Below are 113,761 nucleotides of genomic sequence, written 5' to 3' on the forward strand. Positions count from 1 at the left end.
TGGCTCGATGCCGAAGAAAAGCTGCGCCAGCTTCGCCTGATCAAAGATGAGCAGGAAATGAAAGCGCTGCGCCAGGCGACGGAGCTGGCCGACAAAGCGGTCGAAATCGGCGTCTCGGCCATTCGCCCGGGCGTGACGGAGCTTGAACTTGTCGCCGTCATTGAATATGAGCTGAAAAAACTCGGCGTTGAAGGGATGTCGTTTCCCACGACCGTGCTTGCAGGCGCCAAATCAGCCGACCCGCACGGCGTGCCGGGAACGGCGGCGGTCGCACCGGGGGATTTCGTGCTGTTCGATTTGGGCGTCATCGTCGATGGGTATTGCTCCGACATTACCCGCACCGTCGTCTGTCAGACGGCAAGCGACGAACAGCGGCTCATGTACGATACCGTTCGGCGCGCCCAGCAGGCGGCGATCGACGCCTGCCGCCCGCAAACCGCGATGAAGGAGATCGACCGCTCCGCTCGAAACGTCATCGAACAAGCCGGCTACGGCCCGTACTTCACCCACCGCGTCGGGCACGGCTTAGGAATCGAAATCCACGAATACCCATCGCTTCATGGCGCCAACCCCGACCCGCTCGCTCCCGGCATGGTGTTTACGATCGAACCGGGCATTTACGTCCCATCCATCGGCGGCGTGCGCATTGAAGACGATGTCGCGGTCACGAACAACGGCGTTGAGGTGTTGACGTCGTTTTCGAAGGAATTGATCATTGTATAACGAGAAAAACCATTGGCAAAAGCTTCTGCGAATAAGCGCACGAACAAAGCTGTCCACCGGCCCGATCCCCAAGCCGATTCGGACAGCTTTGTTTTCTCATCGCCATCAAGGCGGCTCCATCTTCATGGTTTCATCCGTGCAACAACGAATGAACATCCGTATACGGCATGTTGTGCGCCGCCGCGACCGCTTCGTACACGATGTGCCCGTCGAGCGTGTTGATCCCTTTTAACAGCGCCGGGTTATCCAAGCACGCGGCGCGGTAGCCTTTGTTGGCGATTTGCAAGGCGTATGGGATCGTGACGTTCGTAAGCGCGAATGTCGACGTGCGCGGCACCGCGCCCGGCATGTTGGCGACGGCGTAATGGACGACGCCGTGCTTGACGTATGTCGGATCGTCGTGCGTCGTGACGCGGTCGGTCGTTTCGAAAATGCCGCCTTGGTCAATGGCGATGTCGACCAACACCGATCCCGGCGTCATCGAGCGCACCATCTCTTCCGTCACCAGCTTCGGCGCTTTCGCCCCCGGGATCAAGACGGCGCCGACGACCAAATCCGATTCGCGCACGCACTCGGCGATATGGTACGAGTTGGACATGAGCGTCGTCACGTGGTCGCCGAACAAATCATCGAGCTCGCGCAGCCGCTCGGCGTTAATGTCCAAAATCGTCACGTCCGCCCCGAGGCCGACCGCGATTTTCGCCGCGTTCGTCCCCGCTGTGCCGCCGCCGATGATCGTCACTTTGCCGCGCCGCACCCCGGGCACGCCGCCAAGCAAAATGCCTTTCCCGCCGTGCGGCTTCTCGAGAAACTGGGCGCCGACTTGCACCGACATGCGGCCGGCGACTTCACTCATCGGCGTCAACAGCGGCAGCGAACCGTTCGCCAGCTGCACCGTCTCGTAAGCGATGCCGACCACTTTTTGCTCGACGAGCGCTTTCGTGAGCGCTTCGGCCGCGGCCAAATGCAAATACGTAAATAAAATGAGCCCAGGACGGAAATAGCGGAACTCCTCAGGCAGCGGTTCTTTCACTTTCAACACCATCTCCGCCGTCCAAGCATCTTCCGCGTTCGGCACGATCACTGCCCCGGCTTTTTCATACTCGGAATCGGAAAACCCCGACCCAGCGCCGGCTTCCGTCTCCACATACACGTCATGCCCCGCTTTGACGAGCGTCATCACGCCTGCCGGAGTGATGGCGACGCGGTTTTCATTGTTTTTGATTTCTTTTGGAATGCCGATCTTCATCACATTTCCTCCTTTTTCCTTCCCACTTCTTCCTTTTATTGTGCCCCGTTTCGCACAAAAGCAAACGAAAAAGGAGGAGGCGCTGGTCTCAACGGAAAAGGTGGCGGTAAATGACGTTCGCTCCGCCGGTGACGTCAATGACGGCGCCGGTGATGAAATCCGAGTCGTCCTCGCATAAAAACGCGATCACGCGGGCGATATCTTCACCAGTCCCCGGGCGTCCGACCGGCGTTTCCGCATCCCTTCTCGCGCGGGCGTCGGCGATCCCCGCCTCTTTCATGGCGCCGACAATATTGCCTGGGCACACCATATTGGCGGTAATGCCATATTCCGCCTCTTCCAGGGCGATCGTTTTCGTCAGCGATACAAGCCCGACTTTCGCCGCGCCGAACGCCGAACGGTGCACCCAGCCCGGGGCATCCGCCGCTCCTTGAAATCCGTACGTAATGATGCGGCCAAACCGTTGTTTTCGCATAATCGGGATCGTCCTTCTCACTAAATGGAAGACCGAGCTCAAATTGCCTTCAATCATTTCGTACCATTCGTCTTCCGTATAATCGGCCAGCTTTTTCCGCTCAAAAATGTACGGCCCTGCATTGTTGATGAGGCAGTCAATGCGGCCAAACCGCTCCATGGCGGCGTCCACAAGCGCCGCTAAATCGTTTTTGTCCGTCACATCTCCCTGCACAAACTGGAGGCGGTCAGCGGCGCCGCGGTACTTCTCGGCAAGCGAGCGCACCGCCTGTTCATCGCTCCGGTAGTTCACCGTCACCGAGTAGCCTTTATCAAGCAGCAGCTCGGTCACTTTTCTCCCCAATCCTTTCGCTCCGGCCGTAATCAAGGCGTGCCGCACCCTTCTCCCTCCTCGTCGCGATTTGCTGTCTCATTTTTACTTTACTACAAACCGGAGCGAATACAAAAAAATAACCATAACGCGCAGGCGCTATGGCTATTCGCCGACTTCGCGGCGCGGGTCGTAATACGATTCATCCTCGTCAACAATGCCGCTTTCATACGACTCGGTAATTTGCTCGGTGATCGTCCGCACTTCCTCCTCATCGTACTGCCAGTCGTTATACCGCTTTTCCATTGCTCTTCCTCCCCTGTTCACAAAATCTCAATATATGGCCTAGTTTCTCGTCAAAGGGCGATGGGTATACCATATATAGAGATAGCATTTTTAACCAAAGGGAGGGGAGAACATGACCATGACCTACCAAACGATCGTCGTCGCCGTCGATGGCTCGAAGGAAGCGGAATGGGCGTTGAAAAAAGCGATCCAAATCGCCAAGCGAAACGGGGCGAAACTCATTTTGACCCACATCATCGACTCGCGCGGCTTTACGACCGTTGAAGCGCACGATTATGCCCTCGCCGAACGTTCGGAACAGTATGCGAACGAATTGCTTGAGCGGTATAAAAACGAAGCCGTCGCCGCTGGACTCGACGATGTGGACACCGCGGTCGAATTCGGCTCGCCGAAAGTGAAAATCGCCAAAGACGTCGCTCCGAAATACAAAGCCGACCTCATCATTTGCGGGGCGACCGGGTTGAACGCGGTCGAGCGGTTTCTGATTGGCAGTGTCTCGGAAAACATCGTCCGCTATGCGAAATGCGATGTGCTCGTTGTAAGGACGCCGAAAGAATAATGTCTTCGTCACATGAAGCAGATGGACCGAAAAACTTCCTTGTCCGATGCGAAAACATGTGACGGTCAAAAAAGAACACCCCGCCGTTACGGGGTGTTTAGCTTTTCTTTCGCTTTTTCAAGCGCCGCCCGCACTTCGGCAAAACCGGTGCCGCCGGCGCTGTTGCGGCGGTTGACGGCCGTGCGCGGGTTCAAGGCGTCATAAATGTCTGCGTCAAAGAGCGGCGACGCCTCCTTATACACGTCAAGCGGCAAGTCGGCCAAAAAGACGCCTTTCTCAATGCAAAGCAGCACGAGCTTGCCGACGACCTCATGCGCCTCGCGGAACGGCATGCCTTTGGCCGCCAAGTAATCGGCAAGCTCGGTCGCGTTTGAAAAGTCTTGTTTCGTCGCCCGCTCCATCACGTCCGTGCGCACGTTCATCGTCTCAATCATACCGGTGAAAATTTTCAGCGACCCGACGACCGTCTTTACTGTATCAAACATGCCTTCTTTATCTTCTTGCATGTCCTTGTTGTAGGCGAGCGGCAGCCCTTTCATCACCGTGAGAAGCGCCATCAAATGGCCGTACACGCGGCCGGTTTTGCCGCGGATGAGCTCGGCCATGTCCGGGTTTTTCTTTTGCGGCATGATGCTGCTGCCGGTCGCAAACGCATCATCAAGCTCAATGAACTGAAACTCTTGGCTCGACCAAAGGATGAGCTCTTCAGCGAGCCGCGACAAGTGCATCATGAGCATCGAGCTGTTGCTTAAAAACTCGATGATGAAATCGCGGTCGCTCACCGCATCCAAGCTGTTTTCGTAAAGATCGGCAAAACCCAACAGCTCCGCCGTCCGCCGCCGGTCGATCGGAAACGTCGTTCCGGCGAGCGCCCCGGCGCCGAGCGGCGAGCGGTTAATCCGTTTCAGCGACTCAGAAAAACGTTCATAGTCCCGCTCGAGCATCCAAAAATACGCAAGCAAATGATGGGCAAACGAAATCGGCTGCGCCCGCTGCAAATGCGTATACCCGGGCATGATCGTGTCGACATGTTTGTCGGCTTGAGCGACAAGCGCCCGCTGCAGCCCGCGGATGAGACTGAGAATCTCTTCAACGCGCTTGCGCAAGTATAAATGCATATCGGTCGCCACTTGGTCGTTCCGGCTCCGTCCGGTGTGCAACTTGCCGCCGACCGGGCCGATGTCGTCGATCAACATTTTTTCAATGTTTAAATGAATGTCTTCATACGCGACGGAAAACTCGAGTTCCCCCCGCTTCGCTTTTTCGAGCAGCCGCAGGAGTCCGCTCTTGATCTTCTCGACATCTTCCGCCGGCAAAATGCCGCACTCGCCAAGCATTGTCACATGGGCAAGGCTGCCTTCAATGTCTTCTTCCACCAGCTCCTGGTCGAACGGGATCGACGCGCCAAACTCGTCGACCCATTCTTCCGCTGTTTTCGTAAACCGTCCGCCCCAAAGTTTTTTCACGAATCTCGCCGCAGAGGAATGCGACTTCCTCCTTCCTTTTCCTTATTGGCCGGCCGATACCGACGCTTTGTGTTGCTTGTTGACGATGCTGTTGACTTTCGTCGGCAGACCGTACAGCGAGATGAACCCGACCGCCGCTTGATGGTCAAACTCGTCTTCCGACGTGTACGTCGCCAGCTTTTCATCATAAAGCGAGAACGGCGATTTGCGCCCTTCGACGATCGCATGGCCTTTAAACAGCTTCACGCGCACGACGCCGGTGACGTTTTTCTGCGTTTCTTTCAAAAACGCGACAAGCGCGTCTTTGAGCGGCGAAAACCACAGGCCGTTGTAAATGACTTCGGCGATTTTTTGCTCGATGATCGGTTTGAAATGGGCGACTTCTCTCACCAATGTCAAGTCTTCGAGCTCTTTATGCGCTTTGATGAGCGTGATCGCCCCCGGGCATTCGTACACTTCGCGCGACTTAATGCCGACAAGGCGGTTTTCGACGTGGTCGATGCGGCCGACGCCGTGCTTGCCGGCCAACGCGTTCAGCTCCAAAATCAATTGCGCGAGCGGATACGCCTTGCCGTTTAACGTCACCGGCACGCCTTGTTCAAAGCCGATCTCGATGACATCCGGCACATCCGGCGCGTTCTCAAGCGAAGCCGTCAGCTCATACGCCTCTTCCGGCGGAGCCGCCCACGGGTCTTCCAAAATGCCGCACTCGTTGCTGCGGCCCCACAAGTTTTGGTCGATCGAAAACGGGCTGTCCAGGTCGACCGGAATCGGAATGCCGTGCTGTTTCGCGTATTCGATTTCTTCCTCGCGCGACCAGCTCCACTCGCGCACCGGGGCGATGACGTCCAAGTCCGGATTGAGCGCGTTGATCGACACTTCAAAGCGCACTTGGTCGTTCCCTTTCCCCGTGCAGCCGTGGGCGACCGCCACCGCGCCTTCGAGCTCGGCGATTTCAACGAGTTTTTTCGCGATGAGCGGACGCGACAGCGCCGAGACGAGCGGATATTTCCCTTCATACAGGGCGTTCGCCTGCAGAGCGATGAGCGCATACTCGTTCGCAAACTCGTCTTTGACGTCGATGACATACGATTTGATCGCGCCGACTTTGAGCGCTTTTTCTTTCACGAAATCAAGGTCTTTTCCTTCCCCAAGGTCCAAGCAGCACGCGATCACATCATACCCGCGCTCCTGAAGCCATTTGATCGCCACCGATGTATCTAAACCGCCCGAGTAGGCCAACACCAATTTTGGATTTGCCATGGTCGTTCTCCTCTCCTGTCACATAAATATACTTAAATATAAATAAATATTCAAATTGAACACATTATCACTTTATCAGCTTTCCCGTGATTTTTCAATACTTATTCAGTGAACTACCCCCACTTAATTTTCTAGCGAAAATTTGAAGTGGGGGCTTCCAAAGAAGTTTGACTGCTTCAAGCAATCCTTATTCTTTGAGGCGTGTCCACTTCGCCGCTAGAGCATAAGACACTCAGGTCTACAGCTTTACTTTTCTTTAAGATGTTTAATGCGCCATTGACATCAGCATTAATTAGTTTGCCAGACTTTGTTCGATACAAGCCGCGCTTAATACGTTTGCCGCTGAACTTATATTCTTTTGGATTGTCGGCATTATATTCAGGAATCTCATCGCCGTCAAAAAAGCTGGCTTGAGACGTATAGGATTCTTCCTGTTTCAAGAATTCAATGCCGTAAAATTCACAAAGATATTCTAGTTTTTCTTTTATGTTACCGAGAGGAATATTGACAAAGTTTTGATTTGTCTTTTTTCCTAGATTCATATTGCGTTGCCATGTTTCCGCATAGCCAATGACAAGTTTGCCAATTTGATTTTCAATACAGTAGTTAATGATGTAACGGCAAGTCTTGTTGATATAATCATTCACTTTATTATTGCGATTCATAGCAAGCAAAGCCTGTTTACGAGTGGTGCCTTTGATTTTTTGCTTATCTTTTATGCTTTGAAGTCTGGCATTTTCTTTGTTAAACCATTGATTTATACTTTTTAATCTCCGCCCATCAATGATGAATGATCTGCCGTCTGATGTGACACAAGTGGCAACATTGTTTAATCCTAAATCAATTGCCAGTGCTTTTTGGTCGTTTAATTCTCTTTGATCTTCAGGCATTTCATATTTGTACTGAATCTCAAAGAACCTGGCATGATGCTTAGGAATGATTTCAATCTGCTTAATCTTTTTGTCCAGTAACACAGGCGGAATCGTTATCGTGATAGGCTTGTGAGTCTTTTTAAATAGGCGAGAATACGGTATCGTGAATTTGTTGCCGTCTATACGAATCTGGCCAATGATCAGTGAATGAAAGCCATCTTTTTTAAGATATTTTGGAATACTGATAGCCTTGTGGTCATATTTTCCTTGTTTGGCAAGACTGATCAAACCAAAGAAAGATTTAAAGGCTTCATTGACCTTTTTTAAAATTTGCTGTGCCATGTTGCTGTTTAACAGCTTATAGTTTTCGTTAGTTTTTGCAAGATGATAGTTTTTCTCATAATTAAGAAATTCCTTGTGTTCAAAATAGTATTGTCTGACATTGTACAATCCGACGTTGTACATGTTCTTGGCAATATGGCACAGTTCTCGAAGAGTCAAGTATTCTTCTTTGGTCAAACCATTTAGCTGTTGTTTGATACAAAAATACATGTTTTCACCTCCCATCTAACTATATTATACTATATTTTACTGAATCTATCCTATTTTCAGCAAAATATAGTTAAGGCGATTCATCTCCCACTTACTCCGCTTCGCTTCGTTGAAGTGGGAGTCTTCTCGCCTAATTAAGATAAAAAGAATAAAAATTCCTCACCGATATGCGGAAATGTTTCGTATAATAGAAAAAAAGGAGGCGGCAAGAATGAACGGCATCTTCATCGACGACAAGCGGCTCGGCATCCGCGTGCCGCATCTGGACAAGCCTTGGGAGGACTACAGCCCAAACGAACAAGAGGCGATTTTACTGGAATGGGAAACAATCCGCGGCATGATCCCCGACCGCATCGCCGCCCTGGAGCGGGAAATCAACGAAAAACAAGACGAACTCGGCGAAGAGCATGATTTTGAACGCTCCTGCCGGCTCAATGCCGACATTGCCGAACTCGCTTCGATCGTGAATGATTTATGGATTTGGTATCGGATCAGTCCCCATGTTTCCTTTGAAAAGGAAGCGGCGGTAAAACGCAAAATACGCTGACGAAACCGGCCGTCTCTTTTTTCTACGGCCATGTCGCCCCCGCCGCCCTTGCCGCGGCTTTCGCGACCACCTCCTTTATCCGTATATGCGCTATGCGATTGGCCTGCGCGATGACGATGTCTTTTTCGGCGGGGCGGATCCGGGCTGGGCGTACGGGCTCGTCTTTTGCACCTTTGCGCCGATGGCCTTTGGCGTGCCGATCGTCTTTTACGAAGGGCCGTTTAAGCCGGAGACGTGCTATTCCTTGATGGAAAAATACCGGGTGACCAATTTCGCGTACGCCCCGACCGCGTATCGGGCGATGGCGGCGGCCGGCGCGGACGTCATTCGCCGCTATCAACTGAACGTGCGCGCCATGAGCTCGGCGGGCGAGCCGCTCAATCCGGAAGTCATCCGCTTTTTCCAAGAGCACGTGGGCGTCACGATCCACGACCATTATGGCTTGTCGGAAACGTTGATGCTGATCGGAAACTTCAACGCCGCCGAGATGGACGTCCGGCCAGGCTCGATGGGATGGCCGCTGCCGGGCTTTGACGTCGCCCTGCTCGATGAGAACGGAACCCCAGTCGCCGACGGCGAAGTCGGACAAATTGCCTTTAACACCGACTCGATCCCCAACGTCTTTAAGGGGTATTGGAAAGACCCTGAAAAAACCGCCGAACGGCTTATCGGCAAGTGGTTTTTGACCGGCGATTTGGCGACAAAAGACGAAGACGGGTATTTCTGGTTCCAAGGACGGGCGGACGACATCATCTCGAGCGCCGGCTACCGCATCGGGCCTTTCGAAATTGAAAGCTGCCTCCTTGAGCATCCGGCTGTCGTCGAAGCAGCCGCCGTCGGAAAGCCGGATCCCGTCAAAGGGGAAATTGTCAAAGCGTTCGTCGTGCTCAGAGAAGGCTTTGCGCCGTCGGACGAGCTGGCCGAAGAGCTGTCCTTGTTCGTCAAAACGCGCTTATCCAAACATGAATACCCGCGCGAAGTCGAATTTGTCACCGAATTGCCGAAAACGCCGAGCGGAAAAATCCAGCGGTTCATCCTGCGCAATCAAGAAAGGGAAAAGCAGAAAAAAGCCTAACCCATAAAGAGGATGCCCCGGCAACGGAGCATCCTCTTGGCCGTTATGGCTCATCGTTTCCGATGCCCAAGATCTTCTTTAAAACGGAGCAATAGTTCTTCACTTCCTTTTCGTTGATCTCATAGAGGTGATAACCGTTTTCTTTCCGCTCAATGATCAGATTGGATTGCTTCAGGAGATTTAAATGCCGTGAAACGGTAGCAACCGTAATATTTAACTGATCGGCCATCTCCTGCGACTTCATGTTTTCTTCATTCGCAATAAATGACAATATTTTCATCCGAACGATTTCAGACAATGATTTGGCAATATCGGCAACATACTGAAGCTGCTCCTCATCATATCGGATCTCCATCCGATTTCCGCTCAAGGAAAGCTCTTTCCCGTTTATATAATGCCTTATATCATAAATAATATGAAGTTCACCGAGCCCCCAAACCAAAATAAATTTCGGTGACACAAAATACGAGGGATACAGTTTGATCAACTTCGTCTCTTTCGTCGGAAACTGTTCTGGGATTGGGTAATCGTACAATAGTTTTCGAACCATTTTCTCAATCCCCGACTGGTTGAGTTCCGCTCTCAATCGCTCATTCGCCTGATCCCAAAGAGGGGACAGGATTGGCTCAATATGGACGTAGCATTGCTGATAAAAATGTTCCCAAAGATAGGTCAGTTCCTGCAAATATTGCTCATAGTTCTGCGCGAATTCAAGCTGTTCGGCATTCACAAATCCGCCCAACGACGTGATTTTCGAGCGAATTTCATCAAACGGGGAAGCGGTTTGCGTTAGACAAATCTCGATCTCCTTTTCAGACAAGTAACGACCGAATAAATAATACAAAAACTCATACTGGGACACACGGTCGATATATGCCATGAGTTGAGAAAAGGTATGAGGAGCAGGCAAATCGACCAAAAATTCTGCGAGCTGTGCCCCATACTCATACCGACCGTAAAATTTTTTCAGCAACGATTCATGTTCCCGAAAAAACTGCTCAAAACGAGCAACCGGGAAATGAGGTTCACCATCCATTTTTCCCGATGAAATGTAACACTTCCTTAAACACGCCATCATTTCAAATAAAGAAGAGGTCGATAGTTCTACTTTACAATAATGGTTCACTTCTTCCATTGTGTATACAGCCATTCGACATCCCATACTTTCTGTTTTTATTCATGAACAATTTGATACTTCAACTGATCAACAAAATTGTCGCATAACCGCTGGCATTCTTCAACTGTCGACGAACAAACAATCACATGACCGGAGCGCGTATAAGAGTCCACCGTTTTCTTTATATGATCCCCTACTTGATAGTAGATGGCCCAATCTCGGATATATTCTCGATTGACTTCTGTGTCAAGAGAGATTTGTCGCAACATGCCCTCTGGAAACATAAAGAACTTGACAAGGCTTGCTTTTTTATAAATCGGTTTTACATCGGGCGGCATTTGGTTCATATAAGATAAAATTCCTAACTCATACTGGTTGAAACCAGACGCTAATTGATGTAAATAAGGGATAAAATCCCCCCCCGGTCTCGTATGCATTTCAATCACCACTGGTCTATCTTCTTCCACATCCCATTTAATCTCAATATGCCCCGGTCCATATTGGACATTCAACAAATGCAACGCTTTCATCACCACTTGTTCGATTCGTTTGACTTTCTGTTGTTCCAGTCTCGCCGGCACAATATGCCCAGTCTCTATAAAGTGAGGTTTTCCGGTTGTTTGTTTTTCGGTTATTCCTAAAATGAAATGGGTTCCTCTCCAAGATACCGTCTCCACACTATATTCCGGGCCTTTAATATACGGCTCCAAGATCCACTCGTGAGGATGATCTTGATTTCTCTTTAACCATTTTTCCCACTCCTGTTGATTGGAAATATAATCAACCTCTTTGCTTCCAAATCCGTCAAGCGGCTTGATGATGGCCGGTCTTGAATATGGAAACTGTTTAGGAAGAACAGATACCTTGCCACTCACAACGTCTAATCGTAATTCCGGATCCTTCCGCAAAATCTGGCGCATCAATCCTTTATTCCTCGTATTCACGACCGTTTCGAGCGAATTCGTTGGCAATTGCAACCTTTCACTAATATAAGCAGCCGTCTCTAGCCCTAATTCTGTAAAGCTTACGACGAGCTCCACTGTTTGATATAAACTCATGATTTTCTCAACAGTACAAAACACCTCTGTTTTCTCTGCAATGTCACGAACATAAAATACAACTTCGGCCAACTGCGCTATTTCCTTATCAATGCTTGAGTACCGATCCGCGACAATAATGGGTTTGAGTCCACATTGAAATGCTGCTTCCGCTCCATAACGGCTTGCCCCTAAAATAACAATGTATTTATTCATGTACAATCCCCCATTCCAATCGATCCATCGCCTCTTGTGTCGAGGAGATCGCGTTTTCCATACTATCGCCTTCTGCCATGACAAACCCTAACCTTTGGTAGCTGCTTTTAATTCCATTCGCCTTAAACGGCAACTTCCCTATACTTATTCTTTTTACTCCAGCTACTTTTTGCGCTTCCTCCATTCCCCTAACCGTTTGATATATCCCCTGCTCAACAGGCAGGATAAACTTAATGGCGGCATAGCGTTGTCTAGTGATCGTTACCTCTTCATATGTCCCGATTGATTGTAAAACAACATGCCTAACCATATCCACCCCTGCAGCGAATTCTACTAATTCGGGGATGCAGTCACCAGCCAGTCTAGGATTGACTTCAACCAAATATAAGTTGTTTCCGCGAACAAAAAATTCTATGTGCGCCGCTCCATAGTTTAATCCCAATAGGTCCAGCAGTTTTTTGCATCTTTCTTCTAAACTGGAAAAAGGATTTAGTTTCGGACCCGTTACATGTCCACATTCAACGGCATGAGGACCGTACGTTTCTTTTTTCGTAACGGATATTAATTTCCATCCATCAACTGTGTATAACATCTCGGCTGAAAATTCTTGTCCTTCAATCCATTCTTCAATCAGCCATTTCCTTGCCAGTTCATATCCGCGTTCATTACGCTGTCTTTGCCATTCGTGGCGCAGGGACAGTTCTAAATCACGACGATTTTGACAAATCGTCACCCCATTACTTCCACTATCATCTACAGGTTTGATGACACAGGGAAACGAGATCTCCAAATTTATGATTTCGTCAGGATGATGGATGATATGGAAAGCAGGTTGCAAAAACTCTCTAAAATGTTGACTTTCTAGATAAGTTCTCGTTATATGTTTATAACGGGCCCTTTTCAATGCTTCGATATCGTGACTCCTCACTCCCAAATAACTCGCTAATTCAGCAACTGGAATCAAGTGATAATCATCAAAAGCGAGGATTCCGGCAAATTTCACCTCAGAGCGTGCCAGTTCTTCTTTCATTCGATCCGTATCATACGTATTGATGATGACGACTTGATCAGCGAAGTTCAGCGGATGGTCATCTGTCATTGCGTTGTATTGTTCTAAGTCCATCGTCCAAAAATGGATTTTATAACCTAGTTGTTTAGCGATTTTCATCGCCTTCGTACCGGTACCTGTTGTATTCGTCTCGACAAATAACAAGTGCATCATCGCCAGTCCTTTCTCTCTACTTGATTTTTATTCGTGAAGAAAGACATTTTTCTATATGGCAGCTGAAACATATAGCCAATAAAAATCACAATGCCTATCATGGTCAAATAGAAAAAGGTTTGATGTCCAACGTACTGATATAAATTCAAACCAACGAATCCACCGATAGACTCCCACATTCCCCAAAGCACCCCTGATATTCCGAAGGCCCATGAAGAGCTTAACATCCCCTTTTTTTCTACAATCTGATGATCAATCGTAGGAACCCAAATGATTTCAGCCATGCTGAACAAGATCACGCTAACAAAGATGATCCAAAAATGATGTGAAATCCATAGCAAGAAATAAGATGCAGTGATGAGCATTAAGGCCAGCGCGTACCAATACTCCATTTTCCATTTCGGCTGTATTTTTGGATAGAAACCTTGAAGAACAATAATCGTCATCGCATTCACCGTAAAAAACAACCCTATCGTTTTTCCAGAAAAATGTTGAGAAACGACAACAGGAAAAGTTGTAAATAGTTGTGTGTACAAAAACCAAAATAACCCTGAAAAAGCAATAAATCTTATAAAGATAAAGAAATGCGGGTCCGATCTGCTGTTTTTAACGAATTGTACGATATTGATTCCCTTCTCTGCATCCTCAATGGTGATGCGAGGTAATAGCAACGAAACCCCCCCGGCCAAAACATAACAAACAATCGCCGCAATGATGATACCAAAAGAATTCCAGTCCAATAACCATCCACCTAGAAAAGGCCCAATAGAAGCACCGACGTTGACAGCGATGTTTAATAACGCAAAAGCCTGCAGCCTCTCATTTTCCTCTAATAAGGAAATATGTGTTTTCAAACTTACATTGTAAAGCGAGATCGATATCCCCAATAGCAACACGATCACGAATATCAATGTATAAGAATGAATGATCGTTAATATTGTTAGCAACAAAGCGGATCCCCATAGACCAACGATAAGACTGTTTTTGATCCCAAACTTGTTGACAACCCCCCCAACCAGCACATTACCCGCCTTTGATACAAACGTAAATGCCGCCACTGCCAAACTGGTTTCCGTAATATCCAGATCTTTCATTTTAACTAGCCATAAAGAAAGCAACGGAACATACACAAAAAAACCAACGGAATTGAAAACCCTGATGCCAAACGTCAAAATTCCCTCATTAACCTTAAGAAACATACATGACCCCTCTCGTCAACTCTTTGCATACTGCTTCAATAATATTAGCTGCTTCATCTATATCTTTTTCATTAACATTTCTACTAACCACAATCCTTACTTCATCAGGTAACCAAGGAAATAAAAGCAAGCCTTTTTTCTTGCACCTATCGACAAACTCAAATGAACTTATATGAAAGTTATTCACATGAAAAAAGATCATATTTGTTTCAACAGCATGAGGATCAACATACAGCCCATCTATTTTCGATAACATCATTGCTAATTTTTTAGTAAGCAGATGGTCTGTACGCAAATGGGATATATGATGTTTTAAAGCATGCAGTGCCGCAGCTGCATACATACCTATTTGATGAAACCCGGCTCCAAATTGTTTTCTGTAAATCCTAGCTTTGCTGATCACTTCTTTTCTTCCCATAAGCATCGACCCAAATGGAGCACCAAGTCCTTTTGCAAAACATACACTAAGTGAATCCACAAATTTTGCATAGTCCCTTAATGGAATGTTCGTTGCTACGTGTGCATTAAACAACCTTGCTCCATCCATATGTAAAGATATATTCTTCTCTCTCGTAAACCCATATAGTTGCTCAATTACTTTCAGAGGGAATATTTTCCCTTGATAATAATTAATGGTGTTCTCAATGGAAACTAATTGAGGGTGAGCGTAAAAAGGACCTCTAGGTTTAGAATGAATTAACTCCTCAACATGTTCGACTCTTAGGATCCCATCGGCAGTTCTGCATGTATGCAAAACGACTCTACTTAACATGGCAATCGAAGCACTTTCGTAAAAGTTTATATGATAGTTTGTTTCTGTAATCACTTCATTCCCTTCCGTTACTTGTGACTTTATAGCCAATTGATTAGCCATTGTACCTGTCGGAACAAACAGAGCATCCTCCACATGAAACAATTGTTTGCAATATTCTTCCAATTCAATAACACTGCTGTCCTCTCCATAACAATCATCACCTACCAAGGCATTGGCAATAACATTTCTCATTTCCTCTGTAGGCAAGGTCAATGTATCGCTTCTCAAATCAATCATCGAATGCACCTCCCTAAAATTACGTAATTACGTAATTACGTAATTACGTAATTACGTAATTAATGTTACTATTAATTTATTTTTTTGTCAACATTAATAAAAAAGATGTGTTCGGCTCTTCACCAAAACACAGGGGGTTTTGAGAAAATCTCCAACCTCTACACGTGAGGACAAATGGTAATTAGATGAATATTTGCTGTCTTTGTAAAGAAGCTAAATCGTAGGATGCATAAGGACACGAAGTCGAATTTGTCGCCGAACTGCCGAAAACGCCGAGCGGAAAAATCCAGCGGTTCATCCTGCGCAATCAAGAAAGGGAAAAGTCAATCAAGGCTTGACGAGTGAAAAGGGCTGATTTGTGCTACCCACAATCTTCTCAAAAAAGCCGCTAGGGACAAGCAATTGTCCTTGGTGGCGCAAATCAGGGGGTGAACAGAATAGGAATTTTCTTCCATTTGGTAAAATATACAAAAAAACAAAGAGGAGGGTGTCCCAAAAGGCTCGGGACACCCTTTCTTAACTATGATGTAGGCGTAAAACAATCTTGAAGAAACGATGTGTTGTGTTTTGTTTAAGAAAAAACAACCTTTTAGGTCAGCCCCCCCATTTCCGCTCATCCTCTCCTTTCGTCAAAGCGTCTTTCGCTGCTTCTCCCTATCCTTCCGAATCTCTCTCACCACATGCCCCAACTCCGGCAAAATGAGCTTCGTCATCGCGAGGCGCACAGCGCCGGTGGAGCCGGGAGTGCAAAAGACGGCGGTGTCCATCGCCACGCCGGCGACAGCGCGCGACAGCATGGCGGCTGGGCCGATGTCTTCCGTGTAGCTTAAGAAGCGGAACAGCTCGCCAAAGCCAACGAGCTCTTTCTCAAGCAGCGCACCGACCGTTTCGATCGTCACGTCGCGCTTGGCAATGCCGGTGCCGCCGTTTGTAAGCACCGCATCGACGTCAGGGCGGCGACAGCCGTCAAGCACTGCCTCGCGAATGGCGTCCGCTTCGTCTTTGACGATCTCATAGCCGACGACCTCATGCCCGGCTTCCGTGAGCAGCTCGATCATCAACCGGCCGCTTCGGTCGGTTTCCTCCGTTCTCGTGTCGCTGACGGTGATGACTTTGCAGCGGACGGTTTGGGGAGCTTCTTGTTTATGGGCAGCTGTGCTCATTCCCTCATCTCCTTTTGTCATTGTGTTGTTGGCTATAGTATAGCAAAAATGACCCAACTCTTGCCGGCTGCTTCTCGCTGGCGAAACGAAAGGAAAAGACCCCATCGTGAAATCAATGTCTTCCGCTCCGTCCGGAGTTGTTGAAACAAGAATCAAGCGCACCAAAGCGGCAAAACAAAAAAATGGCTGCCCCGTTTGTTTGGGGCAGCCGTTTTGGCCAAAATGGCTGCAACGATTCTGTTTATTACAATCCGCTTACAAATTCGCCAGCCGCATGACATCACGGGCGATCATGACCTCTTCGTTCGTCGGGATGACGAGCACTTTGACCGGCGAGTGCGGGTAGCTGATGAACGCTTCTTTGCCGCGCACTTTGTTTAGGATGGGATCCCAGTAAACTCCCATAAACTCGAGGCCGCGCAGCACTTTGGCCCGCACGACATCGCTGTTTTCGCCGATGCCGGCGGTGAAAATGATGGCGTCGACGCCGCACATGCGCGCCGCATACGAGCCGATGTATTTATGAATGCGGTTCGCAAACACTTCCAGCGCAAGTTCCGCGCGCTCATTTCCTTCGGCGGCCGCTTTTTCCAAGTCGCGCAAGTCGCTCGAGATGCCGGAGATGCCGAGCATGCCGCTCTTTTTATTCAGCACTTCAATCACTTCATCAGCGGTCATTCCTGTTTTTTCCATAATGTATGGGATAAGCGCCGGGTCGATGTTGCCAGAGCGCGTCCCCATCGCGACACCCGCTAATGGCGTAAAGCCCATCGACGTGTCGATCGATTTGCCGCCTTCGACCGCCGCGATGCTCGCCCCGTTGCCTAAATGGCACGAGATGAGGCGCAGCTGCTCGATCGGCCGGCCGAGAAGCTCCGCCGCCCGCTGGGTGACGTATTTGTGCGACGTGCCATGGAAGCCGTACTTGCGAATGCCGAATTTCGTGTAATACTCATACGGCAAGCTGTACAAAAACGACTGTTCCGGCATCGTTTGGTGAAACGCCGTATCAAAAACGGCGACGGCCGGCACGTTCGGCAGCACTTCCTGAAACGCGCGGATGCCGACGAGGTTGGCCGGGTTATGAAGCGGAGCGAGCTCGGACACTTCTTCGATTTGTTTTATCACCTCATCGGTGATCAACACCGAATCGCTGAACTTCTCCCCGCCGTGGACGACGCGGTGGCCGATGCCGTCAATTTCGTCAAATGACCGGATGATGCCATAGCGAATCAGTTTGTCAAGCAGCAGTTTCACCGCCACGGCATGGTTCGGGATGGAAGTGACTTCCCGCTGTTTCTCCCCGTTCACGACGATCGTAAAAATCGCGTCGTCAAAGCCGATCCGCTCGACGACTCCTTTCGTTAACACCGTTTCCGCCGGCATGTCAAACAATTGGAATTTCAACGAAGAACTTCCCGCATTAATGGCTAACACTTTTGCCATCGAACATACAGCTCCTTTTTGCCAAAATCCGTTCGCACTTACGGTTAGTGTGCGCGATTGGGCGCTGTTTCACTATGCCTTTTTCATTGTATGCCTCCCTTTTCTTCCTTTCAAGCGGCGTTTTCTTTCGTAATCGGTTGCAAGGAAATGTTTTTATGTTGTGAAAATAAAAACAGCCTCCAAGCAGGTTGGAGACTGTCAGCGCCCTTTTTCGTCGGCGATCCAGGCATCGATTTTCGCCATCATCGCCTGCATGGCCGTCTTGTTGGAAAAGCGCGGCAGTTCGGCGAGCAGCACTTGTTTCGGCGCTTTCGCCATCGGGCCTTTCTTTTGCAAAATGAATATGCTTTTCGCCGCCTGCTCGTGTTTAAACATGGACAGCGGCAACTGCAACAAGCCTTGAACGATGGCGGTTTCTTTTAAAAATTCATTCAGCTGTTCCGCCTGAGGGCTGGAAAACAGCATGTTCGGAATGAGGAAAAACAAATAGCCGCCGTCTTTTGTATAGCGCAAGCTTTGCTCGATCAACAAATGATGCGCATACGACCGCCCTTCTTTCGCTTTTAACACAAAGCGGCTGGCATTGGCGTCATCCGGGTAGTAGCCGACCGGCAAATCGCAGACAACGACATCGGCCGGTTCGACGAACAAAGGGCGCAGGCTGTCCTGGTTAAACAGCTGCACCGGGTGCTGCTGCAAGTTGGCGTTGACATACGCGAGTTTGACGAGCAGATCGTCAACGTCGGCGCCGTAGCTTTTCGCCTGCCGGCCGCCGAGCCCGTTTAACACGGCTGTAAGCAAATTGGCCGTGCCGACGGCCGGGTCCAGAATCGTTAGCGCCAAATGCGGGCGCGTGAACTGCCGGACGAGGTAGGCCAAAAACACACTGACCGCATCCGGCGTCATTTGGTGGTTCGGCTGGACGTGCTGGCGCATCCCTTTTAAGACGGCAAGCTGAAACGCCTTGCGGATGTGCTCGTTCTGAAACTGTTCGAGCCCCAATTCGCGATATTGCTTTTTCAACCGTTTCGCGTTCAGCTCGCTCACCTCATCTTGCAGCACGTCGCCGTGAAACAAATTTTCCCCTGTTTCCGCGACAGCTTCCAAATACGTGCATTGCAGCTCCTCCTGCAAAATGCGGGCCGTTTCATCCAAGACGGCAAACAGCCGCTCAACGGGTGTCATCATGCGTGCGTCCCCCTTTCTGCCCATGTCCCTTCTGTATATTGTACGTCCGTCCGCCCCGCCCCGCAAGGCAAACAGCGGCCAAAACGAAACGGCCCCGAACGGATCGGAGCCGTTTTCCTTATTTCGCCGCTTTCGCCGCTTCAATCGCCGCTTCGTAGTTCGGATGGTTCGTCACTTCCGGCACGTATTCGACGTATGTGACCGTGTCGTTGCTATCGATGACAAACACGGCGCGGGCAAGCAGGCGAAGTTCTTTGATCAGGACGCCGTACGCTTGTCCAAATGAGACGTCGCGATGGTCGGACAACACTTCAACGTTTTCGATGCCAGCGGCGCCGCACCACCGTTTTTGCGCAAACGGCAAATCGACGCTGATCGTCAGCACTTTCACGTTGTCAAGCTTCGACGCTTCCTCGTTAAACCGGCGCGTCTGCGCGTCACAAACACCGGTGTCAAGCGACGGCACGACGCTGATGAGGCGGACATGCCCCTTCGTATCGGCGAGCGTCACTTCCTGCAAATTTTGGTTCAACACGGTGAAGTCCGGCGCTTTGTCGCCGACTTTCACTTCGTTGCCGACGAGCGTGACCGGATTGCCTTTAAACGTCACTTGAGCCATGGCTTCTCCCCCTTATAGGAAAAAATATGTACCATCTCCATAGTAAAACGAAAAGGCGGCGTTTGCAATCGTTTTACTCGCCGCATCGCCCCTTTCGCCTGCGGCCCGCCAAAACAAAGCGCTGGACGAAACCCGATCCAGCGCCAAGCCCGGCTAAATGTCAAAATCGTTCGCGGTGGAAGACGCGCCGTCTTTTTTGTTTTTCTTCAACATCGCCTGGATTTTTTCGATGGCTTGTGGGGCGACATCGAGAATTTTTTCGTATAAATGCGTGCTTTCATCCAGATGGAGAAGTTTGACACCCGATGAGTTGACGACGAGAAACGCGATCGGGGTGATCGACACGCCGCCGCCGCTGCCGCCGCCAAACGGGTGCCCGTTCCCCTGTTGCTGCCCGTTTTGCCCGTTCGTTTGCGCCCCTTGGCCGTTTGTCTGGCCGTCAAGCATAAATTCGCTGCCGCCGGCCGCAAACCCGAACCCGACCTTCGACACCGTTAAAATGACGCTGCCATCCGGCGTCTCGACCGGATCGCCGATAATCGTGTTGACGTCGATCATTTGTTTTAAATTTTCCATCGCGGTTGTCATAAGCCCTTGGATCGGATGGTTCGTCATCATCATTCCTCCTAATAGCCTTCATTTGCCTGTCGCGCAGCGGAAAGGCTGCGCTTTGGCGGACGCCGCCTGCGCCAATGTTTGATGACGCGCAATCCTTCTACCATAGCATGCCCGATTCGGAAATGAAACATACATAAAAACGACGTTTCCGAGACGGCTCGGTCGTACACGGGAACGACCGCAATCACCGGGGTCGTTTTCATGTTCATGTACCGGCTCGCCGCTCCGATAATAGCGTATTTCAACGACCAGCCAAGCCCGACGAGCAGCCCGGTCGATGCCGCATCACCCGTTCCGATGTTTGTCTTCCATTCCCATTTGGTAATCGTCACATGGCGACAAAATTGTTTCATAATTTCATGAAAATCGATGACGTGCTCCAAAAACTGTTTTACTTTGCGAAAAAAGTCGGCGATTTTTTTCGGCGTCCATTTTCCTTTCTTTTCTTCCTTGCCGCGCGCCCCCCCCATCCCTTTTTTGTGGATGAACGCCACCCCGGGCGCTTCCGATTCGGTTTCCAGCTTGATGAGCGGAATGTGAATCGTGTAGCGGATGAGGCCAAACAGCGTGCGCACCACAATTTTGTATTCATCATCGTCCTGCCGATGGCGAAACACAACCGTCACGGAAAGTTTCATGAAGGCGGCAAGAAGGAACAACACCATAACGGCTATGGCGACTATGATTACGACTTTCAAGGCCCGTCCTCCCTTTCACCATATCATTGTCGCCATATGGAAAAAAAAATAAACCTGCCGCATGGCAGGTGAACAACGCCGTTTGCCCCGCAAAAGCCGGCTACTCGCGGATGACGATCGTATCGGCAAACTGGTCGTGCATTCCTTTTTTCTTTTCCGAAAAGGCGACAAACAAAAAGCCGACAAACAGCAATGTTTTGCTGATGAATTTGCCGATGACTTCGCGAAACAACACGGTCAGCCAGGTGAGCGGCCCTCCTTGTTCGTCGACGACTTTTAAACCGAACACCATCTTGCCGAGTGTCTGCCCGAACGCTTTCGTCATCAGCACAAAGTAGGCGTAAAAAACGACCGCCGCCGCCACCGAGGCCGGCGCAAACAACCCGTCCCGCTCAAGCGGCCAATCGAATAGGCGGAAAAGCGGCCAAACGACAAGCCGGTTGAGGCTCGAGACAACAATGACATCAAGGCAATACGCCCAAAAGCGAAGCCAAAACCCGCCGTAGCGGGGAGCGGGGTCCGCCGCATCACAGATGGACGCCGGCAGCGCCATCGATTGTGTGTCCTCCATTTCTTGATCCCCCCTATTCGGCGTACAAGTACATAAGCCGCGGCGAGGATGGGCGCGACAACAGGCGGATGAGCCCGGCCGCCTCGCTGTCCGGCTTTATCCGGTTTGACACCATCTCAAAGAGAGAGCTCCACGGCGCATCGTTCACGTATTTTACCACTTGAGCGCCGGTTAAATGATGCTCTTTTTTGAGCGCAGCGATCGCGTCATCCAAGTAGCCGAACTCGTCGACAAGGTGGAGCGCCTTCGCCTGTCGCCCGTCATAAATGCGGCCGTCCGCCAGCTTGCGCACCGTCTCTTCCGGCATCTTTCTCCCTTCGGCAACGACATCGACAAACGCCTCATACGATTGATCAATCAACCGCTGCAAAATGTCCCGCTCCGCCTCGGTCATTTTGCGCGCCGGATTCATGAGGTCTTTGTACGGCCCGCTTTTGATCGTGACAAGCTCGACGCCGTACTTCTTTGCCAGCCCTTCATAGTTGACGCTTTGCATGATGACGCCGATCGAGCCGGTGATCGTCTCCGGGCTGGCGAAAATTTTATCGCCGGCCGCTGCGATATAGTAACCGCCCGAGGCGGCCATGGTCCCCATCGATACATAAATCGGCTTGTTCGTCTTCTTTTTCAGCTTCATCAGCTGATCGTAAATTTCCGCGCTTTCCGCGACACCACCGCCCGGCGAATTAATGCGCAAGATGATCGCTTTGACGTCTCGATCTTCCTTCGCCTGTTTGATCATTTGCAAAAACGTTTGGTGATTGTACTGTGATGAGGAAAGAAACGACTCCGCTTCCCCCGCATCTTGAATCACTCCGTTCACTTCCAACACTGCGATTTTTTTCAACGGGTCGCCCTCGGCGATGACTTCTTCGCTAAATGGCGACTCCATGAGCGCCAGCCACCTTTCCGACCAGCCGCCCTCCTTGTCGGACAAAAGAACGCCAACCGCCTGAACAAGCACGGAGATCACAAACAAGGCGGCGGCGATGGCCAACGCCGTCCATCGTTTTCGATTCATCATCTTCCCCCCTTTGCATCGGCTGCCATATTTTTAGAATCGTGGCAAACGTGGTACAATATTCATTGTACATCGGTTCAAGATTCGACGCTACTAGGAGGATGCAAAATATGGATACCGAACGCAACCACCTTTATTTTTTTTATAAGCGCGACGATGAACTCGTCCGGCGAGTGAAACCGCTCATCGAATGGGCTGAGCGCGGGCCGTTTGTCGTTGTCGACGACTATCGGGAAGCGAACATCATTGTCAGCATCGGCGACGACGGCGCATTTTTGCAGGCGGTCCGGCAGACGGGATTTCTTCCTGACCGTTTGTACGTCGGCGTGTCCGTCTTGCCGGCGCGCGGGTTTTACTGCGATTTCCATATTGACGACATCGATCATATGGTGGAAGCGGTGAAAAATTGGAAACTCGAAGTGCGGCGCTACCCAATCATCGAAGTGACGATCGACGGCGCGGCTTCGTTTTTCTGCTTAAACGAATGTTCGATCCGCTCGCAAATCATTAAAACGATGGCGGTCGACGTGTTCATCGACGATTTGCATTTTGAGACGTTCCGCGGCGACGGCATTATCGTCTCGACGCCGACCGGCAGCACCGGCTACAATAAATCGGTGCACGGAGCGGTCGTCGATCCGCTCTTGCCGTGCTTTCAAGTGAGCGAACTCGCCTCGCTCAACAGCAACCGCTATCGGACGCTCGGCTCGCCGTTCATTTTGAGCGGCTCGCGGACGTTGACGCTGAAAATGTTGGAAGAAACAAGCCATTTTCCGATCATCGGCCTCGACAATGAAGCGCTCAGCATCCAGCATATTGAGCGGATTGACATTCGTTTAAGCGACCGGGTGGTCAAAACGGTGCGCCTAAAAGACAATTCGTTCTGGGAGAAAGTGAAACGCGTCTTTTTGTGAAGCGTGTGTCTGTTCTCCCGGCGAAACACCGGATCTAAAATGGCGAATCCGTTCGACGCGCATGCGGCAAGAGGGTGTCTCGCAACGAGACACCCTCTTGTTTGGTCGCCGCGCGGACATCGCTCCGCTTCTGGCAACGGCCAGCTCAACCGGCTCTTTCTACTTACGACGACCGGCCGTCGAGGCGCGCTTCCCGCTCGCGCAGCTCGACGCGGCGGATTTTTCCGGACGCCGTTTTCGGCAAATCGTCGACAAACTCGATTTTGCGCGGGTATTTGTACGGCGCTGTCAACTGTTTGACATGTTCTTGCAGCGCTGGAATGAGGGACGGATCGTCTTTGTCAACCCCCTCGCGCAAGACGACGAACGCCTTGACGACATGGCCGCGCACTTCATCCGGGCTGGCGACAACGGCGCACTCTTTGACGGCTGGGTGTTTGACAAGCGCGTCCTCGACTTCAAACGGGCCGATCGTATAGCCGGCGCTGATGATGATGTCATCGCCGCGCCCCTCAAACCAAAAATAGCCGTCCTCGTCTTTTCGCGCCTTGTCTCCGGTGATATAGTAATCGCCGCGGAATTGCATCGCCGTCCGCTCCGGATCTTTGTAGTAATATTTGAACAACGCCGGCGTTTCGACGTGGACGGCGATATCGCCGACAACGCCGACCGGGCACGGCTCGCCGTTTTCATCGATAATCTCGACGCGGTTACCCGGCGTCGGTTTCCCCATCGAGCCCGGTTTGATTTCCATTCCTTTCATGACGCCGACCAGCAGCGTATTTTCCGTCTGCCCGTAGCCGTCGCGCACTTCGATGCCGAAATGTTTGGCAAACGTGTCGATCACTTCACGGTTGAGCGGCTCGCCGGCAGACACCGCGCTGTGCAGAGCCGATAAGTTGTAGCGGCCGATGTCCGTCACTTTCGCCATCAGTCGGTATTCGGTCGGCGTGCAGCAAAGCACGTTGATTTGATATTTTTCAAGCAGCTGCAAATATTTTTCCGGCTCAAAGCGGCCGTAATAGACAAAGCCGGTCACCCCTGAGCCGAGCACCGACAAAAACGGGCTCCAAATCCATTTTTGCCACCCCGGCCCGGCCGTCGCCCAGACGAGGTCGCCTTCTTCGATGCACAGCCAGTTTTTCGCCGCCGTGCGCAAATGGGCGTACGCCCAACCATGGCAATGCACAACCCCTTTCGGATTGCCGGTCGTGCCGGACGTATACGACAGAAACGCCATATCGTCGCGCGAGGTGTCCGCCGCTTCGAGCGTTTCGCTTTCCTTCGCGATGGCCGCTTCAAGCGGCAGCCAGCCGTCATGCGCCTGCGCGCCGATTGAAAACTTCAACAGCCGGTCGACGCCGTCGATCGGAGCGAATTCGCCCACATACGGTTCATAGGCGACGACCGCTTTCGCTTCGCTATGGGACAGCCGGTATTGCAAATCTTTCGTCCGCAGCATCTCCGAGCTCGGAATGACGACAAGCCCGGCTTTGAGCGCCCCTAAATACACTTCATATGCCTCAATGAGGCGCGGCACCATAACGAGCACTTTGTCCCCTTTCTGAAGGCCATGCGATAAGAAAGCGTTTCCAATTTGATTGGCGCGCGCCATCAGGCGGCCGTATGTAATCTCGCGCGTTTCCCCCTGCTCATTTTCCCATTTTAACGCGATTCGGTCTGGATCGGCCGCCGCGTGCCTTTCCATTTCCGATGTTAAATTGTACCGCTCGGGCGCGATCAAGTCTTCCCGTCTCATCGTTTCTCCCCCTGTTCCTCGTTCGTTTGCCGGCGTCGGCATTTCCATTATACAAAATAGTTATTATATTTTGAATAATTTTTTGACATAAAAGCGGCGGGGGCATCCCCCGCCGCGAAGCCATCATATGAAATTAGAATTGGCGTGCGCCGCCCAATTGTTGTTGCGCCATGGCAACGAGGCGTTTCGTGATCTCGCCGCCGACCGAACCGTTGGCGCGGGAAGTCGTGTCAGCGCCTAAGTTGACGCCAAATTCTTGGGCGATTTCGTATTTCATTTGTTCGAGCGCTTGTTGGGCACCCGGAACAAGCAATTGATTGTTGTTGTTGCGTGCCATCTGTTTTCACCTCCTTGTACCTATAGAATGTGTGAAAACAGACGGCGATATGCAGCGATGCTTTTTGGTAAATTTTTAAATTCAAAACAGCTCGGCAAACTCATCGCCCTGCCCTGTTTCTTCATCAATGACGAGCGTTTCTGTGTCATTGACTGCCTTTTCCAGAAGCGGAGCGAGGTCGAGCTGGCTCTCATAATGGAACACTTTTTCTTTTTTTGGCTTCGTTTTCGGCGCTCTTGGCGTAAAAATGGTGCAACAGTCTTCATACGGAAGAATGGAAATATCATGTGTGCCGATTTGCTTCGCCAGCTCGATAATTTCAAGTTTATCCATCGAAACAAGCGGGCGCAAAATCGGGGTATTGGTCACCTCATTGATCACGTACATGCTTTCTAGCGTCTGGCTCGCGACTTGGCCGAGGCTTTCGCCGGTGACGATCGCCAGCGCCCGGTGGCGGCGGCGCAAAGCGTCCGTAATGGCCAGCATCGCCCGCCGGGTGGAAATGAGCGAATACTCGTTCGGCACCCCTTGGTAAATGGCTTGCTGCACTTCGGTAAACGGCACGATATGCAGCTTGATCGTTCCGCCGTACACCGTCAGCTTCCGCACCAAGTCAATGACTTTTTGCTTCGCTCGCTCGCTTGTATACGGCGGGCTGAAAAAGTGGACGGCCTCAATTTCCAAGCCGCGCTTCATCGCCAAATACCCGGCAACCGGGCTGTCGATGCCGCCGGAGAGCATGAGCATCGCCTTGCCGCTCGTCCCGACCGGCAGGCCGCCGGCGCCGAAAATGTCGCGGCATGTGACGTACGTGCCGTCTTGGCGCACCTCGACGCGCACGTCAATGTCCGGTTCACGCACGTTGACGGTCAGGCCGTCCGTCTGCCGCAAAATGTGCGCCCCGATTTCATGGTTCAACTCATCGCTCCGGTAGGGAAACTGCTTATTGACGCGGCGGGCGCTCACTTTAAATGTTTTTCCGTTGTGCGGCAGCTGCCGTACGGCGGCGAGCGCCGTTTCTTTGATCGCTGCCAGGTCGTTTTCGCATTTCATCGCCAGGCTGAACGAATGGATGCCAAACACCGTTTTCAGCTTGTCGATGATCGGCTCGTGCGGCTCACCGTTTAATAAAATGTACATCCGGTCGCGCATATATTCAATCTGAATACGGGGAAACGCCCGCAGCTTACGGGCGATGTTTTGTTTCAGCCGCCGCACGAACACATTGCGGTTTTTCCCTTTCGTCGTCATTTCACCGTAGCGGATTAAAATGCGGTCGTACTTCATTTCCATGTCATCCTGTTACCTCGCTTAACGTTTTGATCGCCTGCCTGATGGCGGCCACCGCTGGCGCGATCTCTTCTTGCGTATTGTCAAACGACAGGCTGATGCGGATGCCGCGCTCGGCCCGGTCTTCGCCCAATCCCATCGCCAGCAGCGTTTTGCTCGGCGCCTTTTTTTTCGACGAGCAGGCCGAGGTCGTCGAGACGTAAACGCCGCTTTTCTCAAGCTCATGAACGAACACTTCCGGCTTCAGGCCGGGCTTTAAGGAAAAGTTGATGATATGCGGAGCGGCGCCGTCGCGCGGCGTGTTGATCGCAATGTCCGGAACGGCCGCGAGCGCTTCCAGCCACTTGTCTTTGAGCTCCTTGAGCCGGCCGATGTCCCGCTCATACCGCTCCATGGCAAGGCGGAGCGCTTTGGCCATCGCGACGATGGCGGCGACATTTTCCGTGCCGGATCGGAGCCGCATTTCTTGGCCGCCGCCGGCCAACAGCGGCATCAGACGGACGCCTTCGCGGACGTACAGCGCACCGGCGCCGCGCAGCCCGTGAAATTTATGGGCCGATATCGTGCATAAATCAACGCCCGCTCGCTGCAAATCGAGCGGCACTTTGCAAATGCCTTGCACCCGGTCGACGTGAAACAGCGTTTTCGGATAGCGGGCCAAAAGCGCGCCGATTTCTTCGATCGGCTGCACGGTACCAACCTCGTTGTTCACATGCATGACCGAAACGAGAATCGTATCGTCGCGCAACGCACGCTCCACTTGTTTGGCCGACACTCTTCCGTCCCGGTCGACCGGCAAATACGTCACCTCAAAGCCGAGCTCTTCAAGCTGGCGGCACGGCTCGGCGACGGACGGATGCTCGATTTCCGTCGTAATGATGTGCCGGCCGCGCTGCCGGTACTGCCAGGCGACGCCTTTAATGGCCAAATTGTTTGCCTCGGTCCCGCCCGAGGTGAACACGATTTCGCCCGGCTTGACGCGCAGCATGGCGGCGACTTGTTCACGCGCCTGCGCGAGCAGCCGCTCCGCCTTCATGCCGAGCCCATGAAGGGAAGACGGGTTGGCGAAATAGCCGGATGCGACCGCAACGAACGAATCGATCGCTTCCGGAAACGGCTTCGTCGTCGCGCTGTTGTCAAGATAAATCATCGTTTCCATCCTCCGCTCGTCATCGGCAAATGTACACATAACCATATCATATAAAAGCAGACTGAAAACAGCAACGAAAACACACACGCATTTACAGTATCCGCCAAAAACCCGATAAATATCGGCCGAAACCGATATTTATCGGGTTTTTGCTCACGATTGTTGATCGTTGTCCGCCTGCCACAGCTGCCGCACGCGGTCGAACGCGCCCGGCTCGACTTTCTCCACCGTCGCCACCGCCTGCCGGAGCGCTTCCTCGTAATCGTAATGACGGAACAAAAATTCGGCCTCTTCAAGCCCTTTATGCACCTCCGGATAACGGCGGCGATAGCGGTTGCCGTACTGAATCGTCCGCTCGGCCAAGGCGGCCTGCTCGATCATTTCGACCGTCCGCTCATGCAGCCGCTCGACGGCCGCCTTCGCTTCTTCGAGAGCCCCGTCGACCGCCGGCATGTGAAGCGGCTTTTCTTCAAGGCGGGCGGCGACGGCCTGCAAGCTCGTTTTGGCCTCTGCAAGCTCATGTGAATAAGACTCCGGCAGCCCTGGCAGCCGGCTTTTTTGCACGAGGCGAACCGCTTCGGACAACATTTTCCGCATGTCATCAAGCTTTTCGCGGGCGATCAGTTCATCTTTGCGCAGCGTCTGCAGCATGCGGCGAAACTGTTCATGCTCCTCTTTCATCATGTCGATTTGGGATGTAAGCTGCTCGAGCTCCTCTCGCAGCAGCGAATACGCCGTTTTCGCCTCGGCGGCGCGGTCGTGGATGAGCCAAAACCGCTTTTGCAGCTGGTGCAGCTGCTTTTCAATGCTTCGGTATTTTTCCACGTCCCCCGGCGGCAGATGATAGCTTTGCTGGACGAACAGCGCTTCCGCCCCCGTCTCCTTCGCCGCGGCGGCGAGCTCCTCAAGCATGCCGCCAATGCGCGGCATTTCCGTTTGCACGTACTGATGGGCCAGCACTTCCTGCTCAAGCGAATCATACAGCGCCTCGATTTCTTCTTTCAGCCCGGCGAGCATCTGCTTCGCCTCTTCAATGCGCAGTTCGCCGATCATCGCCAAACAGCGCTGAATTTTTTCCTGCTTTTCCGCAAGCGCGCGCTCGATGTCCAAGTGGTCGAGAATGTACCCGCTTTGCTCCATTTCCCGATAGCCGTCGGCGAGCTCGGCAAGCTGGGCGGGAAGCGATGTTTGGCACTCGCCAAGCAGCGCCGGGATGTCCTCCATCATCGCGGCGAGGCGGTTCAGCTCCTGCTTGAGCGCCAGCACGACGTCGCGCGCTGCCAAATAGTTGCCGGCTTCTGTCAACTCGGCAAACAACTGAAATTGCTTTTCCGCCTCAGCCAACCGGACGTCCAGCAGATCGGCGGCCGCCCCGAACGTATACCGATAGGCGAGCAGCGTTTTTTTTGCTTCCCGGTGCGCGGTGCGCAGCTCTTCGATTTCGACCCGGCTTTGTTCCTCGCTGCCGATCAGCTCGTTGACTTCGCAAATGATTTGCTGAATTTCTTCCTCCACGCGCCGGAGTGCGTCCGCCGTTTGCCCGAGCAGCCGGTGCGCCTTTCGATACCGGTATTTGTCCAACAGCGTTTCGGCGTCAAACAGCTGCTCCTCGACGTTCGGCAGCTTGACGGCCACGATGTCATCCCACTGTTGGCGCCAGCGCTCAAACAACTGCTCCGTCTCCCCGGTCATGTTCAGCTGTTTCACCTTGGCAAGCTCATCCGGCACCGGTTCATTCATCAACCGGATTTTCCACTCTTCAAGCCCGTCGATTTCCCGGTACATCCGCTTTCGGCGCAAATGATTATATCCAATTGCTCCTGCCGCAAGGAGCAGAATAACCCACACGATTCCCATCCGCTAATGCCCCCTTGCACTCAAGCTACTTCGAAGTGAATGAAAATGGCGGAGAAGGCAAACATATATATTTTTCAATGTTTTTATGATACCATGTTATCGACATTTTTTGACCAAAATTTTTATTTTTTTTACAAGAATCTTCAATTGGTTTGCTGTGATACAATGATGGAAGGAAAGGGGGAACCCGCTTTGCGCGACGGCCACATTCACACACCGTTTTGCCCGCACGGGAGCCGCGATCCGCTCGAGCAGTATGTCGAACGGGCCATCGCCCTCGGCTATACCGATATTTCCTTCACCGAACATGCGCCGCTGCCGGAACGGTTTCTTGACCCGACGCCGGAGCAGGACAGCGCCATGGCGCGCGGTGCATTGGAGCGGTATTTGGCGGCCATCGCTGATGTCAAAGCGCGCTACCGCCATGACATTACGATCCGCGTCGGGCTTGAGGTCGACTTTATCCCCGGCTTTGAGGATGAGACCGCCAAACTGCTCGATGAAGTCGGCCCGCTCCTTGACGACAGCATTTTATCGGTTCATTTTTTGGCGCACAACGGCCAATATGTATGCCTCGATTACAGCGCCGACATGTTTGCCGGCATCGTCCGCCTATTCGGCTCGGTCGAGCGCGTGCACGCCGCCTATTACGACACGGTGCGCCAGTCCATCCGCGCCGACCTTGGCCGCTATAAGCCGCGGCGCATCGGCCATATGACGCTTGTGCGCAAGTTTTGGCGCCGCTTTCCGTGCCGGGAGCCGATGACGGAGCGCATGTTGGCCATTCTTGACGACATCGAGCAGTTCGGCTATGAAATCGACTACAACGGCGCCGGCGCTGCCAAACCGCTCTGCCGTGAGCCGTACCCGCCCAACCACCTGATCGCTGAGGCGCATCGGCGCGGCATTCCGATCGTGTACGGTTCAGACGCCCACCGCGCCGCCGACTTGCATCAAGGACGGGGCGTCATGGACGGCGAGGCGCTTTCCGTTGGCAGCCGTCGGACGTCATCTTAAAATGAGCGAAAACAAATTCAAGGAGGCATGTTCCGATGTTTCACCCGATCGCTTACAGCGGCACACGCGAAGAAAACTACGCGCTCGTCATCGAGCAGCTGAAGGCGCTCATCGCCGGAGAGCCGAACATGATCGCCAACTTGGCGAACGCCGCTGCTTTGCTCAATCAGTTTCTCACCGACATCAACTGGGTCGGCTTTTATCTCGCCGATGGCGACGAGCTTGTGCTCGGCCCGTTCCAAGGCTTGCCGGCGTGCGTCCGCATTCCGTTTGGCAAGGGGGTGTGCGGCACGGCAGCCGCCGAACGGCGGACGGTCGTCGTCCCGGATGTGCACGAATTTCCAGGCCATATCGCCTGCGACGCCGCCTCCCAGTCGGAAATCGTCGTTCCGCTCATCAAAGACGGCCGCGTCATCGGCGTGCTTGATATTGACAGCCCGGTGAAAAACCGCTTTGACGACGTGGACCGCCGCTATTTGGAGCAATTCGCTGGCGTGCTCGCTTCATCATAAAGCAGCCCTGCCGCGCAAAGAAGGAATCCGCTTGGTCGGATTCCTTTTTTTATACTTTGTGCGGCTGGGAATGGCCATGGACGAAAATGCAGTTTTTTCCTGTTTCCTTCGCCATATAAAGCGCGGCATCCGCCTGCTTGAACAGCTGTTCTGCGTCTTTAGAGCCATGCGGGCTCCACGATGAAATGCCGCAGGAGACCGTGACCGGCGGCACTGTATGCCTTCTGACCTTTTCGACGATACGTCGGGCGACCAAAACCGCGTCAGCGAGCGCCACGTTCGGCAAATACACGGCCAGTTCTTCCCCGCCCCAGCGCGCCGCCACGTCGTCGTCGCGAATATAGGCGCGCACCAGCTCGGCCACCTGGATGAGCACATCGTCGCCCGTTTGGTGGCCGTAAAGGTCGTTGATTTGCTTAAAATTGTCGATGTCGATCAAAATAAATGCCCCACGCTCATCGCATTTCATCGAGGTTTGAATCGTCTCGTCCAAATAGCGGCGCGTATGCAGCTTTGTCAAATAATCGGTGACGACGAGCTTTTCAAGCTCTTCGCGCAAAATGGCGTTCGTAAACGCGAGAGTCGAGTGCTGAATGAGCGACTCGAGCAGTTTGAACATGTCAAACGTAAATCGGTATGGCTCGCGGGCGAGCACGATGCAGACGCCCTTCGCTTCGTTGTTTTGCTGCATCAGGGCCGCCATGACCGAGCGAAACGGCCCGGATACAGACGGGTGGACATCGCCGGCAAAGATAATGTCGTTTCCGCTCCGCCGCCGCTCTTCGACCCATTCAACATACCGGCCGGCCGCTGCGTCGGCAAAAAATGGCGTGCTTCCCGGCAAAAGCTCGCGGCGCCCGTCGGCGAACAGAAAAAACCCGACTTCCTCTGCGCCAAACGACCGGCGGATTTGCGCCACCATATATTCAATTCCTTCCTGCAGCCGCGGCCGCGCGTTCAGTTCGCGCATCGTGTCGTTAATGAGCTGCAAATCGCTGACAAGCCGGCGCGACTGCTCGTACAGCTTGGCGTTCTCAAGCGCGCTTCCAGCCGTGCTCGCCAGCAGCGAAATAAAATGAATCTCTCGTTTTGGAAATGGCGCAGCGTATGGGGCGATAATTTCAATCACCCCATACACCGCCTGCACCCCTTTAATCGGGGCGTACAGCACCGAGCGCGGCGGCGCCTCCATCTCCTCGCATTGCACTTGTCCAGTCAAAAACGCCCGCAACGCCGCCGTCTGTTTTTCCCTTTCATCCAATACAAGCGTTTTAATCGGCAAATTTCCGCGCAGATGGTTGTCATGCGACAACAGAAGGTGGTAGGTGAATGATGGATAGACGTTTTGCAGCGTGCGGATAATTTCTTCAAGCACAACATCGATATGCATCGAGGAATGAATTTTTGCGGCAAAGTGATGCAGCTGTCCATACCGTTTCTCTTCGCCCTCTCCTTGCAGCACCGCGCTAAGTTTCCGAAACAATCGCGCCAAATCCGTCCGGATCTCCCACAACAACCGCTCGTCAAAACCGCCATCTTTTCGATACATCAGCTCGACCATCGCCGGCGTCTCATCGGAAAGCATGAAAAAGAGCCGGGCCGCCATATGCGGCCCACCGGCATCGACAACAGCGACTTTCCGCTCTCCATCAGCCGCGATCGGCCCAGCGTCCGGCGTCCCAACCGCGGCCGCTTCCGGATAAAAGGCAGCCCGCACCGGGTCGTACAAATAAAAAACGGCTTGCTCGAGCGCCAGCTCTTCTTTTAGCAGCGCGAGCAACTCGCCCGCCGCCGCCGAAAACGGCCTATCGTCCTGAAACGCTAAAAACCAGTGGAAAAATTTTTGTTTAAATGATTCATACCGCTTCATTTCTTCCTTGTTCATCGCCTTTTCCACCCAAACCGGCATCATCATTCCAAATGAGAGAATGGGATGACAATTTTTTTCTAAAAATTGCATCTTTTATTATATCATACAAATAGAGAAGAAGGGAAACAAAATGTTGACTTTATCCTCTAAAAATCATATAATAGCCTTTGTGTAAAATATAGCAGCCTTTGTGCCCACCTTGATGGTTCATTTTGTTCCTCGGCCTGTCGAGGTGCATCGCGTAACTCTTAGCTGCGAGAGCGAGGATGCATGAAAACAAAATGGCCATAATTGTTGGCGCACATCTGCTTTTATTTTACGGGAATAAAAGCATAAGGAGGAGCAACGAATGGCTCGTTATACGGGACCTACATGGAAAGTTTCCCGCCGCCTTGGCATCTCGTTGAGCGGCACGGGGAAAGAATTGCAAAAACGTCCGTATCCGCCTGGCCAACACGGTCCGGGCCAACGGAGAAAATTGTCGGAGTATGGCTTGCAGCTGCAAGAAAAGCAAAAGCTGCGCCATATGTACGGCGTGAACGAACGCCAATTCCGCAAAACGTTTGAAGAAGCGGGCAAAATGCCGGGCAAACACGGCGAAAATTTCATGATTTTGCTAGAATCGCGCCTTGACAACCTCGTCTACCGTTTAGGGCTGGCCCGCACGCGCCGTCAAGCCCGCCAGCTTGTGACGCACGGCCACATTTTGGTCGACGGCAACCGCGTCAACATCCCGTCGTACCGCGTTAAACCGGGGCAAACGATCGCGGTCCGCGAAAAATCGCGCAACTTGCAAGTGATCAAAGAAGCGGTGGAAGCGAACAACTTCGTTCCGGATTACTTGTCGTTTGATCCGGAAAAACTGGAAGGCACGTATACACGCCTGCCGGAACGTTCCGAGCTGCCGGCGGAAATCAACGAAGCGCTCATCGTCGAGTTCTACTCGCGTTAAGGCGCAAAAAAGATCCGAAATGCCAAGGCATTTCGGATCTTTTTCTTTTTAGGCGTAGCGGATCAAATGATATTTTTTCTTGCCGCGGCGGATGACGGTAAACCGCCCTTCGAGGCGGTGCTCGGCGGTCAGGACGGCGCCCGCGTCTTGGATGCGCTCCCCGTTCACATAAATGGCGCCGTTTTGAATATCTTCGCGCGCCTGCCGCTTCGATGGCGAGATGCCGGCAGCTACGAGCAGCTCGACGAGCGGGACGTCGCCTCCTTCATGGACAAACGACGGCACGTTTTTAAACCCTTGCTCGATTTCCGCAGCCGTCAGCTCGGCAATGTCGCCGCTAAAGAGTGCTTCTGAAATACGAATCGCTTGATTGAGCGCCTCTTCGCCATGCACGAGCTTCGTCACTTCGGAAGCAAGCGTTTTTTGCGCCACCCGCTTCTCCGGCGCTTCGCGCATCTCTTGTTCAAGCGCGTCGATCTCTTCTTTTGTCAAGAACGTGAAATATTTTAAGTAACGGATCACATCGCGGTCATCGGTGTTGATCCAGAACTGGTAAAACTCATACGGCGACGTTTTTTCCGGATCGAGCCAAACCGCGCCGCTTTCCGTTTTTCCAAACTTCGTCCCATCGGCTTTCGTCACGAGCGGAACCGTCAAACCGAATGCTTTCGCCTCACCTTTCGTTCTGCGGATGAGCTCAAGCCCCGCCGTGATGTTGCCCCATTGGTCGCTGCCACCGATTTGTAGTCGGCAACCTTCCGTTTCGTACAAGTTGAGGAAATCGTACGCCTGCAGCATCATATACGTGAACTCCGTAAACGAAATGCCTGTTTCGATGCGCGACTGCACCGATTCTTTCGCCAGCATGTAGTTGACGCTGAAATGCTTGCCGACGTCGCGCAAAAACGAAATGACATCGAGCGGCCCGATCCAGTCGTAGTTGTTTTTGATTTTCGCTGGATTGCTCTCAGCCTCAAAATCAAGAAACCGCTCGAGTTGCGCTTTGATTCGGGCGCTCCATGCTTCGACCGTCTCTTTGGCGTTGAGCGTGCGCTCGCTTTTTCTGCCACTCGGATCGCCAATCAACCCGGTGGCGCCGCCGACTAAGGCGATCGGTTGATGCCCCGCCTGTTGGAAGCGACGCAAGGTCATGATCGTGACCAAATGGCCGATGTGCAAGCTGTCTGCTGTCGGGTCAAACCCGCAATAAAGCGTCACCTTCTCCTCATTCAGGAGCTTTCGAAGCCCATCCTCATCCGTCGTTTGATTGACAAGTCCGCGCCATTGCAGTTCTGCAAGCAAGTCCATGTTCCTCACCTCGCTATGAAATGTCAGGCCAAAAGAAAACACCCGCCCGGTTTGAAGGGGCGAGTGTTCATCGCGGTACCACCCTACTTGGAAAGCGCTCTGCTTTCCCGCTCATTTCGGTAACGGCGTCAGCCGGCGGATGGCTACTAGGCGAAACAGAGCCGTTCCCCACCGCTGCTCGGGGAGGTAATTCACGCTTGCCTGTGGGCTGGCTCGCACCGTCCGCCAGCTCTCTGCGCCAGGGAGGCAACCGCTACTTGTTCCCGTCATCGCGTTGTCGTATCCAAAATTATATACTTTATATACTTTCTTTTACCATATTCCTTGTTCACTGTCAACCTCGCATTTTTTCGCCAAAAACGGTGAAAAAACAACAAAATTCCACAACGGCGCCCGACGGTATGGTATACTGATGGCGAAGATTTGCCACTATAGGGGGGCCGGCATGGAACGAAAACCATTCCGTATTTCTGTCGAGAAAGCATGGCGTTATTTTTGCCTTACATACGACATCGTCTGGAACGCCACCTTAGTGCTGCTCATCGCCGCGCTCTGCCTCGTTTGCTTTGCCGCCGGCGCCGGCGCCGGCTATTTCGCCTTTCTGGTTAAAGACTTGGCTGTCCCTTCGCCGGACAAAATGAAAAGCGAGATTTACAGTTACGAAGAAACGAGCCATATGTATTTTGCCAACGGCGTCTATTTAGGCCGGTTCCGCTCCGATCTCGACCGCGAGGCGGTGCCCCTTTCCGACGTTTCCCCGTACGTCGTGCAAGCGGTGATCGCCACCGAGGACGAACATTTTTACGAGCATGATGGCGTCGTGCCCAAAGCGGTCATCCGCGCCATCTTTCAAGAGGTGGCAAACACGCCGGTCAAAAGCGGCGGCAGCACGCTGACGCAGCAGCTTGTCAAAAACCAGATGCTGACGAGCGAAGTGTCGTTTGAGCGCAAAGCGAAGGAAATGGTATTGGCGCTGCGCCTTGAGCGCTTTTTTTCAAAAGAAGAGATTTTGGAAGCCTACTTAAACGTCGTCCCGTTCGGCCGCAACTCATCCGGGCGCAACATCGCCGGCATTCAGGCCGCCGCCCAAGGGGTGTTCGGCGTCGACGCCAAAGAGCTGAATTTGGCGCAGGCGGCGTTTTTGGCCGGCTTGCCGCAAAACCCATTCGTGTACACGCCGTTTGCCGCTGACGGGAGCGTCAAGCAAGATGTCTCAGCCGGGCTCAGACGAATGAAAACGGTGCTGCGCCGGATGAAGCAGGCCGGCTATATTTCCGACAAGCAATACCAAGAAGCGCTCGCCTACGATGTGACGAAACATTTCGCCCCGCCGAAGCCGTCGCCGTTTGAACGCTATCCGTTTTTGACGATGGAAATTGAGCGGCGGGCGAAAGAGGTGATTGCGGAAACGTTCGCCAAGCGCGACGGCCATTCGGCGAAAGAGTGGGGGCGCGATCCCGCCCTCCGCCGCCGCTATCTCGGCGAGGCGGAAAAAGCGCTGCGGCAAGGGGGATTGCGCATTTATACAACGATCGACAAAGACATTTACGAACGGATGCAGAAGGTGGCCGCCCGCTACCCGTATTACGGAAACGACAACGTCTATTACACCAAGGACGGCAAAACCGGAAAAACAGTCGCCCATCGTCAGCCGGTGGAAGTCGGGGCAATGCTGATTGAAAACAAAACAGGCAAAATTATCAGCTTTGTCGGCGGCCGCGATTACGGGCGCGAGCAGCTCAACCATGCCACCCAGGCGCACCGCTCGAACGGCTCCACAATGAAGCCGCTCTTAGTGTACGCGCCGGCGATGGAGATGGGCGTCATCCAGCCGGCGACGATCATTCCCGATCTTCCGCTCTCGATCGGTTCGTACACGCCGAAAAACGCCGATGGAAAGACGCATGGCCTCGTGACGGCGCGTGATGCTTTGCGGTGGTCGTACAACATCCCGGCCGTGCGGACGTACAGGCGGATCCAATCGAAACAGCCGGTCGACTATTTGCGCAAAATGGGGATCACAAGCGTCTCAAAGCAAGAAGAGGCCAACCCGGCCTTGGCGATCGGCGGGACGCACATCGGCGTCACCGTCGAAGAAAACGTCAACGCCTATGCGACGTTTGCCAACTACGGATCGTTCGTCGATGCGTATATGATCGAGAAAATTACCGACAAGGACGGAAACATCATCTACCAGCATCAAACGAAGCCCGTTCCCGTCTTTTCCCCGCAGACGTCGTACTTGATGATTGACATGATGCGTGATGTGCTTAATGGCGGGACCGCCTCTTCAGTGCGGCGCTACTTGACCTTCTCCGCCGACTGGGCCGGAAAAACCGGAACATCCCAAGACAAGCGCGATTCGTGGTTTATCGCCGTCAATCCAAGCGTCACGTTCGGTGTTTGGGTCGGCTACGACCATCCAGCGCCGCTGGAGTCGCGCTACAAAGGGCTTTCCTACAGCCAGCGCACCCAGCTGTTATGGGCGCAATTCATGAACGCCGCCTATGGCGCCAAGCCAAAACTCATCGCCCCGCCAAAGCGGTTTTCCATGCCGGGCGGCATCGTCCGCCGCGCCTACTGCGCCGCGAGCGGGCTCAGCCCGTCAGAGACGTGCCGGCAAGCCGGGCTCGTCCGCTATGATTTGTACAATACGAAATTTACCCCAAAAGAGGGGGAAGAGAACGATTTAACCGAAGGCCGGTTTGTCATCATCGACGGACGCCGTTATGCGGCGCTCGAGACGACGCCGGAAGAATTTGTCACGCGCGGGGTCATCGCCAATCCGGACGTGCTCAGCGAGTGGGGGATAAGCGATGCGGACTGGGCCGGCGCTGATTTTGCCGCCGCCCCCTTGGAAGACAACGGGCGCGATCCGGCCTCGCCTTCCGTCCGTCTAAACAGGGGCCAACTCGTCTGGAGCGGCCGCAGTGAACGCGATGTGATCGGCTATCGCGTCTATGAGCTTGACCATACAGGAGGGCGCCGCGTCGTCGCTGTCATCAAAAGGGGAGAGGCAACGGCTTTTTCCGTCCTCAAACCAGGAGCAGCATATTGCGTCACCGCCGTGGACATTGCCGGCCGCGAATCGGCGCCGTCAGCCTCCGTCTCCCTGCCGTCGGCCGCGTCCCACGAACCGCCGGCTGACGGAAACAATGCGGCCAATGGCAACACGCAGCCGCCGGCCTCGAGGTAAAGATAAAGAAGGTGTCCCAAAACGTTCGGGACACCCTTTTGCCTTGCTGTATATAGCGGGCACATGATATTCCGCCCGGTTGAAGGGGCGCTGCCGTTTCGGGCCAGCCCCTTGCGGAAGCGAACGTTGTTCCGGTCTCCGCGCCAAAAGCGCATTTCTGTACGAAACGGATTGAGGGACATAGAAGAAAGGGGCCCTGACCGTGCCGGGCCCCTTATTGTTCAGTCTTCCATCGTCGACAAATCGCCGGTCGGCAAGTTGAGCTCCCACGCTTTTAAGACGCGGCGCATGATTTTCCCGCTCCGCGTTTTCGGCAGTTTGTCGCGGAACTCGATCTCACGCGGCGCGGCGTGGGCGGCGAGCCCTTTTTTCACGAACTGGCGAATGTCTTCTTTCAGCTCTTCAGACGGCTCATAGCCTTCGCGAAGCGCGATGAACGCTTTGATGATTTCCCCGCGCACCGGGTCCGGCTTGCCGATGACGCCGGCTTCGGCCACGGCCGGATGCTCGACGAGCTTGCTTTCGACTTCAAACGGCCCAACGCGCTCGCCGGATGTGTTGATGACATCGTCAACACGGCCTTGGAACCAGAAGTAGCCGTCTTCGTCCATGTACGCCGAGTCGCCCGAGACGTACCAGTCGCCGATAAAGTACGATTCATATTTTTGCGGGTTGTTCCAAATCGTTTTCATCATCGACGGCCAGCCTTTTTTGATGGCCAAGTTGCCCATTCGGTACGGCGGCAGCACGTTTCCTTGGTCGTCGATGATCGCCGCCTCAACACCCGGAATCGGTTTCCCCATCGATCCCGGCTTGATTTCCATGCACGGGTAGTTGCAGATGAGATGCCCGCCTGTTTCCGTCATCCACCACGTATCATGGATGCGGCGACCGAACACTTTCATCCCCCAGCGGATGACTTCCGGGTTGAGCGGCTCGCCGACGCTCAAAATGTGGCGGAGCGAGCTTAAATCATATTTTTTCACGACTTCATCGCCGGCGCCCATCAGCATGCGGAACGCCGTCGGCGCGCTGTACCAGACGGTGACGCCGAAGTCTTGGATCGTTTCATACCAGGCGTCCGGGCTGAAGCGGCCGCCAACGATGACGCTTGACGCCCCGCACAGCCACGGGCCGAAGATGCCGTACGACGTTCCGGTCACCCACCCCGGATCGGCCGTGCACCAGTAAATGTCGTCTTCTTTTAAGTCGAGCACCCACTTCGCGGTTTGATAATGCTGAATCATCGCGTTATGGACGTGCAGGACGCCTTTCGGCTTTCCGGTCGAACCGGATGTGTAATGCAAAATCAAGCCGTCCTGGCGGTCGACCCATTCGATGTCGAAGTGCTTGCTTGCCTCGTTCATCCGCTTTTTCAAATCGATGTACGGCCCTTCTTCGACAACGCCGTCGCCAACCAAAAAGACGTACTTCAACTCCGGCAAGTCGCCCACCGGCACGCGCGGCAAAAGCTCCGGCGTCGTCACGATCGCCTTCGCCCCGCTGTCTTCGAGGCGGTCGCGCACCGCGCCTTCCATGAACGCCTCAAACAGCGGTCCGACGATGGCGCCGGTTTTGATGATCCCGAGCACAGCGAAATACAGCTCCGGCGAGCGCGGCATAAAGACGAACACGCGGTCTCCTTTTCCAATCTCGGCCACATTTTTCAAAACATTCGCCACTTTGTTCGACATTTCTTTCATTTCTTTAAACGTATATTTCTCATTCCGCACCGCATCCCGGTAGTAAAGCGCCACTTTATTTTTACGGAACGACTCAGCATGGCGGTCGATCGCCTCGTACGCCATGTTGACCCGTCCCGTCTCATACCAAGAAAACGCTTTCTCTGTTTCCGACCATTGAAATTGCTTGTACGTTTCCTCGTAGTTTTTCAAGTTGTAGTCCCCTTGTATGACGGGAAGCCGTTCTGTGTTCATTCTCCAATCCCCCTTATGTAAGTGATTACATTTCTATTATAGTCGATTGAAAACAATTTCTCAATTTTTAAAATATTCATTGTCCCCGCTTTTTTGAAATTTTTTTGAACCGCGCCAGCCGGCGCCATTTTTATGTATAATGGAAGCAGAACGACCAATTCAGGTGGTGGACGAATGGAACATAAAAAAACGTATAACGCCAAAGAGCTGAAAACCCCGAAAGGAACGCTCCTCATCGAAGGGCCGGTGACGCCGGAAGCGTTGGCCAGCTACGAATTCCACCATGACCTCACTTCCTTCCGCCCGCCTGCCAAACAGCACAAAGCGTTGATCGAAATCGCCAAGCTGCCGGAAGGGCGGATCATCATCGCCCGCCGCGGCGAGGTGATTGTCGGATATGTGACGTTTTTGTATCCCGATCCGCTTGAGCGTTGGTCGGAAGGGAACATGGAAAATTTGCTCGAGCTTGGCGCCATTGAAGTCATTCCGGAGTTCCGCGGGTTTGGCGTCGGAAAAAATTTATTGATCGTCTCGATGATGGACGACGCCATGGAAGACTACATCATCATTACAACTGAATATTACTGGCATTGGGATTTAAAAGGCACGGGGCTGAACGTATGGGAGTACCGAAAAGTGATGGAGAAAATGATGAACGCCGGCGGGCTCGTCTGGTATGCGACCGACGACCCGGAAATTTGCTCCCATCCGGCGAACTGCCTCATGGTCCGCATTGGCAAACGGGTCGACGCCGAATCGATTCAACGGTTTGACCGGCTTCGGTTTATGAACCGTTACATGTACTAAATGCCTCGCACAAAGGGGAGAGGAGAACGATGCTTGTCGAACAAGTGATGAAAGCACCGGTTATCACGCTTCGCGCCACCAATACGATCGCCGAAGCGCTGCAGCTGCTCAGACATCACCGCATCCGCCATCTGCCGGTCGTCGACGGGGAAGGACGTCTTCTGGGGCTTGTGACGAGCCAAGATTTGCGCGACGCGAGCCCGTCCATTTTCCATCTTCATGAACATCTTGAAGACTTGCAAAAACCGGTCAGCACGATTATGAAAACCGACCTCATCGTCGGCCATCCGCTCGATTTCGTCGAGGAGGTGGCGGCGCTCTTTTACGAACACCGAATCGGCTGCCTGCCGATCGTCAATCACGGGAAACTCGTCGGCATCATCACGCAAACGGATTTGCTCCGCACGTTCATTGAATTGACCGGCGTTCACCAGCCGGGGTCGCAAATCGAGATCAAAGTGCCGAACGAGGCCGGCATGTTAAGCAAAGCGGCGGCCATCATCAGCGAGCGCCATGTGAACATCGCCAGCGTCTTGGTGTATCCAGCTCCGGATCCGAATGAGAAAATTTTAGTTTTCCGCGTGCAGACGATGAATCCACTTCCATTGATCCGCGATTTGCAAAACGCCGGCTATCACGTACTATGGCCGAACTTGCCGGGGGTTACGTCATGAGCCGAAACTGCACATTCGTCTATAGCGAGCAATTTCTTCAGTACAAATTTCATGACGACCATCCGTTCAACCAGCTGCGGGTCAAAATGACATACGACTTGCTTTGCACGCTCGGCGCGCTCGAAGACCGCCAGATCGTCGCCCCGCGCATGGCGACCGATGACGAGCTGGCGCTCATTCACGACCGCTCCTACATCGAGGCGGTGAAAGCGGCCGGGCGCGGCGAGCTGTCGGAAGCGGCGGCGCAAAACTACGGCCTTGGCACCGAGGATACGCCGATTTTCCCAAACATGCACGAAGCGAGCGCTCTTTTGGTCGGCAGCACCCTCACCGCCGTCGACGCGGTTCTTTCCGGAGCGGCTGAGCATGCGCTCAACCTTGGCGGCGGTCTGCACCACGGCTTCCGCGGCAAAGCATCCGGCTTTTGCGTCTACAACGACAGCGCGGTCGCCATTCAATACATCAGGGAGAAATACGGACTGCGCGTGTTGTACGTCGACACGGACGCCCACCACGGCGACGGGGTGCAATGGGCGTTTTACGACGATCCGAACGTTTGCACGTTTTCCATTCATGAAACGGGGCGCTATTTGTTCCCAGGGACCGGAAATGTCAACGAGCGCGGCTTAGGCGCGGGCTACGGCTATTCGTTCAACATTCCCGTTGATGCGTTCACGGAAGACGAATCATGGATCGCCGCCTATACGACCGCGCTTCGGGAAATCGCCGACTTTTTCCGCCCGGACGTCATCGTGACGCAAAACGGCGTCGACGCCCACTATTACGATCCGCTCACCCATTTGTCGGTGACGATGAAAACGTACCGCGCCATTCCGAAACTCGCGCACGAAATCGCGCATGAATATTGCGGCGGACGCTGGATCGCCGTCGGCGGCGGCGGCTATGACATCTGGCGCGTCGTGCCGCGGGCATGGGCGCTCCTTTGGCTCGAGATGACGGGACAAGCCGATGTGTCCGGCCCGCTGCCAGATGAGTGGCGCGAACGTTGGCAACCGCTTTCACCCGTCGCGCTTCCGCTTGAGTGGGACGACCCGGATGACTTGTATCCCCCGATTCCGCGCAAAGCAGAGATCAGCGAAAAAAATGCCCAGACGGTGGAAAAAGCGTTGTATTTCATCCGCAGCCAGCGGCCGGCACGGTGACCGGCCGGCCGAACCGCCCTCCAAATTCAGAAACAATAGGCGAAGGGGGCTGCTTTTTATGGGCGCCATCGAGCCGGTTCGCGCCTGTTGGCGGCGCATGGGAAACGCAAACGAGAGCGCCTCGGCGGCCGCGTTCGGAGGAAACGCGAAAAAGACTGATCCGAAAACGCTCCGCGTTTTCGGATCAGCCTCGCTCCTTATTTCGTCGATTCCCGCACTTCAAGCCGGTGCGGCAAGACGACGATATGGTTGTCAACTTTCTCCTTGTTCATGTACTTCGTCAGCAACCGCATCGCTACCGCTCCGATGTCGTACATCGGCTGCACGACGGTCGTCAGCCGCGGCCGCACCATCGTCGCAAGCCTTGTGTTGTCAAAACCGACGACTTCCACCTCTTCCGGCACGCGCACGTGATGGTCTTGGGCGCTGTGGATGATGCCGAGCGCCATTTCGTCCGTGCCGGCAAACACCGCCGTCGGTCGTTCGGCAAGCTCCGCGATTTTCTCATACGCTTCCAAGCCGGAGTCGTATGAATTGTCGCCCTCAACGACCAGCTCTTCGTCATATGGCACCCCGCGCTCTTCCAACGCGCGCCGGTAGCCAGCCAACTTCCGCTGGTTGATCGGATCGTCGGTCGGACCGGTCACATACGCCACACGGCGGTTTCCTTTTTCCAGCAAATACGTCACCGCTTCAAACGCCGCCTGCTCATAATCGATGTTGACCGATGGAATCTCCTCCGGCCCGACCGTCGCCGCCAGCACGATCGGCACCGATGATTTTTGAAATTCGGCGACGTGCTCTTCGGTGATGGTCCCGCCCATAAACAACAGGCCGTCCACTTGCTTGGCGAGCAACGTGTTGAGCAAATGCAGCTCTTTTTCTTTGTTTTGGTCGGAGTTGCTTAAAATAATGTTGTATTTGTACATCGTTGCAATGTCTTCGATGCCGCGCGCCAGTTCGGCGAAGAAAATGTTCGAAATATCCGGGATGATCACCCCGACCGTCGTCGTTTTTTTGCTGGCGAGCCCCCGCGCCACGGCGTTCGGGCGGTAGCCGAGCCGCTCGATCGCTTCCAACACTTTTTTTCGTGTCGACGGCTTGACGTTCGGGTTGCCGTTCACGACACGCGAAACAGTCGCCATCGAGACGTTCGCCTCCCGCGCCACATCATAAATCGTTACGGTCATTCCTTTCACTCCTTTTCACTCAACCGGTCAAATTCCGAATGTATGTACAACTATCATACGATACATTATCGCCAACTCGCAACGAAATCGCAACCATTTTGCCGGTTTGTTCACAAACCGTTCACCGGTAGTTTGCCCGAAACCACGCCCTTGCATGAAAAGGAAGCCGCTGTTTCCCCATGTTTTGGCGCTGGACGCCAACTGCCCCCAGTGCAAACGAAAACACGCCGGACAGCGCGATTCGGTTGCCCTATCATGCCGCCAACCCAACCGGCCTCCATTTCCCGCCTCGGCCGCAGTCCGCTTCGCACTGCCCCAAAAACAAAAGACGCCCCAACACGATGGGACGTCTTCTTCCGCCGACACGCCGCCCTTTGCCCTTTACGCTTGGACGAACTGGCGCTGGAAGGCGCGCACTTCTTCCATAAACTCGTTGAATTGGGCGATGTCCATTTGCTGGGCGGAATCGGACAAGGCGACGGCCGGGTCCGGATGCACTTCGGCCATGACGCCGTCGGCGCCGATCGCCAAGGCCGCTTTGGCGCACGGGATGAGCAGATCGCGCCGCCCCGTTGAGTGGGTGACATCGACGAACACCGGCAAGTGCGTTTCTTTCTTCAAAATCGGCACAGCCGAAATGTCGAGCGTGTTGCGCGTCGCCCGCTCGTACGTACGGATGCCGCGCTCGCACAAAATGATCTGCCCGTTTCCTTGCGACATGATGTACTCAGCGGCGTTGATGAATTCTTCGATCGTCGCCGCCAAGCCGCGCTTCAGCAAAATCGGCTTATTCACTTGGCCGGCTGCCTTAAGCAGCTCAAAGTTTTGCATGTTGCGCGCGCCGATTTGGATGACGTCAATATAGTCCAAGGCGATTTCAATGTCCGCCGGCGTGACGATTTCGCTGATGACCGCCAAATCAAACTCATCGGCGATCCGTTTCAAAATTTTCAGTCCTTCCACGCCGAGCCCTTGGAAATCGTACGGCGACGTGCGCGGTTTGTACGCACCGCCGCGCAACATCTTGATGCCTTGTTTTTTCACCGCTTCGGCGACCGCAGCCACTTGCTCGTAGCTTTCCACCGCACACGGGCCCATGACAAAATATTGCTTGCCGTCGCCGATCCGCTCTCCTTTCACCTCGACGATCGTGTTTTCTGGATGCTTTTTCCGCGAGACAAGCAGCGCTTTCCGATGGTCATCTTCTTGCAATTCGAGCGCCGCTTTGAAAATTTCCTTGAAAATGTGCTGCAGCGTCGACGTTTCGAACGGACCGTCGTTATGCTCGGAAATGAGGTCGAGCATTTTCCGCTCGCGCACCGGGTCGTAGCGGTGCGTTCCTTGCGCTTCTTTGATCTTGCCGATTTCTTGAACGAGCCGCCCCCGTTCGTTGATCAGCTTCAACAATTGCAGGTTAATCTCATCGACCCTTGCCCGCAGCTCCTCCAACCGTTCGTTGCTCATGCTTCTCTCATCCTTTCGCCCATTTTCATGCATCGTTTCCGCCCCATAGCGGCCGCCGGCCGCCAGCGTTCGGGGCGCTTCCCCGTTTTGAAGATCGAAGTTTTGTAATTAGTCTTTATTATAATCGATGACTTAGCGGTTGTCACGAAAAAAATGCTTTTTTGATTAAACGCTTTTAAGTGGTAAAGTTTAAAAGGAGAACAAACCGCCTGTCGCGCGGACAGGCGGCTAGGCGGTGGCTATGTTCGTTCTCAGCGCATCGTACGTAATAGCCCAATGGGACGCGTGCCAGACGACTTTGCCGTTTTCAAACAAAAGCGCCTGCGGCGATTCGTGCTTAACGCCGGTCGTCTCGGCGATGTAGTTCGAGAGCGGGCGCGCTTCTTGAACGTACAGGCAATATACCGCGAGCTCCGGGTGATCGGCGGCGAACTTTTCACATTCGCCGAACGCCGCTCGGCTGATCGGGCATGTTAGGCTATGTTTGACGAACAAAAAGCGGTTCGTTTCCTTCTTGACGCGTTCAAACTGTTCGACGGTTTCCAGTTTCTCCATTCCCACGTTCTGCTCACTCCATTCCGCTTCGGTGTCCCATCGTTTGCTCGGTGTCATCGAGCGCCGCTTCTGCTTCCTCAAGCAGCTTTTGCAGCGTCTCGCGGTCGGCCGGCCCAGCGGATGGCGGAATCGGGATCGTCGCTTTTTCAGCACCGGTCTTTGCCTCTTCGCCTTCGGACGGAGCCTCAGCTGTTTTCAGCGGGATGAACTCGGCGATTTCCTTCGTTTTCTCTTTCGCTGTTTCCAACCATTCCGCCGCCGTCGTTTTCACCGGCTCCCACGTTTCGCTGCTGCTCCATTCCGCGAGCCATTGCCGTCCTTTCTCACTTGTTAAAAACATGGCCGCCGCCGCGCCGGCGATGCCGCCGACAAGCGCCCCAAGCAAAAATCCGCCGTTATTTTTCGCCATTTTGCATTCCCTCCTGTTCACGCAATCGTTCCCTTTCCCTCCATTTTTCCCTTAGATCGAGCAAAACATTTGCCCATCGCAACGTTTTGCGCCATTTTTTCCGCCCGCCGCCCGCTCGAGCCGACAGCGCCGCGGCTGTCTGCTGAAGGGCGCGGTTGAACGAGCGGACGGCGCCGCCGACTTCACTGACGGCTTCGACGGCGCTGTTCAGCTTTTCCACCTTCTTTTGCACATCGCCGGCGATGTCGTTCGCCGTATGCAAAAGCTCGGTGACTTCGCGGGCCACCGCTTGCACTTGCTCCTCCGTATGGCCCACCGCCGCCGTCAGCCGGCGCAGCGTTTCCTGCAGGACGACGAGCGTCCTCGCGATGTACACGACAAGCAACAAAAACGCCGCCGCCGCCACCGCAGCGCTCGCGTACAAAAGCCACTCCACTTCGTTTTCCTCCTTTCCGTCCGGACCGCCTCATCCCGTTTGTACCCGTTTGCCTCCGCCTTTAAACGTTCGCCGCCGTCTCATTCGATTCCTGCCGCCCAACGAAAAACGGGCTGTTTTGGTCACAGCCCGCTTCCCGGCCGGCCGCTACGCGGACAGAACGGCCTGTTCGTACGCCCGTTGAAATTTTTGAATATCGCCGGCGCCCATAAACACCAACACTGCATCCGGATGCTGCTTCAACACTGCGACGTTGTCTTCTTCAAGCAGCTGCGAGCGCGGAATTTGCGCCTGCAAATCGCGGATGGACAGCTTGCCCTCGCGTTCGCGCGCCGAGCCGAAAATATCGCATAAATAGACGTGGTCGGCCTGCTTTAAACTTTCGGCAAACTCGCGCAAAAATGTCTGCGTTCGCGTATACGTGTGCGGCTGGAAAATGGCGACGACCTCGCGTCCCGGATATTTTTGCCTTGCCGCCTCCAATGTGGCGGTAATTTCGCGCGGATGATGCGCATAATCGTCAATCAACACCTGGCGCCCGACCGTTTTTTCGCTGAAGCGGCGCTTCACCCCTTGGAACGTCTGCAGCCGGGCGGCGATCGTGCCGGCGTCAATGCCTTCATAGTGGCAAATGGCGATGACCGCGAGCGCATTCAGCACGTTATGGGTGCCAAAGCGCGGGATGGAAAAAGAGGCAAAAAACGTGTTGCGCACGAACACGTCAAACGCCGTCCCTTCGGTCGTCTTGACAATATTGCGCGCCTGAAAATCGTTTTCGTCGCTAAGCCCGTAAAACAAAATCGGCACTTTCGCCTGGAGATTCGGCAAATATGGATCATCCCCGCAGGCGACAATCGCCTTGTTCACTTGTTCCGCCATTTGTTGGAAGGCGGAAAAGACGTCGTCAATATTGGCAAAATAGTCGGGGTGGTCGAAGTCAATGTTCGTCATGATTGCATAATCGGGAAAATAGGACAAAAAATGCCGGCGGTACTCGCACGCCTCAAACACAAAGTATTTGCTCCCCGGCTCCCCTCTTCCCGTTCCGTCCCCAATTAAATATGACGTAGGGTGCGCCCCTTGCATCACGTGAGCGAGCAAGCCCGTCGTCGTCGTCTTTCCATGTGAGCCGGTCACCGCGATGCTTGTGAATTTCCCCGCCAGCTCGCCCAAAAAGCGGTGGTATCGAATGACAGGGACGCCGAGTTGACGGGCCGCTTCGATTTCCTCATGCGTATCGGAAAAGGCGTTGCCGGCAATGACCGTATAACCTGGGCGGATATTGTCTTTGGAAAAAGGCAAAACCGGGATGCCCCGTTCCTCGAGCACCTTTTGCGTAAAAAACCACTTTTCTACATCCGACCCTTGCACTGTATAGCCGAGATCATGAAGCACTTGTGCAAGCGCGCTCATTCCCGTGCCTTTGATGCCAACAAAATGGTAAACTGTCATCGCTAAGCCCTCCAGCCATCTTCTCTCTGTAGAACAGTATATGATATTCGTCTAGTTTTGCCATTTGCTTCATGCCGCCGCGCCGGCGGTTTCATTTCCCCATTATAGCACGGCCGGCGGCAAAACACTACCGCCCGGAAGCAACGCCGTTGGCAGAGCGCCCGCCGTGCTCCCCGCGCCAGCGCGCCCACTCTTCCTCGCTCATCAGCACATCGCGCGGTTTGCTGCCGCGCGCTTCCGAGATGAGCCCATGATGCTCCATCATCTCGATGAGCCGGGCGGCGCGGTTGTAGCCGATGCGGAAATGACGCTGCAAACTTGACGTTGACGCCCCTCCCTGGGCGATGACAAACCGGCATGCTTCGTCAAACAGCTCGTCGTCTTCCTCGCCGAACGCCGCCGCTTGCCGGAACTCGTCCGGACTGAACATGTACGAAGGGGCTTGCTGCGCTTTCACGTGGGCGGTGACCCGCTCAATTTCTTCATCGGAAATGAAGCAGCCTTGCAACCGCACCGGCTTGGCTGACCCGTTTTCCAAAAAAAGCATATCGCCGCGCCCAAGCAGCCGCTCGGCGCCGTTCACATCCAAAATCGTGCGCGAGTCGACTTGGGAAGAAACAGAAAAGGCGATGCGCGTCGGAATGTTCGCCTTGATCAAGCCGGTGATGACGTCAACCGACGGCCGTTGCGTGGCGATCAACAAGTGAATGCCGCACGCCCGCGCCTTTTGCGCCAAGCGGCAAATCGATTCCTCGACATCGGCCGGGGCGGCCATCATCAAATCAGCCAGTTCGTCGATGACGATGACGATGTACGGCAACGGCGGCTCACTTCCCCCGCTTGCACGCAGACGGTCATTGTATTTTTCAAGATCGCGCACGCCGGCATGGACAAACAGCTCGTACCGCCGCTCCATTTCGCCGACCGCCCACTTGAGCGCCCCGGCGGCCGCTTTTGCTTCGGTGATGACCGGGCTGAGCAAATGCGGCAAGCCGTTGTACGGGGCAAGCTCCACCATTTTTGGATCAATCAGCAGCCACTTCACCTCATGCGGGGCGGCTTTGTACAACATGCTGACAAGCATAGCGTTCATGCAGACGCTTTTGCCTGACCCGGTCGCCCCGGCAATGAGACCATGGGGCATGTTGCGGATATCGGTCACGACCGGCGCGCCGCTGATGTCAAGCCCAAGGGCGACAGTGAGCGGAGAGCGGCGCTCGCGGAAGGCGCGGTCGTCTAAAATCTCCCGCAGCCGCACCGGACGGCTCGATGGGTTCGGCACTTCAATGCCGATCGTCCGCTTTCCGGGAATCGGCGCTTCAATCCGAATGTCTTTCGCTGCCAAACTCAGTTTAATGTCGTCCGTCAAGCTCGTAATTTTGCTTACTTTCACGCCCAAATCGGGCTGCACTTCAAACTGCGTCACCGTCGGCCCTTGCGTTGCCCCAACGACCTTCGCTCCGATATGGAAGCTCGCAAACGTCCGGTCGAGGCGGGCGCATTGTTCGCGAATCCACTGTTCGTCAGCAGACGCCGCCTCCCCGGGCGGCTCAAGCAACGCAGACGGCGGCAGCGAATAGCCGTCCCGGCGCGAGCGTTCCTCGAGCTTGCGCCGGTCTTCCTTTAGCATCATCACATTATACGGGATGCGCGCCCGTCCGAGACGGGGAGAAGACAGCCGCGCTTCTTCTTCCCGTCCGGCGCCTTTCTCCGCCCTATGGCCGCGTTGCCCCTCATCCGGTCGCGGCGCTCCTTCTTCTAGCACCTTGGTGATCTTCTCCGCCGCCGTTTCATTCTCAATCGCCTCTTCAAGCCGCGGACCGGCGCCAAAGACGGACCGCTCCTCTTGCCCGGCGCCCCTTTCCTGCTGATCGTGCTGCCGCTCATCCGATCGCGGCGCCCCTTCTTCCGCGGCCTTGGCCATAGTCTCTGCTGCCGTTTCGCTCCCGGCCGCAACGGCGGCTTGTTCATCCGGTGGGGCGGTCGCTTTGCTGCTCTCTTCCTGTTCGGGCGGCGCCAAAGAGGCGGAGCGGCTTTGCTCCGGCTTAAAGTCGGAAACCGGCGTTCGTTTTGCCCCCCGCTGTTCGCCGCCCTGTCTTTGATACCCAAATACCGGCGACGGCACATCGGACGGGCGGAACGGGCGTTTTTCCGCCGTTTCCCGCGCCAGGCTGTCTGACGGGCGGCCAGAGGCCGGCCGCGTTCTTCCCCCGTCTACCAACCGCTGCGGCTGTTTCTGTTCCTCCCGCGGCTGATCGTCGGGAATGAGCGGAAACCGAAAGCGGCCTTGCGGGTATTGGTACACCACTTTCGCCTCTGCACGCTCCGGTTGAGGAATGGGCGGCTGTTCCTGCTCTTCTTCCTCCGCGAACATGCGAAGCCATCGTTTCCAAAATTTCATCGGCCGTTTCACTCTTTCTATCTCATTCATTGTCGGCAAAAACGCCGTCGGGACGGTCAAAACACAAACGGCTGGCCGACTTCGTACTCGTCGGAGAGCACAAGAATCCCTTTTTCTTGCGGGGCGTTCGGCAGCCCGAGTTCGCGCGCCGAACAAATCATGCCGGATGACCGGACGCCGCGCAGCTCGCTTTCCTGAATGACAAGGCCGCTCGGCATGACGGCGCCGATTTTGGCGACGACGACTTTCTGCCCGGCGGCGACGTTCGGCGCCCCACAGACGATTTGCAGCACTTCACCGCCGACATCGACTTGGCAGACGCTCAGTTTGTCGGCGTTCGGATGCTTCGTTTTTTCTTTCACATATCCGACGACAAACTTCGGCGACAAATCAGCCTCGATCGGTTCGTCAAAACCGTTTTTCGCCAAAATGTCATTGATGACGCCAACGAGTTCTTCATCGACATCGAGCGGGCCACTGCCGGAAAACGGATGGTATGAAGAAGCGGAAAAAATGTTGTAACCGACCGTCTCTCCGCTCCGCTCCGAAAAAATGCGAACGACGTCGCCTCGTTTCACAAACGCCCGCTCTTCGGCAGGAATCGGCTTCAGCGACACAAGCAATACATCGCCGATTCCTTCGCGATTGTAAAATACATTCATCGGTTGATTCCTCCTTGCACCTTACGTTCTCCGTTTTTTTCCTAAAATAAAAATAGGTTCTAACTCTCCGTTTTCGTACAAAAAGGATAAGGCGGTAATCGGCACGCGGCCGCCGGCAAAAAAACTCATCGTCATTTGCGCTAGAACGTCGTAGCCGACCTCGTTGCGCAAATCGGCGATAATGAGCACATCTTGATGCGGGACGGCCAACGCCATCGTCCCTTCGATGCGCGCTTCCATTTCCGCCAAAAATGCCTCGTTCAACAACCGGCTCGCATCATAGCCGTCGTTCGTGTTGACAAAATAAAACACGTTGTCCGCCACGCGGTCTTCTTTCACCGGCGTCGGCAACGACCGGACGTTGAAACGGGCGATTTCCTTCACCCGCTCGGCGCTCCACCGCTCCGCTTTCAGCATTTGTTCATCGATCAAGCGGTACGTTTTGCCTAAATCAAGCGCATAATAAATGCGCGTTTCCGCCGTATGGCCATCGTGCACAAGCGGCACGCCTTCTTTCGTCTCCGTCGGAAACGATGTCGAGCGAATGACCGGGTAAATGTTCCGCTCGTTGCCGGAAAGCGCCGCCGCTTCTTCCATCGTTTTCAGCGTTTGTTCCACGTAATAGACGATTTCGCGCACCGCTTCGTCTTTTTGATCGTGCCACTTGGCGATCACACCGGGAAGCGAAATCGTCACGCCTTTTTTCGTGCGTTCATCCTCGATGCGCATCGCATCCTGCTTGGCGTCAAAGCGAAACGTCCAGTGCGGATGGTCGCCTAGACGCTTCTTAATCGTCTCGTACATTTGCCGGCTGTCCATTCGTTTGCCTCCTTAGCATAATAGCGTCGTCAGCCGCTCCCTTTTATCATACCGTGAACGGTCCGTTTTGGCAAAAAAACTCATAGTGGCCGGCCAGCAGCTCGACGATGTGGGAAAACATCGCCGCACGCTTGATGCGCCCGTTCGTCAGCACGCCAACCGCCCCTTCATTTGCGCGAATGTTCCGCCGCCCCGTATATTCCTCCATCACTTCGCCGAGTTCTCTTCCTGCTTCAAGTCCGGCGCCGATCTCCGGCGGCAGGGCAAGGCGCGCACCCGCCGCGGTGAGAACAAGGCCGCTTCGGTCGGCCAACGCCCCCCAATTGCACAGCCACCATTGCCCGTCGATCCGCATCACGCCGCCTTCCAACCCGATGCCGATCTCCGCTCCTGCCGCGTCCAGCGCCCGTTTGGCGCGGTTCATCGCCCCAAGCCGCGTTTCTTCATCGGACAGCGGCTGGACGGAGACGCCGGAGGGCACGTCCAGCGGTACAAGGCGCCACGATGGCGCGGCGAACACCGCGCGGACGGCGGCAACTTTCGCTTCGTTTTTCGTTCCGACCGCAACAGTTTTCATCATTGGCCCTCCTTCGCATGGAAAAGGAGAAGCTGCCGCTTCTCCCCCTCCCTTTGTTCCGCTCTGCCGTTCGTTTCTCTTTGCCTAGCTGTTTTGGCGGATCGCCTCAACCGTCGCCCGGTCGCACCGTTTCACGAGCTCGACGATGAGTGCTTTCGCCGCCGCATAATCGTCGACATGAATGATCGCCGCATGCGTATGAATGTAGCGGGCGCAAATGCCGATCACCGCCGATGGCACGCCACGGTTGGCGACATGGACTCGCCCGGCGTCTGTCCCCCCGCCCGGGGAAATGAAAAATTGGTACGGCACATCAAGCGACTCGGCCGTATCGAGCACAAATTCGCGCATGCCGCGGTGCGTGATCATCGTCCGGTCGTACAGACGGACGAGCGCTCCTTTCCCAATATGGCCAAACGCCTGCTTGTCGCCGGTCATATCGTTCGCCGGGCTCGCCTCAAGGGCGAAGAAGATGTCCGGATTGATCATCGTGGCCGCCGTCTGCGCCCCGCGCAGCCCGACTTCTTCCTGCACAGTCGCGCCGGCGTACAGGACGTTCGGCAGCGCAGCGCCTTGGAGCTCTTTCAGCAGTTCAATCGCCAACCCGCAGCCAAACCGGTTGTCCCACGCCTTCGCCATCACCGTCTTCCCGTTCGCCAACGGCGTAAACGGGCTGACCGGCACGATCGGCTGGCCGGGGCGAATGCCGATGCGCTCCGCGTCGTCGCGGCTTTCCGCACCGATGTCAATGAGCATGTTTTTCAGGTCCATCGGCTTATTGCGCTGCTCTTCATCAAGCAGGTGCGGCGGAATCGAGCCGATGACGCCGATGACCGGCCCGTTGTCCGTGATAATTTGCACGCGCTGGGCGAGCAGCACTTGGTTCCACCAGCCGCCGAGCGTTTGAAAGCGGATCATGCCGTTGTCGGTGATCGCCGTCACCATAAACCCGACCTCATCCATATGACCGGCGACCATCACCGTCGGGCCGGTTTCGTCGCCGCGCTTGACGCCGAAAACGCTGCCGAGCCGGTCTTGCACCACTTCATCGGCATACTTCGCCAGCTCTTGGCGCATAAACTGGCGCACCGGATGTTCATAGCCCGGCGCCCCCGGCAGCTCGGTCAACGTCTGAAACAATTGGAGCGTTTCTTCATTCATCGCCTATCTTCCTTTCTGTTTTCAGTTCCTTTTCCCGTTCTGCTTACCTATTTCGCCAAAATCGGCTATACTAAACCGTATCAAGGCAAAAGGAGGACCGAACGCATGGCTTGGAAAAAATGGATCGTTGGCGCCGCAGTGGGCGCCGCCGCCATCTGCGCCGTCCGCGCCGCCGCAAAGCCGACGCTTCTCGCGCCGGAACAAGCGCTCGCGATGGCGAAACGCGCGCTCGGCGGACCGCTCCCCATTCGCGGTTCATGGATTCAAGTTACGCCGGAGCAGTATGAGAAAAACGGGTTGACGTACACTGTTTACCGCGGCGGCGTTTGCCGCGATGACGGGGACGCGGAATTTTTCGTCAACGCCTACACCGGCGCGGTCATCGAGGCCAAACCGTTATAGCGGCGGCCGGTTCCGCTTCACCGCTGCGGCAATCGCGCCGTCCGCCTGCCATTTCACCGCCCGGTAATAAGCGTCGTGGTAAAACGTAAACCAGGCGTTTCGCTCCATGCCGTACGGGAGCCATCGCTGTTTGGCAAAAATGGAATCCATCGGGTAGTCGTCGTACGCCATCACCCAAAGCACGTTTTGATGGGCGTGCGTCCCGAGCAAATCGCCAAGATGAATCGCCATCTCCCCGTCTGATTCGATCACCACGATCGCATGGCCGGCGCTGTGGCCGCCGGTATGTATAAGGCGGATTCCCGGAACGACTTCGGTCTCTTTCGCAAACGGAACGACTTGTTCGGCGATCGGTTCCCAGTTTTCTTTCCAATACGTATTGCGCGAGCGAATGTTCGGATTTCGCATCTCATCCCACTCAACATCCGACACGATGACCGCCGCCCGCGGAAACGCCGGCACGAGCCGCCCGTCTTCCCACACTGTCAAGCCGCACGCATGGTCAAAATGAAGATGCGTCATGATGACAATGTCAATGTCGCAGCGCGCAAGCCCAAGCGCGGCAAGCGACTCATCGAGCGACGATTCTTCGGTGACGCCGAAGTTGCGCTTTTGTTTGTCGGTCAGCTTGCCGTTGCCGATGCCGGACTCAATGAGCAGCCGCTTGCCGCCCGCTTCAACCAAAATCGGGTCGGTGCGCAGCTCAATCTGGTTGTTGTCGTTTGGCGGATACTTTTTCGACCAAAGCGGCTTCGGAACGACGCCAAACATCGCCCCGCCGTCCAGGTGAGTGACGCCTCCGTTCAGCCACGTCAAGGTGATTTGCCCGATTTTCAGCTGTTCCATGTCCATCTCCCCCTTCCTTAGTGTACCATTTTCTTCATAATCGAGAAAGAAAAAAACCGCCCCGCCGTTCCGTTCTAAACCGATGGGGAAAACGGCGGTGTTCCGTGGGCGAACCGGTGCGGTTCAACATTTTTCTGTTTGAGCCGACGATCATATCGATGACCAAAAACGGGATGAAAATCGGTGTGGTGCAACATGTTTCCGTTTGAGCGGGGCTGACCCAAAAGGCTGTCTGTCTTCAGGATAGACACAAAATATAGCGCGGAAGAAGCGATCGGTGTATATATAAAAACGAAAGGGGGTGTCCCGATCCTTTTGCGACACCGCCTTTTTTTGTAAGGCCGGAAACGCTCATCCGCTTTGATGTTCGCAGACTGGGCCGGCATCGTGCCCTCTTGGTCGCGGCAGCGCAGCGTCCGCCCCTGTCGGCTTTTCGTAAAACAAAAAAGAGCCCCGCCTGTTGGGGCTCTTCCGTTTGCGGCTACGCCCGCCGCGGGCGCACCGCCTCGCAGCGGTAAATGCGGTTGCCTTTAGCGGAAAACTTCTCCTCGTATTCGGTCATCACATTGCCTTCGACATCGCTCCGATGCAAATCGAGCTGAACCGCCGCGAGCACAAAGCCGTATTGCGACAAGCTGACGAGCGAGTATTCAAAAAACGACTGGTTGTCCGTTTTCAAATGAATGTCGCCGTCTTCCGTTAAAATGCGCTCATAAAGCGCCAAAAAATCCCGATATGTAAGCCGCCGCTTCTCGTGCCGCTTTTTTGGCCACGGATCGGAAAAATTCAAATAAATGCGGGAGACTTCCCCGTCGGCAAAAAATGTGCCGAGGTCTTTCGCATTGGCATTGAGCAGCCGCACGTTCGGCAGCTCGCTCTCAATCAGCTTGTCAAGCGCTGATACGAGCACGCTCGGATACAGCTCGATGCCAATGAAATTGAGATCGGGATGAAGCTTCGCCATTTCGGTGATAAATTTCCCTTTCCCCGTGCCGATTTCAATATGGATCGGCCGCTCGTTGCCGAACAGTTCGCGCCATCGCCCACGCCTCGCTTCCGGGTCGGGAATGACGTAATGCGGATAAGCGGCGATTTTGTCTTTCGCCCACGGTTTGTTGCGCAAACGCATACGGACACCTCTGCCTCGTTGAATTTGTCAGTTTGACGATATCATAGTCGCGCCCAAAGAAGCAAACGCCCGAGCATAAACACTGCTGCGCCCGGGCATATTAACAACGTACAGCTTTGCTTGAAGGATGGTGATCGACATGCCGCTCGACCATAACGACCAATTGACCGTGCTCCGCGATATTTTATCCGAACATGAGCTTGATTGCTGCGGAACCGTCTCCGAATGTGAACAAATTGAGCGGCTTGTAAAGTCGCTGCTTGCCAATAGCGAAGTGAACGCCCATGTCAAGCAAATTCTTCCGAACATTTACGCCTACGGCCAAGGCGGAAAATACAGCGCCGATTTAAGCGCCCACATTTCCGCTCATCAAAGCCAGCTCGCCGACTGGGTGAACGAGCTCTCCTGAACAGGGGGCGGCGCCAAACCGCCGCGCTTTGCGCTGCCGCTTCGGTGCACGTCAAAGCGGGTCGGACAACACACGGTGCAAAAACTGGAGCGACCGCTCCTTTTCTTTTTTCCAGTCCTTTCCCTTCGGCCAAAACAGCGAGTAAAGCGTATGGGCGATCGTATACCACTTCAGGCGGAGGCCAAGCTCCTCCGTCCACGCCAACCCATACTCGCGCAGCCACGCTTCCCATTCGGCGCGTGGAATGTATAGATGAAGCAGTGTGCCGATGTCAATGGCCGGATCCGCAATGACCGCCCCATCCCAATCGATCAAGTACAACGTGCCGTCATCGGCAAGCAGCCAATTGTTATGATTGATGTCACAGTGACAAACGACATATTGATCAGCCGGCAGGAGCGGGACGCGCAGCTCAAGCCAGCCGAGCGCTTCGGAAACGGCCGCCGAACCGAGCGGATGGCGCCTCTGCTGCTCAGCGAGCGCAGCGAACATCGCCTTCGGGTGCAGCGGCGTTTTGCCAAGCCGCTGAAGCATCGTCACGAGTTCTTTCGAGCCGTGAATTTTCTTCAGTAGCGCCGCCACCTGCCCGCTCTTCATTTCATGCGGCTTCAGTTCCCGCCCATTCAGCCATTGCTGAGCCGTAAACACATCGCCGTTTTCCAGCCGTTTCGTCCATACGAGCTTCGGGACGATGCCCTCGGCAGACAGAACGGCAAGAAACGGGGAAGAATTCCGTTTCAAAAACAGCTTCTTCCCCTCATATTCCGCAAAATACGCATCCCCTGTTGCACCGCCAGCCGGAGTGATCGCCCACTCCTTACCTAGTAACTGTTCCAAAGCATGTTCACCTGCGACTTAAAGTACAAATAAAAAGGACGGCCATCCCGCGTCCTGCTTCCGTCCATGTTACTTGTATTATACTGAAATACAACCCCGGCATGCAAACATTTTTCTTGCCAAACAAACTTCCTAAAGCTTCCATCCTTCATCCGCCAAGGCGAAAAAACGGCGGGGCCGCTGTCATGCCGTCCGGCTTCATTTTCCGTTTTCCACATCCGCGGCCGCGCCCGTTTTGACGAGCACCCATGTGCCGATGCCGTCCGCGTCCAAAAAGCGGCGCACTTGCCGAAGAGGGACGGTCCCGCTTTGCTCTCCGTCGCATACAACGTGCCATTCCTCGTCATCCGGAAGGGCGATGACTACCCCAGTTTCCTCGTTATGGTGAATGACGACAATGTCCGTCCACGGTCCGTAAAGGGCGACATCGCGCAGCCAATAGGCGATGACCGATGGCGGGGTTGGTTCGAGAAACGTCAAATGGCGCTGCACATCGACTTCGGTCGCTAGGCGGAACGCGCCGTGCGCCCGGCGGATGGCGATCAATCCTTGGATGTAGCGGACATCGTCTTCATAGCGGCTTTTCCGCTCCCAGTCGAGCCGGTTGACCGCATCGGGCGACCGGTAGCTGTTTTCGTCGCCGCCTTTCGTCCGATAAAACTCTTGGCCGCTGTGCAAAAACGGAATGCCTTGCGCCAACAGAACGATTGCAGTCGCCAATTTTTGCCGTTTACGACGAAGCCATTCCGGTTCATGGCCGTTGGCGGCCTCCATTTTGTCCCAAAATGTATGGTTGTCATGGCATTCGACATAGTTGATCGATTGAAGCGGATGGCAAAACAGACCGCCGAACGCCTGCAGGCTGCCGGCGATCGCCGTTTTGACCTGCTCGCGGCCGGCGGAGTCGCCAAGAGCGAACCCGCGGTCCGGCAAATAGAAGGTGCTGCCTTTGACCGCATCGCGGAACCGGTCATTGAAATAGGCAAGGCGCGGCAGCCGCTTGGCGTTTGCCATCGTCGCTTTTTGCTCCGGAGCGAGCGGCGTCGGCAAGTCCCAGCCTTCCCCATAGACGAGAATGGACGGGTCGATCGCATCGAGGGCGTCGCGCACCGACTTCATCGTTTCGATATCATGCACGCCCATCAAATCAAAACGAAACCCGTTTATGCCGTACTCTTTCGCCCAAAACACCACTGAATCGACAATCCAGCGGCGCGCCATCCGCCGCTCGGAGGCGATATCGTTGCCGACACCGGTGCCGTTGGCCGGCCGGCCGTAGGCGTCATAGCGGAAGTAATAGCCGGGAACAAGCTTCTCAAGCGGCGACTGCTCCCGGTCGTACACATGGTTGTACACCGCGTCCATCACGACGCGCAAGCCGTTCTCCTGCAGCGCGCGGATCGCCTGCTTCAGCTCGACAATGCGCGCGTATGGGTCATGCGGATCGGTGGCATAGCTTCCTTCCGGCGCATATAGATGAAGTGGATTGTATCCCCAGTTGTAGGCCGCTTGTGGATCGCGCTCATCGACCCCGGCGAAATCGGCAAACGGCATGAGCTGGACATGGGTGACGCCCAGCTCCTTCAAATAGGAAAGCCCGGTGACGGTCCCGTTCGGCCCGCGCGTATGTTCCTCCGTCAACCCGAGGTATTTTCCTTTCCAGACGGCGCCGCTGTCGGGATGGCTCGTAAAATCGCGGATGCTCAGCTCGTAAATGACGGCATCGGTCGGCGACGGGCATGGCGGAAGCGGCGGAGCAGGCTTGGCCAGCTTCGTTTTTTCCCAATCTACGATCACGCCATACTCTCCGTTGACCGAGACAGCGGTCGCATACGGGTCAACCGCCTCGCGCCAGACGCGGTTGATGCAGGCGACATACATATAGCGCGCCCGCTCCCAGTCCCCGGAGACGGCCGCCGACCAGACGCCGCGCTCCCCGCGCACAAGCGGCACATAGCGGACATCGCCATGGTCTGGATGGACGAGCTTGACGCTCACGGCAGTGGCCGTCGGCGCCCAAACGCGGAAGATCGTCTGCTCTTTCGCATACTCCACGCCAAGCTTTCCGTCGTAAAAAAACTGGTCATCAAACGCTGCCGTCCGCACCACCGCCCCGATTTGCACATCGGACTCCTCCCCGGAGCGGGCGCGAATCCAATGCGTCTCTCCAAATTGAAACGGCACCGAAAACCAGCACACATATTTGACCGCATCGCCCAAGTCCTCCTTTTGTTGCACCACAAGCGGGATGTCTTCTCCGCTTGGCGCCGTCATCACAAACGGCTCCATGTTGTCGAGGCAGCGCGCTTTCGGCACGATCACTGTTATTTGATCGATCTCGTCCAAATAGGCGGCAAACGTTCGGCTGATGTGAAGCATCGCGGTTCACCCCCTTTTTTTGCCTCCCGTTAGTACTATCATACGCAAAAGAAAAAGGGCGGTGCCAAAAAAACGGCCGGTCGCCCCATCGATGCACACATGATTCTATTGTTGCCACTCATCAACGCCGCTATTCCCGTCATAACGGCGGCTCGAAAAGCTGATGCAATGCCTGAGCAGTGCTTCAGCCGCCTTCAGCTGCCCATGCCGAAGCGGCAGGGCCGAGCCGCGCAGGCGGGAAAACCATGATTCATAGTTTCGCTTATCGATATAGCGGACAAATGGAAAGAGATGGCCACTGTCAATGTAGCCATAGCGGTTGACAACCGCCAGATGGATCGGCCACTCCACACCGTGCCGGCGGAAAATGTCCGAAACGATTCCTTCCGTCCGCCGCAGCGAGATAACCGGGTTGACCCGCTTCACTGTGTCCGCTCCGGCGCGTTCCACCCAAAACCGGCCGGTGGAGGCGATGACGACGTTGTCCGGCTCCCCTTCGACAAACGCGAGGCACCAAGCGTCCGCCGGCGTCAACAAAATCGTCTCAAGCTCGACGGCCGCCTTGCCGGCTGCCGCGACTGGCCGGTAAAAACATAAATAGGTGTCCGGAAACCGCTGCAAAAAATATTTCAACCTTTCATCGCCGTACCATGCTTCATCCACAAAAGAGATGTGCGTCATCGTTGAACTCGCCCATCTCAGCTGGAGCTCAAACAAATCGTCAAGAAACTGCCGCTTCAGCTCATCGAGGGTGGCCGCCCGGCTTAAAGACGGGGCGGGCGGCCGTTCTTCGTCCATCTCCGGCTCCGGGCCGCGGCGCCAGCGGCCGATGAGCCGCTCCCACCATGACGGCTTGTCAAGCAAAAAGTCCCACGTTTCTCCCGTTTCCCACCGCGCGCCATCGGCGTCCCGCTCCGCCTCCCAACGCGCTTTCTCCTGCTCCCATTGCCATTGTTTCAGCCGGATAAACTCCGGCACATAATGATACACATCCGTTTCATAGCGGGAAATATAATCCCGCAGCTTCAAAAGCTGCCCCATGCCTTCACCCGCTCCGGCCGTCCGGCGCGCCAAGCAACGGGAACGCGGCGATCGTCTCGTATTTCGGCGTTTTCTCCATATTCGTCCGGTACAGCACGATTTCCGGCACCGAAAACACCGTCGAAGCGGCTGGAAGCGAACGGAGCGCCTCCGGCTGAAACGGCGCCTCGCCCTGCCATTTGCGGGCGATCGTAATATGCGGGGCAAACGGCCGCCGGTCGAGGGAAAAGCCGAGCGCAAGGCACGCTTCATACACATCGCGTCGCAGCTCGTTCAACGCAGCCTCCTCTTTCACCCCTTGCCAAAAAATGCGCGGCGCCGTCCGCTCCCCGAACGTCCCCAGTCCGGCAAGCGCGAGGGAAAACGGGGCGCTTTTGGCGGCGACGGCGGCCATCGCTTCGCACAGCGGCGCCATTTTCCCCGGCGGCACATCGCCTAAAAACGCGAGGGTGATATGATAATCCTCTTCATGCACCCATGTGCGAAACGGCAGCGATGACGACGCATCCCCCGAAAATCGGGCAATGGCTTGTTTCGCTTCAGACGTCAGCGGAACAGCGATAAAATAATGGCTTCGTTTCACTTCTCTTCACCTGCCGTTCGTTCTCGTTTTGCGAGCAAAAGGAGCACGAGCACACCCACGATCGTGCAGATGCTAAAAAACAAGTAGACAGCGCCGATCTGCCAACGCTCAAGCAAATAGCCGCCCACCAACGTGCAAAACCACGCGCCAAGGCCGTTGCCGACCGCTGAGTATAACGCCACCGCCGTCGACTGCACCCGCTCCGGCGCCAGGCGGCGCGCATATTGCAGCGCCGTCGGGATCGCCAGACCGACCGAACAGCCTTGCACAACCGTCGTCATATACACAAACCAAAGCGGCGGGTCGGCCGCATACGCCAGCCAGCGAGCCGCCGAGATGAGCGCCGCCAATAGAAGAAGCCGCACCATGCCGAAACGGCCGATGAGCCGATCCGCCGCTTTCATAAACGGCGCCTCGCTGCCGGCGGCAAACAAAAAGGCGAGGCCAATGCCGGTCAACGTCCCGCCCAGCTCATGAATGAGCAACCCGAAATACGAATTGTTGGCCAAAATCGGGCCAAACAATAAAAACGTCGCCACAAGCAGCAGCCGAAACGGGCGGGACGCCAGCAGCCCGCGCACGTCCTGCCGCATCAGCGCCCCCGGCGCCGCCATCGGGTAGCGCGGCAGGCGGGTGGCCAAAGCCGCCGCGGTGAGCAGCGCCAACGAAAAGGCGTAAAAAATGACCGCAAAGGCGATATGATCAGACAGCCAGCCGACGGCCAGCACCGCCATCGCAAACCCAAGCGACCCCCACAGCCGGATCGCCCCGTAGTTTCCTCCCTGTTCGTGCACATGGCGAAGGGCGAGGCTGTCGGAAAGCGGAACGATGGCGCTTTGCATCGCTGACAGCAGCACGGTGAGCACAACAAACAGCCGATAGCTGCCGGCGAGCGCATACATGACCCCAAACAGCGCCGCCAGCACGAGCGCTGCCAGCAAAAGGCCGACCGGTTTGCGCGTGTAATCGGCCGCCGTGCCCCAAAGCGGCTGGGCCGCCATCGTCACGATCGGAGGAAGCGACATGATCCAGCCGATCGCCGCCCCCGAAAGGCGCGCCTCTTCCTGCAAATAGACGGACAAAAGCGGAAACAACGCGCCAAAAGCAAAAAAGATGAGAAAATAAAAGAGCGGAAACACCGTTTTTCGCACCGCCGCCTCACGTTTGAACGCCGCTTCCATCCCGTCCCCCCTTTCGTGAAAACAACGCCCGCCCCGCTCTCTTTTTCGCCGGAGCGGCGGACCGCCGTTTATTTCGCCAGCTCGTAGATCGCCTGCGCGTAAATGGCGGTCGCTTTCACCAAATCGTCGATTTCGATATACTCATCTTTCTGGTGGGCGACATCCGGACGGCCCGGAAACAACGCGCCAAACGCCACCCCGGCGGTCAAGGCGCGGGCGTATGTGCCGCCGCCGATGGCCAAAAGCCGGGCCGGCTCGCCCGTCTGCTCTTCGTAGACGCGCTGAAGCGTGCGGACAAGCTCGTGGCTCGGATCGATATAATGAGGCTTCGTATCGCTGAAACGGCTGAGCGCGAATCCATGTTCAGCCGCAGCGCCGGCGAGCGTCCGGCGGATCGCGTCGCCGTCGGCCGTCACCGGATAGCGGATGTTCAGCCCAATCGTTCCGCCATGCCGCCGGTCATACGACAGCACCCCAACGTTGACGGTCAAGTCGCCGCTTTGTTCGTCGCGATACGCAAGGCCAAGCCGCCGGCCGCGGGCATCGCCAAAAAAGGCGGAGGCCACAAACTGAATGAACGGCCGGCTTCGGCCATCGAGCGGAAGCGACGCCAAAAACTGCGCCAAATAGACGCCGGCGTTTTTGCCGCGCTCCGGCTCGGCGCCATGAGCGGACACCCCTTCCAATTGAAAGACGACGGCCCCTTCGCTTTGCCTCATGCTCCCCTTTACGCCGCGCTCTCGGCAAAACTGTTCATAGAGGCCAAGCAGCTCCTCCGTCCGTCCCGCTCCTTCCACCACCGCTTCGGCCGCATCCGGCACCATATTGTAGCGGCGCCCGGCTTGGAATGAGGCAAGCGCGAGCCCTTCCGCCTCCGCCGATTCAGGCGGGCGGTACGACAAATCGGCGTCAATGATTCCTTTTTCGGCATGAATGATCGGAAAATCAGCATCCGGCGCAAACCCGACATCCGGCATTTCTTCCCGCTGAAAATAATGAGCGACGCAACGCCAATCGCTTTCCTCGTCGCCGCCGAGGATAAGCCGCACCCGCTTGCGGAGCGGCAAGCCGAGTTCTTTGACGATTTTCAAGGCGTAAAACGCCGCGACGGTCGGCCCTTTGTCATCGATCGCCCCGCGCCCGTAAAGGCGGCCATCCTTGACCTCAGCAGCAAACGGATCAACGGACCAGCCGTCCCCTGCCGGCACGACGTCCAGATGGCCGAGCACGCCGATGAGCTTCTCCCCTTCTCCCATTTCGATATGACCGGCATAGCCGTCGACGTTTTTAATGCAAAATCCTTCTTCTTGACCGCGAGTTAACATGTAATCGAGCGCCTCCGCCACCTTCGGGCCAAACGGCGCCCCCGGTTTCGCCCCGCCGTCATCGCGGACGCTCGGAATGCGGACAAGCGCTTGCACGTCGCGGACAAGATCGTCTTTTCGTTTCTTCGCTTCGTTCATCCAGTCGATGTTCAACGCCATTCTTCCTTTCCTTATTCAACACCCTTTGTTGCCAACGTATCATATCAAAAACAGGAAGTCAAAATGTTTCATTCGTTGCAAATCGATTTCCGTTTCATGACAAAATGTTGAAATTTTTCGTGAATAGAGGCAACCGGGTAGCATTTTCCCTCTCATTTCGTGTACAATGGTAGTAAACAGACAAAGACATCTCTCATCTGCTAGCGGTCGGTTGTGCCATGCGAATGATGCTAAGATAGGGAGTGGTCTTTTGAAACCTTCAACACATCGGATGCTTACCCGCATCAAGTCCGTGTATATGTACATTAGCGAAAAAGGAACGGTTACGACCCAAGAGCTTGTTGATGAGTTCGGCACCACCCCACGAACGATCCAGCGCGACTTAAACGTGCTTATGTACAACGATCTCGTTCGCAGCCCAAGCAAGGGCAAATGGACGACCACAAACAAAAAAGTGCGCATCTCTTCGTAAATCCGGTGCCAATAGGGTAGGCAAGATGGGAGATGAACGCGAACCATTTTTCCACAGATGAATATCCATTATTTTTCCATAAAAAAGGAACCGCGTCAGGTTCCTTTTTTTCGTCCGTCTCTGGCCGGTATTGCTTCAACATGTCCACCTCTTCGTCCGTCAATTCCCGATACTCACCGACCGCCAAATCCGGGTCAAGGGCGAGCGGCCCCATTTGAATTCGTTTTAAATAGACGACCCGCTTGCCGACCGCTTGAAACATCCGCTTCACTTGATGGAACTTCCCTTCGGTGATCGTCACCTCGACATCGGAACGAAGGCCGGATTTCAACACAACGAGCTTGGCCGGCTTTGTTTCATAGCCGTCATCAAGGACGACGCCGCGCTGAAACGCCGCGACATCCGCTTCCGTCACTTCCCCGTCCACGACGGCAAAATACGTTTTCGGCACGTGTTTTTTCGGCGACAACAGCTGATGGGCGAGCTGGCCGTCATTCGTCAAGAGCAGCAGCCCTTCCGTATCTTTGTCAAGCCGCCCGACCGGAAACGGGGAAAATGCCCGGTCTTCTTCTTCAAGCAAATCGACGACCGTCTCTTCCACGGCATCTTCCGTCGCGGAAACGACCCCCGAAGGCTTATTCATCATCAAGTAAATGAATGGCTTGTACTCGACCGTTTCTCCCCAAACGGTCACGATTTGCTCATCCGGCCGCACTTTCGTTTTCGCATCACGAACCGGCGCGCCGTCCACTTTCACCGCTCCGGACTTGAGCAGCTTTTTCACTTCCTTCCTCGTCCCATACCCCATATGGGCGAGCAGCTTGTCAATGCGCAGCTCCACAAATCTCCCTCCTAAAAATATGGCCTTCATTAGGCGTTCATCTAGTCCGCTTCCGCCTTCCCCCCATACACTGTGAAGGAAACATCAAGAAGGGGGATTTGCCGATGAATGAATATTACTATTATGTCCCAACGTTGGATGATTACCGTCAACAGCCGCCAGCCATCCAATTTTGGCCCGGATACCCAGGCGGGCCATTCGCCAACTGGGCGCGGCGCATCGAACGGCTTGAGCGGGCCGTCGAACGGCTCGACCGCCGTCTCGACCGGGTGGAAAGCCGCCTCGATCGCATCGAACGCCGGCTCGGCCTGTCGTAAGCGAAATGGAGAAAGAAGGCGGGGACGACCGCCTTCTTCTTTTTTTGCTGCAAGCCGAACGGCATGGGGGAGGGCGAAAAACAGCCGTCGTCGAACCCTTTCGCTCGGGCGCTGCGATGTTCGCAAGAAGCGCCGTCCGCCGGGCTCCCGGCCTAAACGAGCCGCTTCTAGGAAACGGCCGATCCCCCCATACACCCTCGTCTACGATACCGCCTTTTTCTCTTTCCGGCGCCAAAACGCAAACCGGTCGCCAAACAGCGCCGAAAACAACCCGGAGCGGATGCTGAGAAACAAGTAGACGGCCGCCCCGACCGCTGCGCCGATGGAAACAGCGCCCACCGATTCAGCGGTGCCGGCGCGGTAATCGATCCATCGGGACGCCAGCGCCTCGACCCCCATAACCGCCGCTGACATCGCCGCCGTCAGGATGGCCATAAACGCCGTCCGGCGGGCGACAAACCGATAGCGGTAGCGCGTGCGGCGCTGAATGACCCATAAGTTGAACGCCACCGAGACGAAATAGCCCGCCATCGTGGCCACAATGGCCCCGACGGCCGACCATTTCATAATGAGCGGCGTGTTGAGCAAAAGCTTCACAAGCAAGCCGGCTGTCAAACTGACGACCGTAAACCGCTGCTCGTTGATGCCTTGCATGATCGCCGCCGTCACAGAAAACAAAGCGTACAAAATCGCCGCCGGCGCATACCAGCGCAACACTTGTTCACCAAGCGGATCATAGCTGTAAAACGAGCTGTACACCGGCCCTGCCAGCACCGCCATGCCAATCACCGCCGGGAGCGTTAAAAACATGAGCACTTGAAACGTCTGGTTCAAATATTGCCGCAGCGCTTTCCGGTCTTGCGCGACATACGCTTTCGTAATCGTCGGGATGAGCGCCAAGCTGAACGAGGTCGCGAGCGCCACGGGGATGACGACGAGCTTTTGCGCCCACATGTTGAACACGGAATACGCGTGCTCCGAGATGTTCCCGCGGCCCGCCGCCGCCATCGCGTGATTGAACGTAAACTGATCGACGAGCTGGTACAGCGACATCGACAAGCCGACAAAAACAAACGGAATCGAAGAAAGAAGCAGCTCTTTATACATCGCCAAAAGCGACACGTCCGCTTCGCCGCGGTCACGCGCAAGCAGCGACTGCAAATACGGACGCCGCTTCCACCAATAGACAAGCAACACCAAAAGCCCCGCCGCCGCCCCGACAAACGCGGCAAACGTCGCCGCGCTCACAGCGGAGACGATCGAGCCGTCCATCAGGCGCAAAATGACGTAACACGCCCCAAGCAAAAACGCGATGCGCGCGATTTGTTCGACGACTTGCGACAGCGCCGTCGGGCCCATCGACTCATGTCCTTGGAAAAATCCGCGGATCAAGCTCATCACCGGCACGATGAGGAGCGCAAAGCTGACCGCGCGGATGACGGCCGTGACGTCGTCGACCGAGTTGACGTTCGTTTTCGCATCGATGACGTGCGGCGCCAAGATGGGCGCCAGGGCGTACAAAATGAGCCATGAGGCGATGCCGCTTGCGATCATCAAGACAAGGCCGGAGCGAAAGAGCCGATAGCCGACGCCGTATTCCCCAAGCGCGTTGTATTTCGACACAAACTTTGACACCGCCACCGGCAGCCCGCCGGTCGCCAAGCTCAAAAAAATTTGGTACGGCACATAGCCGTATCCGTACAGCGCCCCGCCGCGCTCGCCGACAAGATGGTAAAACGGGATGACGTAAAATAAACCAAGAAGGCGAGAAATCATCACGCCAGCCGTTAAAATAAACGTGCCGCGCAGCAGTTTCGATGTTGACATATGACCCCTTCCCTAGCCATGGACGTTGAAAATGACAACGTATCTATTTTACCATAGTTGTCAATGGAACGAAAAATATCGGCCACGCGCAGAAAGAAAGGGTGGAATGAACATGGGATACGACGTCATCATCATCGGCGGCGGTCCGTCCGGGCTCATGGCGGCCATCGGCGCCGGCGAAGAAGGGGCGAAGGTGCTCTTGTTGGAAAAAGGAACGAAGCTCGGGCGCAAGCTCGCCATCTCCGGCGGCGGACGCTGCAACGTGACGAATCGGCTGCCGGTGGATGAAATGGTCCGCCATATTCCCGGCAACGGCCGCTTTTTATACAGCGCCTTTTCCGTATTTAACAATGAAGACATCATCCGCTTTTTTGAGCGGCTCGGCGTGCCGCTCAAGGAGGAAGACCACGGCCGCATGTTTCCCAAAAGCGACAGCGCCCAGTCGGTCGTCGACGCGCTTGTTCGCGAATTGTCGCGCCTTGGCGTCGATGTTCGACTTGAATCGCCAGTGGCGGACGTGTTGTATGAACAAGGAAAAACAGTCGGTGTCACGCTGAAAAGCGGGGAGACGATCCACGCCCGTGCGGTTGTCGTCGCCGTCGGCGGCAAATCGGTGCCGCAAACCGGCTCAACAGGCGACGGCTATCCGTGGGCGGAAAAAGCGGGCCACACGGTGACCGAATTGTTTCCAACCGAAGTTCCGATCGTCTCGCATGAGCCGTTCATCCGAGAGCGGACGCTGCAAGGCTTGTCGCTGCGCGACGTCGCGTTAAGCGTCTTAAAGCCGAATGGCAAACCGATCATCACCCACCGGATGGATATGCTGTTTACGCACTTCGGCATTTCCGGCCCAGCTGCTCTCCGCTGCAGCCAGTTTGTCGTTAAGGCGTTGAAAAAAGCGGCGGACGGCGCGGTCAAAATGAGCATCGACGCGCTTCCGGACGTGACGCAGGAAGAGCTGTTTCAACAGTTCGCCAAGCTGTGCAAAGAGGAGCCGAAAAAGGCGATGAAAACGATCGCCAAAACGGTGCTTCCCGAGCGGTACGCCGTCTTTTTGCTCGAGCGGGCCGGCATCGACCCGCACGCCTCTGCCGGCACGGTCGGCCATGAGGCGCTGCGGGTGTTTGTCCGACAGTGCAAACAATTTACCTTTTACGTCCACGGCACGCTGCCGCTTGAGAAAGCATTCGTCACCGGCGGCGGCGTGTCGGTCAAAGAAATTGAGCCGAAAACAATGGCCTCCAAATGCATGGCCGGCCTTTACTTTTGTGGGGAAATTTTGGACATTCACGGCTACACGGGCGGCTACAACATCACCGCCGCCCTTGTCACCGGGCGGCTCGCCGGCGTGAACGCCGCCCGCTATGCATTGGCGGAAAAAAACGGGGCGAGCGGCTCCGCGGGGCAGACAGCAACGAATTGACCGCCGTCCTCATGCCCCTCGGGTGCTCCGGGGCATTCGCTGACATTCCGACAACGCCCGTCTTCAAGGCGGGCGATCGCAAAATTTCGCCGCCTGAAATGGAAATGCCGAAACGAAAAAAGCGTTGCCCGCTTTGGGGGGATCAGCACGAAAACGGCCAAAGAATCCCGCAGTCTGGAGCCGTGTGAAGTGTCAAGTCCGGTAAATGACCATGGCGGAAAAACAGTAGATTTGCTCGCCTTCCGATTCCATCGCCGCCACGCTGTACTTGACATCGATCAACTGTCCGTCTTTCAATCGGGCTAAAAAATCATTGACCGCCGCTTCCAAATCTTTTTCATGCTCTTTATCAAACACTTTCACTTTGTACATCGCCATTCCCCCGTTTTCTTTTTCCTTTTCCACGCATTTAGGGAAAATCCTGCCCACAAAAGGCGTCACGCGCCCCCGAACAGCGGGACGCGTGACGTCATCGTCTTAATACACTCCAACCGCATTGAACGCCTGTTTCACCGAGTTGACTTCTTGGCTTGTCGACCCGTACAAATCAGCGGCCGCTTGCACGCAGGCGGCGCGCAGCTGGCTGAAGTTCGACGTCGGCGTCAAATAGTAGACAAGCGCCCGGTAGAAAATTTTCCCCATTTTGTCGCGGCCGATGCCGGTGACGCTCACGCCGTAATGGACGCCGCCTTGGCTGAGCAAGTACGCCGCTTTATTGATGATGCCGCTGTTCGTATGGACGCCGCCGTTGTCTTGCGTGCCAGTGTACCGTTTGGAATAATGATCCGGATCGCCGTATTTCGCCGGGTCGGACATCGAGCGGAGCGCATCGCCGGCGATCCCAGGCGTGTAAATGTCTTCGCCAATCTCCCAGTCCGGGTTGCGGTTGGCGTAGAACTCCACGAGCGTGCCGAAAATATCGGACATCGCTTCATTGATGGCGCCAGATTCGTTTTGGTAAACAAGCCCGGCCGTATAATCCGTCACCGCATGGGTCAACTCATGCCCAACGACGTCAATGCCGCCGGAAAACGGCAAAAACGTCTGTCCATCGCCATCGCCGTACACCATTTGCGAACCGTTCCAAAACGCGTTGTTGTAGCCGCGGCCATAATGGACGGTCGAACGGATGGCGGCGTTGCTGCCGTCATAGCTCAGCCGGCCGTGCACATTTTTGTAGTAATCATACACGACGCCGGCGTAATAATGGGCGTCCACGGCCACCGCGTCATAGCTGGCGAAAAATTGGTTGTCGCCATCGGTCCACAAGCTGCCGGGCAAAACGGTGCGGTTTCGTCCGTCATACGTAAAAATGCCGCTGCCGCGCGTATTGTCTTGCAAATAGTAGTAGCCGTAATACGAGGAATACGTCGTATTGATATATTTCTGATCCCCCAACACACCCCGGCCCACGCCGACCGTCGACGCGCCGGCGACCGGCTGCCCGCCGCCGGGCTTGGCGGTGTCGATTTGGTTGAACTTATTCAAAATGGCCCCATCGGTTGCATCAATGATATACACCCAGTTGCCGGGAACCGGGGTTAAAAAGCGGACGTTCACTTCATAAGCGAGGCGGGCCGTGCCATCAGTCGGGTAAATGACGAGCCGCGTCCGCTCGCCGTTTTCGGTTGTCGGCCGCTCCTTCGTCACTGTCTCCGTTACGTCTTGCTCGGCAATAGCTTCCGCCTGTTGGACGGTGACCGTTTTCGCCTTTTTCAACCGCGGCTGGCCGTCTAAATTGGGAATTAAAGACCCCGACAGCGCGATCAGCTCGCCATCTTTCACATGGGCAGCCAGCATGGCGCCGTAAACCGGTATACCGTGATGCCGCTGTTCAAACCGCATCACGGTATGGCCAAGTTCGTCAGTCTGTTTGCCGATCAGCGCCAAACGGTCGCGGGCGCGTCCGCCGAGGCGGAATGTGCCGTTTTCCCGATCGACGTATTGATAAACGAGCTCTTCCGGCGCTTGTTCCCCTCCGTTTAGCAACGAACCGGACACGAATGACGGCGTCTTCCATTGTTCGTTCCAGACGATCGATTCCCCCTTCGCCGAAGCGCCGATCGGCGCCGCCAGCAGGCCGAACGCCAGCCCGATCGCCCCGAGCATCGCCCGTTTGTTCATTCTCCTCTTCCCCTTTCTTGAATATGTATTTGATGATTCCTTACATTCTGAATTTTACCAAAATAGCCATCCTTATTGTATTGGGAAAATGAACGGCAATGACACGCCCTCCGTGCACGGCCGGACTTTCGTTTTTCCTCCCCTGGTTCTTTTCGGCTATATCCCGAGAACGAAAGGAGGCTCGCTTCGTCCATAGCGCAATGCTTCCTGATCCACAGCAAGGCGTGACGCCACCCGGGGAAGGGGGCCTCCTCCGCTCATAAAAAACATCTATGTGCAAGCCTTGCTCCCCACCCAGGCATGAAAATGACTGATCAAGGCGGCGCATTTTCAAAGAAAAAAGGGGCCCTTTAGGGGCGCCACTGTTTACGGTTTTGCTTTAGTTTCGCGGCCTATCGCACGCCCGGTTACCGGGCGATCACGGTCGGCGGCGGATGTTCGTCTTTCGCTGCTTCTTTCACGCCGGTTCCGCCGGCGAAGGCGGAAGCAAGACCAAGGACAGCGAGTGCGATGATCAGGATGATTCGCTTTTTCAACCGCTTCACCTCCTTTCCCGTTTCCGCAAAAGCTCGCAACTGAGCCGATAATAATGGGCCGCTTGTTTGTACTGGCGCAAGCGCGCGTAGTAATCGGCCAAATATTCGGCATAGCAGGCGGCGTCTTCGTATTCTTTCCGCCTTTGAAAATACGGAATGGCTTCGTGCTTGAGCAGCCGCTCGAACGCTTCCCCCTCGCCCGACAACAGCAGCCGGTAAATGGAAAAATGCAAATAATACTCATAATGCTCGGACGCGCCGTTAGGGGCTTGTTCGAGCTGTTTCCACCCTTCCTCGACAGCCATCGACGCTTTGCGATAATGCTTGGCATCGCAATGCACGCGCACGAGCGACAAAAGCGTGATGAGCCGAGCATCCAGCGGGGCGTCCTCTTTATAGATCAAACTGTTCTCGTAATGTTGCACCGCCTCGCGGTATTGACGTTTCATTCCTTTCAAGTGGCCGAGATTGTGTTCCACAATCCCCAGAAGCCGTCGATCATCCACCATCCTCGCCGCCTTTTGGGCCAGCAGACAATGGTCGACCGCTTTGTCGATCTCCCCGCATCGCCGGTAGCAAATCGCGAGCAAAATATGGCATTCAGCGCTGCGGCGCAAATCGTACTCCGCCTGACTGAGCGCCAAGGCCTGCTCGGCATAGCGGAGGCACGAAAACACGTTCCACATCCGGCTGTATGAAAGCGCCAACAAATAATCCAAATCCGCCTCCTCCCAGCCCGGCCGGCGTTCCACCCCCGACAACCGTTCTGCCTTTTGGTAGCATTGCAAAGCATCGTCGTATTTTTCTTGACAATAATAGAGAAGCCCAAAAAACTTCCAATAGTAGTAGCGCATCGCATCATCGAGCGCCTCATACCACTCCTGTACGCTCCGCGCCGCCGCCTCAGCCCCTTTGACATCGCGAAGCAGCAGCAAATACCGGACGTACATCAATTGGAAGTAAATCGCCGCTTCGATATCGTTGCTCTCCTGGCACAGCTGCCTCACCGTTTCATGCTTCTCGCGGGCGGCTTGCACCTCTCTGGCCACCATCGTTTTGTACCAGTCCATCACCGATTCACGCCATGAAGCGGCCGTTTTGCCTTCACCTTGACGGATGCCGAGCCGGCGGAACAGCAGGTCAAGCACGTCTTTGCTCGGCGTGGCTTGATTGTTTTCAATTTTCGACAAATACGAGACCGAAATGATACCGTCCGCCGCCTCCTCTTGAGTCAACCCCTTCATCAAGCGGGCCAATTTCACATGATCGCCCAGTTTCAACCACCATCGATCCCTTCATTTTTCTTTTACTGAAAATTATAACGTTTTTTCTGTCTGCTTCCATCGCCCTTCGGCACTAAAAAACAAAACAGGCGCCCCAAACGATTGGGACACCTGTCGAACAAAACGTGCAGGCCGCCTTCGGCTGCCGGCTGCATGTCGACCGAAACTGTGATGTCTCGTTAACATGGAAACCTTCTTCACGAAAGCCCGCATCGCCATTCGCACGGACGCCCGGCCGCGGTCAGGCGGAAACGGCAGGCGCGACGAGGCATCATCGTTTCGGCACCGTTTCCCCTTCCCACTCAAGCATGCCGCCTGTCATGTTGCAAACACGGTAGCCGCGCTCTTGTAAATAGCGGCAGACGTTTTCGCTACGCCGCCCGGAGCGGCAGACGAAAATATATTCTTCATTGCGGTCGAATTCCTCAAGCCGATCGGGGATGTCGCCCATTTTGATATGCTTGGCGCCCGGAATCATGCCGAGGGCGACTTCCTCGTCTTCGCGCACATCGACAATGTTCAGCTTTTCACCGCGTTCGAGTTTTTCCTTCACCTCAGCCGGGGTAATTTCTTTGATCTCTTCCATGGCGGACCGACTCCTTTCTTTGATCGTTTCAGCAAACGGTTCTTGCTTTTGGCCGCTTCGACAAACGGCGGCGAGAAAGCGCAGTTTCCCCGCCCGCTGCCTAAAAGCACATCGGCGATGGACGCCCGCTTCCGCGCCAAGCGGAGGGACAAAGCCGGCCCAGACGGCGCGGGCGCCGTTGCGGTTGCTTCGCAGGAAACGGCACGCGCCACCGCCTGTGCGGATCGAACAGCCAACGATCAGTTGGCGACGATATTGACGAGCTTGCCGGGGACGGCGATCACTTTGCGCACCGTTTTGCCCTCGAGCTGCTCTTTGATTTTTTCGTCGGCCAGCGCCCGCTCCTCGAGCGCTTCTTTTGGCAAGTCGGCTGGCACGTGCAGGCGCGACCGCACTTTGCCGTTGATTTGCACGACGATTTCGACGACGTCGTCGACGAGCTTCGTTTCATCATACGCCGGCCACGGTTCGTAGGCGATCGTGTCCGTATGGCCGAGCTTTTGCCACAACTCTTCGCCGATGTGCGGACAAACCGGTGACAAGAGCTTGACGAAGCCTTCCATGTATTCTTTTTTCATTTGCTCCGCTTTGTACGCTTCGTTGATAAACACCATCAGCTGCGAAATGGCAGTGTTAAAGCGCAAGCCTTCATAGTCTTCCGTCACTTTTTTCACCGTTTGATGATAGACGCGCTCGAGCGTATCGTTCGCCGGTTCGTCGACAATGTTCGGGTTCAGTTCGCCATTCTCGGTGACAAAGAGTCTCCAGACGCGGTCGAGGAAGCGCCGCGCCCCGTCAAGCCCTTTCGTCGACCAGGCGATCGACGCTTCAAGCGGCCCCATGAACATTTCATACAGCCGCAGCGTGTCGGCGCCATGGCTTTCGACGATATCGTCCGGGTTGACGACGTTGCCTTTGGATTTGCTCATTTTTTCGTTGTTTTCGCCTAAAATCATCCCTTGGTTGAACAGCTTTTGGAACGGCTCTTTCGTCGGCACGACGCCAAGGTCGTAGAGAAACTTATGCCAGAAGCGGGCATAAAGCAAATGCAAGACCGCGTGCTCCGCCCCGCCGATGTAGACGTCGACCGGCAGCCATTTTTTCAATTTCTCCGGATCGGCGAGCTGCTTGTCGTTGTGGGGGTCGATGTAGCGCAAGTAATACCAGCAGCTTCCGGCCCATTGCGGCATCGTGTTCGTTTCACGCCGCCCTTTTTTCCCGGTTTTCGGGTCGACAACATTGACCCATTCTTCGATGTTGGCGAGCGGCGATTCGCCCGTTCCCGACGGACGGATTTCATCCGTTTTCGGCAACACAAGCGGCAATTCCTCTTCCGGCACCGGCGTCATCGTGCCGTCTTCCCAATGGATGATCGGAATCGGCTCGCCCCAGTAGCGCTGGCGGCTGAACAGCCAGTCGCGCAGCCGGTACGACACTTTTTTCCGCCCTTTGCCATGCTCCTCAAGCCAGGCGATCATTTTGTCGATCGCTTCCTGCTTGTTCAAGCCGTTTAAAAACTCGGAGTTGATATGCTCACCATCTCCGGTGTACGCTTCCTTTTCGATATTCCCGCCGGCAACGACTTCTTTGATCGGCAAGTGGAATGTTTTCGCGAATTCATAGTCGCGCTCATCGTGCGCCGGCACAGCCATGATCGCTCCGGTGCCGTAGCTCATCAAGACGTAGTCGGCGATCCAAATCGGAAGCCGCTCGCCCGTGACCGGATGGATGGCGTATGCACCCGTAAACACGCCGGTTTTTTCTTTCGCCAAATCGGTGCGCTCAAGGTCGCTTTTGCTTTGAATTTCCTTTAAGTAGGCGTCAACGGCTGGCTTTTGCTCCGGCGTTGTGATTTTTTCCACGAGCGGATGCTCCGGCGCCAAGACGGTGTACGTCGCGCCAAACAGCGTATCGGGCCGCGTCGTGAAGACGGTGAACGTTTCGTCATGGCCGTCGACGGCGAACTCGATTTCCGCTCCCTCCGAACGGCCAATCCAGTTGCGCTGCATTTCCTTAATGCTTTCCGGCCAGTCGAGCTCTTCTAAGTCTTCGAGCAGCCGGTCGGCGTAGGCGGTGATTTTCAGCATCCATTGCCGCATCGGCTTGCGGATGACCGGATGCCCGCCGCGCTCGCTCCGGCCGTTGATCACCTCTTCGTTCGCCAGCACGGTGCCGAGCGCCGGGCACCAGTTGACCGGCACTTCATCCATGTAGGCGAGCCCTTTTTCATACAGCTTCAAGAAAATCCATTGCGTCCATTTGTAATAATTCGGGTCGGTCGTGTTGATTTCACGGTCCCAGTCGTATGAGAACCCGAGCGATTTGATCTGCCGGCGGAAGTTGTCGATGTTCTTTTGCGTAAACTCCGCCGGGTCGTTGCCGGTGTCAAGCGCATATTGCTCGGCCGGCAGCCCAAATGCGTCCCAGCCCATCGGGTGAAGGACGTTGTACCCTTGCATCCGCTTCATGCGCGCCAAAATGTCGGTTGCCGTATATCCTTCCGGATGGCCGACGTGCAAGCCGGCGCCGGACGGATACGGGAACATGTCGAGCACATAAAACTTCGGCTTGTCGTCATCATCGGGCGTGCGGAACGTTTTGTTTTTCTCCCAATAGTCCTGCCATTTTTGTTCAATTTCGCGGTGGTTGAAGCTCATCTCAGCACTCCTCCTATCCAGTTCTACTTGCATCATAGACGAAAATATGTACAAAAAAACCCCTCATCCCGAACAAAAGGGACGAGAGGAACGCTTCCCGCGGTACCACCCTTTTTTGGCGCGCCTATGGCGCACCCGCTTTGTTCCTTAACGCAGATTCACGGCCGGCGTTATCGGCCGCAGCCGTTCACGCCGGCAACTCCGAGGCGAGTTCGCGGATTGACTTCGGTTGACTCGCACCGACCGTCAACTCTCTGCCGTCCATCAAGCCCGCTACTATTCCTCTTCACCGTTGTTCGCTTTATGAGACAAATTTATTATTATTGTAAAAAATTTGTCGATCGATTGCAAGCAGAAAACTAGACGGTCACAGCCGTTTTTTCCCCCGCCTTTTCCGCCCGCTTCGGCAGCCCCCGGTCATACACGAGCGCCGCGCCGGCGGCCAGCAGAGCGAAGGCGACAAGCAATCCGATGAGCGGTTTCATTCCGAACGCATCGGCGACCCACCCGCCGAGGACCGGCCCGATCATCCGTCCAGCCGTGGCCGTGCCGTTGACGATCCCTTGGTAAAACCCGGCTCTCCCCAGCGGCGCCAGCTCGTTCACCGCCGCCGGAATCGCCGGCCAGACGATCATTTCGGCGATCGTGAGCACAACCATCGACGTCGCAAATTGCAAAAGTGAATCCGCGCCAAACAATATCGCAAACGAGACGGTGAAAACGGCGAACCCGATGGCGATCTGCCGCTTCATCCCCGGCATAAAGCGGCGGACCAACGGCGCCAACAGCGGCTGGCCGAGCACGATCAAGGCGCCGTTGATCGTCCAAAGCAAGCTGTAGTGATGAACCGGAATGGAAAGCTCGCGCGTATAGGCGGCGATCGTCGTCGACCATTGGACGTAGCTCATCCAGCATAATCCATAGCCGGCGCAAAGAAGGACAAGGGCGCGGATGTGCGCCCGGGGCGCCCCGTCCCCCGTTCGACGCTTCCGCTCTTTTCTCCGCAGCGGCGGCAGCGGCATGCGCCGCAGCCCAATGACGACCGTCGCCAAAAAAGCGGCATACAGCCAAACGTTCGCCCAAAACACGAGCGCAAACGAATGCGAGGCGACAACGCCGCCAAGCGCCGAGCCGGCGGCGACGCCGATGTTTTGCGCCACATACAAGGCGTTGAATGCCCGCCGTCCCCCTTCCGGCCAAACCGCCCCGACATACGCCGACGCCGCCGGAAAGACGACGCCGTTGCCGATGCCGACAAGCGCCAGCCAGACGGCATAATGCGGCCAACCATGCCAGACGCCCAAACCGGCAAGCGCCGCCATCGTCAGGCACGCTCCGGACACGAGCGTGCGAAACCCGCCGATCCGGTCAAACAACATGCCGCCGAGCAAGCTGCCGATGACGCTGCCGCCGGAGTTGAGCATCAGCACCGCTCCCGCTACGGCGAGCGGCTGGCCGAGCTGTTCATGCAAATAAATGGTATTTAGCGGCCATAAAAACGACGCTCCTGTGACATTGAGCGCCATGCCGACAAGCAGCCACCAAAGAGCGCGGGGCATCGGTCATCATCCTTTTCGTCTGCTATTTCGACTCCCAAACTAATTGTATGTGGGAAAGCGAAAAAAAGCAATCAAAAAAAAGAGGGCGGCATGGCGCCCTCACGGACAGCGGCGCGTCACCCGTTCCGCTGCTTGGAGCGGGCCGGCTGGCCACCTGTTTGTTCATACTGTTTTTTCGCCAGTTTCACCGGATCAAAGTCTTGGCCGAGTTCCAAATCGTTGTTGTTGTGACCGTTGCGCGTTTTTTGCTCCGGGTTCGTTTGTTTCAGACGTCGCTTCATTCCTTGTTCCTCCTTGTGTTCGCCATCAAGCAGACAGCCGCCCTGCGGTTGCTTTCCGTTTCACCGGTCAGGCAACATCCGCTTGTTATGCACCAGGACCTTCGATAGCGGCCATCGTGCAAAGCTCTTGTTTCATCGGTCAAGCAAGATCATCTCGTTTTGCAGCTGCTCAAGCTGAAGCCGCATCCGATGCAGCTGTTCGCGCTGCTGGGCGTTGCAACTTCGCGCCAAGTGAGCCAAATCGTTGACTGTCTGCTCAAGCATTTGCTGGGCGTTTGTGTATTCCGTGATGTTGTAGTGCTCTTGCTTTTGCGCTTCCGTATATTGTTCTTTCGCAAAGCGGATGACGTCTTCGCACCGCTGCAAAAATTCTTCCACCGATTGTCTTGTCGCCATGCGCTCACCTCTTTTCATGATGTTCCCTCATCTTTACTATGCGCCGACGCTTTCATCTGTATCACGTCAATGATTGGCAACAGTCGCTTTTTGCCGCCATCCGTGGTACAATGCAAGGATGATGCCATTTCAGCACAAGGAGAGAACGGCCGTGACAAACGCAATCCCATTTCCATATGCCGCCGACGGAAAACGGTATCACACATGGAACTGCCATTTGCGGCAAACGTTCGGCCAAAACGTGTTCAAAGTCGCCCTTGACGGCAGGTTTGACTGCCCGAACCGCGACGGGACGGTGACGTATGGCGACTGCACGTTTTGCAGCGCCGCCAGATCGGGCGATTTTGGCCCGATGTGGAGCGTCAACAAATGGGAAGGGCTAAACGCCATTGACGCTGAACTCAAGCGGCGGGACAGCTTTCAAGGAAAGCGGCGCGAACAGGGGGTGGCAAACGCATGGCCATCATGAATATTTTGCCGTTTGCCCGTTTTTTGCTAGGCGGCGCGCTCGAAGAAGGCGACATCGCCGTCGATGCGACGGTTGGCAACGGCCATGACACCGTCTTTTTAGCCGAGCTCGTCGGGGAGCGCGGGCATGTGTTTGGTTTTGATATTCAAGCCGAAGCGATCGCGGCGGCCAGAGCCCGCCTCGCCGAACACGGGCTGGACGGGCGGGTGACGCTGTTTCAGACAAGCCATAGCCTGCTGCTCGAAACGCTCCCCGACTCCGTTCACGGACGCATCGCCGGCGCCGTGTTCAACCTCGGCTATTTGCCGGGCGGCAATAAGCAAATCGCCACCAAGCCGGAATCGACGATTCAAGCGGTCGAGCAGCTTCTTTCCATCCTAAAGCCGGGCGGCATCATCGTTCTTGTCGTCTACCACGGCCATCCGGAGGGAAAGCGCGAACGCGACGCGCTCCTTGATTACGTCCGCTTTCTTGATCAACGGCGCGTCCATGCCTTGAAATACGAATTCATCAATCGGCAAAACAACCCGCCGTTTTTGATCGCACTCGAGAATCGGGCGGATGGGGGCGCCTGATTCCGTCCGATCCGCCGACGAACCACTGCTCTCGCCAGTACAAGCAAACGGCTGCCCTTACGAAAAGGACAGCCGTTTTTGTTGCTCCTGCCAAAAGCGGTACGCTTTTCCGTTCCAATAAAAAAACATCGACGCCGCCCCGCCGGCGCGGACGAGCCGGCGCGCCAGCCGGTGCAGACCGCGTTGCTTTTTCACCTTGGCATCCGACAAATACAACCCAAGAAGCCCTCGGTGAATAAGGCGGTGAAACTGGCCGTGCGGAAGGGCGCTGACATGGCGGTCGGCCTCTTCGATGAAATGGCAAAGCCGCTCAAGCATCACCGTTTCATTCGGATAGTAAAAGCAAAAATTCAAATCGCCGCCGGCTCGATCTTCCTCTTGATCGATCAAATAGTCGAGCAAAATGTGCAGCCCTTGAATGTATGGAAAATAACCGTCGCGCACTTGTCTCGCCATCTCCAGCGGCAGCGATTCGCCAAACGCATAGGCGACGAGACAGAAAATGCCGAGCGTCGAACCGGAGCAGGCGGAAAACTCATACCATTCCATCGGCGGCAAGGCGTCTTTGTATTGCGCGAACCATTTCTCCAACCGCGGCACCCGCTCGCTCGCTTCGACATGTTTATGTACTTGCAAGTCGCAATAATATCCGGCCAACTCATGTAAAAACGGGGCAATCGTCTCGTAATGGCGCACCGTCTCGAGCACCTCTTGGCACGTGCGGACGAGCGCCGGCAAATAGCCGCCGTCTTCCTGCTCGCGGCGATGGCGGTAATAGTTCGACGGCTCGGCGCCGATTGTCAACGCGTCCGGCATTGAATCGTGCAAGGCGCGAAAGTCGAGCGGATCAAGCGAGGTGCTGCGGTCGCACAAATTATCCAAATAATCGCTGATCGTCTGGTAAGCCACGATAAAGCGGATGCAATCCTCCATGTTTTCTCCGGCCAAAAGCGCCAAAATGGAGCCGCCTTCGCAATGGAACGTTTTCGACGCGATGCTCGCCAAGGCCTGGCGCCGAAGCTCCGGGTCGGGAATGCGCTCGGCCTGGCGCCGCCAATAGGCAAGCTCGCGGTGGACGAGAGGGAATACATCGCGATAAACCATTTTCATTAACGCAATCGGGTGTGTCGGGATTTTCAATTCGCTCACCTCGGGCGCAAAACACCGTGATCTTGTCGCCTAACCTGTCATCGGCAAAGGGGCGGATACGCCGTCTTTGCCAGCTTCATCCTCTAGTATTTCCATTTTCAAGACCGAAGCAAACCGAAAGGGCGCGTTCGCTTTCGTTGGCGATTTGGGCGCCTCGTTGTACAATACATGGTGAACGATCGATTTTGCCATAGAAAGGAACGAACGCCCATGATCTATCCGTACAAAGGAAAAACGCCGCAAATCGCCGCCTCCGCCTTTATCGCCGACTATGTGACGATCACCGGCGATGTCGTGATCGGCGAAGAGACGAGCATTTGGTTCAATACCGTCATCCGCGGCGACGTGGCGCCGACGGTGATCGGCAACCGGGTCAATATCCAAGATAACTCAATTTTGCATCAAAGTCCAAACAATCCGCTTATCATTGAAGACGGGGTAACCGTCGGCCATCAAGTCATTTTGCACAGCGCCATCGTCCGAAAAAACGCGCTCATCGGCATGGGCTCGATCATTTTGGACCGCGCGGAAATCGGGGAAGGCGCATTTATCGGCGCCGGCAGTTTAGTGCCGCCGGGCAAAAAAATTCCGCCCAACACGCTCGCCCTCGGCCGCCCGGCCAAAGTCGTCCGCGAACTGACGGAAGACGACCTCCGCGAAATGGAGCGCATCCGCCGCGAATATGTGGAAAAAGGGCAATATTACAAAGCGCTGCAGCAAGCCGCGCGTCCTCACGAAAAAGAGCTGCCGTAATCCGGCAGCTCTTGTTCTGTTGCGTTTGCCGACGCCTGAAACGACTCGCGCATCCGCGCCGTCCGGCCTTACTTGTTCGCCAGCGCCAGCGCTTGTTCTCTCAGCGTCGTCGCTTTATCAGTGCGCTCCCACGGCAAGTCGATGTCCGTACGCCCGAAATGCCCGTAAGCGGCCGTCTGTTTGTAAATCGGGCGGCGCAGGTCAAGCATTTTGATGATGCCCGCCGGGCGGAGATCGAAGTTGCTGCGCACGACCTCAATCAAAATGTCTTCCGACACTTTGCCGGTGCCGAACGTATCAATGGAAATCGATACCGGACGGGCGACGCCGATCGCGTAGGCGAGCTGCACTTCGCATTTGTCGGCCAGTCCTGCCGCAACGATGTTTTTCGCCACATAGCGGGCCGCATACGCCGCCGAGCGGTCGACTTTCGTCGGGTCTTTGCCCGAGAACGCACCGCCGCCATGGCGGGCGTAGCCGCCGTACGTGTCGACAATGATTTTCCGCCCCGTCAGCCCAGCATCCCCTTGCGGACCGCCGATGACAAACCGTCCTGTCGGGTTGATGAAATAGTTCGTGTTCTCATCAAGCAGCTCGGCCGGCACGACCGGTTTGATGACATGCTCCTTAATGTCGCGCTCGATTTGCTCTTGCGTAATTTCCGGATGGTGCTGCGCGGACACGACGATCGTATCGACGCGCACCGGTTTGCCGTTTTCATCGTATTCGATCGTCACTTGCGTTTTCCCGTCCGGCCGCAAGTACGGCAAGACGTCCGTTTTACGCACTTCCGCCAATCGACGCGCCAAGCGGTGCGCAAGCGAAATCGGCAGCGGCATCAATTCTTCCGTCTCATTGCAGGCGAACCCAAACATCAATCCTTGGTCGCCGGCGCCGATCGCTTCAATTTCCTCGTCAGTCATCTGACCTTCGCGCGCCTCAAGCGCCCGGTCCACCCCCATCGCAATGTCCGGCGACTGTTCGTCAATCGACGTCAGCACCGCGCACGTATCGGCGTCAAATCCGTATTTGGCGCGCGTGTAGCCGATCTCCCGGACCGTATCGCGGACGATGCGCGGAATGTCCACGTACGTTGATGTTGTGATTTCCCCACTCACGAGCACCAGCCCGGTCGTCACGCTCGTTTCGCAGGCGACGCGGGCGTTCGGGTCTTTTTCCAAAATGGCATCCAAAATGGCATCAGAAATTTGGTCGCAAATTTTATCCGGATGTCCTTCTGTCACAGACTCTGACGTAAACAAGCGGCGTTTGGCTGACATTCGGTTTGTTTCCTCCTCTTAACATAATGTGGCGACACGGAACTCATTTCCCTTTTTCCCTTCGCAATATAAAAAACCTTTCCTGTAACGGCTGAGGAAAGGTCATGGCAATCGTATTGCTTCCTTTCACTCTTATCGTTCAAGGACTGCGCCTTGCCACAGGTTAGCACCATTTCACACATGTCCAGTTGTGACGGTTGCTGGGCTTCATCGGGCCTGTCCCTCCACCGGCTCGGGATAAGAGTATCCGTTCAATGAATTATCTTATCGCAATTGAAGGAACAAAGTCAACCGCAGAAGTGAATTTTTTATCATCCCGCTTCCGCGCACGAACCCAAGCAAAGGAGGAATGAGCGCCTTTCCCTTGCCTCCATAAAACAAAGGGAAGCTAAACGCAGCCCCTTTGTTTTGTATAGGAGGGGAGCGCGTCTATATAAACGTGCCGCTTCCGGCTGCATGCTTGAACAAGACGAGGCGGATTTGGCAAACGTATTGCCGATTTGGGTCATCACTGCCTGCTTCCTTAATAGCAAGACAGTAAGACAACCCGGGAACGGCCGCCTCCCGCTTGAAGCCCAGGCGGGAGAGCGTGCAAAATCTGAAAAATAGGCAAAATAAGTTCAAAAAAACCCACACAATTAGTATGGACTATTAATAAAAATGTGTTATACTATTTTCAAGAGTGATTACAAAAAGAAGGCAGGTTGTGAACATGGGGATCGCAAACATGACAAATAAGCTGGATGTATTGCTGCAAAAACCGTACGTACATCACCAATTGTCCGCCGCCGAGCTCGTCGAGAAAGTATTGCAGCGGAACGAAGGACGGCTGACCCACACCGGGGCGGTTGCCGTGACAACCGGCAAGTACACGGGGCGGTCGCCGAAAGACAAATACATCGTCGAAGAACCGTCCACGAAGCAAACGATCGACTGGGGAACGGTCAACCAGCCGATCTCTCCGGAAACGTTTGAGAAACTGTACGACAAAGTGCTCGATTATTTAATGAAACAAGATGAACTGTTCGTCTTTAAAGGCTTTGCCGGCGCCGATCCGAAATACCGGCTGCCGATTCAAGTCGTCAACGAATTCGCCTGGCACAACTTGTTCGTCCATCAGCTGTTCGTCCGCCCGAGCGCCGAGGAGCTCGCCGCGCACGAGCCGCAATTCACCGTCATTTGCGCGCCGAACTTTAAAGCCGACCCGAAGGTGGACGGGACGCGCTCGGAAGCGTTCATCATCATCTCGTTTGAACGGCGCACCGTGTTGATCGGCGGCACCGAGTATGCCGGCGAAATGAAAAAATCGATTTTCTCGGTCATGAACTATGTGCTGCCGGAACAAGGCATCCTGCCGATGCACTGCTCGGCCAACGTCGGGCAGGAAGGCGACGTCGCCCTCTTTTTCGGCTTGTCGGGAACGGGAAAAACGACGCTCTCGACCGACCCGAACCGCCGCTTGATCGGCGATGACGAACACGGTTGGTCAAGCCGCGGCATTTTCAACATCGAAGGCGGCTGCTATGCGAAATGCATCAAGCTATCGCGCGAGAAAGAGCCGCAAATTTTTGACGCCATCGGCTTCGGCGCGGTGCTCGAAAACGTCGTTCTCGATGACGCGACGCGGGTGCCGAATTACGACGACGGCACGCTGACGGAAAACACACGCGCCGCCTACCCGCTTCAGGCGATCCAAAACATCATCGACCCGAGCGTCGCCGGCCATCCGTCCACGATCGTGTTTTTGACAGCCGATGCGTTCGGCGTCCTGCCGCCGATCAGCAAGCTGACGCGCGAACAGGCGATGTACCATTTCTTAAGCGGCTACACAAGCAAGCTCGCCGGCACCGAACGCGGCGTCACCGAACCGGAAGCAACGTTCTCAACGTGCTTCGGCGCACCGTTTTTGCCGCGCCCGGCCGTTGAGTACGCGGAAATGCTCGGGCAAAAAATCGCCGAACACAACGTCCGCGTCTTTTTGGTCAACACCGGCTGGACAGGGGGGCCGTACGGCGTCGGAAGCCGCATGAAGCTCGCCTACACCCGGGCGATGGTGCAAGCCGCCGTCGAAGGGGAGCTCGACAACGTCGAAACGGTCAAAGATCCGATTTTCGGCCTCGCCATCCCGACCCGCGTCCCGGGCGTGCCGGATGACGTCCTGCAGCCGCAAAACACATGGGCCGACAAACAAGCATACGAACAAAAAGCAAAAGAGCTAGCGCAAAAATTCCGCGCCAACTTCCAAAAATTCGCCCACATCGATCCGTCCATCGAAAAACTCGGCGGACCGCTCGTTTAACAAGACCCCAACCGGACAGGGAGCCGTTCCCTGTCCGGCTGTTTTTTCGAACGCATAAAATGATTGTCGTCGATCCCCCGGGATTTTTGTACGATTGGAGGTCGACGACAATGCGAAGGCGGGTTTACTTCTTCAGCTGTTCAATCTTTTCCGCCGGCAGCCCGGTCAGTTCGTGGATCGTGTCGACATCGTACCCTTTCGCCAACATTTTCTTCGCGACGTCGATTTTCCCTTCCTCGATCCCTTTTTGACGTCCCTGTTCAATCCCTTGCTTCATCCCTTGCTTTATTCCTTGTTTCAACCCTTGTTCGATTCCTTGTTTGACTCCTTGTTGAATGCCTTTCTCGATTCCCCGCTGTTCGTATGAGATGATGAGCTCCATCACTTGTTTCGCTTCCTTCGTCTCCATTTGGCTCACCTCGTTTCGCAGTTGGATTTCCTCCGCTTCGGACAACCGCAAATACGTTTCAAAAAACCCAAACAACAGCCGCTGCTTCGCCTCATCGAGCTCGAGGCGGACTAGCATGCGCAAAAACTCCTTTTTCACTTCCACCTTCTCGCTTTCATTATACCCCATTTTGCTTAACAAGGCGGCGGCAACCGGATTGTCACGGCGGATGTACTCGCGCCACGGCAGTTTGCGCAGTTCCACCGTCAGAAAGCGGAAGTCAAGAACCGTCAAAAATGGAAATTGAATCATCAATGAGGAAGGTTCGTCGTGGCGTTCGTCGTAGCTGAAGATGGCAATCGGGAAGATGCGGCGGCGGTGTTTTTGAAACAAGCGGCTGAAGTAGAGGAACATTCGCTCGGGGAACGTCCGCTGCTTATAGCTTTGATGTTCGACGTGAACGATGACGAGCCCGTCTTCCCCTTTTACCTTTGTTTCGACCAACAAGTCGACGCTGCGCTTCTCCCCGGCTGTCACGTCGGTGAACAGCTCTTCGGAGAGGAAAGAGAGATGGTGAACGTCGATGTGCTCGTACACGTCAGGAAAGAAAAGAAGCAAAAAGTCTTCGAAAAACGTCGACAGCAGCTCCTTGAACAACCGGTCGTGATCGATTCGCTGTTTGGCCACGTTTTCCCTCCTTGCGGCATCGAATGCATCGTATGATATTCGCTCTCCGCGGCCAAACTCCTTCTCCTCCCCTCTACTTTTTTTATGGTATGATCAAACGTCGCACAGGAAATCCTCAAGCAAAGGCTATTTTTATGCTTGTCTGAATCGGCCTGACGCCACAAGTTAACCATAGACGGAAAAAACTTGAGCCAAGAGCGCAAACCGTTCTTCCGTTTGCGCTCCTGTCCGATGAACCCGTTCAGCTCTCATTCAGCCGCTTCGTGGTGTGCAGCCTCGTTCAATTCGTCGAATACAGGCTGACGAGCTCATACGTCACCGTCGTCCGACTGTCTTCCCATTCGAGCTTTCTCACGACCGCGACGCCGCTCGCTTCGCTTTGCACCGTCCGGCGCACTTCAAGCGGCACGTCAAGCGGATACAAGCGGTAGCCTTCTTTTTTCAACACAAACACATTTCCTTGAACGCGCTGTTCCTTTCCTTTTGTCACAATGACCGTCTGCAGCTCCATCGGCATGCCCATATGATCCCAACCTCCTTGGCACCCCATCGATTCGTTGGCGGCCGCGCCGCCTTTCTACTCGTATCGTATCACACCGTCGGCTGTTGTTTCATCCATTCCGTGAGCCTTTGCACCGTCTCGCGATTGGCTTGCGGCGGAAAATAGTGGGTGAACGTGGGGAAGTACCAAGCCGTGACCGGTTTGCCGAGCTGCTTCAGCCGCCGTTCCAGCCGCCAGGCGTGCTCAATCGAGACGTTTTCATCGCGCTCACCGTGGATGATGAGCACCGGGGCCTTGAGCCGTTCCAGATGATAGAGCGGCGTGCGGTGCCGGTAGCGCTCCGGGCATTTGTTCGGCGTCCCGCCGATGACGCGCTTCATCATCTTTGGCGAGGAGACCCCGACTTCTAAGCGAGAGCGAAAGTCGGGGAGGAATCGCCCTTCCTCCTTTCTTTTGTATATGATAGAATAAGAATGTGGAGAAAACCGTTGAATCAAGGCACTCCAATCCCCGTTACTCGATGTAGGGAGTTGGTTGCAGGAAACGTTGCAACCGTAAAACATCGAGCGTACATCCGTCTGTTGTGCGTGGAAGTCAAGTACTGCCTACAGACATGCCGAGCCACTCGGTAGCGATATAGGCATGACCTATGTCGTTGGGTAGTCGTCAACCTGCCCCTGATGCAACCCCAAGTCAAGGAAGGAGGACGAAGTCCGTTCGCACTTCTGGGGAGTTGCAAGCCCCCGCTTCAAGCGTTAGCTAAGTGGGGGTAGTTGACCATCCGCCGCAAGTCAGGCCGCTCCCAATACGTAAGCTCCATATCCGCCACCCCTCCCCAGACCGCCACCGAACAGACCCCCTCGGCCATTAGGGCGGCATGAAGCGCCATCGCCCCGCCGCGCGAGAAGCCGAACAGATGGACGCGCCCCGGGTGGACGAGCGGGTGGCGGCGAAGAAGCTCAAACCCGGCAAATGCGTCATAGCGATCGTCGCCGGCGAAATCTTCGTTCCCTTCCCCGCCTCCGTTGCCGCGGTAAAGTGGGGCGAAGACGGCAAATCCGCGCGACGCGAACTCGATGAGGCGCGGCACCCGCACTTGCCCGACGTTTTTGATGCCGCCGCGCAAATACAAAAACCCGTCATAAACGCCTTTTCGCTTCGGCGCCGCTAAAAATCCTTTCACCTTCAGCCCTTGGGACATATAGGTGACAAAGAACACATCGATTCCCGGATGCGGCGACGGAAACCGGTATTGGTCGATGATGTCCCCGTCCATACGCCCGCCTCCTTCCTACGCGAAACTAGATGATGCGAACCACCCGTCATCATCCCCCAACGCCTTCTTTCATTAGGGCAAGTGGAGATGTCCGACTGCCTCGCCGCTCTTGCATGCCGCCCCTTGGAAGAGCATCAACTTGAAAAAGCCCTCAAGCGCGAGGAACGGCCCGACCGCCGCCCGTTCTCGTTCGACCGCCCATTTTTTCTAGACATTCACACATTTTGGCTGCGTGCATACGATAAGGTGAAACCACGGTTTACCGCATGCGAACCAAGGGGGTTAACGAACATGAAAAAATGGGCCGTATGGTTATGCTCGCTTCTGCTGCTTTTGCCGCTTTCCGCCTGCACGAATGACGGGGGCCAAAGCGAAAAGCCGCTCCAAAAAGTGCGGCTCGCCGAAGTGACGCACTCGATTTTTTACGCACCACAGTACGTCGCCCTGGCAAAAGGCTTCTTTAAAGAAGAGGGGCTGGATGTCGAACTGACGACGACATGGGGCGGCGACAAAACGATGACGACGCTGCTTTCCGGCGGCGCGGACATCGCCCTTGTCGGCTCGGAAACGTCGATTTACGTCTACAGCCAAGGAACGGACGACCCGGTCATCAACTTTGCCCAACTGACCCAGACGGACGGAACGTTTCTCGTCTCGCGCAAAAAAATCGGCCACTTTACATGGGAGATGTTGAAAGGAAGCACGTTCCTCGGCCAACGGAAAGGCGGCATGCCGCAGATGGTCGGCGAGTTTGTGCTGAAAAAACACGGCATTGACCCGCACAACGATTTGCATCTCATTCAAAACGTCGATTTCGCCAATATCGCCAACGCCTTTGCGAGCGGCACCGGCGATTTCGTCCAGCTGTTTGAGCCAACAGCGAGCATTTTTGAACAAGAAGGGAAAGGCTATATCGTCGCTTCATTCGGCACCGAATCCGGGCGCGTGCCGTACACGTCGTATATGGCAAAACGAAGCTACATGAACGAAAACAAAGACGTGATTGAAAAATTTACGCGCGCGATCTACAAAGCGCAGCAATGGGTCGAATCGCACAGCGCAGCTGAAATTGCCAAAGCCATTCAACCGTACTTTAAGGACACGGACTCGGCCATCATCGAAAAAGTGGTTGAGCGCTACAAAAGCCAAGGGACCTACGCGACCGATCCGATTTTGGATGAAGAAGAATGGAACAACTTGCAAACCATTATGGCCGAAGCCGGCGAGCTGCCGAAGCGCATCGACCTGAACACGCTTGTTGATTCGTCGTTTGCCAAAAACGCGATGAACAAGTGACGAAAGCGGGTGAACGAAATGTTTCTTGCCATCGACCGCCTTTCGCACACGTATTTGACAAAAACGACCGCTGTCACTGCACTCGATGATGTGTCGCTGTCCGTCGAGAAAGGAGAATTTGTCTCCTTTCTCGGCCCAAGCGGCTGCGGCAAAACGACGCTTTTGTCCATCATCGCTGGGCTGATTGAACCGACGGAAGGGGCGGTCCACATCGAAGGCCAACCGATTTGGCCGAGCGGAATGGCCGCGCCGACGGCGCGGCGCGCGGTCGGCTACATGCTTCAGCAAGACTACCTATTCCCATGGAAAACAATCGAAGAAAACATCCTTCTCGGCTTAAAAATGACTAGAACGCTAACTGCTCAAACCAAAGAACGGGCGCTCGCTCTGCTGGCGGAGATCGGCCTAGCCGGCGTCGAGTCGTATTACCCGAGCCAGCTGTCCGGCGGCATGCGCCAGCGTGCGGCGCTCGTGCGCACGTTGGCGACCGACCCGAAGCTGCTTTTGCTTGATGAACCGTTTTCCGCCCTCGATCAACAAACAAAGCTGAAACTGGAAGAACTCGTTTGGAAGACGTTAAAACAATACGAAAAAACAGCGGTGCTCGTCACCCATGACATCGAAGAAGCCATCGCCATGAGCGATCGCATTTTCTTGTTTTCGCCGCGCCCTGGGCGCCTTGTGCGGACGTTTGTCATCCCGGATGAACTGCGCGGCCGCCCGCCGCTTGCCGCCCGCCAGCATCCGGCGTTTTCGCCATTGTTCCAATCTATTTGGAAGGAGATGGAGGCTCTTGAATCAAGCTCCTGACCGCATCCAGTCGCTGCACCGTGAATACCTCGCCGCATTGCGCAAAGAGCGGCGAGTGATCCGCCTTTGGCAGACGGCGCTACTTGTCGCCTTTTTCGCCGTCTGGGAAGCGGCGAGCCGCTTCCATTGGGTCGATCCGCTCCTATTCAGTTCGCCCTCCGCCATCGCCAAGCTGTTTGGCGAAAAACTCGGCGATCATTCGCTGTTTGTCCACACGTGGGCGACATTGTTTGAAACGTTGCTCGGCTTTCTGATCGGCACCGCCGGCGGGGCGCTCATCGGCGCGGTCCTCTGGTGGTTTCCGCGCCTGGCGAAAACGCTCGATCCATATTTGGTCGTCTTCAACGCCATGCCGAAAGTCGCCCTCGGGCCGATTTTGATCGTCGCACTTGGGCCGGGATTTACGTCGATTATCGCCATGGGCGTCGTCATTTCGGTCATCATCACAACGATTGTCGTCTATTCGGCGTTCCAAGAAGTTAATCCGAACTATTTGAAAGTGCTGCGGACGTTCGGCGCCACCCGCTACCAATGCTTTAAAGAGGCGGTGCTGCCGGCGTCGTTCCCGGCGATCATTTCGACGTTGAAAGTGAACGTCGGCCTCGCTTGGGTCGGCGTCATCACCGGCGAGTTTCTCATCTCCAAGCAAGGGCTTGGGTATTTAATCATTTACGGCTTCCAAGTGTTCAACTTCACCCTTGTGTTGATGAGCCTGCTCATTGTCGCCTTGCTGTCGACCGTTATGTATCAGCTTGTCGCCTTGATCGAAAAAAAATGGGGAAACCGCCGCTAGCGGGACGCTCGCCGAATGTTGACGGGCGTCTCGTTTCATTCCTGTCGTCCCAATGAGCCGGCATCCGCCGCTTTTGGGAAGCCCATCTTCGGGAGCCGCCGATCGGCGCCCCTTTTCAATCGATCAGCCCGCGCTGTTTCAACTTGGCAAGCGCCAGTGAAAGCACGTCATCTTTCATGAAATAGCTGAAACGCTGATCGGCGCGGATGTCATCCGGCAGCGCCTCAAGCAGCACCGGGCCGTTCGTTTCCAAATACGACCCCCGCTCGACGAGCGCAGCGATGTCGGCAAAATACATGTTTTTCACGATATCCGGCTCCACTTCATATTGGCCGATGTATTCAAGCCGGCCGACGATTCCCCCCGTTTCTTCCATCACTTCGCGGGCCGCGGCTTCCGCCGCTGTTTCCCCTTCTTCCACCTTGCCGCCGGGAAACTCAAGGCCGCGGCGCGGATGATCCGTCAACAGCCATCGTCCGCCATAGCGGCAAATGACCCATACATGCCCGGGGGAGGGGGAAAACGGATGATCCGCAAAGGCCAGCCGAACGCGATGTCCGTAGTAATCGCGAAATTCATGCATCGGACTCTCCCCTTTCCTCTCCCCATTATACAGAAAAACGCCGCTCGACTCGCGGCGTTTACTCTTCTTTTTCGTCAGGAAGGATGCCGAGCGAGCGGATATGCTCCTTCGCCTCCTCGTTGCCGAGGCGGTAAATCATTTCATAAATTTTCGTCAACGTCCGGTCGTACGCATCGTTTTCCCGGTCGTAATGGTATTGAATATACGGCACGTGGGCGCGCCAAAACGCCTGCCAGTCGGTCGAGTAGTTCTGGTCGAAATACTCGCGCAGGCGGGCGATTTCCTCATCAGTCGCCTCGATTTGAAAGTCCCACGGCGACGCGGTTTTCAATTGGGAAATTTCCCCGGTTGCCATCGACACGTAATACGTCTTTTTCCGTTCGTCTGCCACCTTCGTCCACTCCTTCTTTTGCTCTTTTTGCTTAGTGTGGGGCAATCGGGGAAAAATATGCTTATTTTATTTCATCTTTCAACAGCTCGATCGCCTTGCGCAGCACGGACGGGATCGGAACGCCAGCCCGGCCGGCGTTTTCCACAATCGAGATAAACTCATTGGCGATATAGAAAAAAATGATCGCATCGCGGATTACATGCATGTTCCATCCAATGGCCAAATCGACGAGATGCGATGCTGCCACCAGAACGAAAATCAACAGTTTGCGGATGATGCCGCGAAAGCCGACTTGACTTGACAGCTTGCCTTCGACCGCGCTGGCGGCAATGCCGGTAAGGTAGTCGACAATGACCAAAGCAAGCAAAATCACGACAAATGAGTCCACGCTGCCGACAAACATCGACAGAAACGAACCGAACAGCGACACGGCAACCATCGGGATCGGCTTGTTCACGCTCCCCCCTCCTTGAACATAGGATACGCGTAACTATCGTATGCCCGGAGGGGAGAACGCGGCGCGGCGCATTCCCTAAAAAATCGCCCTTTTTCGACAAAGAAAGGACAAAGCAAAAGGCCGTCCCCCGGCCTGAGGACAGCCTCCTCATTCTTATCGTCCTAAGAACGATTTCAACATCCAGACGTGTTTTTCCAAGCTGCGATGAATGCCAAGCAGCATATCCCCCGTCGTTTCATCGTTCACTTCATCCGCCAGCTGCATGCCTTCTTTCAATTCGCCGATCATCGTTTCAAAGTCACGGACAATCGAAGCCACCATTTGTTCGGCCGTTTCCGTCCCGGCCGCTTCTTTGACGGACGCCTGCTCGAGGCAGTCTTTCATCGTCGCCACGGGCTTGCCGCCCAACGCCAGTAGCCGCTCGGCCAGTGCGTCAATGTGGGTCGCGGCTTCGTTGTACAGCTCTTCGAATTTTTCATGCAGCGTGAAAAACTGCGGCCCGGTGACATACCAATGGTAGTTGTGCAGCTTCACATACAAAACAGTCCAATTGGCGATTTGCTTGTTGACAAGATCGATCAGTCGAGTTGTCATCCTCTCACTCCTCCTTATGGTTCTTGTACCCAGCTGGCTTGTTGGTCAACTACCCCCACTTCGCGAACGCTTGAAGTGGGGGCTTGCAACTCCCCAGAAGTGCGAGCGGACTTCGTCCTCCTTCCTTGACTTGGGGTTGCATCAGGGGCAGGTTGACAACTGCCCAACGATGCAGGTCATGCCTGCATCGTTGCCGATTCTCTCGGTGTGTCTGTTGGCAGTACTTGGCTTCCACACACAACAGACGGACCTACGCTCGATGTTTTACGGTTGCAACGTTTCCTGCAACCAACCCCATCCATCGAGCAGCCGTGATTGGAGTGCCTTTATTGAACAGTTTTCTCCACGCCTTTATTCGATCATACACAAAAGAAAGGGGGAACGCACATTCCTCTCCTACTTACTCCCTTTGGTCGTTGAAGTGGGAGTCTCCTGCGCGAAATAGAGATGAAACATGGAAAACGTGTCGATGGATAGCTTGCCCGATTTCACCGGAAATATGAACGCCAGCTCTGCCAGATATGGTATAGTGAACTACCCCCACTTAATTTTCTAGCGAAAATTTGAAGTGGGGGCTTCCAAAGAAGTTTGACTGCTTCAAGCAATCCTTATTCTTTGAGGCGTGTCCACTTCGCCGCTAGAGCATAAGACACTCAGGTCTACAGCTTTACTTTTCTTTAAGATGTTTAATGCGCCATTGACATCAGCATTAATTAGTTTGCCAGACTTTGTTCGATACAAGCCGCGCTTAATACGTTTGCCGCTGAACTTATATTCTTTTGGATTGTCGGCATTATATTCAGGAATCTCATCGCCGTCAAAAAAGCTGGCTTGAGACGTATAGGATTCTTCCTGTTTCAAGAATTCAATGCCGTAAAATTTACAAAGATATTCTAGTTTTTCTTTTATGTTACCGAGAGGAATATTGACAAAGTTTTGATTTGTCTTTTTTCCTAGATTCATATTGCGTTGCCATGTTTCCGCATAGCCAATGACAAGTTTGCCAATTTACAATCCGACGTTGTACATGTTCTTGGCAATATGGCACAGTTCTCGAAGAGTCAAGTATTCTTCTTTGGTCAAACCATTTAGCTGTTGTTTGATACAAAAATACATTTTTTCACCTCCCATCTAACTATATGATACCATATTTTACTGAATCTATCCTATTTTCAGCAAAATATAGTTAAGGCGATTCATCTCCCACTTACTCCGCTTCGCTTCGTTGAAGTGGGAGTCTTCTCGCCTAATTAAGATAAAAAGAAAAAAGGCGGGCGTCATGATGTACTGGACCTTGATCGTTTGCCTCATCATCGCCGCTGTCGTTCTCGTGCTGGCGGTCGTCACGACGTCCAAAGCGTATGCCTACAAGCATACGGTCGATCCGCACCCGAATGAACACGGCGGCGAACAACAAGCCGGCCCGAAGCAGCCGCAGTAGCGGCGCGGGGCTGGCTTGTTCATCAACCAAACACCTTTTTCAACTCTTCTTTCTCTTGCGAAAGCCAAAAGCGCATCAGCTGTTTGGCCGCCTCTAGGTCATGCAGCTTCGCTTGGCCGCATTGCCGCTCAGTCGCGGCTGGCACTTCCGTCGCGTCGAGCGCGTCCTTCATGGCTTCTTCCAACAAATCAATGATCTCGTCCACGGTCGGCGAGCCGCTCACGACAAGATAAAACCCAGTTTGGCAGCCCATCGGCGAGATGTCGATAATGTCGAAATGATCATATTTCGCCGCATGTCGGCGCAGCGTATACGCCAACAAATGTTCGAGCGTATGAATCGCGGCCGGGTCCATCGCTTCTTTGTTCGGCTGGCAAAAGCGAATGTCAAACTTATTGACGACGCCGTCACTGCCGACTTTGTGAACGCCGCAATGCCGAACGTACGGCGCTTTGACCGCGCAATGATCCAATTCAAAGCTTTCCACCGGTGAAGGCATGTCAATCACTCCTAGCTATTTTGATCCTCTTTCTTTATCATAACCAAAACGAGGGGCGTCCCGCATCTTTTTTGCCTCTCGCTTGGCGTCTATGCCCAAAAAGCAAGGCTGGGTCGGCGCCCCCATTCCGAGCGAACGACAGTCGTTTTTCTTGAACAAAAGAACGGTTTGTTCTATTGTAATCATGATGATCACAGAAAGGAGAACTCCACATGGGCCAATGGCTGATTTGGTGCATCCGCTTTTATCAACGCTTCCTTTCTCCGCTCAAGCCGCCGACATGCCGCTTTTATCCGACCTGCTCGAACTATGGCATCGAAGCGATCCGGCGCTTTGGCGCCATAAAAGGGGGATGGCTGACGGTCAAGCGCATTTTGAAGTGCCACCCGTTCCATCCGGGCGGTTTTGATCCTGTTCCTGAATCATCAGAACATGTGAAAAGAAACAAAATCACTTAATGGCCTTGCCATTTGCTTGATTTTTTTATATGATTAATCCTGTAAATCGTAATGATTACGATATAATAAATGCGGACATCTTGAGCCCAGAAAGGAGTTCAATATGAGACTACCATCCATTCTTTTGTCTTTCCTTTTGGCGGCAAGCGCCTGGCTATACGGCTGCCAAGCAAAACCGGAGGCACATAAGGCCCAAACATCGAACGACCCATTGACGATTTATACAACCGTCTATCCGCTTGAAGACTTTACGAAAAAAATCGGCGGCGACGCCGTGAACGTCAAAAGCGTTTACCCGCCGGGAGTGGAAGCCCATACGTTCGAACCGACACCCAAAACCGTGCAGCAGATTGCCGATGCGGACGCCTTCATTTACATTGGCCACGGGATGGAACCGTTCGCCGAAAAACTGCAGGAAACATTACAAAATGAGCACGTCCGATTTCTCGTTGCCACAAACGGCATCGAATTGCTTGAATCGAACCATGAACAGGAGCATGCGCATGGCGAAGGGCACAAAGATGAACACGGAGAGGGACATGAGGAAGAACATGGCCATGAACACGGAGACAAAGATCCTCACGTATGGCTTGACCCCATCCGATCCATTTCGATCGCCGAGAACATCCGCGATTTGCTGATGGAACTGAAACCTGAAAAAAAAGACCTGTTTATGCAAAACTTTGAAACGTTAAAGATGAAACTCGAGCGCCTTGACGGGCAATTCCGTTCAACAGTGGAGAAAGCTCCCAGAAAAGAGATACTCGTTTCCCATCAAGCTTACGGATATTGGGAAGACCGCTACGGAATCAAACAGCTGAGTGTTTCCGGGCTTTCTCCGAGCAACGAACCATCGCAAAAAGAGCTGACTCAGCTCATCCAGACAGCCAAACAGCATCACATCCGCTATGTCATTTTCGAACAAAATGTTCGTCCCAAAACGGCGGAAGTGATTCAGAACGAAATCGGCGCCAAGCCGCTCCGTCTGCATAACTTGGAATCGCTGACCGATGAAGATCGAAAAGCCCACAAAGATTACTTTGCTCTTATGGCCGAGAATCTCCGCGTGCTGCAAAAAGCTCTTTATTGAAATACAACCGCCTGCCTCTTTCGATTCGTGGGCTTTCTCATTTTGTTTCCCGGCTTCGTCTATTTCTGGCGTTTGTTTATGCACGATAAGCGCTATGTACGGCCAAAATAACAAGGAAAAAGGTGTCCCCAACACGCGTGGGACACCTTCCTTTTATGACGTGCGATCTTCTGCCCTGCAGAAAGAAAAGCACCCTTTTCCTCACCCATCACTCTCACTATTGCAACGAGCGGACATAGGCCGCAATGGCCGCAATTTCTCCCGGCGTCAATGTTTGCACTTCTTTCGTCCGATGGCGCCGGATTGCTTCCTCGATCGTTTTCGCGCTGCCGTCATGCAAATACGGGGCTGTCGCCCATACGCCGCGCAGCGTCGGCGTATCCCACTGTTTGGGCGTCCGCGGGTTTGTGAACCGGGCGCGGGCGTCGCCTTTGGAGGCGCGGTCCTTCGGATTGGCCGTGCCGATATCGTGCAAGTAGGCGGTATTGGCAGTCGTCAATTTCCCGTCCGGCCCGACCGCCTTGACGCTGTCGGTGAAATACTCGCCCCCATGGCAGCTTAAGCAATTCCCTTTCCCGGTGAACTACCCACCACCTACGCTTCGCTTAGAGGTGGGGGCTTCAAGCGACTTGTGTGTGTTCGCTGAACAGTAAGCCACACACAAGAACCCTTTACGCTTCCCTTCGTTCCGAAGGTGTCCGTTCTAGCCATATTCTATCATATTCGTTGGCTAACGCCAACCGAAATTCATCTCCCACTTTCACTGGTGCTGGCGCACCTTCACGTTTAGAAGTAGGAGACTTCTTTCGGAGGGAAGTTAAACAGGCGCTCCCCTTCCTTCGCTTCCGCCGTCAAGCTGCCGTCCGCCTTTCGATACGGGCTTTTCGGCACGGGGAACGAACGCGGGTCGTTCAAGTAGGCGAGAATGGCGTCAAACATATGCTGGACGTTCGGCGGCAGCGGCTTGGACGGGTCGATCGCCGTCATGCCGCCCATCTCGCCTTGCACCGTATGAATGTAGTCGGTAAAATCGTCGCGCGAACCATCCCACATAAACAGCCCGGTTTTCGTCGTCAAAATATTGCTCGGCACGTTGCGCGGCCCTTTCGCCGTCATGAGCGTCAAGCCGTTGATGTCGCCGTCGCTATGGCACGAAGCGCAGCTCATCCAATTGTTTCCTGTAATGTTGATGGCAAACTCGTCGCTGTTGGCGCTGTAAAAGATCGTTTTTCCTTCACGCACGAGCGGGGAGAGCGAATCTTTCGCAATGAGGCGGATCGTGCTGCTCTCCTGCTTCGCTTTCGCATATGGGCTTTTTCCTCCGGTTTTGATCACGGCCAAATCATGGCTCATGGCGTTGTGGACGTAAAGCGTCTTCCCATCCGGCGAAATCGCGATCCCGCGCGGATTGTTGCCTTGGATGCGTCGCAAAATTTGCGTCGCCTTGCCGCCGCGGCGCAAGTCAAAGACGACGAGATCCTCGCTTCCAGACATGACCGCGTACGCTTTGCCGCCGTCCGGGGAAAACGCCACATCGTACGGATTGGAGACGATGATCGTCTCGTTATGAACATCAGTGACATTGATCGCGGCAAACAGCTCTTTCCGCTCGTCCGGCAACTCAACGTCGTTCGTCACATCAATGACCGAGATGGCCGGAAACACCGTTTCCTCAAATTGGATCGGCGTATCGATGTTCGTCAATAAGTGCGGAATATACGCTTTTTTGCCGTCCGGGGCGATGACGATTTGCTCAAGCGTGTTCGGAATGCCTTGGCTCTTTTTTCGATCGGCTTTATCCGGCGACGGGGCGAGGGCGATTTCCTTGACCGCCCGCCGTTTCTTTGTGTCAATCACGGTAACTTTAGCCGCCAAATATTGCGTCACGTACAGCTTCCTTCCGTCCGCTGTCAGCGCCAGCGCCCGCGGCCGATCGCCCGCTTGGATGTCTTTGGTCCGCTTCCCGCTCTCAGCGTCAAACACCGAGACCGTGCCCGAGCGGTAGTTGGCGACATATACTTCCTCCCCATCTGGACTGGTGACGATGCCGAACGGCTCGATCCCCGTTTTCCAACGGTCAACGACTGTCCGCTTGTCAAGCGATACAACGTCCACTTCATCATCGTACATGCAGGAAACATACAGCGTCCGTCCATCCGGGCTGAGCGCCAGCTGGCGCGGTTCGCGGCCGACGGGAATTTCCGCTTCCTTCGTTTTGGTTTTCGCGTTGATGATTGTCACTGTATCCACATCGATGTTGGCGGTGTAGACATAGCGCCCGTCGCTGCTTACGGCGATGTTGTCGCCGTGCGCTGGGGCGTGTCTGACCACTTTCGGCTGCTCATGCCATGCCTTTTCGTCTTGACAGCCGGCCAACAGCGCGGCGATCGCCGCGGCGAACCACCATTTTCGCATTTCAATATTCCCCCGTTTTTTCACGAAAATGATAACCATCCTCCATTTTACAAAGAAAAGCAGCGAATCTCAGTCGTATTCGCCGCTTTCTTTCTGTTATTTGTTGCCGGATCCAACATTGACCTTGACCGTCCGCAACACCGGCGCCACGCCGTATGGGCCGCCGGCCGCCTGCACTTGCGGCACATGGTCGCGGTCAGTGTTGCCCAATTTTTTCCCTTTGATGTAGACATCTCCCGTATCCCAAAACTCACTTGCCTGCATCCCTTCCTGAAGCGTCGGGCCATCGACGATTCGGTCGTAAAAGTCGACGTAGCGGGAGATGATCGTTTCGCGGTCAAGGGATTTCGCCGTCTCATCCGCTTGGTCGTTGTTCAAGTTTTGCAGCGCCACGCGGAACACCCCCGACAACGCGCCGGCGAGCCACGGGGTGTACTTATCCTCTGTTTCTCCCGTATGGTACACGTGCCATTTTTGATCCCAAAAATGGCGGTCCATCGCCTCATAAACAAGGCGCGCCGCATCGCGGTACGCTTCGTCTTTCGTCGCCAAAAACGCCGCCGTAAGCCCGCGGATCGCACCAAGCTGGGCAAGAAGCGTCGGCTCGTCTTGATCCGGCCCTTGGCCGATCGTATAGCCGTTGGCGACAAGCCCGTCTTTTCGCATCAAGTTGTGCATGATAAAATCCGCTTGCCGGCGGATGAGCTCAAGCGCCCGCTTTCCTTCCGGCGTGCCAAGCCCTTTGGCGCTCTCTCCGCTCGCATAGCCGACCGGCATCCCGTCAATCGCCCGTTCGAAGATGCGGAGCGCTTCCATTGTATAGCCGGCTTGGAACGTATCGACCCGATTTCCTTGCGTTCGCCCGTCATGTTCGGTCACAAACGCGCCCGCTTTTTCATTGAAATGCATGGCATCGATGTTGCGAAACACTTGCAGCAGCACGTCGCGGTTGACGGAATACGGGTCGTCGGCCACGCGGTCGTTGGCTGGATCGGCATCCACATTTTCTTTTGCCGCTTTCGGGAACGGTTTTCCGTCAAACACGGCCAAAAACGCGGGGTTTTGATTTTTGTTTTCCGGCCGTTGGTCGGTCATGCCGAAAAACTCCGCCGCCGGCCATAGCATGAGCCATTGGTCCTCAAGCAAGCTGCGGGGATCTTTGACGACCAACTTCGCGGCATCCGGCGCCAGCTTGCTTCCCCTTTCAGCCACTTCCACCGCGTGCGGCAAATAGACGAATCCTCCGCTTGGGTCGTAACGGCTGCCGGCTGCCTTCGTCAACGCCTGTTGCTTCGCATCATAAAATAAATGGTCACGGATAAAAGCCAGCTTGTTCCATATTTGTTCCGTCAAAATCATCCCTTGCATCCCGTCGGCGGAGCTGACGCCAAGAGCGACGTTCCCGCTTTGATCGTCGTTTGGCGTTTTCGCCTCCACCTCTTCATCGCTGTCTTTTTGATGAAAATTCCCCAAAAAGTCGCCGGCCCAAAGCGCTTGCTTCAAAAAGACACCGCCGTAAGCCGATGGCGTGAGCACTTTGTCCATTTTTCCGCGATCCCAGCGAAGCGATTGGAAATCGACTTGATAGACGGGAACGTATGTACCGTCGTCATTTTCCGCGTACACGTCCGTGTCAACCTTTTGCGCATAATGCGGATCGCCGCCGGCGTACTCGATGAAGGTCGGGAACATGTTGCGGAAAATTTCCTCGCGCGGATAGCCGACGCTGTCCGCAAGCTCATAAAAACGGTCGGCGAGTGCTTCATCGGCTGGCTTATGCCGCTGTTCGGCCCGTTGCTTGGCGATCGGGCCGTTGATGAGATGGAGCCCGAGCCCTGACTTTTCCGTCACCTCATACATGGCTTCTTCGGAATACTCGTATGACTCGATGCCGGCCGTATAGTCAAATTTCGTCGGCTCATCCGGCTTTCTCGCGTCAAGGGTGTCCAAATCAAGCCCGAGCCCTTCAGCGAGCGGTTCGCCCGAAAGTTCAAATTCCGAGTAGGCAAACATATTGCCGGCCGTATCAAAATGATCGTCCGCCACCGGCACGTGCAGGCGCGGCGCTTCCGCTGAACGGCCGTTCTCTTTCTCCCCGACGGCGGAACAGCCGGACGCCAAAAGCAGCGAGGCCACCGCCGACGTGGCCATGACTTTCCAAGGCATGCGTTTCATGACTTGCTCCCCCATTTTATTTAAAAATAACGATTTTCATTTTCAATCTATTTCATTATACGCCGGCGATCCCCTTCATTCAAGCCGGAATCCGTTCCATCACATTCCGCCCGAGAAAGACGCTTTTCATGCCTCTTCTCCTTCCCTTAAGCCGGAATCCACTCAATGCGGCGTCCGCCCGTCCATAAAAAGCAGCATTCCAGTTCGTTCGGACAACGTCCGATTGTTTTGCGGCATAAGGACGACGCCGTTTCTTTGCATCGCCGAATGGCTTCCTCTTCCTCACACCACAGCAGCACACGAACCCGGTCGCGGTAAACGATGTACAACTCCCGATCCGCTTCTTCGCCCAATCCGCCGTCCGCCAGCAGCAGCGGCTTGCATGCCGCCTCTTCCATCGAACCGAAAAACTGCAGCAAATGATCCGTCACCTTGGCCAGCACAAGTCCGTAATGCAACGGCGTCGGAAACATCGACAAAGGAAGGAGCGAACGGTGCTGATCAATCAACCGGAGCAAGCAAAGCGGCGACCGCAGCGAAGGGGCGGTGTCGCAATACGCTTGAATGACGCGGCGAAGAAACCGGCGCAACGCATACGGCCAGACATCCAACGTCTCGTGATGGATAGGCACCATGGCTCGCCTCCTGTTTGTTCATGCATGTTTTCCCAGCTGCTCCAATACAGCGTTTATCGAGCTCCATGACCGTTTCGCAAAATAAATAGGCTTGTCTTTGCTTTTCGCCTTCTCTTTCACTTTCTTCGCCAAATTATGGTTCACGTAATCGATCATGACCAATATGGCGTCGACATGCTCCGGAATGTCGCGTTTCACCATATTCACTTTTCGTCCATTGAGATGAATGATTTCCCGGAATCCGGAACGCTCCAATTTATCGGTAATATGGCCTAAATGATCGGCTCCGACAACAAGCAGTGATGCCATCACGAAAACCTCCTTTGCTCGCTTCTTTCTTTTTTATTTTAATTGAGAATGATTTTCTATGTCAATTATAACAAGAGATATTTTCATCATTTTTTGGACGATGAGCCCCCGCTTCAACGATGGTAAAGAAGGAAACGCCATTTCTGCACGAAATCCTTCTTTTATATTTGGGGAGGCGTGGGAGAACAACCATGATGGAAGCTGTCGATTGCCCCTGCTTCCGTTGATCCCAAGCGGGAGTCTTCTCGATTAGAGATGGATAAAATGCCTGCAAATGCGTCAAACTATAGACGCGGGCGATTTCATCACGACAAGGGGGATGACCATGGCGAAAGATGTTCTTTGCGAAGTGCGCAACTGCCATTATTGGGCGGAAGGGAACCGTTGCAGTGCGGAGTCCATTTATGTGGTCAGCCATGCCGGAAACATGGCGTCTGATTCGTCGGAAACGGACTGCAAAACGTTTACTCCTTCCAATGAAGCGTAACGATTCAGCAAATAAAGCGCTGCCCGGTGTTGCGGGCGGCGCTTGCATCGTTAGAGGGGGATGACGGTGGACAAGCGCGCCAGTCTCATTCAAGCGTTCCAAAAGGAAATGAAGCGGACTCGCCCGATGGCGTCCCCACGTTGCATCGACTCGTTCGCCAATTTGTGGGAGTACGAATTCGGTTCGTTCGAGACGCTGCCGCCGGATTTGAAACGGCTTGTCGCTTATCGAGCGGCTGAGATCGGATGGACGGATGATGACGTGTAAGGCGGGCAAACAGACGAAGCAAGCGCCCTGCTTAAAGACGGGACGCTCGCTTTTCTGCTTCCGGAATCAACGTTTTCAATTCGCGGCGCAATAGTTTTTGCGCCGCATTGCGCGGCAGCGCGTCGACGAAATAAATGCGCGCCGGCACTTTGTATTTGGCGAGCCGCTCGCGGCAAAACTGCTTCAGCCCATGCTCATCAGCCGCAGCGCCTTTTTTCAGCACTACAAAGGCACACGGCACTTGCCCCCATGTGTCATCGTCGATGCCGGTCACGCCGGCTTCTTCGACATCGGGGTGCGACAGCAGCACCGCTTCGATTTCGGCCGGATAGACGTTTTCCCCGCCGGAAATAATGAGATCGGAGCGGCGGTCGAGCACGTACAAAAACCCGTCTTCGTCGACATAGCCGATATCCCCGGTGTAAAACCAGCCGCCGCGGATCGCTTGCGCCGTCGCTTCCGGGCGTTGCCAATATCCTTTTGTCACATTCGGCCCTTTGACGACAATTTCCCCCGCTTCATGCGGCGCAGCCGGCTTTCCGTCTTTTAGGATGCAAAGCTCCGCCGGAAAAAGCGGCTTGCCGGCCGAACCGAGCTTCGTCAAACTGTATTCCGGCGCGAGTGTTGCGATTTGCGACGCCGTTTCCGTCATCCCGTATGTCTGGTACACCGGGATGCCCTTTTCTTTGCATGCCTCAAGCAGCGGGCGCGGCGCCGGCCCGCCGCCAAGCAGCATGCAGCGAAACGTATCAGGATAGCGCGCTTCCCCAAGCTCCGCCACCATCCGTTGCAGCATGGCGGCTACCACCGACATGATCGTCACCGTTCCGTTCATAATCAAGGCGTTCGCTTCCTTTGGGTCAAATGACGGCTGAATGTACATCGGCATGCCATAAATGACGCTGCGCATGGCGATCGACAGGCCGCTGATATGAAACAGCGGCACGGCGGCCAGCCAGCAGTCGCGCTCATGCAAGCCTAAATTGAGCGCCGAACCGACCGCGCTCCACCAATGGTTGCCGTACGTTTGCAGCACGCCTTTCGGGGTGCCGGTCGTTCCGGACGTATACATGATCGTGGCGACTTCCTCCAAATCGCACGTTTCTTTTAAGGAGACGTCCACTTCCGGAAGCGCGGCGAGCGCGCTCGTCGTCATCACCCGCCCGTCGCCGCCAAGGCGCCCGGCCAGTTCCTCATCGGCAATGACAAGGCGCGCGCCGCTGTCATCGAGCTGCCAGCCGAGCTCATAAGACGTGAGACGCACGTTTTGCAGCAAGGCGCGCGCGCCGAGAAAAAACAACGCATGGATGATCTCGATCATCTCGATGCGATTTTTCATCAGCAAGGCGACAATATCTCCTTCCTTGACGCCTGCTTGAGCGAGGCGCCGCGCCCAGACGGCAGCCGCTTCATACAATTCGGCAAACGTTTTTGTCCGCCGCCCGTCGCTCACGGCGATTCGCTCCGGGGTTAAAAACGCCCGCTGCTTCAGCCAGTTTGGCATTGTGGTCATGCGTTCTCCTCCTTTCGGCCGTTTGGCGTGCCGGCCCATCGCACAAGGCGCCGCCGCTCCCGCCAAAAAACACCCGCCGCTGTGGAAACGTCCTGTTCCGGGGGCGAGGTTGTTCCTTCCTTATGTGCCCCGCTGGCAGCGAGATGCGAAAAGCAGCTTGACGCGCCATCAAGCTGCTTCTTCGTTCTCATCACGGGAAACGCGGGAACTGGCCGAAGTCCGGCTTCCGTTTTTCTTTGAACGCCCGCATTCCTTCCTTCGCCTCTTCGGTCGTGTAGAAGAGAAGCGTCGCGTCGCCGGCGAGCTGTTGGATGCCGGCCAAGCCGTCGGAATCGGCGTTGAACGCCGCTTTTAAGAAGCGAATGGCGGTCGGGCTTTTCTCCAAAATTTCTTGCGCCCATTTGACCGTTTCTTCTTCCAGCTGCTCGAGCGGCACGACTTTGTTCACAAGCCCCATCTCGAGCGCTTCTTGGGCATTGTACTGGCGGCACAAATACCAAATTTCCCGCGCTTTTTTATGGCCGACGATGCGCGCCAAATAGCCGGCCCCATAACCGCCGTCAAAACTGCCGACCTTTGGCCCCGTTTGGCCGAAAATCGCGTTGTCGGCCGCAATCGTCAAGTCGCAGACGACGTGGAGCACATGGCCGCCGCCGATGGCATAGCCAGCGACCATCGCGATGACCGGTTTCGGAATGACGCGAATGAGCCGTTGCAAATCAAGCACATTGAGGCGCGGAATTTCATCCTCGCCGACATAGCCGCCATGGCCGCGCACTTTTTGGTCCCCGCCCGAGCAAAACGCCTTGCCGCCGGCGCCGGTCAAAATGATGACGCCGATATTCGAATCATCGCGCGCTTTCGTAAACGCATCGATCATCTCGTTCACCGTTTTCGGCCGAAACGCGTTATGTACTTCCGGACGGTTGATCGTAATTTTGGCGATGCCGTTGTACGTTTCGTAAATAATATCCTCATAGTCGTACTGCTTCACCCATTCAAACGGCATTTACACTTCCCCCTTTGTCATGAATTCACTTACTATTTTAACAAAAATGCCGGGCTGTTCCACGTGAATTGCATGTCCGGCTCCTTTTACACAGATAAGTTCGCTGTTGGGCAGCCGCTCGTGCATTTGGGCGGCGATGCGGCAAAACTTCTCATCGCGCTCCCCACAAACAAGGAGCACAGGCATGGCAAGTTCGCCAAGCCGTTCCCAAAACGACGGCTGCACGCCGGTCCCCATCCCGCGCAAACTGTTGGCAAGCCCCGTTGCCGTATGGCGGAGCCGCTCGCGGCGAATCGCCGCTCGCACCGGATCCGGGAGCGTCTGCTGAGTGGCAAACAGCGGGATTTTTTCCCAATCATCGACAAAAGCACGGACGCCTTCCGTTTCGATTTTTCGCGCCAACGCCTCATCCGCTTCCCGCCGCGCGCGCCGCTCCTCCTCTGTCTCCAAGCCGGGCGAACTGCTTTCCAGCACTAAGCGGCGAACGCGGCGCGGATGCCAAACGGCGAACGCCAACGCGAGCCGGCCGCCCATCGAGTAGCCGACCACGTTCGCTTTCTCGACGCCAAGCTTATCAAGCAACGCCGCCAAGTCGGCGGCGGCGCGTTCGATCCGATACCGCCGGGCGTCCTTTGGCGCTTCCGTCCGCCCGTGCCCAAGCAAGTCCGCCGCAATCAGGCGGAACCTCCGCCAAAACGGGTGGAGCGGCCGCCATGTGTCCGCGCTGCCGGTAAACCCGTGCAACAATAAAAGCGGCTCCCCTTCGCCATATTGTTCCACATGGTAACGAACCCCATTCAGCTCCACATCAAACCATTCCTTTATGTTCGAGAAATTTCGCGATTTCCTGGGAAACACGTTCCCACAAAAAACGATGCATTTGGACATTTTCCGCGCGCGACGTGCGCACTTCAATGACATGAAGCCCGCCTGACGACAGCGATTCCGATACATGGCGGCGGAACTCCGCCCAATTGTGCGGCACCGTATGGCGGCCGCCGTACATCTCGACGGCGTGGGCAAACGACAAATCCGTCGGCGTGCCAAACAGCGTTTCAAACGCCCCTTTATGGCGCGCCTGCGGCAAAAACGAGAAAATGCCGCCGCCGTTGTTGTTCAACAACACAATGGTAGCTGACAACGAATGCATCTTCGCCGCCAACAAGCCATTTACATCGTGGTAAAACGACAAGTCGCCGATCACCAGCACAAGCGGGTTCGCGGCAACGCTTGCGCCCAAGGCGCTCGAGACGACTCCGTCAATGCCGTTGGCGCCGCGGTTGGCCAAAACGCGAAGCGGCTTGTCCGTCGACCAGAAAAACGTATCGGCGTCGCGGATTGGCATGCTGTTGCCGATATACAGCAACGCGTCCGGCGGCAACAATTCGGCAAGCTCGACGAACACCTTCCCTTCAAACCATTCGGTTTCTGGCAAGTGCTGCTGCAACACGGTGCGGGCGATGTCGTTCATTTCCCGCCATGCCGCCGACCAGGGGCTTGAGGCCGCTTTCGGTTCGGCCACACGCAACAGCTGCCGGCACAACGCTGTTTCGTCGCTTTGCACCATGCAGGCGGCCGACAGCGTCGGGTCGCGCCAGCCACCGTCATCGACGACGATTTGGCGGATCGAGCGATGCCGCTTCAGCCATAACAACAGCGGCTTGGACACCGGCATGGCGCCGAAGCGGAGCACGACATCGGGCACAAGCTTGGACGCGATTGCCTCGTCTTTTAAAATCGCGTCATAGCTGTCAATGACATACGTTTTGTCGTGCGCGCCGGCGCGCAACTGCGACAGCGGATCGGCGAGAATCGGAACATCGAGCGCCCGCGCGAGCGCGGTGACCGCCTCGGCGAAACCGGGCCGGTCGAGCGGCCCGCAGATGATCAGCCCGCGTTGAGCCGCGGCGAGCTCTTTATACAGGCCGGCCGCGCTTTCATCAGAAACCGTCGGCTGGCCGTTCACCACACGCGGCACCCCTTTAAGCGCCTGCACGCGCTCCCAGACGCCATCGTCAATTTCCGGAACAAGCGGCTCGCGGAACGGCAAATTGACATGCACCGGCCCGGCCGGCGTAGCAGTGGCCGCTCCAACAGCCCTTGCCGCCATCGCCTGCGCATAGCGAAGCATCCCTTCCGCTTCTTCCGGCAGCGCCAAATCGACAAACCATTTTGCATAGCGGCCGTATAAATGAAGCTGATCGATCGCCTGCGGCGCGCCGACATCGCGCAGTTCATGCGGCCGGTCCGCCGTCAGCACGACGAGCGGCACGCGCGAATAGTGGGCCTCGACGAGCGCCGGCAAGTAATTGGCCGCCGCCGTGCCCGAGGTGCACACCAATGCGACCGGCCGCCGCTTCGCTTTCGCCATGCCAAGGGCGAAAAAGGCGGCTGACCGCTCGTCAATGTGCATCGAAAAGCGGAGGGCGGGGTTCCCGGCGATCGCCATCGCCAGCGGCGTTGAGCGCGATCCGGGGCTGATGACCGCCTCCGCCACCCCGGCTTGCACAAGCCCATCGACGAAAGCGGCTACATACAACGACAACGCCTTAGTCATGGTGCATCACTCCTAACGCCGATAACATCGGCGCCATTTTCACGTTCGTCTCCTCGTACTCGCTTTGCGGATCGGAGTCGGCGACGATGCCGCAGCCAGCAAACAAGAACGCTTGACTGCCAGCAAGCAAAGCCGACCGAATGGCGACCGCCCATTCCCCGTCACCATAAGCGTCCACCCAGCCGATCGGAGCGGCGTACCACCCGCGCTCGAGCGGCTCGAGGGCGCGAATCGTTTCCATCGCTCGTTCGCGCGGCGTCCCGCCGAGCGCCGGCGTCGGATGCATCCGTTCCACCAGACGCAACACGGACGGCTCCCGGCAGCCGCGGCCGACAACCGGCGTGCATAAGTGCTGAATATGAGGAAGCTTGAGAAGCTGCGGCCCGTCCGGCATCTCGACCGCCTCGCACACCTCGGCGAACAAGCGGCTGATCATGCGCACCACAAATTGATGTTCTTGGCGGTTTTTCCGGTCGGAAAGCAGCCAGGCGCCGAGCCGTTCGTCTTCTTCGACCGTCGCCCCGCGGCGCGCCGATCCCGCCAGGCAAATCGAACGGCACGTCTCCCCCTCTTTTTGGACGAGCTGCTCCGGCGATGCCCCGATTAAACAGCGGCCGTCTTGTTCAAAGGCAAACAAGTAGGCAAACGGCTGCTGCTCGCGAAGCCGGGCCAATACGGAGCCAGCATCGATCGTTCCGGCAAATGTCAACTGCCGGGCGCGGGCGAGCACGACTTTGTCAAGCACCCCGGCGCGAATCGAAGCGATCGCCTGTCGGACCGCCTCCATCCACCGTCCGCTGTCTGCTTCCCGAGCCGCGACGAGCGCGGGAAGGGGGGCCGGAAGCGGCGGTGCAGCGATTCGCCCAAGCAGCCGGCCGACCTGCTCGATTTCCCGCCCCCCACCGCCGGCAGGCAGCGTGACGGTCAGCTTCGCCTGCCCGTTCCGCATCGAAAGAAGCACAGCCGGCGCGATCAGTTTTCCGGCTGAAAACCCGCGCCATACGTCCGTCGGCGTCCGGTGCGGATCAAAGGAAAACCCGCCGAACAGCAGCGGCGGCGCATCCGTGTCGCCATGCCGCTCGATTTGGCTGGCCCACTGCCGGCGGCGCGCATCGACCTCGCGAAACCGCCCGTCCTTTTCCCCCGTCTCAATTGCATGCACCGAGCCGAGGCCGACCAAGATGGTGCCGCCGCTTCGGTCCGACCAAAAAAACCGTTCGCGGAATCCGCAAGACGGCCCTTGCATAAAAAAAGAAACCGGATCGACGCCTTCCAACGATTCCGTCCAGCTGACAAACGGCCGCGCCGCCCGCACCGCCAATTCGTGCAGTTGTTGTTGGAGTGTATGTTGAAATCCAATCGCCACGATCCTCACGCTTTCTTTCGTAAAATTCCCTCTCCATCCCCTGCTTCCCATTATCCATTATATATAATAGGAAATCATTTATCTATCAGAAAGGGTTGACACGCCTAAAACGTTTTCCTACACTTATTTTGAGCGGAAACTGATCCTATTTTCAAGGAATATAAGGGGAATGGATATGCAACCAGTCACACATATCGGCCACCGACCGCCGGCGCGCCGCGACTGGCGCGTCTTTTGGCGGCTGACGCGTCCGCATACGCTGACAGCGGCGTTTGTGCCAGTCTGCGTCGGCACGGTGCTGGCGATGGGCGAAACGTCTGTCAATTGGCTGTTGTTTGTCGCCATGATGGCCGCCTCGTTGTTGATTCAGGCGGCGACGAATATGTTTAACGAATATTACGATTACAAGCGCGGCCTTGACTCGCCGGAATCGGTCGGCATCGGCGGCGCCATCGTCCGTGACGGCCTGAAGCCGAAAACGGTGCTGGCGTTGGCGTTTGCCTGCTTTGGGGCAGCGATGCTCATCGGCGTCTACATTTGCGCGCAAAGCAGTTGGTGGCTCGCGCTTGTCGGAACGGTCTGCATGGCGGCCGGCTACTTTTACACCGGAGGGCCGGTTCCGATCGCCTATACGCCGTTTGGCGAACTGGCGGCTGGGTTTTTTATGGGCTTTGTCATCATTTTGATTTCATTTTTCATCCAAACAGGCGGCGTGAGCAAAGAAGCGGTGCTCGTGGCGGTCCCGGTCGCCATTTTCATCGGCGCCATTTTGCTGGCCAACAACATTCGCGACTTGGACGGCGACCGCGAAAAAGGACGAAAAACGCTCGCCATTTTAATCGGCCGCGACTGGGCGATCCGCGTGCTTGCCATGATGTTTGCCGCCGCGTTTCTTTGGACGGTGGCGCTTGTGCTGTTGGGCATCGTGCCGTTTTGGGCGATGCTCGCCTTGCTGAGCGCGCCAAAAGCAGCGGCCGCGGCGCGCGGATTCATCGGTAAAACGAAACCGGCGGAGATGATGCCGGCGATGAAAGCCACAGCGCAAACGAATACACAATTTGGCTTTTTGCTCGCCATCGGCTTGCTTTTCGGCCAATGGCTGTAAACACGGTCGAAACGGCCGTGTTTTTTTTTGATTTTCGCCCATACTACACCATATAGACGCTACTGCGAAGGAAGGGATTGCGACTGATGCTGACGAACGAACAGCTTGCCGCCCTCCGCTCAAGACTGCTCGACATGAAACGGGAGACGGAAGACCGGCTGAATCAAAACGACCATTTCGGCATGATCCGCAGCCACGCCCACGATGCGGTCGGTGAGCTGGCGAGCTACGACAACCATCCGGCCGATGAGGCGACAGAGCTGTATGAGCGGGAAAAAGATCTCGCCCTAAAGGAGCATGCCGAGCGCGAAGTTCGCGAGATTGAACGGGCGCTTGGCGCCATCGCCGACGGCACATACGGAACGTGCCGCGTATGCGGCCGCCCGATCCCATACGAACGGCTCGAGGCGCTGCCGACAACACTCTACTGCCGCGAGCACAGCCCGGATCAAACGGTGTCGCAAAAGCGGCCACTCGAAGAAGGGGTACTCATGCCGCCGTTTGGCAAATTCGATTTTGACGACCGCGACGAATCGGTCGCCTATGACGCCGAAGACGCTTGGCAGGAAGTCGCCCGCTACGGTTCATCGGACACCCCTTCGGACCTTGGCAAAAACGTCGATTCCTACAGCGAAGTGTATGCCGAGTCGGAAGAGAACGTCGGCTATGTCGAAGACTTGGAAAATTTCGCGGCCGTCGATTTGCATGGCAGACACGTACGTGTGTACCCGACGCGGGAGCATGAGCTGCTGGAAAACATATTGGATGACGAAGGCATCATGTCAAACATCGGCGATTTGCCGGCGTATGAAAAAGACCCGTATACATCGACAGACAGCTACCGCCGGTACGATGAAAGACTGTCCCAGCAGCATTTTGGGGAAACAACTCCATGAAAAAGGCCATCGGCAAGATGGTCTTTTTTGTGAAACGGGCCGATGCCGTTTTCCGTAGTACAGAGCAGAACGTCATATGATCCGAATGGAGGCGAAATGATGAACGCACATGAGATCGATTACCGGCTGTACGGTGATGACATGCAGTTTGTCGAGATCGAACTCGATCCACGCGAAAGCGTCATTGCGGAAGCGGGCGCCATGATGATGATGGAAGACGACATCGCGATGGAAACGGTCTTTGGCGACGGCTCCTCAGCCGGAAAAGGACTGCTCGGCCGCCTCGTCGGCGCCGGGAAACGGCTGCTCACCGGGGAAAGTCTGTTCATGACCGTGTTTACAAATCAAGGCAGCGGCAAGCGCCGCGTCGCCTTTGCCGCTCCGTATCCGGGAAAAATCATTCCGGTCGACTTGAGCGAACTGGGCGAGAAACTCATCTGCCAAAAAGACTCGTTTTTATGCGCCGCCAAAGGGGTTTCCGTCGGCATTGAGTTTCAACGCAAGCTCGGGGCCGGCTTTTTCGGCGGGGAAGGGTTTATTATGCAAAAGCTGGAAGGCGACGGCCTCGCCTTTTTGCACGCGGGCGGGACGATCCAACGCCGCGAACTGCAACCGGGGGAAAAGCTGCGCATTGACACCGGTTGCCTTGTCGCCATGACGAAGGACGTCGACTACGATATTGAATACGTCGGCAACATCAAAACCGCCTTTTTCAGCGGGGAAGGGTTGTTTTTGGCGACCGTCACCGGCCCCGGGGCGGTGTGGGTGCAGTCGCTCCCGTTCAGCCGGCTCGCTGACCGCGTGCTTGCCGCCGCTCCGAGCGCCGGCGGACGGTCGGTCGGCGAAGGCAGCATCCTTGGCAGCATCGGCGATTGGCTAGACGGCGACGATTGAAACAAAATCAGGCGTTCAAACCGAACGCCGGCCGGTTCCACCAACGCGAAACGGGGCGTTCCAACAGGGCGGCCCCGTTCCGTTTATGCCGTTGCCGCCGCAGTCCGGCAACAGTCATACATCCGACCTCTTTCCGCTGCAAGCCGTCGCTCCTTGGCCGCTGTTTTGCCTCCGCACAGGAAACCGTCCCAAGCCCGGCGTTTGGAAACGGCGGAATCGATCGTTCAGACCGGCTCAGACGGAAAAGGTTCATCATGCCAAAAACAAGTTCGTGATGGCGAGCGGCTGGTCGTTTGCGCCTCTGGGATGATTCGAAGCGGCCGCGCTCGTCTTTAGGGGCGCCTGTTTCCCGCCGGGCTTTACATCGACGGCGAAATGCCCCAAATCTCAGCCGCGTATTCCGCGACGGTCCGATCGCTGGCAAAGTAGCCGGAGTGGGCGATGTTGACGGCGCTCATCCGCCACCAGCGCGCCGGATCGCGGTAAGCGTCTTCCACCTGCTCATGCGCTTCGGCGTAGGCGGCAAAGTCGCGCAGCACAAAATATTCATCATTTTGCGTCAAAAGCGAATCGTAAATCGGTTCAAAGTAATCGCCGGCATCCGGGAAAAAGCCGTTGACAAGCTGGTCGACGACTTGCTTGATCCGCTTGTCGTGATGGTAATACTCGTGCGCCCGGTAGCCGCCGTGCTCATAGTAGTTGAGCACTTCCTCAGCCGTCAGCCCGAACAAAAACATGTTTTCTTTCCCGACCGCTTCCGCGATTTCGACGTTCGCCCCATCAAGTGTGCCAAGCGTGATCGCCCCGTTCATCATAAACTTCATATTGCCCGTCCCGGACGCTTCTTTGCTGGCGGTTGAGATTTGCTCGCTCACATCGGCGGCCGGGATGATCTCTTCGGCGAGCGACACACGGTAGTTTTCCAAAAAAATGACTTTCAACTGGTCATGGACCCGTTTGTCGTTGTTCACCTTCTCGGCGACCGAATGGATCAGCTTGATAATCCTCTTGGCGTAGTAATAGCCCGGCGACGCCTTCGCCCCGAAGATAAACGTGCGCGGGTGAATCGAGAAGTGTGCATCCTCCTTCAGCCGATTGTACAAATGCATGATGTGCAAAACGTTTAACAACTGCCGTTTATAAGCGTGCAGCCGCTTCACTTGCACGTCAAAAATGGACGATTCGTCAACAAGAATCCCGGTTTTTTCGTAAATGCGGGCGGCGAGCCTCGCCTTCCGCTGCTGTTTGACCGCAGCCAACGCCTGCTGAAACGCCGGATCGGAAGCATAAGACTTCAGCTCAATCAATGCTTCCGGCTC

General features: G+C 55.2%; 104 protein-coding genes, 8 pseudogenes, 1 riboswitch and 2 other annotated features (2 of these 115 cut by a window edge). Of the genes and pseudogenes, 32 read left to right on the forward strand and 80 right to left on the reverse strand.

Annotated features, from left to right (window positions below):
* Window positions 1-723, forward strand: partial view of a M24 family metallopeptidase gene (locus tag ACR1UW_RS14790; RefSeq protein WP_094239082.1) — the 3' portion only. Its footprint begins 372 nt before the window's first position; 723 of the gene's 1,095 nt are visible here — the last part of the coding sequence; the start codon falls outside the window, past its left edge; its stop codon occupies window positions 721-723.
* Between the two features lie 130 nt (window positions 724-853).
* Here ACR1UW_RS14790 and ald read toward each other — a convergent pair whose 3' ends face one another.
* The 3 genes from ald to ACR1UW_RS14805 form a co-directional block, all read right to left on the reverse strand.
* Complete coding sequence (ald, locus tag ACR1UW_RS14795; RefSeq protein ID WP_237420696.1) at window positions 854-1,972, reverse strand: alanine dehydrogenase; 1,119 nt, start codon at window positions 1,970-1,972, stop codon at window positions 854-856.
* 88 nt (window positions 1,973-2,060) lie between these two features.
* Window positions 2,061-2,825, reverse strand: a complete 765-nt coding sequence (locus tag ACR1UW_RS14800) for an SDR family oxidoreductase (protein ID WP_013144502.1) — start codon at window positions 2,823-2,825, stop codon at window positions 2,061-2,063.
* A gap of 96 nt (window positions 2,826-2,921) precedes the next feature.
* Window positions 2,922-3,062, reverse strand: coding sequence for a hypothetical protein (locus ACR1UW_RS14805; protein ID WP_011232228.1), 141 nt, complete (start codon window positions 3,060-3,062; stop codon window positions 2,922-2,924).
* Window positions 3,063-3,174: 112 nt separating this feature from the next.
* Between ACR1UW_RS14805 and ACR1UW_RS14810 the strand changes: the two genes are divergently transcribed.
* Window positions 3,175-3,621 carry a universal stress protein gene (locus tag ACR1UW_RS14810; RefSeq protein WP_341084821.1) on the forward strand — a complete coding sequence of 149 codons (447 nt, stop codon included), beginning with the start codon at window positions 3,175-3,177 and terminating at the stop codon, window positions 3,619-3,621.
* Window positions 3,622-3,707: 86 nt separating this feature from the next.
* Here ACR1UW_RS14810 and argH read toward each other — a convergent pair whose 3' ends face one another.
* The 3 genes from argH to ACR1UW_RS14825 all read right to left on the reverse strand — a co-directional run bounded on the left by argH (window position 3,708) and on the right by ACR1UW_RS14825 (window position 7,774).
* Window positions 3,708-5,087, reverse strand: coding sequence for an argininosuccinate lyase (gene argH / locus ACR1UW_RS14815; protein ID WP_100659269.1), 1,380 nt, complete (start codon window positions 5,085-5,087; stop codon window positions 3,708-3,710).
* Window positions 5,088-5,129: 42 nt separating this feature from the next.
* Window positions 5,130-6,350, reverse strand: coding sequence for an argininosuccinate synthase (locus tag ACR1UW_RS14820; protein ID WP_033008582.1), 1,221 nt, complete (start codon window positions 6,348-6,350; stop codon window positions 5,130-5,132).
* 176 nt (window positions 6,351-6,526) lie between these two features.
* Window positions 6,527-7,774 (reverse strand): RNA-guided endonuclease InsQ/TnpB family protein, encoded by a 1,248-nt coding sequence (locus ACR1UW_RS14825; RefSeq protein WP_096225147.1) that lies wholly within the window; start codon window positions 7,772-7,774, stop codon window positions 6,527-6,529.
* Between the two features lie 211 nt (window positions 7,775-7,985).
* Here ACR1UW_RS14825 and ACR1UW_RS14830 point away from each other — a divergent pair, with 211 nt between their 5' ends.
* Both ACR1UW_RS14830 and ACR1UW_RS14835 read left to right on the forward strand, forming a co-directional pair.
* Window positions 7,986-8,321 (forward strand): hypothetical protein, encoded by a 336-nt coding sequence (locus ACR1UW_RS14830; protein ID WP_429880780.1) that lies wholly within the window; start codon window positions 7,986-7,988, stop codon window positions 8,319-8,321.
* Window positions 8,322-8,394: 73 nt separating this feature from the next.
* Window positions 8,395-9,396: pseudogene (locus tag ACR1UW_RS14835) on the forward strand (acetate--CoA ligase); the annotation flags it as partial.
* A 43-nt stretch (window positions 9,397-9,439) separates the two neighbouring features.
* Here the strand turns inward: ACR1UW_RS14835 and ACR1UW_RS14840 are convergent.
* From ACR1UW_RS14840 to sppA, 13 genes are all read right to left on the reverse strand, one after another.
* On the reverse strand, window positions 9,440-10,546 hold the full coding sequence (locus ACR1UW_RS14840) for an ArsR/SmtB family transcription factor (protein ID WP_023633832.1): 1,107 nt from the start codon (window positions 10,544-10,546) through the stop codon (window positions 9,440-9,442).
* 23 nt (window positions 10,547-10,569) lie between these two features.
* Window positions 10,570-11,766 carry an ATP-grasp domain-containing protein gene (locus tag ACR1UW_RS14845; protein WP_011232235.1) on the reverse strand — a complete coding sequence of 399 codons (1,197 nt, stop codon included), beginning with the start codon at window positions 11,764-11,766 and terminating at the stop codon, window positions 10,570-10,572.
* Window positions 11,759-12,988 carry an ATP-grasp domain-containing protein gene (locus tag ACR1UW_RS14850; RefSeq protein WP_498933904.1) on the reverse strand — a complete coding sequence of 410 codons (1,230 nt, stop codon included), beginning with the start codon at window positions 12,986-12,988 and terminating at the stop codon, window positions 11,759-11,761. Before ACR1UW_RS14850 ends, ACR1UW_RS14845 begins: the two co-directional genes overlap by 8 nt.
* Entirely contained in the window at window positions 12,985-14,160 is a 1,176-nt protein-coding gene (locus ACR1UW_RS14855) for an MFS transporter (protein WP_498933906.1), read from the reverse strand. Before ACR1UW_RS14855 ends, ACR1UW_RS14850 begins: the two co-directional genes overlap by 4 nt.
* A 16-nt stretch (window positions 14,161-14,176) precedes the next feature.
* Window positions 14,177-15,238 (reverse strand): threonine aldolase family protein, encoded by a 1,062-nt coding sequence (locus ACR1UW_RS14860; protein WP_014196543.1) that lies wholly within the window; start codon window positions 15,236-15,238, stop codon window positions 14,177-14,179.
* A gap of 629 nt (window positions 15,239-15,867) precedes the next feature.
* Entirely contained in the window at window positions 15,868-16,401 is a 534-nt protein-coding gene (locus tag ACR1UW_RS14865) for a MogA/MoaB family molybdenum cofactor biosynthesis protein (protein ID WP_498933909.1), read from the reverse strand.
* Between the two features lie 255 nt (window positions 16,402-16,656).
* Complete coding sequence (locus ACR1UW_RS14870; RefSeq protein ID WP_237420700.1) at window positions 16,657-17,847, reverse strand: acetate kinase; 1,191 nt, start codon at window positions 17,845-17,847, stop codon at window positions 16,657-16,659.
* Window positions 17,848-18,045: 198 nt separating this feature from the next.
* The gene (locus tag ACR1UW_RS14875) at window positions 18,046-19,035 is read right to left on the reverse strand and encodes a class I SAM-dependent methyltransferase (RefSeq protein WP_237420701.1); all 990 of its coding nucleotides are present in this window, start codon (window positions 19,033-19,035) and stop codon (window positions 18,046-18,048) included.
* 118 nt (window positions 19,036-19,153) lie between these two features.
* The gene (tpx, locus tag ACR1UW_RS14880) at window positions 19,154-19,654 is read right to left on the reverse strand and encodes a thiol peroxidase (RefSeq protein WP_033014480.1); all 501 of its coding nucleotides are present in this window, start codon (window positions 19,652-19,654) and stop codon (window positions 19,154-19,156) included.
* Window positions 19,655-19,807: 153 nt separating this feature from the next.
* Window positions 19,808-20,269, reverse strand: a complete 462-nt coding sequence (ytfJ, locus tag ACR1UW_RS14885) for a GerW family sporulation protein (RefSeq protein ID WP_033007950.1) — start codon at window positions 20,267-20,269, stop codon at window positions 19,808-19,810.
* Between the two features lie 11 nt (window positions 20,270-20,280).
* Window positions 20,281-20,970 (reverse strand): DUF2953 domain-containing protein, encoded by a 690-nt coding sequence (locus ACR1UW_RS14890; protein ID WP_237420702.1) that lies wholly within the window; start codon window positions 20,968-20,970, stop codon window positions 20,281-20,283.
* Window positions 20,971-21,070: 100 nt separating this feature from the next.
* A complete protein-coding gene (locus tag ACR1UW_RS14895) occupies window positions 21,071-21,523 on the reverse strand; it encodes an RDD family protein (protein WP_230581324.1) in 453 nt (150 codons plus the stop codon).
* Between the two features lie 31 nt (window positions 21,524-21,554).
* On the reverse strand, window positions 21,555-22,562 hold the full coding sequence (gene sppA / locus ACR1UW_RS14900) for a signal peptide peptidase SppA (RefSeq protein WP_237420703.1): 1,008 nt from the start codon (window positions 22,560-22,562) through the stop codon (window positions 21,555-21,557).
* 110 nt (window positions 22,563-22,672) lie between these two features.
* On the opposite strand from sppA, the gene ACR1UW_RS14905 reads away from it, so the two are divergent.
* Window positions 22,673-23,476 carry an NAD kinase gene (locus ACR1UW_RS14905; protein WP_237420704.1) on the forward strand — a complete coding sequence of 268 codons (804 nt, stop codon included), beginning with the start codon at window positions 22,673-22,675 and terminating at the stop codon, window positions 23,474-23,476.
* Window positions 23,477-23,639: 163 nt separating this feature from the next.
* Here the strand turns inward: ACR1UW_RS14905 and mbcS are convergent, their stop codons facing one another.
* The 5 genes from mbcS to ezrA all read right to left on the reverse strand — a co-directional run bounded on the left by mbcS (window position 23,640) and on the right by ezrA (window position 29,869).
* The gene (gene mbcS, locus ACR1UW_RS14910; protein WP_498933913.1) at window positions 23,640-25,235 is read right to left on the reverse strand and encodes an acyl-CoA synthetase MbcS; all 1,596 of its coding nucleotides are present in this window, start codon (window positions 25,233-25,235) and stop codon (window positions 23,640-23,642) included.
* Between the two features lie 133 nt (window positions 25,236-25,368).
* Window positions 25,369-25,572, reverse strand: coding sequence for an alpha/beta-type small acid-soluble spore protein (locus tag ACR1UW_RS14915; protein WP_033009180.1), 204 nt, complete (start codon window positions 25,570-25,572; stop codon window positions 25,369-25,371).
* Between the two features lie 81 nt (window positions 25,573-25,653).
* Window positions 25,654-26,859 (reverse strand): tRNA uracil 4-sulfurtransferase ThiI, encoded by a 1,206-nt coding sequence (thiI, locus tag ACR1UW_RS14920; RefSeq protein WP_237420706.1) that lies wholly within the window; start codon window positions 26,857-26,859, stop codon window positions 25,654-25,656.
* Window positions 26,860-26,866: 7 nt separating this feature from the next.
* Entirely contained in the window at window positions 26,867-28,012 is a 1,146-nt protein-coding gene (locus ACR1UW_RS14925; RefSeq protein ID WP_498933916.1) for a cysteine desulfurase family protein, read from the reverse strand.
* A 153-nt stretch (window positions 28,013-28,165) separates the two neighbouring features.
* On the reverse strand, window positions 28,166-29,869 hold the full coding sequence (gene ezrA, locus ACR1UW_RS14930; RefSeq protein WP_237420708.1) for a septation ring formation regulator EzrA: 1,704 nt from the start codon (window positions 29,867-29,869) through the stop codon (window positions 28,166-28,168).
* 192 nt (window positions 29,870-30,061) lie between these two features.
* On the opposite strand from ezrA, the gene hisJ reads away from it, so the two are divergent.
* Both hisJ and ACR1UW_RS14940 read left to right on the forward strand, forming a co-directional pair.
* Complete coding sequence (hisJ, locus tag ACR1UW_RS14935; protein WP_033009190.1) at window positions 30,062-30,886, forward strand: histidinol-phosphatase HisJ; 825 nt, start codon at window positions 30,062-30,064, stop codon at window positions 30,884-30,886.
* Between the two features lie 35 nt (window positions 30,887-30,921).
* The gene (locus ACR1UW_RS14940; RefSeq protein ID WP_033009183.1) at window positions 30,922-31,398 is read left to right on the forward strand and encodes a free L-methionine (R)-S-oxide reductase MsrC; all 477 of its coding nucleotides are present in this window, start codon (window positions 30,922-30,924) and stop codon (window positions 31,396-31,398) included.
* A gap of 49 nt (window positions 31,399-31,447) precedes the next feature.
* Here the strand turns inward: ACR1UW_RS14940 and ACR1UW_RS14945 are convergent, their stop codons facing one another.
* Window positions 31,448-33,307, reverse strand: coding sequence for a diguanylate cyclase domain-containing protein (locus tag ACR1UW_RS14945; RefSeq protein WP_498935328.1), 1,860 nt, complete (start codon window positions 33,305-33,307; stop codon window positions 31,448-31,450).
* Window positions 33,308-33,617: 310 nt separating this feature from the next.
* Here ACR1UW_RS14945 and rpsD point away from each other — a divergent pair, with 310 nt between their 5' ends.
* A complete protein-coding gene (gene rpsD / locus ACR1UW_RS14950) occupies window positions 33,618-34,220 on the forward strand; it encodes a 30S ribosomal protein S4 (RefSeq protein ID WP_033009184.1) in 603 nt (200 codons plus the stop codon).
* Between the two features lie 48 nt (window positions 34,221-34,268).
* Here the strand turns inward: rpsD and tyrS are convergent, their stop codons facing one another.
* The gene (gene tyrS, locus ACR1UW_RS14955; protein ID WP_498933919.1) at window positions 34,269-35,528 is read right to left on the reverse strand and encodes a tyrosine--tRNA ligase; all 1,260 of its coding nucleotides are present in this window, start codon (window positions 35,526-35,528) and stop codon (window positions 34,269-34,271) included.
* A 52-nt stretch (window positions 35,529-35,580) separates the two neighbouring features.
* Window positions 35,581-35,807 (reverse strand) — a binding site (T-box leader).
* A gap of 166 nt (window positions 35,808-35,973) precedes the next feature.
* Here tyrS and ACR1UW_RS14960 point away from each other — a divergent pair.
* Window positions 35,974-38,724 (forward strand): transglycosylase domain-containing protein, encoded by a 2,751-nt coding sequence (locus tag ACR1UW_RS14960; protein ID WP_498933921.1) that lies wholly within the window; start codon window positions 35,974-35,976, stop codon window positions 38,722-38,724.
* Window positions 38,725-38,945: 221 nt separating this feature from the next.
* Here the strand turns inward: ACR1UW_RS14960 and acsA are convergent, their stop codons facing one another.
* Complete coding sequence (gene acsA / locus ACR1UW_RS14965; protein ID WP_033009775.1) at window positions 38,946-40,661, reverse strand: acetate--CoA ligase; 1,716 nt, start codon at window positions 40,659-40,661, stop codon at window positions 38,946-38,948.
* Window positions 40,662-40,835: 174 nt separating this feature from the next.
* On the opposite strand from acsA, the gene ACR1UW_RS14970 reads away from it, so the two are divergent.
* From ACR1UW_RS14970 to ACR1UW_RS14980, 3 genes are read left to right on the forward strand one after another with little or no spacing between them, the layout of a single operon-like run.
* Window positions 40,836-41,468: a GNAT family N-acetyltransferase gene (locus ACR1UW_RS14970; protein ID WP_011232281.1), complete on the forward strand. Its 633-nt coding sequence runs from the start codon at window positions 40,836-40,838 to the stop codon at window positions 41,466-41,468.
* Window positions 41,469-41,497: 29 nt separating this feature from the next.
* Window positions 41,498-42,142 (forward strand): acetoin utilization AcuB family protein, encoded by a 645-nt coding sequence (locus tag ACR1UW_RS14975; RefSeq protein ID WP_063330124.1) that lies wholly within the window; start codon window positions 41,498-41,500, stop codon window positions 42,140-42,142.
* Window positions 42,139-43,305 carry an acetoin utilization protein AcuC gene (locus ACR1UW_RS14980; RefSeq protein ID WP_063330123.1) on the forward strand — a complete coding sequence of 389 codons (1,167 nt, stop codon included), beginning with the start codon at window positions 42,139-42,141 and terminating at the stop codon, window positions 43,303-43,305. The genes ACR1UW_RS14975 and ACR1UW_RS14980 overlap by 4 nt, the downstream gene beginning before the upstream one ends.
* Window positions 43,306-43,502: 197 nt before the next feature.
* On the opposite strand, the gene ccpA is transcribed toward ACR1UW_RS14980, so the two are convergent.
* From ccpA to ACR1UW_RS15035, 11 genes are all read right to left on the reverse strand, one after another.
* Window positions 43,503-44,495: a catabolite control protein A gene (ccpA, locus tag ACR1UW_RS14985; protein ID WP_237420714.1), complete on the reverse strand. Its 993-nt coding sequence runs from the start codon at window positions 44,493-44,495 to the stop codon at window positions 43,503-43,505.
* Window positions 44,496-44,876: 381 nt separating this feature from the next.
* A complete protein-coding gene (locus ACR1UW_RS14990) occupies window positions 44,877-45,959 on the reverse strand; it encodes a bifunctional 3-deoxy-7-phosphoheptulonate synthase/chorismate mutase (RefSeq protein ID WP_033014585.1) in 1,083 nt (360 codons plus the stop codon).
* Between the two features lie 228 nt (window positions 45,960-46,187).
* Window positions 46,188-46,520, reverse strand: a complete 333-nt coding sequence (gene ytxJ, locus ACR1UW_RS14995) for a bacillithiol system redox-active protein YtxJ (RefSeq protein ID WP_044743344.1) — start codon at window positions 46,518-46,520, stop codon at window positions 46,188-46,190.
* Window positions 46,521-46,527: 7 nt separating this feature from the next.
* Window positions 46,528-46,923 (reverse strand): hypothetical protein, encoded by a 396-nt coding sequence (locus ACR1UW_RS15000; protein WP_095859800.1) that lies wholly within the window; start codon window positions 46,921-46,923, stop codon window positions 46,528-46,530.
* A complete protein-coding gene (locus ACR1UW_RS15005; protein ID WP_094239100.1) occupies window positions 46,910-47,359 on the reverse strand; it encodes a DUF948 domain-containing protein in 450 nt (149 codons plus the stop codon). Before ACR1UW_RS15005 ends, ACR1UW_RS15000 begins: the two co-directional genes overlap by 14 nt.
* A gap of 147 nt (window positions 47,360-47,506) precedes the next feature.
* Window positions 47,507-48,811 (reverse strand): UDP-N-acetylmuramate--L-alanine ligase, encoded by a 1,305-nt coding sequence (gene murC, locus ACR1UW_RS15010; protein WP_237420715.1) that lies wholly within the window; start codon window positions 48,809-48,811, stop codon window positions 47,507-47,509.
* Window positions 48,812-48,938: 127 nt separating this feature from the next.
* A complete protein-coding gene (locus ACR1UW_RS15015; protein WP_237421066.1) occupies window positions 48,939-51,212 on the reverse strand; it encodes a DNA translocase FtsK in 2,274 nt (757 codons plus the stop codon).
* Window positions 51,213-51,268: 56 nt separating this feature from the next.
* Complete coding sequence (gene ytpR / locus ACR1UW_RS15020; protein ID WP_033009788.1) at window positions 51,269-51,874, reverse strand: YtpR family tRNA-binding protein; 606 nt, start codon at window positions 51,872-51,874, stop codon at window positions 51,269-51,271.
* A 21-nt stretch (window positions 51,875-51,895) separates the two neighbouring features.
* Window positions 51,896-52,693: a DUF1444 domain-containing protein gene (locus tag ACR1UW_RS15025; protein ID WP_498933927.1), complete on the reverse strand. Its 798-nt coding sequence runs from the start codon at window positions 52,691-52,693 to the stop codon at window positions 51,896-51,898.
* Between the two features lie 46 nt (window positions 52,694-52,739).
* Window positions 52,740-53,270 carry a DUF84 family protein gene (locus ACR1UW_RS15030; protein ID WP_033009790.1) on the reverse strand — a complete coding sequence of 177 codons (531 nt, stop codon included), beginning with the start codon at window positions 53,268-53,270 and terminating at the stop codon, window positions 52,740-52,742.
* Between the two features lie 84 nt (window positions 53,271-53,354).
* Window positions 53,355-54,431 carry a M42 family metallopeptidase gene (locus ACR1UW_RS15035; RefSeq protein ID WP_044744770.1) on the reverse strand — a complete coding sequence of 359 codons (1,077 nt, stop codon included), beginning with the start codon at window positions 54,429-54,431 and terminating at the stop codon, window positions 53,355-53,357.
* Window positions 54,432-54,536: 105 nt separating this feature from the next.
* On the opposite strand from ACR1UW_RS15035, the gene ACR1UW_RS15040 reads away from it, so the two are divergent.
* Window positions 54,537-54,833 (forward strand): PepSY domain-containing protein, encoded by a 297-nt coding sequence (locus ACR1UW_RS15040; protein ID WP_498933930.1) that lies wholly within the window; start codon window positions 54,537-54,539, stop codon window positions 54,831-54,833.
* Here the strand turns inward: ACR1UW_RS15040 and ACR1UW_RS15045 are convergent.
* Together ACR1UW_RS15045 and trmB are read right to left on the reverse strand one after the other, a co-directional pair.
* The gene (locus ACR1UW_RS15045; protein WP_033009862.1) at window positions 54,828-55,679 is read right to left on the reverse strand and encodes a YtnP family quorum-quenching lactonase; all 852 of its coding nucleotides are present in this window, start codon (window positions 55,677-55,679) and stop codon (window positions 54,828-54,830) included. The genes ACR1UW_RS15040 and ACR1UW_RS15045 overlap by 6 nt on opposite strands.
* Before the next feature lie 481 nt (window positions 55,680-56,160).
* A complete protein-coding gene (trmB, locus tag ACR1UW_RS15050; protein WP_033009793.1) occupies window positions 56,161-56,808 on the reverse strand; it encodes a tRNA (guanosine(46)-N7)-methyltransferase TrmB in 648 nt (215 codons plus the stop codon).
* Between the two features lie 139 nt (window positions 56,809-56,947).
* Here trmB and ACR1UW_RS15055 point away from each other — a divergent pair, with 139 nt between their 5' ends.
* Window positions 56,948-57,217, forward strand: coding sequence for a YtzH-like family protein (locus ACR1UW_RS15055; RefSeq protein ID WP_237420717.1), 270 nt, complete (start codon window positions 56,948-56,950; stop codon window positions 57,215-57,217).
* Between the two features lie 51 nt (window positions 57,218-57,268).
* Here ACR1UW_RS15055 and ACR1UW_RS15060 read toward each other — a convergent pair whose 3' ends face one another.
* From ACR1UW_RS15060 to pepV, 6 genes are all read right to left on the reverse strand, one after another.
* A complete protein-coding gene (locus ACR1UW_RS15060) occupies window positions 57,269-58,054 on the reverse strand; it encodes a phosphotransferase family protein (RefSeq protein WP_033009796.1) in 786 nt (261 codons plus the stop codon).
* A gap of 198 nt (window positions 58,055-58,252) precedes the next feature.
* Entirely contained in the window at window positions 58,253-60,433 is a 2,181-nt protein-coding gene (gene pulA, locus ACR1UW_RS15065) for a type I pullulanase (RefSeq protein WP_498933933.1), read from the reverse strand.
* Window positions 60,434-60,538: 105 nt separating this feature from the next.
* Window positions 60,539-61,474, reverse strand: a complete 936-nt coding sequence (locus ACR1UW_RS15070) for an NERD domain-containing protein (protein WP_498933935.1) — start codon at window positions 61,472-61,474, stop codon at window positions 60,539-60,541.
* 4 nt (window positions 61,475-61,478) lie between these two features.
* Window positions 61,479-62,057, reverse strand: a complete 579-nt coding sequence (gene thpR / locus ACR1UW_RS15075; RefSeq protein WP_049626118.1) for an RNA 2',3'-cyclic phosphodiesterase — start codon at window positions 62,055-62,057, stop codon at window positions 61,479-61,481.
* Window positions 62,054-63,238, reverse strand: a complete 1,185-nt coding sequence (malA, locus tag ACR1UW_RS15080) for a maltose permease (RefSeq protein WP_237420721.1) — start codon at window positions 63,236-63,238, stop codon at window positions 62,054-62,056. The genes thpR and malA overlap by 4 nt, the downstream gene beginning before the upstream one ends.
* A 68-nt stretch (window positions 63,239-63,306) precedes the next feature.
* Window positions 63,307-64,722, reverse strand: coding sequence for a dipeptidase PepV (gene pepV / locus ACR1UW_RS15085; RefSeq protein WP_498933938.1), 1,416 nt, complete (start codon window positions 64,720-64,722; stop codon window positions 63,307-63,309).
* Window positions 64,723-64,972: 250 nt separating this feature from the next.
* Here pepV and ACR1UW_RS15090 point away from each other — a divergent pair, with 250 nt between their 5' ends.
* On the forward strand, window positions 64,973-65,194 hold the full coding sequence (locus ACR1UW_RS15090) for a DeoR family transcriptional regulator (RefSeq protein ID WP_008880936.1): 222 nt from the start codon (window positions 64,973-64,975) through the stop codon (window positions 65,192-65,194).
* Window positions 65,195-65,297: 103 nt separating this feature from the next.
* On the opposite strand, the pseudogene ACR1UW_RS15095 reads toward ACR1UW_RS15090, so the two are convergent.
* A pseudogene (locus ACR1UW_RS15095) lies at window positions 65,298-66,035 on the reverse strand (pseudouridine synthase); the annotation flags it as partial.
* 104 nt (window positions 66,036-66,139) lie between these two features.
* Between ACR1UW_RS15095 and ACR1UW_RS15100 the strand changes: the two are divergent.
* Window positions 66,140-66,352, forward strand: a complete 213-nt coding sequence (locus tag ACR1UW_RS15100) for a hypothetical protein (RefSeq protein ID WP_033009805.1) — start codon at window positions 66,140-66,142, stop codon at window positions 66,350-66,352.
* Window positions 66,353-66,553: 201 nt separating this feature from the next.
* On the opposite strand, the gene ACR1UW_RS15105 is transcribed toward ACR1UW_RS15100, so the two are convergent.
* The gene (locus ACR1UW_RS15105) at window positions 66,554-68,179 is read right to left on the reverse strand and encodes a putative polysaccharide biosynthesis protein (protein ID WP_498933941.1); all 1,626 of its coding nucleotides are present in this window, start codon (window positions 68,177-68,179) and stop codon (window positions 66,554-66,556) included.
* 112 nt (window positions 68,180-68,291) lie between these two features.
* On the opposite strand from ACR1UW_RS15105, the gene ACR1UW_RS15110 reads away from it, so the two are divergent.
* Entirely contained in the window at window positions 68,292-69,602 is a 1,311-nt protein-coding gene (locus ACR1UW_RS15110; RefSeq protein ID WP_498933943.1) for a BaiN/RdsA family NAD(P)/FAD-dependent oxidoreductase, read from the forward strand.
* 192 nt (window positions 69,603-69,794) lie between these two features.
* Here the strand turns inward: ACR1UW_RS15110 and ACR1UW_RS15115 are convergent, their stop codons facing one another.
* The 9 genes from ACR1UW_RS15115 to ACR1UW_RS15155 form a co-directional block, all read right to left on the reverse strand.
* Window positions 69,795-69,974 carry a sporulation protein Cse60 gene (locus tag ACR1UW_RS15115; protein ID WP_008880941.1) on the reverse strand — a complete coding sequence of 60 codons (180 nt, stop codon included), beginning with the start codon at window positions 69,972-69,974 and terminating at the stop codon, window positions 69,795-69,797.
* Window positions 69,975-70,079: 105 nt separating this feature from the next.
* The gene (locus tag ACR1UW_RS15120) at window positions 70,080-71,726 is read right to left on the reverse strand and encodes a M4 family metallopeptidase (protein ID WP_498933945.1); all 1,647 of its coding nucleotides are present in this window, start codon (window positions 71,724-71,726) and stop codon (window positions 70,080-70,082) included.
* Between the two features lie 407 nt (window positions 71,727-72,133).
* Window positions 72,134-72,262, reverse strand: coding sequence for a hypothetical protein (locus ACR1UW_RS15125; protein WP_256370876.1), 129 nt, complete (start codon window positions 72,260-72,262; stop codon window positions 72,134-72,136).
* A gap of 5 nt (window positions 72,263-72,267) precedes the next feature.
* Entirely contained in the window at window positions 72,268-73,542 is a 1,275-nt protein-coding gene (locus tag ACR1UW_RS15130) for a helix-turn-helix domain-containing protein (protein WP_498933947.1), read from the reverse strand.
* 274 nt (window positions 73,543-73,816) lie between these two features.
* A complete protein-coding gene (locus ACR1UW_RS15135) occupies window positions 73,817-74,131 on the reverse strand; it encodes a rhodanese-like domain-containing protein (protein WP_050367712.1) in 315 nt (104 codons plus the stop codon).
* Window positions 74,132-74,370: 239 nt separating this feature from the next.
* A complete protein-coding gene (leuS, locus tag ACR1UW_RS15140) occupies window positions 74,371-76,788 on the reverse strand; it encodes a leucine--tRNA ligase (protein ID WP_237420728.1) in 2,418 nt (805 codons plus the stop codon).
* A 74-nt stretch (window positions 76,789-76,862) separates the two neighbouring features.
* Window positions 76,863-77,087 (reverse strand) — a binding site (T-box leader).
* A gap of 60 nt (window positions 77,088-77,147) precedes the next feature.
* Complete coding sequence (locus ACR1UW_RS15145; protein WP_237420729.1) at window positions 77,148-78,347, reverse strand: MDR family MFS transporter; 1,200 nt, start codon at window positions 78,345-78,347, stop codon at window positions 77,148-77,150.
* Between the two features lie 116 nt (window positions 78,348-78,463).
* Complete coding sequence (locus ACR1UW_RS15150) at window positions 78,464-78,628, reverse strand: hypothetical protein (RefSeq protein ID WP_033009817.1); 165 nt, start codon at window positions 78,626-78,628, stop codon at window positions 78,464-78,466.
* Window positions 78,629-78,760: 132 nt separating this feature from the next.
* On the reverse strand, window positions 78,761-79,024 hold the full coding sequence (locus ACR1UW_RS15155) for a YtzC family protein (RefSeq protein ID WP_033009819.1): 264 nt from the start codon (window positions 79,022-79,024) through the stop codon (window positions 78,761-78,763).
* Between the two features lie 121 nt (window positions 79,025-79,145).
* Between ACR1UW_RS15155 and ACR1UW_RS15160 the strand changes: the two are divergent.
* Window positions 79,146-79,370 (forward strand): annotated as a pseudogene (locus tag ACR1UW_RS15160) (hypothetical protein); the annotation flags it as partial.
* Between the two features lie 110 nt (window positions 79,371-79,480).
* Window positions 79,481-80,068: a tRNA 5-(aminomethyl)-2-thiouridylate-methyltransferase MnmM gene (gene mnmM, locus ACR1UW_RS15165; protein WP_044744757.1), complete on the forward strand. Its 588-nt coding sequence runs from the start codon at window positions 79,481-79,483 to the stop codon at window positions 80,066-80,068.
* A 57-nt stretch (window positions 80,069-80,125) separates the two neighbouring features.
* Here the strand turns inward: mnmM and tbcS are convergent, their stop codons facing one another.
* The gene (gene tbcS / locus ACR1UW_RS15170) at window positions 80,126-81,208 is read right to left on the reverse strand and encodes a tetraprenyl-beta-curcumene synthase (RefSeq protein WP_160270068.1); all 1,083 of its coding nucleotides are present in this window, start codon (window positions 81,206-81,208) and stop codon (window positions 80,126-80,128) included.
* A 219-nt stretch (window positions 81,209-81,427) separates the two neighbouring features.
* Between tbcS and ACR1UW_RS15175 the strand changes: the two genes are divergently transcribed.
* Entirely contained in the window at window positions 81,428-81,970 is a 543-nt protein-coding gene (locus ACR1UW_RS15175) for a gamma carbonic anhydrase (RefSeq protein ID WP_033009823.1), read from the forward strand.
* A gap of 68 nt (window positions 81,971-82,038) precedes the next feature.
* Here the strand turns inward: ACR1UW_RS15175 and metK are convergent, their stop codons facing one another.
* A complete protein-coding gene (metK, locus tag ACR1UW_RS15180; protein ID WP_033009825.1) occupies window positions 82,039-83,250 on the reverse strand; it encodes a methionine adenosyltransferase in 1,212 nt (403 codons plus the stop codon).
* A 129-nt stretch (window positions 83,251-83,379) separates the two neighbouring features.
* A riboswitch (SAM riboswitch) is annotated at window positions 83,380-83,494 on the reverse strand.
* Window positions 83,495-83,962: 468 nt separating this feature from the next.
* Here metK and pckA point away from each other — a divergent pair.
* Window positions 83,963-85,549, forward strand: a complete 1,587-nt coding sequence (gene pckA / locus ACR1UW_RS15185) for a phosphoenolpyruvate carboxykinase (ATP) (RefSeq protein WP_498933952.1) — start codon at window positions 83,963-83,965, stop codon at window positions 85,547-85,549.
* 124 nt (window positions 85,550-85,673) lie between these two features.
* Here pckA and ACR1UW_RS15190 read toward each other — a convergent pair whose 3' ends face one another.
* The 4 genes and pseudogenes from ACR1UW_RS15190 to ACR1UW_RS15205 all read right to left on the reverse strand — a co-directional run.
* Window positions 85,674-86,624: an Rpn family recombination-promoting nuclease/putative transposase gene (locus ACR1UW_RS15190; RefSeq protein WP_498933954.1), complete on the reverse strand. Its 951-nt coding sequence runs from the start codon at window positions 86,622-86,624 to the stop codon at window positions 85,674-85,676.
* 280 nt (window positions 86,625-86,904) lie between these two features.
* Complete coding sequence (locus tag ACR1UW_RS15195) at window positions 86,905-87,147, reverse strand: DUF2584 domain-containing protein (RefSeq protein ID WP_011232325.1); 243 nt, start codon at window positions 87,145-87,147, stop codon at window positions 86,905-86,907.
* 68 nt (window positions 87,148-87,215) lie between these two features.
* Window positions 87,216-87,512, reverse strand: a pseudogene (locus tag ACR1UW_RS15200) (alpha/beta hydrolase family protein); the annotation flags it as partial.
* Window positions 87,513-87,901: 389 nt separating this feature from the next.
* Window positions 87,902-88,402: pseudogene (locus tag ACR1UW_RS15205) on the reverse strand (alpha/beta hydrolase family protein); the annotation flags it as partial.
* 291 nt (window positions 88,403-88,693) lie between these two features.
* On the opposite strand from ACR1UW_RS15205, the gene ACR1UW_RS15210 reads away from it, so the two are divergent.
* From ACR1UW_RS15210 to ACR1UW_RS15220, 3 genes are read left to right on the forward strand one after another with little or no spacing between them, the layout of a single operon-like run.
* Window positions 88,694-89,698, forward strand: coding sequence for an ABC transporter substrate-binding protein (locus tag ACR1UW_RS15210; RefSeq protein WP_049625029.1), 1,005 nt, complete (start codon window positions 88,694-88,696; stop codon window positions 89,696-89,698).
* Between the two features lie 18 nt (window positions 89,699-89,716).
* The gene (locus ACR1UW_RS15215; protein WP_237421067.1) at window positions 89,717-90,508 is read left to right on the forward strand and encodes an ABC transporter ATP-binding protein; all 792 of its coding nucleotides are present in this window, start codon (window positions 89,717-89,719) and stop codon (window positions 90,506-90,508) included.
* Complete coding sequence (locus tag ACR1UW_RS15220) at window positions 90,492-91,301, forward strand: ABC transporter permease (protein ID WP_328062785.1); 810 nt, start codon at window positions 90,492-90,494, stop codon at window positions 91,299-91,301. Before ACR1UW_RS15215 ends, ACR1UW_RS15220 begins: the two co-directional genes overlap by 17 nt.
* A 115-nt stretch (window positions 91,302-91,416) precedes the next feature.
* Here the strand turns inward: ACR1UW_RS15220 and ytkD are convergent, their stop codons facing one another.
* From ytkD to ACR1UW_RS15245, 5 genes and pseudogenes are all read right to left on the reverse strand, one after another.
* The gene (ytkD, locus tag ACR1UW_RS15225; protein ID WP_011232330.1) at window positions 91,417-91,884 is read right to left on the reverse strand and encodes an RNA deprotection pyrophosphohydrolase; all 468 of its coding nucleotides are present in this window, start codon (window positions 91,882-91,884) and stop codon (window positions 91,417-91,419) included.
* Window positions 91,885-91,942: 58 nt separating this feature from the next.
* Window positions 91,943-92,275 carry a hydrolase gene (locus ACR1UW_RS15230; protein ID WP_498933957.1) on the reverse strand — a complete coding sequence of 111 codons (333 nt, stop codon included), beginning with the start codon at window positions 92,273-92,275 and terminating at the stop codon, window positions 91,943-91,945.
* A 61-nt stretch (window positions 92,276-92,336) separates the two neighbouring features.
* Window positions 92,337-92,732 carry a phage holin family protein gene (locus tag ACR1UW_RS15235; RefSeq protein WP_014196599.1) on the reverse strand — a complete coding sequence of 132 codons (396 nt, stop codon included), beginning with the start codon at window positions 92,730-92,732 and terminating at the stop codon, window positions 92,337-92,339.
* 153 nt (window positions 92,733-92,885) lie between these two features.
* The gene (locus ACR1UW_RS15240; protein WP_096224696.1) at window positions 92,886-93,326 is read right to left on the reverse strand and encodes a Dps family protein; all 441 of its coding nucleotides are present in this window, start codon (window positions 93,324-93,326) and stop codon (window positions 92,886-92,888) included.
* A gap of 597 nt (window positions 93,327-93,923) precedes the next feature.
* Window positions 93,924-94,334: pseudogene (locus ACR1UW_RS15245) on the reverse strand (zinc ribbon domain-containing protein); the annotation flags it as partial.
* Window positions 94,335-94,605: 271 nt separating this feature from the next.
* On the opposite strand from ACR1UW_RS15245, the gene ytzI reads away from it, so the two are divergent.
* Window positions 94,606-94,767, forward strand: a complete 162-nt coding sequence (gene ytzI, locus ACR1UW_RS15250) for a YtzI protein (RefSeq protein WP_015375668.1) — start codon at window positions 94,606-94,608, stop codon at window positions 94,765-94,767.
* Between the two features lie 22 nt (window positions 94,768-94,789).
* Here the strand turns inward: ytzI and ACR1UW_RS15255 are convergent, their stop codons facing one another.
* Entirely contained in the window at window positions 94,790-95,266 is a 477-nt protein-coding gene (locus ACR1UW_RS15255; RefSeq protein WP_023633424.1) for an S-ribosylhomocysteine lyase, read from the reverse strand.
* A gap of 212 nt (window positions 95,267-95,478) precedes the next feature.
* On the opposite strand from ACR1UW_RS15255, the gene yidD reads away from it, so the two are divergent.
* Both yidD and ACR1UW_RS15265 read left to right on the forward strand, forming a co-directional pair.
* A complete protein-coding gene (gene yidD, locus ACR1UW_RS15260) occupies window positions 95,479-95,724 on the forward strand; it encodes a membrane protein insertion efficiency factor YidD (protein WP_498933961.1) in 246 nt (81 codons plus the stop codon).
* Window positions 95,725-95,827: 103 nt separating this feature from the next.
* Window positions 95,828-96,814, forward strand: a complete 987-nt coding sequence (locus tag ACR1UW_RS15265) for a metal ABC transporter substrate-binding protein (protein WP_498933963.1) — start codon at window positions 95,828-95,830, stop codon at window positions 96,812-96,814.
* Between the two features lie 217 nt (window positions 96,815-97,031).
* On the opposite strand, the pseudogene ACR1UW_RS15270 reads toward ACR1UW_RS15265, so the two are convergent.
* From ACR1UW_RS15270 to ACR1UW_RS15290, 5 genes and pseudogenes are all read right to left on the reverse strand, one after another.
* Window positions 97,032-97,391, reverse strand: a pseudogene (locus ACR1UW_RS15270) (c-type cytochrome); the annotation flags it as partial.
* Between the two features lie 239 nt (window positions 97,392-97,630).
* Window positions 97,631-99,229: pseudogene (locus tag ACR1UW_RS15275) on the reverse strand (beta-propeller fold lactonase family protein); the annotation flags it as partial.
* A gap of 96 nt (window positions 99,230-99,325) precedes the next feature.
* Complete coding sequence (locus ACR1UW_RS15280) at window positions 99,326-101,404, reverse strand: hypothetical protein (RefSeq protein WP_498933965.1); 2,079 nt, start codon at window positions 101,402-101,404, stop codon at window positions 99,326-99,328.
* Window positions 101,405-101,550: 146 nt separating this feature from the next.
* Window positions 101,551-102,039 (reverse strand): hypothetical protein, encoded by a 489-nt coding sequence (locus ACR1UW_RS15285; protein WP_013524470.1) that lies wholly within the window; start codon window positions 102,037-102,039, stop codon window positions 101,551-101,553.
* An 18-nt stretch (window positions 102,040-102,057) separates the two neighbouring features.
* Window positions 102,058-102,348, reverse strand: coding sequence for a DUF2325 domain-containing protein (locus ACR1UW_RS15290; RefSeq protein WP_013144398.1), 291 nt, complete (start codon window positions 102,346-102,348; stop codon window positions 102,058-102,060).
* 325 nt (window positions 102,349-102,673) lie between these two features.
* On the opposite strand from ACR1UW_RS15290, the gene ACR1UW_RS15295 reads away from it, so the two are divergent.
* A complete protein-coding gene (locus tag ACR1UW_RS15295; RefSeq protein WP_064502500.1) occupies window positions 102,674-102,835 on the forward strand; it encodes a DUF1540 domain-containing protein in 162 nt (53 codons plus the stop codon).
* Between the two features lie 66 nt (window positions 102,836-102,901).
* A complete protein-coding gene (locus ACR1UW_RS15300) occupies window positions 102,902-103,102 on the forward strand; it encodes a hypothetical protein (protein ID WP_033014606.1) in 201 nt (66 codons plus the stop codon).
* 31 nt (window positions 103,103-103,133) lie between these two features.
* Here the strand turns inward: ACR1UW_RS15300 and ACR1UW_RS15305 are convergent, their stop codons facing one another.
* The 5 genes from ACR1UW_RS15305 to ACR1UW_RS15325 all read right to left on the reverse strand — a co-directional run bounded on the left by ACR1UW_RS15305 (window position 103,134) and on the right by ACR1UW_RS15325 (window position 109,547).
* Window positions 103,134-104,615, reverse strand: coding sequence for an o-succinylbenzoate--CoA ligase (locus ACR1UW_RS15305; protein ID WP_498933968.1), 1,482 nt, complete (start codon window positions 104,613-104,615; stop codon window positions 103,134-103,136).
* 190 nt (window positions 104,616-104,805) lie between these two features.
* The gene (gene menB, locus ACR1UW_RS15310; protein WP_033009854.1) at window positions 104,806-105,624 is read right to left on the reverse strand and encodes a 1,4-dihydroxy-2-naphthoyl-CoA synthase; all 819 of its coding nucleotides are present in this window, start codon (window positions 105,622-105,624) and stop codon (window positions 104,806-104,808) included.
* Entirely contained in the window at window positions 105,625-106,431 is an 807-nt protein-coding gene (gene menH, locus ACR1UW_RS15315) for a 2-succinyl-6-hydroxy-2,4-cyclohexadiene-1-carboxylate synthase (RefSeq protein WP_498933971.1), read from the reverse strand.
* 1 nt (window position 106,432) lies between these two features.
* Entirely contained in the window at window positions 106,433-108,181 is a 1,749-nt protein-coding gene (menD, locus tag ACR1UW_RS15320) for a 2-succinyl-5-enolpyruvyl-6-hydroxy-3-cyclohexene-1-carboxylic-acid synthase (RefSeq protein WP_498933973.1), read from the reverse strand.
* Window positions 108,174-109,547 (reverse strand): isochorismate synthase, encoded by a 1,374-nt coding sequence (locus ACR1UW_RS15325; RefSeq protein ID WP_498933974.1) that lies wholly within the window; start codon window positions 109,545-109,547, stop codon window positions 108,174-108,176. The genes menD and ACR1UW_RS15325 overlap by 8 nt, the downstream gene beginning before the upstream one ends.
* Window positions 109,548-109,722: 175 nt before the next feature.
* Here ACR1UW_RS15325 and ACR1UW_RS15330 point away from each other — a divergent pair, with 175 nt between their 5' ends.
* From ACR1UW_RS15330 to ACR1UW_RS15340, 3 genes are all read left to right on the forward strand, one after another.
* The gene (locus tag ACR1UW_RS15330; protein ID WP_498933976.1) at window positions 109,723-110,652 is read left to right on the forward strand and encodes a 1,4-dihydroxy-2-naphthoate polyprenyltransferase; all 930 of its coding nucleotides are present in this window, start codon (window positions 109,723-109,725) and stop codon (window positions 110,650-110,652) included.
* Window positions 110,653-110,738: 86 nt separating this feature from the next.
* A complete protein-coding gene (locus ACR1UW_RS15335) occupies window positions 110,739-111,548 on the forward strand; it encodes a yteA family sporulation protein (RefSeq protein WP_498933978.1) in 810 nt (269 codons plus the stop codon).
* 99 nt (window positions 111,549-111,647) lie between these two features.
* Window positions 111,648-112,442 carry a TIGR00266 family protein gene (locus tag ACR1UW_RS15340; RefSeq protein WP_498933980.1) on the forward strand — a complete coding sequence of 265 codons (795 nt, stop codon included), beginning with the start codon at window positions 111,648-111,650 and terminating at the stop codon, window positions 112,440-112,442.
* Window positions 112,443-112,801: 359 nt separating this feature from the next.
* Here ACR1UW_RS15340 and ACR1UW_RS15345 read toward each other — a convergent pair whose 3' ends face one another.
* A protein-coding gene (locus ACR1UW_RS15345; RefSeq protein ID WP_498933982.1) for a glycogen/starch/alpha-glucan phosphorylase crosses the window boundary here: on the reverse strand, window positions 112,802-113,761 show its 3' portion. It continues 1,440 nt past the right edge of the window; 960 of the gene's 2,400 nt are visible here — the last part of the coding sequence; its start codon lies off the right edge, out of view; the stop codon is at window positions 112,802-112,804.

Source organism: Geobacillus lituanicus (assembly GCF_050994965.1).
Taxonomy (GTDB): domain Bacteria; phylum Bacillota; class Bacilli; order Bacillales; family Anoxybacillaceae; genus Geobacillus; species Geobacillus stearothermophilus.

What these genes read in the sequence shown, in the direction of transcription:
- ACR1UW_RS15175 (WP_033009823.1), top strand. Translation starts at nt 81,428, where the DNA reads ATGATCTATCCGTACAAAGGAAAAACGCCGCAAATCGCCGCCTCCGCC.
- ACR1UW_RS14970 (WP_011232281.1), top strand. Translation starts at nt 40,836, where the DNA reads ATGGAACATAAAAAAACGTATAACGCCAAAGAGCTGAAAACCCCGAAA.
- ytpR (WP_033009788.1), bottom strand. Translation starts at nt 51,874, where the DNA reads ATGAATGTATTTTACAATCGCGAAGGAATCGGCGATGTATTGCTTGTG.
- ACR1UW_RS14810 (WP_341084821.1), top strand. Translation starts at nt 3,175, where the DNA reads ATGACCATGACCTACCAAACGATCGTCGTCGCCGTCGATGGCTCGAAG.
- ACR1UW_RS14945 (WP_498935328.1), bottom strand. Translation starts at nt 33,307, where the DNA reads ATGCCGGTTTGGGTGGAAAAGGCGATGAACAAGGAAGAAATGAAGCGG.
- ACR1UW_RS15265 (WP_498933963.1), top strand. Translation starts at nt 95,828, where the DNA reads ATGAGACTACCATCCATTCTTTTGTCTTTCCTTTTGGCGGCAAGCGCC.
- ACR1UW_RS15040 (WP_498933930.1), top strand. Translation starts at nt 54,537, where the DNA reads ATGGCTTGGAAAAAATGGATCGTTGGCGCCGCAGTGGGCGCCGCCGCC.
- ACR1UW_RS15015 (WP_237421066.1), bottom strand. Translation starts at nt 51,212, where the DNA reads ATGAAATTTTGGAAACGATGGCTTCGCATGTTCGCGGAGGAAGAAGAG.
- ACR1UW_RS15045 (WP_033009862.1), bottom strand. Translation starts at nt 55,679, where the DNA reads ATGGAACAGCTGAAAATCGGGCAAATCACCTTGACGTGGCTGAACGGA.
- ACR1UW_RS15280 (WP_498933965.1), bottom strand. Translation starts at nt 101,404, where the DNA reads ATGAAACGCATGCCTTGGAAAGTCATGGCCACGTCGGCGGTGGCCTCG.
- ACR1UW_RS15030 (WP_033009790.1), bottom strand. Translation starts at nt 53,270, where the DNA reads ATGAAAACTGTTGCGGTCGGAACGAAAAACGAAGCGAAAGTTGCCGCC.
- ACR1UW_RS15055 (WP_237420717.1), top strand. Translation starts at nt 56,948, where the DNA reads ATGCCGCTCGACCATAACGACCAATTGACCGTGCTCCGCGATATTTTA.
- ACR1UW_RS15110 (WP_498933943.1), top strand. Translation starts at nt 68,292, where the DNA reads ATGGGATACGACGTCATCATCATCGGCGGCGGTCCGTCCGGGCTCATG.
- ezrA (WP_237420708.1), bottom strand. Translation starts at nt 29,869, where the DNA reads ATGGGAATCGTGTGGGTTATTCTGCTCCTTGCGGCAGGAGCAATTGGA.
- ACR1UW_RS15290 (WP_013144398.1), bottom strand. Translation starts at nt 102,348, where the DNA reads ATGGCATCACTGCTTGTTGTCGGAGCCGATCATTTAGGCCATATTACC.
- ald (WP_237420696.1), bottom strand. Translation starts at nt 1,972, where the DNA reads ATGAAGATCGGCATTCCAAAAGAAATCAAAAACAATGAAAACCGCGTC.
- ACR1UW_RS14825 (WP_096225147.1), bottom strand. Translation starts at nt 7,774, where the DNA reads ATGTATTTTTGTATCAAACAACAGCTAAATGGTTTGACCAAAGAAGAA.
- ACR1UW_RS15070 (WP_498933935.1), bottom strand. Translation starts at nt 61,474, where the DNA reads ATGGGGCAGCTTTTGAAGCTGCGGGATTATATTTCCCGCTATGAAACG.
- ACR1UW_RS14875 (WP_237420701.1), bottom strand. Translation starts at nt 19,035, where the DNA reads ATGATGACACCCGTTGAGCGGCTGTTTGCCGTCTTGGATGAAACGGCC.
- ACR1UW_RS15035 (WP_044744770.1), bottom strand. Translation starts at nt 54,431, where the DNA reads ATGAATGAAGAAACGCTCCAATTGTTTCAGACGTTGACCGAGCTGCCG.
- ACR1UW_RS14840 (WP_023633832.1), bottom strand. Translation starts at nt 10,546, where the DNA reads ATGGCTGTATACACAATGGAAGAAGTGAACCATTATTGTAAAGTAGAA.
- ACR1UW_RS14915 (WP_033009180.1), bottom strand. Translation starts at nt 25,572, where the DNA reads ATGGCACGCAACAACAACAATCAATTGCTTGTTCCGGGTGCCCAACAA.
- ACR1UW_RS15120 (WP_498933945.1), bottom strand. Translation starts at nt 71,726, where the DNA reads ATGAACAAACGGGCGATGCTCGGGGCGATCGGGCTGGCGTTCGGCCTG.
- ccpA (WP_237420714.1), bottom strand. Translation starts at nt 44,495, where the DNA reads ATGACCGTAACGATTTATGATGTGGCGCGGGAGGCGAACGTCTCGATG.
- ACR1UW_RS14975 (WP_063330124.1), top strand. Translation starts at nt 41,498, where the DNA reads ATGCTTGTCGAACAAGTGATGAAAGCACCGGTTATCACGCTTCGCGCC.
- ACR1UW_RS15025 (WP_498933927.1), bottom strand. Translation starts at nt 52,693, where the DNA reads ATGGACAGCCGGCAAATGTACGAGACGATTAAGAAGCGTCTAGGCGAC.
- ACR1UW_RS15150 (WP_033009817.1), bottom strand. Translation starts at nt 78,628, where the DNA reads ATGAAGCGACGTCTGAAACAAACGAACCCGGAGCAAAAAACGCGCAAC.
- ACR1UW_RS14960 (WP_498933921.1), top strand. Translation starts at nt 35,974, where the DNA reads ATGGAACGAAAACCATTCCGTATTTCTGTCGAGAAAGCATGGCGTTAT.
- ACR1UW_RS15330 (WP_498933976.1), top strand. Translation starts at nt 109,723, where the DNA reads ATGCAACCAGTCACACATATCGGCCACCGACCGCCGGCGCGCCGCGAC.
- ACR1UW_RS15255 (WP_023633424.1), bottom strand. Translation starts at nt 95,266, where the DNA reads ATGCCTTCACCGGTGGAAAGCTTTGAATTGGATCATTGCGCGGTCAAA.
- rpsD (WP_033009184.1), top strand. Translation starts at nt 33,618, where the DNA reads ATGGCTCGTTATACGGGACCTACATGGAAAGTTTCCCGCCGCCTTGGC.
- ACR1UW_RS14990 (WP_033014585.1), bottom strand. Translation starts at nt 45,959, where the DNA reads ATGAGCAACGAACGGTTGGAGGAGCTGCGGGCAAGGGTCGATGAGATT.
- sppA (WP_237420703.1), bottom strand. Translation starts at nt 22,562, where the DNA reads ATGAATCGAAAACGATGGACGGCGTTGGCCATCGCCGCCGCCTTGTTT.
- ACR1UW_RS15105 (WP_498933941.1), bottom strand. Translation starts at nt 68,179, where the DNA reads ATGTCAACATCGAAACTGCTGCGCGGCACGTTTATTTTAACGGCTGGC.
- leuS (WP_237420728.1), bottom strand. Translation starts at nt 76,788, where the DNA reads ATGAGCTTCAACCACCGCGAAATTGAACAAAAATGGCAGGACTATTGG.
- ACR1UW_RS14870 (WP_237420700.1), bottom strand. Translation starts at nt 17,847, where the DNA reads ATGGCAAAAGTGTTAGCCATTAATGCGGGAAGTTCTTCGTTGAAATTC.
- tpx (WP_033014480.1), bottom strand. Translation starts at nt 19,654, where the DNA reads ATGGCTCAAGTGACGTTTAAAGGCAATCCGGTCACGCTCGTCGGCAAC.
- tyrS (WP_498933919.1), bottom strand. Translation starts at nt 35,528, where the DNA reads ATGGACTTGCTTGCAGAACTGCAATGGCGCGGACTTGTCAATCAAACG.
- metK (WP_033009825.1), bottom strand. Translation starts at nt 83,250, where the DNA reads ATGTCAGCCAAACGCCGCTTGTTTACGTCAGAGTCTGTGACAGAAGGA.
- ACR1UW_RS14895 (WP_230581324.1), bottom strand. Translation starts at nt 21,523, where the DNA reads ATGGCGCTGCCGGCGTCCATCTGTGATGCGGCGGACCCCGCTCCCCGC.
- ACR1UW_RS15305 (WP_498933968.1), bottom strand. Translation starts at nt 104,615, where the DNA reads ATGACCACAATGCCAAACTGGCTGAAGCAGCGGGCGTTTTTAACCCCG.
- ACR1UW_RS14905 (WP_237420704.1), top strand. Translation starts at nt 22,673, where the DNA reads ATGGATACCGAACGCAACCACCTTTATTTTTTTTATAAGCGCGACGAT.
- ACR1UW_RS14820 (WP_033008582.1), bottom strand. Translation starts at nt 6,350, where the DNA reads ATGGCAAATCCAAAATTGGTGTTGGCCTACTCGGGCGGTTTAGATACA.
- ACR1UW_RS15135 (WP_050367712.1), bottom strand. Translation starts at nt 74,131, where the DNA reads ATGGAAGAGATCAAAGAAATTACCCCGGCTGAGGTGAAGGAAAAACTC.
- ACR1UW_RS15295 (WP_064502500.1), top strand. Translation starts at nt 102,674, where the DNA reads ATGGCGAAAGATGTTCTTTGCGAAGTGCGCAACTGCCATTATTGGGCG.
- ACR1UW_RS14865 (WP_498933909.1), bottom strand. Translation starts at nt 16,401, where the DNA reads ATGAGCACAGCTGCCCATAAACAAGAAGCTCCCCAAACCGTCCGCTGC.
- ACR1UW_RS14830 (WP_429880780.1), top strand. Translation starts at nt 7,986, where the DNA reads ATGAACGGCATCTTCATCGACGACAAGCGGCTCGGCATCCGCGTGCCG.
- ACR1UW_RS15000 (WP_095859800.1), bottom strand. Translation starts at nt 46,923, where the DNA reads ATGGCGAAAAATAACGGCGGATTTTTGCTTGGGGCGCTTGTCGGCGGC.
- ytkD (WP_011232330.1), bottom strand. Translation starts at nt 91,884, where the DNA reads ATGCATGAATTTCGCGATTACTACGGACATCGCGTTCGGCTGGCCTTT.
- yidD (WP_498933961.1), top strand. Translation starts at nt 95,479, where the DNA reads ATGGGCCAATGGCTGATTTGGTGCATCCGCTTTTATCAACGCTTCCTT.
- acsA (WP_033009775.1), bottom strand. Translation starts at nt 40,661, where the DNA reads ATGAACACAGAACGGCTTCCCGTCATACAAGGGGACTACAACTTGAAA.
- ACR1UW_RS14860 (WP_014196543.1), bottom strand. Translation starts at nt 15,238, where the DNA reads ATGATTGATTTGAGAAGCGATACATTGACCTTGCCTACAGAGGAAATG.
- ACR1UW_RS15335 (WP_498933978.1), top strand. Translation starts at nt 110,739, where the DNA reads ATGCTGACGAACGAACAGCTTGCCGCCCTCCGCTCAAGACTGCTCGAC.
- trmB (WP_033009793.1), bottom strand. Translation starts at nt 56,808, where the DNA reads ATGCGTTTGCGCAACAAACCGTGGGCGAAAGACAAAATCGCCGCTTAT.
- ACR1UW_RS15210 (WP_049625029.1), top strand. Translation starts at nt 88,694, where the DNA reads ATGAAAAAATGGGCCGTATGGTTATGCTCGCTTCTGCTGCTTTTGCCG.
- malA (WP_237420721.1), bottom strand. Translation starts at nt 63,238, where the DNA reads ATGGAAGCGGCGTTCAAACGTGAGGCGGCGGTGCGAAAAACGGTGTTT.
- ACR1UW_RS14850 (WP_498933904.1), bottom strand. Translation starts at nt 12,988, where the DNA reads ATGATGCACTTGTTATTTGTCGAGACGAATACAACAGGTACCGGTACG.
- murC (WP_237420715.1), bottom strand. Translation starts at nt 48,811, where the DNA reads ATGACAGTTTACCATTTTGTTGGCATCAAAGGCACGGGAATGAGCGCG.
- ACR1UW_RS14940 (WP_033009183.1), top strand. Translation starts at nt 30,922, where the DNA reads ATGTTTCACCCGATCGCTTACAGCGGCACACGCGAAGAAAACTACGCG.
- menD (WP_498933973.1), bottom strand. Translation starts at nt 108,181, where the DNA reads ATGACTAAGGCGTTGTCGTTGTATGTAGCCGCTTTCGTCGATGGGCTT.
- ACR1UW_RS15340 (WP_498933980.1), top strand. Translation starts at nt 111,648, where the DNA reads ATGAACGCACATGAGATCGATTACCGGCTGTACGGTGATGACATGCAG.
- pulA (WP_498933933.1), bottom strand. Translation starts at nt 60,433, where the DNA reads ATGCTTCACATCAGCCGAACGTTTGCCGCCTATTTGGACGAGATCGAT.
- mbcS (WP_498933913.1), bottom strand. Translation starts at nt 25,235, where the DNA reads ATGAGACGGGAAGACTTGATCGCGCCCGAGCGGTACAATTTAACATCG.
- pckA (WP_498933952.1), top strand. Translation starts at nt 83,963, where the DNA reads ATGGGGATCGCAAACATGACAAATAAGCTGGATGTATTGCTGCAAAAA.
- menB (WP_033009854.1), bottom strand. Translation starts at nt 105,624, where the DNA reads ATGCCGTTTGAATGGGTGAAGCAGTACGACTATGAGGATATTATTTAC.
- ACR1UW_RS14925 (WP_498933916.1), bottom strand. Translation starts at nt 28,012, where the DNA reads ATGATTTATCTTGACAACAGCGCGACGACGAAGCCGTTTCCGGAAGCG.
- ytfJ (WP_033007950.1), bottom strand. Translation starts at nt 20,269, where the DNA reads ATGACGAACCATCCGATCCAAGGGCTTATGACAACCGCGATGGAAAAT.
- ACR1UW_RS15100 (WP_033009805.1), top strand. Translation starts at nt 66,140, where the DNA reads ATGAATGAATATTACTATTATGTCCCAACGTTGGATGATTACCGTCAA.
- ACR1UW_RS14805 (WP_011232228.1), bottom strand. Translation starts at nt 3,062, where the DNA reads ATGGAAAAGCGGTATAACGACTGGCAGTACGATGAGGAGGAAGTGCGG.
- ACR1UW_RS15195 (WP_011232325.1), bottom strand. Translation starts at nt 87,147, where the DNA reads ATGGGCATGCCGATGGAGCTGCAGACGGTCATTGTGACAAAAGGAAAG.
- ACR1UW_RS15240 (WP_096224696.1), bottom strand. Translation starts at nt 93,326, where the DNA reads ATGACAACTCGACTGATCGATCTTGTCAACAAGCAAATCGCCAATTGG.
- pepV (WP_498933938.1), bottom strand. Translation starts at nt 64,722, where the DNA reads ATGGCGTTGAACATCGACTGGATGAACGAAGCGAAGAAACGAAAAGAC.
- ACR1UW_RS15215 (WP_237421067.1), top strand. Translation starts at nt 89,717, where the DNA reads ATGTTTCTTGCCATCGACCGCCTTTCGCACACGTATTTGACAAAAACG.
- ACR1UW_RS15155 (WP_033009819.1), bottom strand. Translation starts at nt 79,024, where the DNA reads ATGGCGACAAGACAATCGGTGGAAGAATTTTTGCAGCGGTGCGAAGAC.
- mnmM (WP_044744757.1), top strand. Translation starts at nt 79,481, where the DNA reads ATGGCCATCATGAATATTTTGCCGTTTGCCCGTTTTTTGCTAGGCGGC.
- ytzI (WP_015375668.1), top strand. Translation starts at nt 94,606, where the DNA reads ATGATGTACTGGACCTTGATCGTTTGCCTCATCATCGCCGCTGTCGTT.
- ACR1UW_RS14845 (WP_011232235.1), bottom strand. Translation starts at nt 11,766, where the DNA reads ATGAATAAATACATTGTTATTTTAGGGGCAAGCCGTTATGGAGCGGAA.
- thiI (WP_237420706.1), bottom strand. Translation starts at nt 26,859, where the DNA reads ATGAAGTACGACCGCATTTTAATCCGCTACGGTGAAATGACGACGAAA.
- ACR1UW_RS14980 (WP_063330123.1), top strand. Translation starts at nt 42,139, where the DNA reads ATGAGCCGAAACTGCACATTCGTCTATAGCGAGCAATTTCTTCAGTAC.
- ACR1UW_RS15285 (WP_013524470.1), bottom strand. Translation starts at nt 102,039, where the DNA reads ATGGTGCCTATCCATCACGAGACGTTGGATGTCTGGCCGTATGCGTTG.
- ACR1UW_RS15115 (WP_008880941.1), bottom strand. Translation starts at nt 69,974, where the DNA reads ATGTACAAAGTGAAAGTGTTTGATAAAGAGCATGAAAAAGATTTGGAA.
- ACR1UW_RS15145 (WP_237420729.1), bottom strand. Translation starts at nt 78,347, where the DNA reads ATGCCCCGCGCTCTTTGGTGGCTGCTTGTCGGCATGGCGCTCAATGTC.